General features: G+C 68.1%; 87 protein-coding genes, 7 tRNA genes and 1 pseudogene. 69 read left to right on the top strand and 26 right to left on the bottom strand.

Features of this window, described 5'->3' with window-relative positions; translation table 11 throughout:
• Positions 1–67: 67 nt before the first annotated feature.
• From BKH33_RS04380 to BKH33_RS04330, 11 genes are all read left to right on the top strand, one after another.
• Complete coding sequence (locus tag BKH33_RS04380; RefSeq protein WP_003783133.1) at positions 68–955, top strand: carbohydrate ABC transporter permease; 888 nt, start codon at positions 68–70, stop codon at positions 953–955.
• 3 nt (positions 956–958) lie between these two features.
• Positions 959–1,795, top strand: coding sequence for a carbohydrate ABC transporter permease (locus BKH33_RS04375; RefSeq protein ID WP_043539345.1), 837 nt, complete (start codon positions 959–961; stop codon positions 1,793–1,795).
• A gap of 173 nt (positions 1,796–1,968) precedes the next feature.
• A complete protein-coding gene (locus BKH33_RS04370; protein WP_003783117.1) occupies positions 1,969–2,889 on the top strand; it encodes a dihydrodipicolinate synthase family protein in 921 nt (306 codons plus the stop codon).
• Positions 2,890–3,074: 185 nt separating this feature from the next.
• A complete protein-coding gene (locus BKH33_RS04365; RefSeq protein WP_003783091.1) occupies positions 3,075–4,109 on the top strand; it encodes an ROK family protein in 1,035 nt (344 codons plus the stop codon).
• 35 nt (positions 4,110–4,144) lie between these two features.
• A complete protein-coding gene (locus tag BKH33_RS04360; protein ID WP_003783128.1) occupies positions 4,145–4,894 on the top strand; it encodes an N-acetylmannosamine-6-phosphate 2-epimerase in 750 nt (249 codons plus the stop codon).
• 190 nt (positions 4,895–5,084) lie between these two features.
• Positions 5,085–5,366 (top strand): HU family DNA-binding protein, encoded by a 282-nt coding sequence (locus BKH33_RS04355; protein ID WP_003783064.1) that lies wholly within the window; start codon positions 5,085–5,087, stop codon positions 5,364–5,366.
• Between the two features lie 240 nt (positions 5,367–5,606).
• Complete coding sequence (locus tag BKH33_RS04350; protein ID WP_003783214.1) at positions 5,607–6,452, top strand: ABC transporter ATP-binding protein; 846 nt, start codon at positions 5,607–5,609, stop codon at positions 6,450–6,452.
• Complete coding sequence (locus tag BKH33_RS04345; protein WP_003783068.1) at positions 6,428–8,158, top strand: hypothetical protein; 1,731 nt, start codon at positions 6,428–6,430, stop codon at positions 8,156–8,158. The genes BKH33_RS04350 and BKH33_RS04345 overlap by 25 nt, the downstream gene beginning before the upstream one ends.
• A 140-nt stretch (positions 8,159–8,298) precedes the next feature.
• The gene (gene nagB, locus BKH33_RS04340) at positions 8,299–9,039 is read left to right on the top strand and encodes a glucosamine-6-phosphate deaminase (protein ID WP_003783052.1); all 741 of its coding nucleotides are present in this window, start codon (positions 8,299–8,301) and stop codon (positions 9,037–9,039) included.
• Between the two features lie 94 nt (positions 9,040–9,133).
• Entirely contained in the window at positions 9,134–9,496 is a 363-nt protein-coding gene (locus tag BKH33_RS04335) for a DUF3039 domain-containing protein (RefSeq protein ID WP_003783188.1), read from the top strand.
• Positions 9,493–11,316: a DEAD/DEAH box helicase gene (locus BKH33_RS04330; RefSeq protein ID WP_003783220.1), complete on the top strand. Its 1,824-nt coding sequence runs from the start codon at positions 9,493–9,495 to the stop codon at positions 11,314–11,316. Before BKH33_RS04335 ends, BKH33_RS04330 begins: the two co-directional genes overlap by 4 nt.
• Before the next feature lie 61 nt (positions 11,317–11,377).
• On the opposite strand, the gene BKH33_RS04325 is transcribed toward BKH33_RS04330, so the two are convergent.
• On the bottom strand, positions 11,378–12,796 hold the full coding sequence (locus BKH33_RS04325) for a nicotinate phosphoribosyltransferase (protein ID WP_003783197.1): 1,419 nt from the start codon (positions 12,794–12,796) through the stop codon (positions 11,378–11,380).
• Between the two features lie 38 nt (positions 12,797–12,834).
• On the opposite strand from BKH33_RS04325, the gene clpS reads away from it, so the two are divergent.
• The 6 genes from clpS (at position 12,835) to BKH33_RS04295 (ending at position 17,600) form a co-directional block, all read left to right on the top strand.
• Entirely contained in the window at positions 12,835–13,170 is a 336-nt protein-coding gene (gene clpS / locus BKH33_RS04320; RefSeq protein WP_003783111.1) for an ATP-dependent Clp protease adapter ClpS, read from the top strand.
• The gene (locus BKH33_RS04315; RefSeq protein WP_043539342.1) at positions 13,170–13,856 is read left to right on the top strand and encodes a DUF2017 family protein; all 687 of its coding nucleotides are present in this window, start codon (positions 13,170–13,172) and stop codon (positions 13,854–13,856) included. Before clpS ends, BKH33_RS04315 begins: the two co-directional genes overlap by 1 nt.
• Positions 13,857–13,886: 30 nt before the next feature.
• Positions 13,887–14,738: a glutamate racemase gene (murI, locus tag BKH33_RS04310; RefSeq protein ID WP_003783219.1), complete on the top strand. Its 852-nt coding sequence runs from the start codon at positions 13,887–13,889 to the stop codon at positions 14,736–14,738.
• An 8-nt stretch (positions 14,739–14,746) separates the two neighbouring features.
• Positions 14,747–15,544, top strand: coding sequence for an MBL fold metallo-hydrolase (locus BKH33_RS04305; protein ID WP_003783171.1), 798 nt, complete (start codon positions 14,747–14,749; stop codon positions 15,542–15,544).
• Positions 15,541–16,074 carry a DUF3054 family protein gene (locus BKH33_RS04300; RefSeq protein ID WP_003783124.1) on the top strand — a complete coding sequence of 178 codons (534 nt, stop codon included), beginning with the start codon at positions 15,541–15,543 and terminating at the stop codon, positions 16,072–16,074. The genes BKH33_RS04305 and BKH33_RS04300 overlap by 4 nt, the downstream gene beginning before the upstream one ends.
• Positions 16,075–16,160: 86 nt before the next feature.
• On the top strand, positions 16,161–17,600 hold the full coding sequence (locus BKH33_RS04295) for a L,D-transpeptidase family protein (RefSeq protein ID WP_003783121.1): 1,440 nt from the start codon (positions 16,161–16,163) through the stop codon (positions 17,598–17,600).
• 15 nt (positions 17,601–17,615) lie between these two features.
• Here the strand turns inward: BKH33_RS04295 and rdgB are convergent, their stop codons facing one another.
• Entirely contained in the window at positions 17,616–18,323 is a 708-nt protein-coding gene (gene rdgB / locus BKH33_RS04290) for an RdgB/HAM1 family non-canonical purine NTP pyrophosphatase (RefSeq protein ID WP_003783164.1), read from the bottom strand.
• Positions 18,324–18,326: 3 nt separating this feature from the next.
• Complete coding sequence (gene rph, locus BKH33_RS04285) at positions 18,327–19,133, bottom strand: ribonuclease PH (RefSeq protein ID WP_003783174.1); 807 nt, start codon at positions 19,131–19,133, stop codon at positions 18,327–18,329.
• Between the two features lie 151 nt (positions 19,134–19,284).
• Here rph and BKH33_RS04280 point away from each other — a divergent pair, with 151 nt between their 5' ends.
• Positions 19,285–19,578 carry an antibiotic biosynthesis monooxygenase family protein gene (locus BKH33_RS04280; RefSeq protein ID WP_043539363.1) on the top strand — a complete coding sequence of 98 codons (294 nt, stop codon included), beginning with the start codon at positions 19,285–19,287 and terminating at the stop codon, positions 19,576–19,578.
• Positions 19,579–19,798: 220 nt separating this feature from the next.
• A complete protein-coding gene (locus BKH33_RS04275) occupies positions 19,799–20,419 on the top strand; it encodes an STM3941 family protein (RefSeq protein ID WP_003783058.1) in 621 nt (206 codons plus the stop codon).
• Between the two features lie 87 nt (positions 20,420–20,506).
• On the opposite strand, the gene BKH33_RS04270 is transcribed toward BKH33_RS04275, so the two are convergent.
• From BKH33_RS04270 to BKH33_RS04240, 7 genes are all read right to left on the bottom strand, one after another.
• A complete protein-coding gene (locus BKH33_RS04270; protein ID WP_003783137.1) occupies positions 20,507–21,859 on the bottom strand; it encodes an SMI1/KNR4 family protein in 1,353 nt (450 codons plus the stop codon).
• A 108-nt stretch (positions 21,860–21,967) separates the two neighbouring features.
• Positions 21,968–22,049 (bottom strand) — tRNA-Leu (locus BKH33_RS04265).
• A gap of 121 nt (positions 22,050–22,170) precedes the next feature.
• A complete protein-coding gene (gene bcp, locus BKH33_RS04260) occupies positions 22,171–22,647 on the bottom strand; it encodes a thioredoxin-dependent thiol peroxidase (RefSeq protein WP_003783119.1) in 477 nt (158 codons plus the stop codon).
• A 145-nt stretch (positions 22,648–22,792) separates the two neighbouring features.
• Positions 22,793–23,008 (bottom strand): hypothetical protein, encoded by a 216-nt coding sequence (locus tag BKH33_RS04255; protein ID WP_003783190.1) that lies wholly within the window; start codon positions 23,006–23,008, stop codon positions 22,793–22,795.
• 290 nt (positions 23,009–23,298) lie between these two features.
• A tRNA-Lys gene (locus BKH33_RS04250) sits at positions 23,299–23,374 on the bottom strand.
• A 47-nt stretch (positions 23,375–23,421) separates the two neighbouring features.
• Positions 23,422–23,494, bottom strand: a tRNA-Lys gene (locus BKH33_RS04245).
• Between the two features lie 145 nt (positions 23,495–23,639).
• Positions 23,640–23,984, bottom strand: coding sequence for a hypothetical protein (locus BKH33_RS04240; protein WP_043539361.1), 345 nt, complete (start codon positions 23,982–23,984; stop codon positions 23,640–23,642).
• 151 nt (positions 23,985–24,135) lie between these two features.
• On the opposite strand from BKH33_RS04240, the gene BKH33_RS04235 reads away from it, so the two are divergent.
• Together BKH33_RS04235 and BKH33_RS04230 are read left to right on the top strand one after the other, a co-directional pair.
• Positions 24,136–25,056: an ATP-grasp domain-containing protein gene (locus tag BKH33_RS04235; protein ID WP_043539339.1), complete on the top strand. Its 921-nt coding sequence runs from the start codon at positions 24,136–24,138 to the stop codon at positions 25,054–25,056.
• 52 nt (positions 25,057–25,108) lie between these two features.
• Positions 25,109–25,483, top strand: a complete 375-nt coding sequence (locus tag BKH33_RS04230; protein ID WP_003783186.1) for a YccF domain-containing protein — start codon at positions 25,109–25,111, stop codon at positions 25,481–25,483.
• A 32-nt stretch (positions 25,484–25,515) separates the two neighbouring features.
• On the opposite strand, the gene BKH33_RS04225 is transcribed toward BKH33_RS04230, so the two are convergent.
• A complete protein-coding gene (locus BKH33_RS04225; RefSeq protein WP_003783226.1) occupies positions 25,516–26,856 on the bottom strand; it encodes an amino acid permease in 1,341 nt (446 codons plus the stop codon).
• 172 nt (positions 26,857–27,028) lie between these two features.
• Here BKH33_RS04225 and mmuM point away from each other — a divergent pair, with 172 nt between their 5' ends.
• The 3 genes from mmuM to BKH33_RS04210 all read left to right on the top strand — a co-directional run bounded on the left by mmuM (position 27,029) and on the right by BKH33_RS04210 (position 29,235).
• Positions 27,029–28,006, top strand: a complete 978-nt coding sequence (gene mmuM / locus BKH33_RS04220; RefSeq protein ID WP_076142574.1) for a homocysteine S-methyltransferase — start codon at positions 27,029–27,031, stop codon at positions 28,004–28,006.
• An 84-nt stretch (positions 28,007–28,090) separates the two neighbouring features.
• On the top strand, positions 28,091–28,600 hold the full coding sequence (locus tag BKH33_RS04215) for a PadR family transcriptional regulator (RefSeq protein WP_003783178.1): 510 nt from the start codon (positions 28,091–28,093) through the stop codon (positions 28,598–28,600).
• Positions 28,600–29,235, top strand: a complete 636-nt coding sequence (locus BKH33_RS04210) for a GyrI-like domain-containing protein (RefSeq protein ID WP_003783216.1) — start codon at positions 28,600–28,602, stop codon at positions 29,233–29,235. The genes BKH33_RS04215 and BKH33_RS04210 overlap by 1 nt, the downstream gene beginning before the upstream one ends.
• Here BKH33_RS04210 and BKH33_RS04205 read toward each other — a convergent pair.
• Complete coding sequence (locus BKH33_RS04205) at positions 29,232–31,898, bottom strand: DEAD/DEAH box helicase (protein ID WP_076142579.1); 2,667 nt, start codon at positions 31,896–31,898, stop codon at positions 29,232–29,234. The genes BKH33_RS04210 and BKH33_RS04205 overlap by 4 nt on opposite strands.
• Positions 31,899–32,140: 242 nt before the next feature.
• Between BKH33_RS04205 and BKH33_RS04200 the strand changes: the two genes are divergently transcribed.
• The 5 genes from BKH33_RS04200 (at position 32,141) to BKH33_RS04180 (ending at position 39,302) form a co-directional block, all read left to right on the top strand.
• Positions 32,141–33,688 carry an alanine/glycine:cation symporter family protein gene (locus BKH33_RS04200; protein WP_003783223.1) on the top strand — a complete coding sequence of 516 codons (1,548 nt, stop codon included), beginning with the start codon at positions 32,141–32,143 and terminating at the stop codon, positions 33,686–33,688.
• Positions 33,685–35,139, top strand: a complete 1,455-nt coding sequence (locus BKH33_RS04195) for an alanine/glycine:cation symporter family protein (RefSeq protein ID WP_003783054.1) — start codon at positions 33,685–33,687, stop codon at positions 35,137–35,139. Before BKH33_RS04200 ends, BKH33_RS04195 begins: the two co-directional genes overlap by 4 nt.
• Before the next feature lie 14 nt (positions 35,140–35,153).
• The gene (locus tag BKH33_RS04190; protein WP_003783206.1) at positions 35,154–36,620 is read left to right on the top strand and encodes an alanine/glycine:cation symporter family protein; all 1,467 of its coding nucleotides are present in this window, start codon (positions 35,154–35,156) and stop codon (positions 36,618–36,620) included.
• A 236-nt stretch (positions 36,621–36,856) separates the two neighbouring features.
• Entirely contained in the window at positions 36,857–38,452 is a 1,596-nt protein-coding gene (locus BKH33_RS04185; RefSeq protein ID WP_003783099.1) for an alanine/glycine:cation symporter family protein, read from the top strand.
• Between the two features lie 25 nt (positions 38,453–38,477).
• On the top strand, positions 38,478–39,302 hold the full coding sequence (locus tag BKH33_RS04180) for a fumarylacetoacetate hydrolase family protein (RefSeq protein ID WP_003783157.1): 825 nt from the start codon (positions 38,478–38,480) through the stop codon (positions 39,300–39,302).
• 34 nt (positions 39,303–39,336) lie between these two features.
• Here the strand turns inward: BKH33_RS04180 and BKH33_RS04175 are convergent, their stop codons facing one another.
• Together BKH33_RS04175 and BKH33_RS04170 are read right to left on the bottom strand one after the other, a co-directional pair.
• Entirely contained in the window at positions 39,337–40,560 is a 1,224-nt protein-coding gene (locus BKH33_RS04175; RefSeq protein WP_003783079.1) for a MalY/PatB family protein, read from the bottom strand.
• A gap of 53 nt (positions 40,561–40,613) precedes the next feature.
• Entirely contained in the window at positions 40,614–41,489 is an 876-nt protein-coding gene (locus BKH33_RS04170) for a hypothetical protein (RefSeq protein WP_003783144.1), read from the bottom strand.
• 182 nt (positions 41,490–41,671) lie between these two features.
• Between BKH33_RS04170 and gltX the strand changes: the two genes are divergently transcribed.
• Positions 41,672–43,288 carry a glutamate--tRNA ligase gene (gltX, locus tag BKH33_RS04160; protein ID WP_043539330.1) on the top strand — a complete coding sequence of 539 codons (1,617 nt, stop codon included), beginning with the start codon at positions 41,672–41,674 and terminating at the stop codon, positions 43,286–43,288.
• A gap of 128 nt (positions 43,289–43,416) precedes the next feature.
• Here the strand turns inward: gltX and BKH33_RS04155 are convergent, their stop codons facing one another.
• Positions 43,417–44,184, bottom strand: a complete 768-nt coding sequence (locus tag BKH33_RS04155) for a hypothetical protein (protein WP_003783074.1) — start codon at positions 44,182–44,184, stop codon at positions 43,417–43,419.
• A gap of 128 nt (positions 44,185–44,312) precedes the next feature.
• Positions 44,313–44,819: a hypothetical protein gene (locus tag BKH33_RS04150; protein ID WP_232621454.1), complete on the bottom strand. Its 507-nt coding sequence runs from the start codon at positions 44,817–44,819 to the stop codon at positions 44,313–44,315.
• A 539-nt stretch (positions 44,820–45,358) separates the two neighbouring features.
• Here BKH33_RS04150 and BKH33_RS04145 point away from each other — a divergent pair.
• The 7 genes from BKH33_RS04145 to BKH33_RS04115 all read left to right on the top strand — a co-directional run bounded on the left by BKH33_RS04145 (position 45,359) and on the right by BKH33_RS04115 (position 51,575).
• Positions 45,359–45,430 (top strand) — tRNA-Gln (locus tag BKH33_RS04145).
• Between the two features lie 28 nt (positions 45,431–45,458).
• Positions 45,459–45,531: transfer RNA gene (locus tag BKH33_RS04140), tRNA-Glu, on the top strand.
• A 40-nt stretch (positions 45,532–45,571) separates the two neighbouring features.
• A tRNA-Glu gene (locus BKH33_RS04135) sits at positions 45,572–45,644 on the top strand.
• 47 nt (positions 45,645–45,691) lie between these two features.
• A tRNA-Glu gene (locus BKH33_RS04130) sits at positions 45,692–45,764 on the top strand.
• A 192-nt stretch (positions 45,765–45,956) separates the two neighbouring features.
• A complete protein-coding gene (locus tag BKH33_RS04125) occupies positions 45,957–47,591 on the top strand; it encodes a ribonuclease J (RefSeq protein ID WP_043539359.1) in 1,635 nt (544 codons plus the stop codon).
• Between the two features lie 15 nt (positions 47,592–47,606).
• Positions 47,607–48,542, top strand: coding sequence for a PfkB family carbohydrate kinase (locus BKH33_RS04120; protein ID WP_003783123.1), 936 nt, complete (start codon positions 47,607–47,609; stop codon positions 48,540–48,542).
• Positions 48,543–48,686: 144 nt separating this feature from the next.
• The gene (locus BKH33_RS04115) at positions 48,687–51,575 is read left to right on the top strand and encodes an FtsK/SpoIIIE family DNA translocase (RefSeq protein WP_003783161.1); all 2,889 of its coding nucleotides are present in this window, start codon (positions 48,687–48,689) and stop codon (positions 51,573–51,575) included.
• On the opposite strand, the gene BKH33_RS04110 is transcribed toward BKH33_RS04115, so the two are convergent.
• Positions 51,564–52,952: a CapA family protein gene (locus tag BKH33_RS04110; RefSeq protein ID WP_003783056.1), complete on the bottom strand. Its 1,389-nt coding sequence runs from the start codon at positions 52,950–52,952 to the stop codon at positions 51,564–51,566. The two genes, BKH33_RS04115 and BKH33_RS04110, sit on opposite strands and share 12 nt — an antisense overlap.
• A 241-nt stretch (positions 52,953–53,193) precedes the next feature.
• Here BKH33_RS04110 and pgsA point away from each other — a divergent pair, with 241 nt between their 5' ends.
• The 7 genes and pseudogenes from pgsA (at position 53,194) to BKH33_RS04075 (ending at position 59,069) form a co-directional block, all read left to right on the top strand.
• On the top strand, positions 53,194–53,817 hold the full coding sequence (gene pgsA, locus BKH33_RS04105) for a CDP-diacylglycerol--glycerol-3-phosphate 3-phosphatidyltransferase (protein WP_043539326.1): 624 nt from the start codon (positions 53,194–53,196) through the stop codon (positions 53,815–53,817).
• Positions 53,804–54,361, top strand: coding sequence for a CinA family protein (locus BKH33_RS04100; RefSeq protein ID WP_003783087.1), 558 nt, complete (start codon positions 53,804–53,806; stop codon positions 54,359–54,361). Before pgsA ends, BKH33_RS04100 begins: the two co-directional genes overlap by 14 nt.
• Before the next feature lie 161 nt (positions 54,362–54,522).
• Positions 54,523–54,933 (top strand): helix-turn-helix domain-containing protein, encoded by a 411-nt coding sequence (locus BKH33_RS04095; RefSeq protein WP_003783200.1) that lies wholly within the window; start codon positions 54,523–54,525, stop codon positions 54,931–54,933.
• A 133-nt stretch (positions 54,934–55,066) separates the two neighbouring features.
• Positions 55,067–55,285 (top strand): DUF3046 domain-containing protein, encoded by a 219-nt coding sequence (locus BKH33_RS04090; RefSeq protein WP_043539354.1) that lies wholly within the window; start codon positions 55,067–55,069, stop codon positions 55,283–55,285.
• A 246-nt stretch (positions 55,286–55,531) separates the two neighbouring features.
• The gene (gene recA, locus BKH33_RS04085; RefSeq protein WP_003783108.1) at positions 55,532–56,773 is read left to right on the top strand and encodes a recombinase RecA; all 1,242 of its coding nucleotides are present in this window, start codon (positions 55,532–55,534) and stop codon (positions 56,771–56,773) included.
• Positions 56,773–57,270 carry a regulatory protein RecX gene (locus BKH33_RS04080; protein ID WP_003783085.1) on the top strand — a complete coding sequence of 166 codons (498 nt, stop codon included), beginning with the start codon at positions 56,773–56,775 and terminating at the stop codon, positions 57,268–57,270. The genes recA and BKH33_RS04080 overlap by 1 nt, the downstream gene beginning before the upstream one ends.
• 66 nt (positions 57,271–57,336) lie before the next feature.
• Positions 57,337–59,069 (top strand): annotated as a pseudogene (locus BKH33_RS04075) (formate--tetrahydrofolate ligase).
• Positions 59,070–59,135: 66 nt separating this feature from the next.
• On the opposite strand, the gene BKH33_RS04070 reads toward BKH33_RS04075, so the two are convergent.
• The 4 genes from BKH33_RS04070 to BKH33_RS04055 form a co-directional block, all read right to left on the bottom strand.
• Entirely contained in the window at positions 59,136–60,530 is a 1,395-nt protein-coding gene (locus BKH33_RS04070) for an ABC transporter substrate-binding protein (RefSeq protein WP_003783159.1), read from the bottom strand.
• 8 nt (positions 60,531–60,538) lie between these two features.
• Positions 60,539–61,492 carry a carbohydrate ABC transporter permease gene (locus tag BKH33_RS04065; protein ID WP_003783175.1) on the bottom strand — a complete coding sequence of 318 codons (954 nt, stop codon included), beginning with the start codon at positions 61,490–61,492 and terminating at the stop codon, positions 60,539–60,541.
• Positions 61,493–61,504: 12 nt separating this feature from the next.
• Entirely contained in the window at positions 61,505–62,416 is a 912-nt protein-coding gene (locus BKH33_RS04060; RefSeq protein WP_003783093.1) for a carbohydrate ABC transporter permease, read from the bottom strand.
• Between the two features lie 113 nt (positions 62,417–62,529).
• Positions 62,530–64,710: an alpha-galactosidase gene (locus BKH33_RS04055; RefSeq protein WP_003783089.1), complete on the bottom strand. Its 2,181-nt coding sequence runs from the start codon at positions 64,708–64,710 to the stop codon at positions 62,530–62,532.
• A gap of 190 nt (positions 64,711–64,900) precedes the next feature.
• Between BKH33_RS04055 and BKH33_RS04050 the strand changes: the two genes are divergently transcribed.
• From BKH33_RS04050 to BKH33_RS04000, 11 genes are all read left to right on the top strand, one after another.
• Entirely contained in the window at positions 64,901–66,046 is a 1,146-nt protein-coding gene (locus BKH33_RS04050; RefSeq protein WP_076142572.1) for an ROK family transcriptional regulator, read from the top strand.
• Between the two features lie 102 nt (positions 66,047–66,148).
• Positions 66,149–67,675, top strand: coding sequence for an NAD(P)/FAD-dependent oxidoreductase (locus BKH33_RS04045; protein ID WP_076142570.1), 1,527 nt, complete (start codon positions 66,149–66,151; stop codon positions 67,673–67,675).
• 113 nt (positions 67,676–67,788) lie between these two features.
• A complete protein-coding gene (gene miaB, locus BKH33_RS04040; RefSeq protein WP_076071162.1) occupies positions 67,789–69,450 on the top strand; it encodes a tRNA (N6-isopentenyl adenosine(37)-C2)-methylthiotransferase MiaB in 1,662 nt (553 codons plus the stop codon).
• A 141-nt stretch (positions 69,451–69,591) separates the two neighbouring features.
• Entirely contained in the window at positions 69,592–70,212 is a 621-nt protein-coding gene (locus BKH33_RS04035) for a TetR/AcrR family transcriptional regulator (RefSeq protein WP_043539831.1), read from the top strand.
• A 58-nt stretch (positions 70,213–70,270) separates the two neighbouring features.
• Positions 70,271–71,275, top strand: a complete 1,005-nt coding sequence (gene gap, locus BKH33_RS04030; RefSeq protein WP_003785068.1) for a type I glyceraldehyde-3-phosphate dehydrogenase — start codon at positions 70,271–70,273, stop codon at positions 71,273–71,275.
• 199 nt (positions 71,276–71,474) lie between these two features.
• Positions 71,475–71,945, top strand: a complete 471-nt coding sequence (locus BKH33_RS04025) for a YbjN domain-containing protein (RefSeq protein ID WP_075407574.1) — start codon at positions 71,475–71,477, stop codon at positions 71,943–71,945.
• Positions 71,945–72,832, top strand: a complete 888-nt coding sequence (locus BKH33_RS04020) for a type III secretion system chaperone family protein (RefSeq protein WP_076071167.1) — start codon at positions 71,945–71,947, stop codon at positions 72,830–72,832. Before BKH33_RS04025 ends, BKH33_RS04020 begins: the two co-directional genes overlap by 1 nt.
• 5 nt (positions 72,833–72,837) lie before the next feature.
• Complete coding sequence (gene miaA / locus BKH33_RS04015; protein WP_076071169.1) at positions 72,838–73,833, top strand: tRNA (adenosine(37)-N6)-dimethylallyltransferase MiaA; 996 nt, start codon at positions 72,838–72,840, stop codon at positions 73,831–73,833.
• 10 nt (positions 73,834–73,843) lie between these two features.
• A complete protein-coding gene (locus BKH33_RS04010; RefSeq protein ID WP_076071172.1) occupies positions 73,844–74,794 on the top strand; it encodes a diaminopimelate epimerase in 951 nt (316 codons plus the stop codon).
• An 82-nt stretch (positions 74,795–74,876) separates the two neighbouring features.
• Entirely contained in the window at positions 74,877–76,280 is a 1,404-nt protein-coding gene (gene brnQ, locus BKH33_RS04005) for a branched-chain amino acid transport system II carrier protein (protein WP_003780595.1), read from the top strand.
• A 58-nt stretch (positions 76,281–76,338) separates the two neighbouring features.
• Positions 76,339–77,790, top strand: coding sequence for an MFS transporter (locus BKH33_RS04000; protein ID WP_076071176.1), 1,452 nt, complete (start codon positions 76,339–76,341; stop codon positions 77,788–77,790).
• A 24-nt stretch (positions 77,791–77,814) separates the two neighbouring features.
• Here BKH33_RS04000 and BKH33_RS03995 read toward each other — a convergent pair whose 3' ends face one another.
• Positions 77,815–78,447, bottom strand: coding sequence for a class I SAM-dependent methyltransferase (locus tag BKH33_RS03995; protein WP_003784463.1), 633 nt, complete (start codon positions 78,445–78,447; stop codon positions 77,815–77,817).
• 32 nt (positions 78,448–78,479) lie between these two features.
• On the opposite strand from BKH33_RS03995, the gene BKH33_RS03990 reads away from it, so the two are divergent.
• The 4 genes from BKH33_RS03990 to BKH33_RS03975 all read left to right on the top strand — a co-directional run bounded on the left by BKH33_RS03990 (position 78,480) and on the right by BKH33_RS03975 (position 84,783).
• Positions 78,480–79,853, top strand: a complete 1,374-nt coding sequence (locus BKH33_RS03990) for an MFS transporter (RefSeq protein ID WP_003784466.1) — start codon at positions 78,480–78,482, stop codon at positions 79,851–79,853.
• Between the two features lie 146 nt (positions 79,854–79,999).
• On the top strand, positions 80,000–81,598 hold the full coding sequence (hflX, locus tag BKH33_RS03985) for a GTPase HflX (RefSeq protein WP_003784469.1): 1,599 nt from the start codon (positions 80,000–80,002) through the stop codon (positions 81,596–81,598).
• A 65-nt stretch (positions 81,599–81,663) separates the two neighbouring features.
• Positions 81,664–83,664: an ATP-dependent DNA helicase gene (locus BKH33_RS03980; RefSeq protein WP_076142567.1), complete on the top strand. Its 2,001-nt coding sequence runs from the start codon at positions 81,664–81,666 to the stop codon at positions 83,662–83,664.
• A 117-nt stretch (positions 83,665–83,781) separates the two neighbouring features.
• Positions 83,782–84,783 carry an L-lactate dehydrogenase gene (locus tag BKH33_RS03975; RefSeq protein ID WP_003783428.1) on the top strand — a complete coding sequence of 334 codons (1,002 nt, stop codon included), beginning with the start codon at positions 83,782–83,784 and terminating at the stop codon, positions 84,781–84,783.
• Between the two features lie 94 nt (positions 84,784–84,877).
• On the opposite strand, the gene lexA is transcribed toward BKH33_RS03975, so the two are convergent.
• On the bottom strand, positions 84,878–85,648 hold the full coding sequence (lexA, locus tag BKH33_RS03970) for a transcriptional repressor LexA (RefSeq protein ID WP_003783456.1): 771 nt from the start codon (positions 85,646–85,648) through the stop codon (positions 84,878–84,880).
• A gap of 213 nt (positions 85,649–85,861) precedes the next feature.
• Here lexA and BKH33_RS03965 point away from each other — a divergent pair, with 213 nt between their 5' ends.
• From BKH33_RS03965 to BKH33_RS03955, 3 genes are all read left to right on the top strand, one after another.
• Positions 85,862–86,563: a LysM peptidoglycan-binding domain-containing protein gene (locus tag BKH33_RS03965; protein ID WP_003783436.1), complete on the top strand. Its 702-nt coding sequence runs from the start codon at positions 85,862–85,864 to the stop codon at positions 86,561–86,563.
• A 108-nt stretch (positions 86,564–86,671) separates the two neighbouring features.
• A complete protein-coding gene (gene nrdR / locus BKH33_RS03960) occupies positions 86,672–87,130 on the top strand; it encodes a transcriptional regulator NrdR (protein WP_043539413.1) in 459 nt (152 codons plus the stop codon).
• A 63-nt stretch (positions 87,131–87,193) separates the two neighbouring features.
• On the top strand, positions 87,194–88,339 hold the full coding sequence (locus BKH33_RS03955) for a glycosyltransferase family 4 protein (RefSeq protein WP_076142565.1): 1,146 nt from the start codon (positions 87,194–87,196) through the stop codon (positions 88,337–88,339).
• A 39-nt stretch (positions 88,340–88,378) separates the two neighbouring features.
• Here BKH33_RS03955 and BKH33_RS03950 read toward each other — a convergent pair whose 3' ends face one another.
• Positions 88,379–89,119, bottom strand: a complete 741-nt coding sequence (locus tag BKH33_RS03950; protein ID WP_043539406.1) for an IclR family transcriptional regulator — start codon at positions 89,117–89,119, stop codon at positions 88,379–88,381.
• 199 nt (positions 89,120–89,318) lie between these two features.
• Here BKH33_RS03950 and leuC point away from each other — a divergent pair, with 199 nt between their 5' ends.
• From leuC to BKH33_RS03925, 5 genes are all read left to right on the top strand, one after another.
• The gene (gene leuC, locus BKH33_RS03945; RefSeq protein ID WP_076071185.1) at positions 89,319–90,842 is read left to right on the top strand and encodes a 3-isopropylmalate dehydratase large subunit; all 1,524 of its coding nucleotides are present in this window, start codon (positions 89,319–89,321) and stop codon (positions 90,840–90,842) included.
• Between the two features lie 56 nt (positions 90,843–90,898).
• The gene (gene leuD / locus BKH33_RS03940) at positions 90,899–91,552 is read left to right on the top strand and encodes a 3-isopropylmalate dehydratase small subunit (RefSeq protein WP_003783424.1); all 654 of its coding nucleotides are present in this window, start codon (positions 90,899–90,901) and stop codon (positions 91,550–91,552) included.
• Between the two features lie 256 nt (positions 91,553–91,808).
• Positions 91,809–93,131: a UDP-N-acetylglucosamine 1-carboxyvinyltransferase gene (murA, locus tag BKH33_RS03935; protein ID WP_043539411.1), complete on the top strand. Its 1,323-nt coding sequence runs from the start codon at positions 91,809–91,811 to the stop codon at positions 93,129–93,131.
• A 127-nt stretch (positions 93,132–93,258) separates the two neighbouring features.
• Positions 93,259–94,026 carry a lysophospholipid acyltransferase family protein gene (locus tag BKH33_RS03930; protein WP_043539404.1) on the top strand — a complete coding sequence of 256 codons (768 nt, stop codon included), beginning with the start codon at positions 93,259–93,261 and terminating at the stop codon, positions 94,024–94,026.
• On the top strand, positions 94,023–95,075 hold the full coding sequence (locus tag BKH33_RS03925) for an NAD(P)H-dependent glycerol-3-phosphate dehydrogenase (RefSeq protein WP_076071187.1): 1,053 nt from the start codon (positions 94,023–94,025) through the stop codon (positions 95,073–95,075). Before BKH33_RS03930 ends, BKH33_RS03925 begins: the two co-directional genes overlap by 4 nt.
• Before the next feature lie 33 nt (positions 95,076–95,108).
• Here the strand turns inward: BKH33_RS03925 and BKH33_RS03920 are convergent, their stop codons facing one another.
• Positions 95,109–95,759: an AMIN-like domain-containing (lipo)protein gene (locus BKH33_RS03920; protein WP_003783450.1), complete on the bottom strand. Its 651-nt coding sequence runs from the start codon at positions 95,757–95,759 to the stop codon at positions 95,109–95,111.
• A 120-nt stretch (positions 95,760–95,879) separates the two neighbouring features.
• Between BKH33_RS03920 and BKH33_RS03915 the strand changes: the two genes are divergently transcribed.
• Both BKH33_RS03915 and BKH33_RS03910 read left to right on the top strand, forming a co-directional pair.
• Positions 95,880–97,046 (top strand): D-alanine--D-alanine ligase family protein, encoded by a 1,167-nt coding sequence (locus BKH33_RS03915; protein WP_003783426.1) that lies wholly within the window; start codon positions 95,880–95,882, stop codon positions 97,044–97,046.
• Positions 97,033–98,118, top strand: coding sequence for a thiamine-phosphate kinase (locus BKH33_RS03910; protein ID WP_076081061.1), 1,086 nt, complete (start codon positions 97,033–97,035; stop codon positions 98,116–98,118). The genes BKH33_RS03915 and BKH33_RS03910 overlap by 14 nt, the downstream gene beginning before the upstream one ends.
• A gap of 130 nt (positions 98,119–98,248) precedes the next feature.
• Here the strand turns inward: BKH33_RS03910 and rpmB are convergent, their stop codons facing one another.
• Positions 98,249–98,440, bottom strand: coding sequence for a 50S ribosomal protein L28 (rpmB, locus tag BKH33_RS03905; protein WP_003785965.1), 192 nt, complete (start codon positions 98,438–98,440; stop codon positions 98,249–98,251).
• Between the last annotated feature and the right edge of the window lie 255 nt (positions 98,441–98,695).

Genomic DNA, 98,695 nt, shown 5'->3' with positions numbered 1-98,695 from the left:
TCAAGTGACTCGGCGTGGCGGTAGGGGCGTCACAGCGCCCCTGCCGCCCAGTCCGAAAGGTGAACTCATGACACGCATCAAACGAATGAACTGGACCGGTGTCTGCTTCGTGGCACCATCAATGATCGTTGTTCTTGCTCTCCTGATATACCCGGTTTTCTCAAGCATCTGGTACTCATTCACAGACAAGAATCTCCTACGCACCAACTACCATGTGGTGGGGATCTCCAACTACACCGACCTCCTCGGGTCCTCCAGCTTCTGGAACGCCTTCGGGGTGTCGATCAAGTGGACCGCAGCGTCGATCATCGGCCAGCTCGCGGTGGGGATGGTTCTGGCGCTTGCGTTGGACCGGGTTCCTCGGGGGTCGGGGCTGTTCCGCACGCTCCTCATCGTCCCCTGGGCGTTCCCGGCGATCATCACCGCGTTCTCCTGGAAATGGATCCTCAATGACGTCTACGGGTTCCTCCCCAACCTGCTGACGTCTCTCGGCCTGACTGACAAGAACATGGCATTGCTGGGCAATCCCGAGACAACCCTCTGGGTCGCGCTCCTCATCAACATCTGGTTCGGCGCGCCGATGTTCATGGTGAACATCCTCTCGGCCCTCAAGACCATCCCGCAGGAGCAGTACGAGGCGGCCATGGTGGATGGCGCCTCCGGGTGGCAGAGGTTCAGGTTCATCACGCTCACCCATATTCGCGAGGTCATTGGGCTGCTGGTCATCCTGCGCACCATCTGGGTCTTCAACAACTTCGACATGCTCTTCCTTCTGACGGGCGGAGGCCCGGGGGAGAGGACGACGACGCTGCCGATCTTCGCCTATCAGGAGGGCTGGAACCTGCGTCAGCTCGGTGTCGCCTCCACGGTGACGATCCTGCTGCTCATCTTCCTGCTGGCTCTGGCCTTCGGTGCCTTCAGGATGCTCAACCGCTGGGAAAAGGAAAGGGGCTGAATCATGCGACGTGCTGGTCGTAGTCCTTGGGGGACAGCCTGTGTGTATCTCATTCTCGTCGTTGCCGCCTTCGTTGCGGTGTTCCCGCTCGTGTGGGTCATCTCCTCATCATTCAAGACCTCTCACGAGCTCGCGCAGAACCCGCTGCAGCTGTTCTCGACCTCACCGACGCTCGAGCACTACCGCAAGGTGATCGAGGAGATCGGGTTCCTGACGAATCTGAAGAACTCGCTACTGATAGCGGGATGCTCGACAGTCATCACGGTCTTGGTGTCAATGCTCGGTGCCTACGGGATCGTGCGATTCTTCCCGCGGGTCGGGAAGCAGCTGACCAAGATCCTCATCGGCACCTACATGTTCCCGCCGATCCTGCTGGCCATCCCGTATACCATCACCATGGTCAAGCTTGGGCTCATGAACAGTTACATCGGGCTGATCATTGCCTATCTCTCGTTCTCGATCCCGTATGCGATCTGGATGCTCATCGGTTTCTTCCAGACGGTTCCCATCGGGGTGGAGGAAGCGGCCGCCGTTGATGGGGCGAACCGTTTCAGGGTGTTCTGGCAGATCTCTGTGCCCATTGTCCTTCCGGGGATCGTGGCCACCGCTGTCTATACCTTCATCAATACGTTCAACGAGTTCCTTTATGCGCTCCTGTTCATCACCGAGTCGGACAGGATGCCCGTCGCAGTCGGCCTCTACTCTCTCCAGGGGTCGGAGGTTCTCGACTGGGGAGCCATGATGGCTGCTTCCGTGATCGTGATCGTCCCGTCGGTCGTTTTCTTCATGGTCATCCAGAAGCACATCTCGGGAGGACTCTCGGAGGGCTCGGTCAAGTAGCCCTCCGTAGCAGGCCTGTCCCCAGTCCCGCCTCCCGCCGCCCCGGCGCCTGCGACGCGAGTGATCGAGCGATCGCCGGCACCGGGGTGGCGCTGAGAACGAAGATCTGCAACAATACTACTGAACGTCAGATGTCAGACGTCCGATAACCTTTCAATGAAGAGAGACACCACATGGACAACCGTTTCACCGGCGTCATCCCGCCGGTCGTCACTCCTTTCACCGCCGAGGGCGAGGTAGACCTCGACAGCCTGGACAAGGTTGTTGAGCACCTCATCGTCGGGGGCGTCGATGGCCTGTTCGCTCTGGGGTCCTCCGGAGAGGTCGCCTACCTCACCGACTCCCAGCGCGACGCCGTCATTGAACGCGTCGTCAAGAAGGCTGCGGGCCGGGTGCCGGTGCTCGCCGGAGCCATTGACACCACGGCCCACCGTGTCATCGAGCAGGCTCGTCGCGCCGTCTCGCTCGGTGCGCAGGCGATCGTGGCGACATGCCCCTTCTACGCGCTCAACGACGCCGACGAGATCAAGGAGCACTTCCGCGCTATCGCGAAGGCCGTGGACGTGCCCGTCTTCGCCTACGACGTCCCCGTGCGTCTTGGTGGCGCCAAGCTCGGCTGCGACCTCCTCGTCGAGCTGGGCAAGGAGGGCGTTATCGCCGGCGTCAAGGACTCCTCAGGCAATGACGTCGCCTTCCGCCGGCTGGTTGCGGCCAACGAGGCCGCCGGCCACCCGCTGGCTCTCCTGACCGGCCATGAGTGCGTCGTCGACGGCATGCTCCTGCTCGGCGCTGATGGTCTCGTCCCGGGCTACGGCAACGTGGACCCGGTCCGTTACACCGAGATGTGGAAGGCCTCCCGCGAGGGTAAGTGGGACGAGGTCCGTCGCCTTCAGGATGAGGTCTGCGCCGGCTTCGAGATCGTCTTCGTTCCCCAGGGGCGCTCGGCCGACGCCACCGGCATTGGTGCCTTCAAGACCGCGATGGAGGCGATTGGGATCATCGCCACGAACGAGATGGCCTTCCCGGTCCAGGCGCTCAAGGGCGAGACCAAGGACGCGGTCCTGGAGATCGTCAAGGCGCAGGGCCTCATCTGACCCCCTGGCGGCTGCGTGTCCGACTGCCTCGATGACGAGGGGGCGGGGGCGCGGCCGTCATTGGCGTCGGCGGACTGTGCTGCCCACACTCCTTGTTCCGGCTGGTCCTGAGCCGCCGCCGTCTCAACTCAACCCATTCCGTCTCTGACCGGCGCCCGTGCCGGACAAGCCTCTTGGAGAGCGTCATGACCCAGGATGTCCCCCCATCCGCCACCAATATCCCGTCACCGTCCGGACAGGCCCCGCTCGTCGTCGGCCTCGATCTTGGCGGCACCAAGATGGCTGCCGCTCTGGTGGACGTCAATGGCGCCCTGCAAGGTCCGGTGTCCTCCTGTCCAACCCCTGCCCACGACGGCCCTGACGCCATGCTCGATGCCATCAGCGCTCTGGTGCAGAAAGTCGCCACGACAGGGACTCACCAGGATCCTGGTCGGGCCGTGCCGATCATTGCGGTTGGCGTCGGGACCGCCGGTGTCGTTGACGTGGAGAGCGGGACGATCCTGTCCGCCACCGATGCCATCACCGGCTGGGCCGGCACGCAGGTCGCCGCCGGTGTGCGGGAGCGACTTGCCGCTGCAGGGTTGGGCGTGCTGCCGGTCCATGTCGAGAACGACGTCGATGCCTATGCCTCCGGTGAGGCCTGGCTCGGCGCCGGCACCGGGGCCGAGGTCGTCCTCATGGTGGCCGTGGGCACCGGGGTCGGCGGCGCCCTCGTCATCGAGGGACGAACCCGCAGGGGCGCCCACCACGTGGCCGGCGAGATCGCTCACGTGCCCGTGCCCGGTGCGCAGGGCGAGCCCTGCACCTGCGGTAGGCAGGGGCACCTGGAGGCCATTGCCGCTGGTCCGCAGATCCACCGCCGCTACCTGGCCAAGGGGGGAGATCCTGAAGTGCCCGACGCCCGCGAGGTGGAGAGGCGCGCCGATGCGGGGGACGTCATCGCTCAGGAGGTCTACCGCGACTCAGCGGTGTGCCTGGCACGGGCGCTGGCAGGCCTGGTGACCGTCATCGACCCCGACGTCGTCGTCGTCTCCGGCGGTCTGGCCCGAGCGGGCGACCTGTGGTGGGAGCCTCTGCGGCGGACCTTCGCCGCAGAGATCATCGACCCCCTGGCCCCCATCAAGATCATTCCTGCCACCTTGGGAACCACCGCGCCGATCATCGGTGCGGCTCGCGGCGCCCTCGCCCTGGCCGGCAACAACGACAACCACCGCCCGTAGCCATCGGCTTCGGCACCATCAGACAGGACATACCTATGACCGAGCAGTCATCATCACAGTCGTCAACGGATGCGCAGGCCGCCTCCGCCGGCCTCCATCCCGTCCTGGAGCGCTTGAGGGGCGGGCTCATCGCCTCCGCCCAGGCCTATCCGGGTGAGCCGATGCGGGATCCCCGCACCATGGACGAGGTGGCCCAGGCCTGTGTCGCCGGCGGTGCCGTCGGCATCCGTGCTCAGGGCCTGGCGGATCTGGCCCTCATCTGCCAGCACGTCGACGTACCCGTCATCGGTCTGTGGAAGGACGGCCACGACGGCGTCTTCATCACTCCCACCCTCACCCATGCCATTGCCGTGGCCGCCACCGGCAGCCAGATCGTGGCCCTGGACGGCACTCGCCGTCCCCGTCCTGACGGGCTGAGCCTCGCCCAGACCGTCGAGGGCCTCCGGCAGGCTCGCCCTGAGGTCCTCATCATGGCCGACTGCGGGTCCCTGGATGACGCCAAAGCCGCCCAGGACGCCGGGGTCGACATCCTCGGGACCACCTTGGCCGGCTACACCGGGGAGCGTCCCAAGACCGACGGCCCCGATCTTGAGCTCGTCGACCAGGTCGTCGGTATCGCGGAGATCCCGCTCGTCGTCGAGGGCAGGGTTCATACCCCTGCGCAGGCTGCAGCCGCCATGGAGCACGGAGCCTTCGCCGTCGTCGTCGGCACCGCGATCACCCATCCGACCACTATCACGTCGTGGTTCGCGAACGCGCTTCCGGGCGCCGTCTGGAAGGGCTGAGCAGAAACGGCGTCGTTCCGCGACTTGCTCTGTGTGTGACAGGTGTGACTGCTGGGGTGCAAATGTGCGAATTGTTACTCGCTATCCAGCGCGACACTCCGGTCTGACCTGACAAACCCAAGGTTTTATGCGTAGCGTTGCCAGAAGTGGCACCACACAAGGGTGTCCGTCCACGATCGAGAGGGAAGACATGTCCGTCAACCGCACCGAGCTCATCGCCGCCATCGCCGAGAAGGCCGGCCTGACCAAGACCGACGCCGACGCCTTCCTGGGAGCCTTCCAGGATGTCCTCGTTGAGAACGTCGCTAAGGGTGAGGCCGTGAAGATCACCGGCCTCATGGGTATCGAGCGCGTCGAGCGTGCCGCACGCACCGGCCGTAACCCCCGTACCGGTGAGGAGATCCAGATCCCCGCCGGCTACGGTGTCAAGGTCACCGTCGGCTCCTCGCTGAAGAAGGCTGTCGCCGAGTGATACGTGGGGCCACGCCCCTGACATCCTGATTCCGGTCCGTTGCCACTCCGCTGAGGTGTAGCAGCGGACCGGAATCATGTACGCGTCCCCGGTTCACGTATCAGCCTCGACCTGCAAGGCGCTGCGTCTCGCAGGCTGTTACTGATAATGCTCAAGGAGGGGTGGAAGGAGTAGGCCGGGGCCCTCGATCTCCTCCTGCCGGTGGAGGGCTGAATAAGTAAGCGCTTTTACAGTAGAAGCATGTCTGCTTTCACATCTGCGGCGAATCAGCCCGACGGCCCCGGCGTGGCCGCCGCCCTGGCCGGGCCAGCGCCCGGCTCCGGCTCCGTGCCGGCACTCCAGATGGTGGGGCTGGTTAAGACCTTCGACCGCAAGGTCGCGGTGGATCGCCTCAGTCTCGACATCCCCGTCTCCAGCTTCTACGGCATCGTCGGCCCCAACGGTGCCGGCAAGACGACCAGCCTGTCGATGGCCACTGGGTTGCTGCGTCCCGATGCTGGACAGGCGCTGGTCCACGGTGTCGACGTGTGGGCCGAGCCTCGGCGGGCCAAGGCCCTCCTAGGAGTTCTGCCCGATGGGCTGCGAACCTTCGACCGCTTGAACGGTCTTGAGCTCGTCACCTATTCCGGACTCCTGCGTGGGCTCAAGCGCGACGTGGTCGTGCCCCGGGCGACCGAGCTGGTCAAGGTGCTGGGGCTGTGGGAGGCCGGGACTACTCTGGTGGCCGACTACTCGGCGGGTATGCGTAAGAAGATCCACCTGGCCTGCGCCATGGTGCACTCGCCGTCCATCCTGGTCCTGGACGAGCCCTTCGAGGCCGTCGACCCGATCTCGGCCCAGACGATCCAGGCGATCCTGCGGGACTATGCCGCCGCCGGCGGCACCGTGGTCATCTCCAGTCACGTCATGGCCACTGTGCAGCGCTTGTGCGACCACGTTGCCATCATCAATGCCGGCCGGGTTGTCGCTGCAGGGACGACTGAGCAGGTCGCCGCGGGTGGGGATCTCGAGCAGCGCTTCACCGAGCTGGTGGGAGCCCAGGTGCGAACGGAGGGGCTGTCATGGTTGCGACCCTCGTCAAGCTGAAGTGGCGCCTGACCCTCAACGCCCTGACCAAGAACACCTGGGCCATCGTCGGCACCGTAATCGGGGCCCTTTACGGGCTGGGGGCGCTCGGCATGGTGCTGGCCGGCGCCGTCGGGCTTGGGCTCGAGGCGGATCCACAGGTCATCGCTCTGCTCACGGGAGCCCTTGGGGCGCTGTTGGTGGCAGGTTGGGCCGTGGTCTCGCTGCTCGTCACCGGGATCGACTCCACTCTTGATCCCCGAGCGATGGCTGCCTGGACCGCTCCGTCGCGAGGGCTGGCCGTCGGGCTGCTGGCCGCTGGCGCCCTTGGCATCCCCGGCTGCCTGACAGCCGTTGTCTGTCTGGTTCCGGCCCTCACCTGGTTGGTGGCGGGGCAGGTCCTCGCGGCAATCCTGGCCTTGCTGTGCGCTCCGGCGGCCCTGGCCACCTGTGTCATCCTCTCCCGGATCGTGGTGACAGCTGCGGGAATCTCCTCCTCCCGCAGAGGACGCGAGACGACGGCGATCATCGCCTTCATCGCCTTCCTGGCGGCCACCCAGCTGCCGAACCTGGTTCCCAGGCTCATCGGGGACGACATCGCAGGCTTCCTTCAGCACCTTCGAACCGTCGCGCAGGTACTGGGGCTGTCTCCCTTCGGCTGGGCCTTCGCCGCCCCTGGGCTCCTGGCCACCGGTTCGGTGCTTGCAGCGCTGGCGCTGGCGATCGGCGCCTGGATCCTCCCCGTGGCCCTGCTGCCCCTGTGGCAGCGCATCGTGGGCAAGGTGATGACCTCTCCGGGGACGTCGCAGACACGGACGCGTGCCTACGCCTCACGCGGTGGCAGTGAGCGCCTCGGTGCGCGGGGTGCAAGCCATCTCGACGTCCTCCCGTGGAGCCGCCGGCTCGACTCTCTGCTGCCGCAGCCCGCGGCGGCGGTGGCCGCTCGCTGTCTGCGCTACTGGCGCACGGACCCCAGGTACCTGGTCCAGCTCCTGTCCGTCCTGCTCATTCCGATCGTTCTCATCATGGTCCCCGCCATGAGCTCCAGCCGATTCGTCTTCGTTGTCAACGGTCAACGGTTTGGGGGTGGCCTCGCCCTCGGACACGCACCGGTGGTCCTGCTGTGCATGGCACCGGCATTGGCGATGTTCATGGGCTGGGTGATCCATGACGACCTCGGCCTGGACTCCACCGCCCTGTGGAGCCACATCGGCTCCGGCATCAGTGGAGCACACGACCGTCTGGGGCGGGTTGTCGGAGCGGCTCTGTGGCAGGTTCCCGCTCTGCTCGCCGTCGAGGTGCTCATGAGCCTGTGGACCGGCTACTGGGGTGCGCTGCCCGCCGTGACCGGCGCCTGCCTGGCTCTCCTCGGCTGCGCACTGGCCTGGTCCTGCCTCACCAGTGTCCTGCTGCCCTACGAGACGCTCGCGCCCGGAGACAGTCCCATGCGCTCGCGGACCTCGGGAACGGCTATTGTGGCCTCCATCATCCAGATGGTGGCGACGCTGCTTCTCCTCATCGTCTGCTCGCCGGTACTCGCAGCTGCGGCCTACGGTGTTGTCCGGGGCTCGCTGCTGTGGGGGTGGGCGGCTCTCGTGCTGGGGGTCGCCTGGTGCGCTCTGACGCTATGGGGCGGAGTCGTCTTCGGCGGCAGGCTGCTCGATCGTCGAGGGGCTCAGGTTCTGGCTACGATCCGCACCTGGCCGGGACATGCACAGCCGGTGTGATCACGCTGGTCACACCGCTACAGACTGATTGATTCTGATGACTCGGGGTAGGATTGATCTAAAGTCGCTCAAGCATGTAGCGGCTCGCAGACATTAGTAAACTCAGTACATCCAGTCGTTATGTCAGAGAGGACATCATCGTGCAGCTTGTCATTCTGGATTCCGCGCAGGCGATCGCACAGCGGGCGGCCGACGAGATCGAGGCGCTGCTCAAGGACAAACCGGCAGCCGTGCTGGGAACCGCCACCGGGTCCTCGCCCCTGCCCCTGTACGACGAGCTCGCCGCTCGTTGCGCCGCCGGACGCATCAGCTTCGCGGAGGTCACCGGCTTCATGCTTGACGAGTACGTCGGCTTGCCCGCAGGACACCCGGAGCGCTACGCCACCTTCATGGAGACCAATCTGCGCTCCCGCGTGGACATGCGTCCCGGTGCGCTTCACGGTCCGGATGCGCTGAGCGAGGATCTTGAGGCCGCCTGCCGGGACTATGAGGCTCAGATGGCGGCGGCCGGGTACTGCGATCTGCAGATCCTCGGTATCGGCTCCGACGGGCACATCGGATTCAACGAGCCCGGGGGCGCCCTCGACTCGCGCACGCACGTCGGTGAGCTTCACGAGCAGACCCGCCGTGACAACGCCCGGTTCTTCGGCGGCGACGTCGACGCAGTACCCACCCAGTGCATCACCCAGGGGCTGGCCACCATCATGGAGGCCCGCAAGCTCGTCCTCATCGCTACCGGCGAGGGCAAGGCCGAGGCCGTCGCCCAGCTCGTGGAGGGCGAGGTGAGTGCTGAGTGGCCGGCAACCGTCATGCAGCGCCACAACGACGCCCTGGTGCTGGTCGACCCCGCAGCCGCCGGCCGGCTCACCTCGAAGCCCTGACGGGGGCGCCGCACGTCCCGGGGAGAGCCTCCCCACAGGACCAGGGTGGGGTGGGCGACTGCCGGTACGCACCGTCCGACCTACACTGGGCGGCATGACAGACGTCCTCGCCAGTGCTGATCCAGGAGCGCCCGGAGCCCCCATCGACCCGGCGGCCGAGCCCACGCAGGGTGTCGGTACGGCCGTCCTGGAGCACGAGGAGCTCCAGTCGACCGACGACGGCGACGCGGACCGCTTCGCACACTACGTCCGCAAGGACAAGATCGCCGCGGCCGCTGTCACCGGGCGTCCTGTTGTCGCACTGTGCGGCAAGGTGTGGACGCCCGGTCGCGACCCGTCGAAGTACCCGGTGTGCCCCACCTGCAAGTCCATCTACGAGGAGATGCGCAGTGGGGACGACTCAGGCGGCAAAGGCCCCCGATTCCCCCGGTTCCCGTTCGGGCGAGGCGGTCGGTGAACGCCGCTCGTGGCGGCCAGGCGACCCACCCCACCCCGACACGGGCCTCGACGTCAGCGGCCCAGAACCTCTCTCCGGCCTACCCGCGCCGCGCCGCGTGGGGAACGGCCGGGTCGCTGCGCGCCTGGCAGGCCGCGGCCCTGGGGCAGTACCTGGAGACGATGCCACAGGACTTCCTGGCCGTGGCCACTCCCGGGGCCGGCAAGACGACCTTCGCGCTGCGGGTGGCCACCGAGCTGCTCAGCTCCGGTGACGTCCACAAGGTGACGATCGTCTGCCCCACCGAGCACCTCAAGTACCAGTGGGCCGAGGCGGCCGCCCGTGTCGGCATCCATATCGACCCCTCCTACTCCAACTCCCAAGGAGCACTCGGCTCTCGCTTCGACGGCGTCGCCCTGACCTATGCGCAGGTGGCTGCCAACGCCAACCTGCACCGCGCCCGTACCGACCAGGCCCGTACCCTCGTCATCCTCGACGAGATCCATCACGGCGGGGACGCCCTGAGCTGGGGGGACGCGATCCGTGAGGCCTTCACCCCTGCGCGTCGACGGCTGGCCCTGACCGGAACGCCCTTCCGCTCCGACACCTCCCCGATCCCGTTCGTGCGATACAAGGAGGACTCCTCCGGGGCGAAGCGTTCCCAGGCGGACTACTCCTACGGCTACTCCGACGCACTGCGCGACGGTGTCGTGCGTCCGGTGATGTTCATGTCCTACTCGGGACAGATGCGGTGGCGCACCAAGGCGGGCGATGAGGTCGCGGCCCGGCTGGGCGAGCCCCTCACCAAGGACCTGGAGTCCCAGGCCTGGCGCACCGCGCTCGACCCGGCGGGGGAGTGGATCCCCGCGGTCCTGGCCGCCGCCGACCAGCGTCTGACCGAGGTACGCCGGCAGGTGCCCGACGCCGGAGCCCTTGTCATCGCCTCAGACCAGGCCAAGGCCCGCGCGTACGCCAAGCAGCTGCGCGCCATCACTGGAGAGGCCCCCACCGTGGTCCTCTCCGACGACAATGGCGCCTCCAGCCGCATCGAGGCCTTCTCCGCCTCATCCGACCGCTGGCTGGTGGCCGTGCGCATGGTCTCTGAGGGGGTGGACGTTCCCCGGCTCGCCGTGGGCGTCTACGCCACCTCGACCTCCACCCCGCTGTTCTTCGCCCAGGCCGTGGGGCGCTTCGTGCGTTCGCGGGCCCGTGGCGAGACCGCCTCGGTCTTCCTCCCCTCTGTCACGCCACTACTGGCTCTGGCTGGCGAGATGGAGGTGGCCCGCGACCACGTCCTGAGCCGCCCGGACTCGGCGGCGCAGGAGGATGCTCTCTTCAGCCCCGAGGACCGTCTGCTCGCCGAGGCCAACAAGACCGAGAACGCCTCGGCAGATCTGTTGCCCGGCTTCGAGGCCATGGACAGCCAGGCCGAGTTCGACCGTGTCCTCTTCGACGGCGGCGAGTTCGGGACCGGCGCCATGGTCGGCAGTATCGAGGAGCAGGAGTACCTGGGGCTGCCGGGACTGCTGGAGCCCGAGCAGGTGACCGCTCTGCTGCGTCAGCGCCAGAGCAAGCAGATCGCCTCCCAGAAGAAGCAGGCCGCTGCCGAGGCGCAGAGGCGGAAGAACTCAGGCGTTGACGATGCTCGGCGTCGGGCAGCGGCCCGCAAGGAGCTCTCTCAGCTGGTGGCGGCCTGGGCCCGTCGTTCGAGCCAGCCGCACGGTGTCGTCCACAACGAGCTCCGACGCGTGTGCGGGGGCCCGGAGGTGGCAGCGGCCTCCACCGAGGAGATCGAGAAACGCATCCAGACTCTGCGACGCTGGTTCGTCGGCAAGCGATGACCGATCTGGACGACGGCCGGGTGGCGGACGTGGATCCGCTCCGGCGTCCTCTCAGGGCGGCTCAGCGCCGGGTGGCGCTTCTCCCGTCGAGGTCGACGTGGCGGGTCGGCAGCGCCGACTCGCCGTCGCTCAGGCGCCAGGCGTCGTAGGGCAGCTCGGCACGTGCGGCCCGGTGCCGCTCCGCCGCCGCGCTCAAGGCCCCCTTGCCACGGTGCTCCTCGATGATCTGGCCCTCGTCGACCAGGAGCACCTGGAGCGGTCGGGCTCCGGCCTCGGACAGCGCCGCCAGACCCTGTTCCTGTGAGCTGGACGAGACCACCAGCTCCTCGGCCGCCGTCCCCTCGGAGGTGAGTGTGCGACCGGCCCACTTGCGGCCTCCCACGGTGGACTTGCCGCCTGAGGAGAACTTGGCGACCTCCTCCATGGTGCCGTCGGCGCCCTCGCGCTCCACCAGCTTGTAGACGAGCGCCGCGGTGGGGCGCCCTGAACCCGTGACGAGCTTGGTGCCTACGCCGTAGGAGTCCACAGGGGCCGCCCCCAGCGCCGCGATGGCGTGCTCATCAAGGTCGTTGGTCACCGTGATCTTCGTTGACGTCGCGCCCAGGGCATCGAGCTGGGCGCGTACCTTGAAGGCCTCAGCCACCAGGTCACCGGAGTCCAGTCGCACCGCCCCGAGCTCCCCGCCTGCTGCCCGGGCCGCCTTGACGGCCCGCTCCACACCGGTGGCGATGTCGTAGGTATCCACCAGGATGGTGGTGCTCGGACCGAGACTGGCCACCTGAGCGGCGAAGGCATCCTCCTCGGAGTCGTGCAAAAGGGTGAAGGAGTGCGCCGAGGTCCCCACCGTGGGAATCCCGTAGAGCAGTCCCGCCTCCAGGTTGCTTGTCCCCACGAAGCCGCCGACCACCGAGGCCCGGGCAGCGGCCACGGCCGCCTGCTCATGAGCGCGGCGCGCGCCGAAGTCCACGCAAGGACGTCCGTGGGCCGCAATCGTCATTCGGGAGGCGGCCGAGGCGACGGCGCAGTCATAGTTGTAGATCGACAGGGCCAGCGTCTCCAGGATGCAGGCCTCGGCGAAGGTGCCCTCAACCGTCAGCAGCGGGGAGCCGGCGAAATAGCACTCGCCCTCGGCGTAGCCGCGGACCGTGCCGGTGAAGCGGTAGTCGCGAAGGAAGTCCAGGGTCTCGTCGTTGACGACCCCGGTGCGGTGCAGGAAGTCGATCTGGGAAGGGGTGAAGGTGAAGGCCTCAATGGCGTCCAGCAGCCGTCCGGTGCCCGCAACGACGCCGAAGCGGCGCGATGCCGGAAGCCCGCGTCCGAAGAGCTCGAAGACGCTTCGCCTCGTGGCGGTGCCCGAAGCCAACGCTCCCTGAAGCATGGTGAGCTCGTACATATCGGTCAGCAGCGAGGTCGAGGGCGCATCAACAGAGGCAACGGCGGTTCCGGCAGTGAATGCGGTCGTGGGCGCGTAGTCGTTCACGGGGACAACCTATCGCGCCTCACCGCTACCCTGGAGGTATGAGCGCCTCGCTGCCCGTCGTCGATCCGGAGACTCTGGAGGACTCGTATGCCCGCGCCCAGCGCCTGTGGTGCACCGTGGTCCACGACGACCCAGTCAACACGATGAACTATGTGACCTGGGTCTTCCACTCCTACTTCGGTTTCTCACTGCCCGTGGCCGAGGCGCGCATGATGCAGGTGCACACCACCGGTCGCGCCGTGGTCTCCCGAGGAGCCCGTGAGCGCATGGAGGTCGACGTCACCGCGATGCACGGCTACGGCCTTCGCGCCACGATCGAGCCTCTGGGCGACGACGGCGAGGGCTCCGCGAGCGATGCCGCAGGAGGGCGGTGATGCGAGCCTTCCGCCGAGTCTCCCAGGGGCTGGCCTGCGGCCTCGATGACTGGGAACGCGAGCTCCTGGCCCGGTTGGCCCTTGAGGTCAGGGCCATCCTTCAGTCGGACGAGCCCACTGACGAGGATGCAGGCGGGTCCACCGTCCTGCCGTCAACTCGCAGCGATCCGGGGCGCCCGGGAGAGAGCGAGCGGGACCGGGAGGTCCTGGCGGCTCTGGACTTCGATCTCGACCAGTCCTCCAACCACGTTCACACCGGCCGGCCGGCGAGCGATCCCGTCGTCGGTGTCCTGCTGCCTGAGGCCTCAGAGGATCCGGTCACCGCGATGGAGGTGAGCAGCCTGACCCGGGCGCGCCTCCGCAGTGGCAAGGTCGACCGTCTGGCGCGGATGGCCGCCGAGCTGCGGGCGCCGTCGGGCCCCGAGGCAACGGTACTGGTTCCGATCGGTCAGGAAGCCGAGTGGCTCGGTGCGATCAACGACATCCGCCTCGTGCTGGCCCAACGCCTGGGCATCGAGTCGGCGCAGGACGCCGGGCGCGTCCACGACGTCGCCTCCCAGGAGGCCTCCGAGAGCGAGACTGCTCACGAGCAGTGGTACCGGGGCACGGCACTGGTCTACGACATGGTCACCTGGTGGCAGGAATCACTGGTATCCGCGCTGTTCGGGGGCACAGGGCCCGCATAGTCTCGCGGTGTGAATGATGCTCCGATCGGGATGTTCGACTCTGGTGTCGGTGGTCTCACCGTCGCTCGTTCCGTCCTCGACCAGCTGCCTCACGAGCAGGTGCTGTACATCGGGGACACCGCCAACGGCCCCTATGGCCCCCGAGACATCGCCGAGGTCCGCTCCCTGGCCCTGAGCATCATGGACGAGCTCGTGGACCGCGGGGTCAAGCTGCTCGTCATCGCCTGCAACACCGCTTCCGCGGCCGTCCTGCACGATGCGCGTGAGCGCTACACCCTGGGGCGGGGTGTTCCGGTGATCGAGGTGATTCACCCGGCCGCGCGCACGGCTGCCGGGGTGACCCGTAACGGTCGGGTGGGCCTGATCGCCACCCGGGGGACGGTCGACTCGCGCGCCTATGACGACGCGCTCCAGGCCGTTCCCGGCGTCGAGCTCTTCTCACAGGCCTGCCCGCGCTTCGTCGAGCTCGCTGAACGAGGCGTGACCACCGGACCCGAGGTGCTCGACGTCGCCGAGGACTACCTGGCTCCCATCAAGGCCGCCGGCGTCGACACCCTCATCCTGGGCTGTACCCACTACCCCCTGCTGGTAGGACCGATCTCTTATGTCATGGGGGAGGAGGTCGCCCTGGTGACCTCCTCCGATGAGACCGCCAAGGACGTCTACCGGGCTCTGGCCAGCAAGGGTCTTCTGCGTGGCCCCGAGGCCAACGAACCGCGTCACGAGTTCCGCTCCACCGGGGACCCGAGGGCCTTCTCAGTGCTGGCCCGACGCTTTCTCGGCCCCGAGGTCGGCGACGTTGAGCGCGTGGACTCCGCCTCCGATGCTGCGGGTGCTCGCGCCGAGACGCCCGGTTTTTCCTTGCTCCCCACCGCCCATTAAGGATCTGCATGAGACTCACGATTATCGGCTGCTCGGGATCCATGTCGGGTCCTCAGTCCTCGGCCTCCTCCTACCTGGTACAGGCCGACGGAGTCGATGCCGACGGCGCGCTGCGTACCTACTCGATCGTGCTGGACCTCGGGCCGGGCTCGATGGGGCAGCTGCTGCGTCACCTCGATCCTGCCCAGCTCGACGCCATCGCGATCTCCCATTGCCATGCCGACCATATGGTCGATCTGGTGGGGATGCACGTCTACCGGCGCTGGCTGCCCACCGGGGCGCTCGGGCCAGTCGCCTGTCTGGGGCCCTCGGAGCTGCTGGAACGCCTGCAGGGGGTTGACGGTGTGCCGCCGAGTGAGCGCTATGCCACCGAGTTCGGCTTCGTCACCGCGGTGCCCGGCAGGTCGTACAGCGTGGGCCCCATGGTGATCTCGCCCTTCGAGGCGCTCCACCCGGTGGAGGCCTACGGGTACCGGATCGAGGGGCCGAGTGAGGAGGACCCGACGCGGCGGGTCAGCCTCGCCTTCACCGGGGACACCGACGTCTGTCAGGGCATGAGCGACATGGCCCGGGGAGTGGACCTTCTTCTGGCTGAGGCGGCCTTCGTCGAGGGCCGCGACACGGTGGGCGGGATGCACATGACCGGCCTGCGCGCCGGGGAGCTGGCCGCCCAGAGCGGTGCCGGTCACCTGGTCCTCACTCACATCCAGCCCTGGACGGATCCGGCCGTACCGCTCAAGGAGGCCGCATCGGTCTACTCAGGTCCGTTGGAGGCGGCGACGGCGGACGCTGTCTGGGAGCTTTGAGCCCTGACGGGCAGGAGCGTCCCGCTGGACAGCGGACGATCTCCTTCACCCCGGCTCTTCCCGACGGGGTCGACTGCCCCTGGATCCGTGAGCGCAGGACTCGCTGGTGGCTGGTGGTGCCTGCGGACCTGGCCGCCGTGGTGCTCGTGGCCCTGTTCGGTGCCGCCTCCACGCATACGTTGAGCCAGGTTGTCACCCCGGTGTGGCAGGCGGTTGTGGCAGTGGTTGTCGCCTGGGCGGTCACCTGGTGCCTTCGACGCCGTCGCCCCGACCACCTGGAGATGGCGCTGCCCGAGGGGCTCATCGTCGCAGGTCTGACCTGGGTGACCTGGACCGTGCTGCGCGAGCTGACGCAGGGCGCGCTCAACGATGTCTCGGCCAGCGCCTCCTGGGGGCTGATGACCGGCACCTTCCTCCTGGTGTTCCTGGGGGGATGGCGATGGCTTTACGGCTACGTGCGTGCCCACGACTCCCTGGTTCCTAAGCCCGTGGCGCGTCGTCTTGCCGAGCAGGAGCGGGACGGGGACTAGCCTCGTCAGGGGCTGCCCTCGACTCCTCCCGGCGTCAGGGCACTGTCTTTACGGAATGGCAACCTGCCCGTTCGTACCTTGGCGCCATGCACCACTCCGCCAAGCAGCGTCGATCGCCTCGGTGGATCGGTGCCCTGATCGCCGTCTTTCTCATCGTGGCAGGGGCAGTGGGCGGGTCCGTCGTCTACGCGCACAGGCACGAGGGGCGAGCTCCACGCGGAACCACACTCATGGGGCAGGACGTGTCCGGAATGGACCGGCAGACCTTGACCGCGCTCGTGTCGCAGAGGGCCGCATCGGTCTCAGTGACGCTGGTCGTTGAAGGAACCTCCACCACCGTTCCGCTCTCCCAGGTCGCCCGGATCGACACCCGGGCGACCGTGGAGGCCGCCGTGTCCGGATCGGGGTCGCCGCTGCCCCTCCTGCGCGGCATCCTCAGGAAACGGGAGGTGATGGTGCGCTACACGACCGACAAGAACGCTCGTGCCGCGCTGGTGTCACGGCTGAGCAACACACTGCGCGATCACGTCGTCGAGCCGACAGTGACCTGGAATGACGGCAGCGGCGGCTTCACCGCCTCTTCCGGAAGATCAGGTGACGCCATCGACCCCGGTGATGTTGACTCGGCTGTCGACGCCGCTGCACGCAAGCTATCGGACCATGTCGCGCCGGTGTCGATCCGCAGGACCGAGCCCACGGTGAGTCTCCAGGAGGCGAATACGGTCGCACGATCGGCAAACGCGCTGCTGGACGCCGAGCTCTCAGTGACGGTCGACGGCACGGCGCACACGGCCACCAAGGCTCAGAAGGCCTCGTGGATCGACTTCCCCGTCAAGGACAGCCGCATCGTGCCGACGGTCTCACCGGAGAAGGTCAAGGCCTGGGTGTCCTCGCTGACCAAGGAGGCGGAGCGGGATCCGGTCAACGCCATCAATGACGTCGACTCAGCCGGCACGGTGCTCCAGCTCGCCCGTCCGGGCAAGTCCGGTAGGAGGGCCGGCAACATCGAGCCGGTGACGGCAGCGCTCGTCCAGGGGCTCGGTCAGGACACGAGCGTTAGCCAGGAGATCAGCTGGAACGAGGTGCCTCACTCCACCGAGAACCGGGTGGTGCCCAGCGGGCCGGAGCGCTTCGTCTATCAGGCCAGGGCGGGGGAGAAGTGGGTCGATGTCAACCTCACCGACTCAACGCTGACCGCCTATGAGGGCCAGGAGGTGGTCTACGGGCCGATCCTCATCAACCACGGTGGCGTCGGGCACGAGACCGTGACCGGCACCTACAAGATCTATCTGCGCTACCAGGCGCAGGACATGGGGTGCACTCCCGAGTGGCCCTATTGCGAACGAGGCGTTCCGTGGGTCAGCTACTGGCACAAGAGCTACGCCCTCCACGGCGCCCCGTGGGTCAAGGAGTTCGGTATCGGCACGGACGAGTCCTCGCACGGCTGCATCAATATCCCGGTGGCGGACGCTCAAAGGATCTGGCAGTGGTCCGAGATCGGTACCACTGTGGTGACGCACTACTGACAGCGCGTTCAGGGCTCACCTGCTTAGGACGTCGGCCAGGACTGGTGCAAGGGCGCGGAAGGCCTGTCCCCGGTGGGAGATGGCATGCTTCTCCTCAGGCGTCATCTGGGCGGTGGTGCGGTCACGTCCACCGGGCTCATCCTCCTGGAGGGGGACGAAGATCGGATCGTATCCGAAGCCTCCCTCTCCCCGAGGGGAGCGGGCCAGGCGCCCCTCCATGGAGCGCTCGATGGAGGTGACCTGCTCCGGCGCCCTGCCGGCGGCCGGATGAACCAGGACCGCGGCGCAGGTGAAGCGCGCCGTGCGATGCGGATCGGCGACGTCGGCCAGCTGGTCCAGGAGCAGCTGGAGGTTCGCCTCATCGTCCCCGTGCCGGCCGCTCCAGCGCGCCGAGAAGATCCCCGGTGCTCCTCCCAGCACGTCAACGCACAGACCCGAGTCGTCGGCCACCGCCGGCAGACCCGTGGTCCGGGCCAGGGCGCGGGCCTTGATCAGAGCGTTGTCGGCGAAGGACAGCCCGTCCTCCACCGGCTCGGTCACCTCGAGCGAGGCGGCCGAGATGATGGAGCCGGGATCCAGCCCGGGCACGAGCGGCTCCAGGATCTGCCGCAGCTCGGCCAGCTTGCCGGTGTTGTGGGTGGCCAGGACAAGACGGGCGCCGTCGGGCACCTGGACCCGGTCCATGAGCGGGGGAGCGCCGTCGGCGTCTGAAGAGGCACTCACGGATCAGACCTCCGCGCACTCGGATGAGGACTGGGATGAGGACACGGTGAAGGGCTCGCCGTTGGGTCCGGCCAGGGCTCGGTGCTGGAGCGCTGCCAGTCGGCTGTTGCCGGCAGCGGCCAGGTCGAGCAGTGCTCCCAGCTCGGAGCGGTCGAAGGGGGCGTGCTCGGCGGTGCCCTGGACCTCGATGAACCGGCCGTCCCCGGTCTGGACGACGTTCATGTCGGTCTGGGCACGCACGTCCTCCTCGTAGGGCAGGTCGAGGCAGGGCACGCCGTCGATGATTCCGACCGAGATCGCGGACAGGGAGTCGGACAGCACCGGCTTGCCGGAGCGGGCCTTGATGAGTCCCCGCTCGGTGCCCCAGGCGACGGCGTCGGCCAGGGCCACGTAGGCGCCGGTGATCGCCGCGGTGCGGGTACCGCCGTCGGCCTGCAGGACGTCGCAGTCAAGCGCGATCGTGTTCTCACCCAGAGCGGACACATCGATGATGCCGCGCAGGCTGCGGCCGATGAGGCGGGAGATCTCGTGGGTGCGGCCCCCGACCTTGCCGCGCACGGACTCACGGCCGGAGCGCTCGGAGCCCGCCCGCGGCAGCATCGCGTACTCGGCGGTCACCCAGCCCTCGCCGCTGCCCTTGCGCCAGCGCGGAACCCCCTCGGTGAAGGAGGCGGCGCACAGGACACGGGTGCGTCCGAATGTCACGAGGACCGATCCCTCGGCGTGGTCGAGCCAGTGGCGGGTCATGGTCACGGGGCGCAGCTCGTCGACGGCGCGGCCGTCCTTGCGGGTGAAGGGGGCAGTTGTCATGGGCTCAGGCTACCCGGCAGTCACCCGGCCTCGGAGCCGGCTCGGTACCTCGGGATGCCGACGGCTGTAGTCCGAGGCCGGGCTCAGGCTGTAGCGTTCGGTGGGACGTCTGTTCCGGTCCGGAGCCCACGGAGTCACCGAGGAGAACACCATGACCTATGTCAACATCACCGCACTGACCTTCCCCGAGGGAGCGCAGGCCGAGATTGAGAAGCGGTTCGCCGCACGTAAGCGGGGGGTTGACGCCTCGCAGGGCTTCCAGAGCTTCGAGCTGCTGCGTCCGGTGATCGGTGAGGACCGCTACTTCGTGGTGACCCGGTGGGAAACGCGTGAGGACTACGAGCGCTGGCAGTCCGCGCGGCCCGCCGGCGGCCACGAGGAGGACAAGCGCCGAGGCATGAGCGTGGAGGTCCTCGGTTTCGAGGTCGTCCAGCACGAGGAATAGCTCTATCGGGAGACCGACATGGGTGTGTGGATGAGCTCTGTACTGGTCGTTTAAAGAAGTTCGTGTTTAGAGGATAGATCGGTCTGTATATGGGAGGGCTTCTTCCGGCACCGAGGTGTAAGCGGGATTGGGGAGTTGTTCCCCTGTACCCGTCCGCGTGCTCCATCGTAGGGTGAATTTGAACTTCGATGATCTCGCGTAACGAAGGAGTGGACGAATCATGGGGATCGATGCTGATCGCGTAAGCCAACAGAGCGAGAAGCTGCGTACCACTGGGATGTTGGTCATCCCGGAGTCTCCCCTCCGTCTATGGGGAAGTCTTCTGGGCTGCGGCGCCTTCACTGTAGTGGGGGTCGTGATCATTCTGATCGCGAACCAATCGAGTTCACCGCTTCTCTACATGCTCGCCGGTATCGCTTCCATCGGATTCTTCGGAGTCATCGGCATCCCAGCCATTGTCAGGAAATTCCTTCGTCGAAGTCGGCTGATAGTCACGTCTGAAGGCGTACGTCTGGAACGGCGCTCCGGTCAGTCCTACAGCGTTAGCGAGTCGGCGCGCTGGACAGATATCGCTGAGTTCTTCGGCGAAGAGATCAGCCCCGGCGGCGGTGCACGAGCGCAACTGGTGGTTGGATACGTCCTGACGCCGCTGGGGCAGCAGATGCGCAGCCACGACTCCGCCACCCCTCAGCTGAGCCAGCAGGTCAACGAGGTCGCGGATCGTGGGACCCTCAGAGAAGGGCGCGTGTACCTTCCGGGCACGTTGCAAGGAGGGAAAGAGGACTTGCTGGCCCTGCTCCAGCAGGCCCACCAGCACTACAGTGCACCGGGGCGTGCCTAGTCCGCTCGGCGGCCGCAGCGGGAGTGTTCCCCGCTTGTGTCGAGCCATCCCTGCCTGTGCGTCCCGGTTGGGTGGGTTTGAGGTAACTCAGGGCGCCGGGGACGGGGCGGTGACGAAGACCGACTCCGGCACGCCGCACCGGGCGTAGACGAGCTGGCAGGAGTGGCAGGGGCCGAAGGCCTTGGTCGGGGTTTGGATCTTCACCCGGGTGACAGTCTCGGGGAGTCGCTCGACGCCGTACTCGGCGGCACTCTGCTCAAGCATCTTGTAGGCGGCATCGACCTGGTAGGACCACTGCGCGAACGGCCCGCCGCCGCGGATGGCGTGATCGAGCCAGGCCTCGTACCAGGAGATGAAGCTCGGGGCCACGCGGGCGAAACTGTCGTCGCAGGCCCGCGAGTCCAACCAGACGCTGCCGTCGTAGGGGCTCATACGCCACTCGGCGCCGCAACCGGCATCGGCGAGGTGGATGCCCCCGTCGTCGGCCGGGAAGATGTCCAACCCGTAGCCGGGGCCCGCGCCAGAGCCGGCGATGGTGCTGAGGAACCAGCGCAGATCCTCTGGAAGCGAGAGCCCTGAAGGAAGGTGCGGCGGCCCCAGTTTCATGCCGTGGTGGCGGCTGCCGAGCCAGCCGGCTTCGCTGCCGGGATCGTACGAGGTGGCCGCGATGAGGTCGAGGGTGTGCTGGAGCCCGTCCCTGGTGAGGGGTGGAGCGGGTTCCAAGGGCATGAGCACCGACCACTCCCGGAGCATTCGGTGGCCGCCGGGCTCGGGCGGAATCGCGTCCAGGATGCAGAGCCCCGCCGGCCAGTCGGCGCCGGCGAGCTTGAGCTCGGTGGTCGAGAATGGGCCGATCGCCGCGTAGCAGCCCAGTGCCACTGCTTCATTGGAACGAGTGGCGGGAATCAGAGGGCTGGCGAGTACCCGGTCGGTCAGGGCGCGAGGCCCGCCCAGCCGCCGGCGATAAGCCGTCACCTCCTCGATCGGCATATTCATGCCGCGGTCGAGATGACCGGTGGTCACCCGGTAGCGTCTGCCTCCCACCGTGGTCTCGAACTGCTCGACGTCGGGATTATCGGAATCGATGAGGTCCGGGCGGCCGATTCCGGTCAGAAGGGCGGGGCCGAAGGCGCAGGCCCAGTTGCACCCGGCTGCGACAACCGACTCCAGCTGACTGGAGCCGTAGCCGCTGGCCGTCACCAGGACCCGTCTGTCCCCGAAGGCGCCTCCGCTGATCTGAAGGAAGACGAACGCGCCATATGGCTTGTGGTCCTGTATCTCATCGATGAAGCACTCGATGACGGGAAGGCCGTCACCCAACCGGACCGTCTGGCCGCCGTCGATGGCCTCGGCCGCGGCGCCTCGGAAGTGTCTGGCGATCGTCTGCGCCAGCACGGCATTGAAAGCGGGAGTGTCCTGATTGAATGAGTTCTCTTTCATCGATGCCTCGGATCAGGTCGGGGAAGCGGCAGGCGTCAGAACAGACCAAGGAGATAAATCTGCCTGCAAGAGCCCGCAGCCCCTGTCGGCGTCGGGAGCTGAGATCTGTGCGCGAGAAGGGATTCGAACCCTCACGCCCGAAGGCACCAGGACCTAAACCTGGGGCGTCTACCAATTCCGCCACTCGCGCTGCGTCGCGCCTACTTTACCGATTTCTGTGCCGATGGCAGAACCCGAAGGCCTCCCGGGCGCGCTCTGGTCGACAGGGCCTGGGCGCAGGAGAACTCGAGGGAGCGTCCCCGGGGATGCGCTCAGTCCACACCAAGCGCGGTAAGCAGCCGCTTGACGTGCCCGGTGGCACGGACGTTGTACTGGGCCAGCGCCACAGTCCCGTCGGGTGCCACCACCACGGTTGAGCGGATGACGCCGGTGTAGACCTTTCCGTAGTTCTTCTTCTCGCCCCACACACCCCAGGCCTCCATGACGGTGTGGTCGGCGTCCGACAACAGGGGGAAGGGCAGGTCGTGGCGGCTGGCGAACTTGGCCTGAGCAGTCACGGGATCGGGGGAGATCCCGACGACGGTGTAGCCGGCCGCCTTCAACCCCTCCAAGGAGTCTCTGAAGTCGCACGCCTCCTTGGTGCAGCCCGGAGTGCAGGCCTTGGGGTAGAAGTAGACGATGACGCCCTTGTCCGTGCTGGAACGAAGATCTTCGAGGGACACGGTACGGCCGTCCTGATCGGGCAGGACGAACTCAGGGGCGCGATCACCGGCTGCGAGCTGGGGCATAGGTCCTCCTCGGGTTCCTGGCGGATATGCTCATCCTCGCATCGCCGACGGCACCTGCGGCAGTGGATTCAGCGACTTACTTTCGTGATCTGGCAGACGTTGACCACATCGGCTCGGCGGTCCTGATCTGATGCTGCGACCCTGTTCAGGCGGCCTGGGAGAGGGACTGCTGTGATGCCCTCTGCGCAGCCTCCAGACGCTCGAGAGCCCGCTCAAGCCGGGAGGGCGAGGCCGCTGCTCCTAAAGAGGCGAGCTCGGCACGTGCGGCGAAGAGCTCACGGTTGGCCGCCTCTTCGGCCGAGGTGCCAGTGGTCGCCGGCTCGGTGACCAGGGTGTTCATGGTGTGGATGTCGTGTGTCATGCGTATTCCCTCAACTTCCTTCGACGTCGTCGGCCCGGTGGGGCCGAGCAGCAGCGTGCGTGAGAGCAGGTAAGTACCTGCGTAGCCGGCATGCTGCGGATAAAGACTTCCGGTGCCGCGGATGGTTGGCCCGCTGCAGACCGTGGTGTGGTCACGAGGGCGGGAAAGCCGATGAGACGGTGGCATTCAGAGGACTTCTCAGTCATGCGGGAGGCGGTTGTCATCTGACCGCCGATGTCCATGTGCTGCTGTGCCAGCGGAGTCATTCCGGCCGGAGCGCACGCCCCTCGTGGTACACCGCCAGGGACTTGAACCCTGAACCCGCTGATTAAGAGTCAGCTGCTCTGCCAATTGAGCTAGCGGTGCTCGGCCTTGGTGGCCGCGTCCTCCAGCCTGATGGGCCGGAAGACTCGTACACCGCCAGGGACTTGAACCCTGAACCCGCTGATTAAGAGTCAGCTGCTCTGCCAATTGAGCTAGCGGTGCTTCACCACAACGATGTCATTTGACGTGGTTCGCTGGGCGACGGAGGAATACTTTACGGATGGAGGAGGGGGTCGTCCAGCCGGAATCCGCGAAACGGGCCGTTTGTGTGGCAAGTCTCAAGGATGGTGGGGGCGTTGGGCGGTACTCAGGACTGCGACTGATCCTCATGATCCTGGAGGCGCCCCGTGCGTGACCACTGGCGGTACTGCTTGAGGGTGGCCGCCTGCTCCTCGGTGAGACGGCGCCACAGTGGAAGGCCGAGTTTCTTGCGGTCGCGCACGCGAGCGGCAGTGCTCCATCCCGTCAGCATCACCAGGGCGATCACCGCGCCCGCCCATAGGCTGCTGCGACCTGCGGGTGCGCCGGTGAGCAGCGAGACCGCTCCTCCTGCCAGCCCCGCGGTGAGGAAGGTCGTGACGGTGATGACGACCATCGACGCCCAGTAGCGCCGGTTGGCGGTACTGAGAGGCTTGCGAGGTTCTGGGGTCACCTCATGCATTGTGCCACCTGTCCGTGTGCGGCCCATCAATCCTCCCCGTCTCCCTGCCAGGAGGTGTACTTCGTTGTACTGGTGCGGGGGCGGTTCAGTATCACACGCCTGCGACTCTCACCGCCGTGCCGTGCGCGGTAGCGTGGGCCGCATGAGCGACCCGATCGTGACGCTGGCGACCTGCGCAGACTTCCCGGACCTTGACGACGATGACCGCGGCCTGCCTGACGCTCTGCGTGCGCGTGGCATCGAGCCTCGGGTCGCCGTGTGGAACGATCCCGGTGTCGACTGGGGCCAGGCGGGGACCGTCGTACTACGCAGCGTCCGTGACTACGCCACGAAGGGCAACTACTCCGGCTTCCTTCAGTGGGCCCGGTCGGTGCCCAGGCTGGCCAACCATGCCGACGTCGTCACCTGGAACTCGGACAAGCACTACCTCTCTCGACTGAGCGAGTGGGGGGTCCCCATGATTCCGACGACCTGGCTGGAGCCGGAGGCCGGCTACTCCAAGCACCAGGTTCATACGCGTTTCCCGGCGCACGGAGACTTCGTCGTCAAGCCGGCTATCTCCTCGGGTGGGCGTGGCACGGGGCGTTACACCGCGACCGATGCCTCCTCCCGGTCGGCGGCGATCAATGACGCGATGCACCACCTGCGCCGTGGACGTACCGTCATGGTGCAGCGCTACCTTGAGGAGGTCGACCGCAAGGGCGAGGTCTCGCTGGTCTACTTCAACGGAGTGCTGTCCCACGCCGTGGAGAAGGCACCGATGCTCCACCCGTCCTTCAAGTCGACCGACCAGATCCACGAGGAGATCGTGACAGCGCGGGAGCCCAGCGAGCAGGAGTGGCTCTGGGGTGAGCGCGTGCGCAAGGCCATCCACACGCTCATCAAGGAGGTCTCCGGTCGCGACATGCAGCTCCTGTTCAACCGTGTCGACGTCGTCGGGGACGGTCAGGGCGGCTTCTACCTCATGGAGGTCTCACTGATCGACGCGGGCCTCTACCTGGGAGCGGCTCCGGAGGCGCTGGACAACTTCGCCGACGCCATCGCCCAGCGCATCTTCTGGTGACCGCCTCTGAGCGCGGACGCTTCGAGACACCCGTGTGTGGTAGATAAGTGCCATGCGCACGTTGCTCAACATCATCTGGGTCGTCTTCGGTGGGTTCTGGCTCTTCCTCGGATATGTCTTCTTCGGCCTGATCGCCTGTCTCCTCGTTATCACGATCCCCGCTGGTGTCGCCTCCTTCCGTATCGCCGCCTACGTCCTGTGGCCATTCGGGCGTGAGGTGGTTCCGGCGCCCGGAGCCGGTGCGATGAGCGGGATCAGTAACGTCATTTGGTTCCTGGTCGCAGGACTCTGGCTGGCCATCGGTCACGTCACCACCGCCGCCGCGCAGGCCATCACCATCATCGGGATCCCGCTGGCGGTGGCGAATATCAAGCTGATCCCCGTCACCTGCTTTCCCTTCGGCAAGCAGATCGTCGAGACCCGCTAATGCCTCATCGGCGCCGTGCTCGCTGGCAGGTCTCAGAGGCTGATGCGGCGGTTGGCTACCCAGTAGCCCACGTAGCAGACCACGAGGAAGACGGCGGTGATCGCCAGGCCGCCGCGCTGCTCAGGGTCGAAGACGATGAGCAGGCACGAGGCTGTCGACAGTCCCAGTGCGGCGATTGAGACCCACGGATACCCGGGAGCCCGGTAGGCCAGGTCCTCAAGGCTGCGGTCCTCGGCGAGCCAGCGCCGTCGGAAGGACAGGTGGCATGCGGCGATGACCGCCCACACCAGGACGACGGCGAGACCGGAGACGGACACAAGGACCAGATAGACCGTGGAGGCCGCATAGGCCGAGGTCAGCAGTGAGGCCAGTCCGCCGACCATGGACAGGCTCATTGCCAGTGCGGGTACCCCGTAGCGGTTGGTGCGGGCCAGGACCGTGGGCAGGGTGCCCTCATTGGCCAAGGACCACAGCATGCGGGTCGAGGCATAGAGCCCTGAGTTCGCCGCTGACAGGATGGCGGCCAGGATGACGATATTCATGAGGTCCCCGGCGTAGGGCACGCCGATTCTGGACAGGACCGTCACGAAGGGGCTCTCCTCGACCCCGGCCTTCTCCCACGGGATCAGTGCTGCGATGACGATGATCGAGCCGATGAAGAAGATGGCCAGGCGGGCCAGGGTCGCCCGGATCGCGCGAGGAATGGTGGTGCCCGGGTCCTCGACCTCTCCGGCGGTAATGCCGATGAGTTCGGTGCCGGAGAAAGCGAAGTTGACGGCCAGGATCGTGGTGAATACCGCGCCGAAGCCGTTGGGGAAGAGGCCGTCCCGGTACAGGTTCGTCAGCCCCAGGAACGAGCGGTGCCCCTCGTAGGGCAGCAGCCCGATGATCGCGGCCGTGCCCAGAGCGATGAATATGATGATCGCCGCCACCTTGATCCCGGACAGCACGGTCTCCGCCTCGGCGAAGACCTTGACGGAGGCCATGTTGAGCACGAGGACCAGGATGATGAAGGTAGCCGCCCATACCCATACGGGAACGCCCGGGAACCAGCCGTACATGATCATCGCCGCGCCGGTGAGCTCGCTTCCCAGGGCTACCGTCCACGTGAGCCAGTACAGGATGGCGGCGACGAAACCCGTGGCGGGTCCCAGGTACTGGCGGGCGTAGACGTGGAAGGCGCCGGTGAAGGGCATCGCAACGCTCAGCTCTCCCAGGCACAGCATGACCAGGTAGACGATGACGGCGCCGATGGAGTAGGCCAGCACGGTCCCCAGGGGGCCGGCTTGGTGGATCGTGTTGCCAGTCGAGAGGAACAGGCCCGTGCCGATGACCCCGCCGAAGCTGATCATCATGAGGTGGCGTCGGTTCATGCGGCGTTCCAGCGCGGTGACACGTCCCTGGCCGTCGGGGCCGCCGTGCTGGGACCGAGGGGGAGAGGCGGGTGAGGTCGCCGAAGGGGCGGCAGGCTCACGGGAATGTGCAACCGGGTCCATACCTGAGACGCTACCGGTGCCGCCTCGAGCCATCCGATACCGTGTCGCAATGCGAACGTCCTCGGTATCCGCCACGTCCTTCGGGCGTGAACCGGCTCGGTTGTCTGATCTGCTGGCGCGAGGTCCGGTCGTTCTGGACGGGGCGATGGGCACCGAGCTCGACGCCCGTGGGGTCGACACCCGCAACGCGCTGTGGTCGGCGCTTGCGCTCACCGCGGCGCCCGACGTCGTGCGCGAGGTCCACGCCGACTATCTGGGGGCCGGAGCTCGTGTCATCACGACCAACACCTACCAGGCGACGCTCCCGGCACTGATCCGGTCCGGGGAGGATGTCGCTGGCGCGAGGGAGGTCATCGCGGCCGGTGTTCGCCTGGCCAAGGAAGCGGCCCATCGCTTCGAGACGGAGCATCCCGAGGAGCCGGTGCTCGTAGCCGGAGGGCTCGGACCTTATGGTGCCTATCTGGCTGATGGCAGTGAGTACACCGGCGCCTACGACATCGACATCCCCGAGGACCCCGGTTTCCGGGAGGTCCATCTGCCCCGCATCGAGGTGCTGGTGGGGGAGGGGGTCGACCTGTTCGCCCTGGAGACGCTTCCGCGTCTGGACGAGGCTCAGGCGCTCCTCGCCATGGTGAAGGTCCTCGCTCCGCAGGCCGAGTGCTGGATCTCCTTCCAGGTGCGCTCCGACGGCACCCGTCTCGCGGACGGCACGCCGCTGGCCGAGGCAGCGGCCTGGGCGGCGCAGGAGGGGATGGTTGTCGCTGTCGGCATCAACTGCGTGGCCCCCGACGTCGTCGGCCGAGCGCTGCCGGTGCTGCGTACGGCTACGGACAAACCGCTGGTGGCCTACCCCAATGCCGGTGAGCTCTACGACCCGGTGACCAAGAGCTGGCGGTCAGCGGGCGAGGAGGGCGGGCTCGTGGAGCTGGCATCATCCTGGATCGCCGCCGGAGCCCGACTCGTCGGCGGCTGCTGCCGTACCCGTCCGGCTCAGATCCGCGAGCTCGCCCACGCGGTCCGTATGTAGCCGCGAGCCCTCCGGCGTCGCCGGTCCGGTGAATCAGCCCGGCGACTGTCTTGCATGCCGTTACTCTAGTGCTAGAGTAACGGCATGCTCTCCGACGCCGACATCGTTGTTCTCTCGCTCCTTGCCGAGCAGCCACTCCATGGCTACGACCTCGACCGGGTCATCGAGCAGCGCGGTTACCGTCAGTGGACCTCCTTGGCCTTCTCATCCGTCTACTACGTCCTCAAACGCCTGGCGGAACGGGGACTCGTCGAGCCCGACGAAGGGGCCACGGGGCGTCGCACCGTCTTCCGTGTGACCGGCACCGGGCACAGTGAGCTGAGCAAGGCCGCCGATGAGCGTGTTCTCGCCCCGGCTCCACCCACCGCCGGTGTGCTCCCGGCGCTCAATGCCTATGCCCGGCTCGATGAACCCGAGCTCGTGGCCGCCCTTGCGCAGCGTGCCGAGGCACTCCTCGAGAGGCTCGATGAGCTGCGCAGGCTGCGCGCTCAGGTCGATGAGGAGCACGCCCTGGCCATCTTCGACTACGAGATCCTGCGTCAGGAAGCGGATCTCGCCTGGACCCGATCCCTTCTCAAGGAGAGCAGACACTGATGAGGACTGATATCAAGAAGGACCGCAAGGATCTCTACCTGCCGGGAAGGGCCGACTTCACGGAGGTGGACGTGCCGGCCATGACCTACCTGGCCATTGACGGTCACGGCGACCCCAACACCTCGCCGGCCTACGCCATCGCGATCCAGGCCCTGTACGCGGGCGCCTATGCGATCCGCTCCGCCCTCAAGAAGCGCACCGGTGACGACTTCGTCGTCGGTCCTCTCGAGGGACTGTGGACGAGTGCCGACGACTCCGCCTTCGTCGCCCGCGACAAGGGGGAGTGGGACTGGACCATGATGATCCCTCTGCCCGACGCGGTCTCATCGCAGGACATCGTCGACGGTCTTGGACAGGCCGCATGCAAGAAGCCCGACCTTCCCATCGCCGCTCTCAAGGAGCTCCCTCTGACCGAGGGCAGGTCGCTGCAGATCCTTCACGTGGGCACCTACGACGACGAGGCCCCCACTCTGGCGCGTTTGCACGACGAGGTCATGCCGCGCCTTGGACTCACCTGGAACGGGCCCCACCACGAGATCTACCTCAGCGACCCCAGGCGCGTGGCGCCGGAGAAGATGAAGACCGTCCTGCGTCAGCCGGTGAAGCCCGACTCAGACACCGACGAGGCGGACTAACCCTGCTGTGGACCCACGGACAGCAGGTGGATGACCGCGCGCTCGTCCCGGTCGCACTCGGCCAGGTCCACCAGCGCGGTCAGCCGCCAGTCATGGTCGCCGTCGGGGTCCTCCAGGACCTGCGTGGCCAGCCACACCTGCCTGCCGGAGGTCGCCAGGGCCTCGCGTAGGCGCTCGCTGACCCCGGCGGCGGCCAGAGCCGTCTCGTCGGGGGCCTCGTCGAGCGGTGCCAGCGAGATCGCCCGGGCCGAGGTGTCCGTGCCGATCCAGTCGTACTCGTCCCAGTAGCGCCCCAGCGCCTCGTCCCAGCGGTCCTCGCCCCAGCCGGAGGAGGCGTCCAGACGGCCCAGGGCCTCGACGTCGTCGCGCGCCATGAGCTCCACGCGCCGGAACATCTCCCGTCGTACCGCGACCCGGAAGGCGTGACGGTTGCGAGTGAAGGCGACTGTCCCGTCCTCGCCCGCGCCGAAGGCCCGCTCCACCCCGGTCGAGTCGTCCGCACCGGGACGGTCTCCCTCCAGCAGGCCGGCGACATCTCCCGCCCTGCCCGCCTGGGCCTGGCCGAGCGCCTCCCACTCGTCGAGCAGAGAGGAGTCGACGGCGCGCACGAGCGCCCCCAACCAGTCGATGAGCTCGGTGACCTCGGGTGTGCGGTGCTCCTCGGGCACGACCTGGCGCAGCGCCCGGTAGGCGTCGGTGAGGTAGCGCAGCACCACGCCCTCGCTGCGTCCCAGGTCATAGCGGGAGATGAGGTCGGAGAAGGTCATCGCGTTCTCCACCATCTCGCGCACCACCGACTTCGGTGCCAGCTCGTGCTCGGCGATCCACGGGTTTGCCTGCTTGTACATCTCCAGGGCAGGAGTGAGTAGCTCGGACAACGGCTGGGGCCAGGTGATCTCCTCCAGAGCGGCCATGCGCTCCTCGTAGTCCATCCCCTCGGCCTTCATCGCGGCGATCGCCTCGCCGCGGGCGGCTCGCTGCTGGGCGTAGAGCAGCGGTCGTGGGTCGTCCAAGGTGGCCTCGACGACGCTGACGACGTCGACCGTGTGCTCCGGGGCCTCCACGTTCAGCAGGTCCATGGCCGCCAGGGCGAAGGGCGCCAGGGGCTGGTTGAGGGCGAAGTCGGCCGGCAGGTCCACGGCCAGGCGCAGCCGAGGGCGCCCGTCGGCGGCGGCCTGGGCGCTGGAGACGTGCGTGAGGACTCCCGCCGTGCGCAGGGACAGGTAGATCTCCAAGGCGCGGCGCACGTGTCGGCGTCGCTGTGCCGCGGGCTCGTGGGCGCGCTCCAGGAGATCCGCCATCGCCGCCACCGGGTCGCCGTCGCGCTCCATGAGGTTCAGCACCATGGTGGTGGTGACCTGGAACTGGCTGGTCAACGTCTCCGGGGCCGCGTCGCGCAGCCGCTCGAAGGTCTTGTCCGTCCAGTTGACGCGCCCCTCAGGGGCCTTCTTGCGCACGATCTTGCGGCGCTTGCGCTCGTCGTCGCCGGCCTTGGCCAGCGCCTTGGCGTTCTCGATGACGTGCTCGGGTGCCTGGACGACGACGTAGCCGCGGGTGTCGAAGCCGGCGCGCCCCGCCCGTCCGGCGATCTGGTGGAACTCGCGAGCGGTGAGGTGACGCTCCTTGGATCCGTCGAACTTCACCAGCGAGGTCATGACCACCGAGCGGATCGGTACGTTGATCCCCACCCCGAGCGTGTCCGTTCCGCAGATGACGGACAGCAGCCCTTCGCGGGCCAGTCGCTCCACCAGCCTCCGGTAACGTGGCAGCATGCCCGCGTGATGCACGCCGATCCCGGCGCGCAGCAGCCGAGAGAGCGTGGCCCCGAAACCACCGCCGAAGCGGAAGTCGCCGAGTGCCTCCACCACCTCGGCCTTGCGGGACCTGGGCACCAGGTCCACGCTCAGCAGGGAGGTGGCCCGCTCCACCGCCTCCTTCTGGGAGAAGTGGACGACGTAGACCGGTGCCTTGTCCTGCCCCACCAGGCGCTGAAGCAGCTCACCGATCGGCTCGACGACGTACTCCATCTCCAGGGGGACCGGCCTCACGGCGTCGTCGACGACGGCGACCTCGCGGCCCGTGCGCTCGCGCAGGTCCCGAACGAAGAAGGAGACGTCGCCCAGCGTCGCCGACAGCAGCACCATCTGCGCCTGGGGCAGCTCCAGGAGGGGCACCTGCCAGGCCCATCCGCGCTGAGGGTCGGCGTAGTAGTGGAACTCGTCCATGATGACGCAGTCCACGTCCATGTCCTGGCCCTCGCGCAGGGACTGGTTGGCCAGGATCTCCGCGGTGCAGCAGATGATCGGGGCGGCGGCGTTGATGGAGGTGTCCCCGGTGACCATGCCGACGTTGTCCGCCCCGAACAGGCGCACCAGCTCGAAGAACTTCTCACTGACCAGGGCCTTGAGAGGGGCCGTGTAGTAGGAGCGTCCCCCACGGGCCAGGGAGACGGTGTGGGCGGCCAGCGCGATCATCGACTTGCCCGAACCCGTCGGGGTTGCGGCGATGACGTGGCGGCCCTCCAGGATCTCCGAGAGCGCCTCGTCCTGGTGCGGGTAGAGGGGGCGGCCGGTCGTCTCCGCCCAGTCCGAGAACGCCAGGTAGACCTCCTCGGGCTTGGGGACGCGCTCAGGATCGTCAGCCGGGATGAGGGCGTCGAGCATCGCGTTGAGGGCCGGAGCGGTCTGGGAGGTCACGGCGTCATCGTCTCATGAGGGTGCGAAGGGCACGCAGCCTGCCTGTGGCATGCTGGGCACTTATCTTCCGTCCAGTCGCTGCCCCAGGAGAATGGTGAATCCCCGCGCCCGCGTCCTGAGGAACGACCGCACTATGTTCCGGGTGCCGATTCATGAGAGCATGCGGGCCGTCCCCACCTGTCGTGACACCGTGAAAGGCCGAATCTCCCATGGAAGCCCTCGCCGCTCAGCTCGAGGCGGTCTCGGACTGGATCACGCTCCACATCACCATGTGGGTGCTCGTCGGTACCGGGATCCTGCTGACTGTCCGCACTCGAGGTGTCCAGCTGCGTCGTCTGCCGGACATGTTCCGCCAGGTGGTCGGATCGCGTTCCGGAGCCCAAGGAGGCATCTCCTCCTTCCAGGCCTTCACAATCTCCTTGGCCGCCCGCGTGGGCATCGGTAACGTCTTCGGAGTGGCCGCGGCGCTCATCCTGGGCGGCCCCGGTGCGATCTTCTGGATGTGGGTCGTCGCCCTGGTCGGCATGGCCACCGCCTTCTTCGAGGCGACCCTGGCCCAGATGTTCAAGGTCCGCCACACCGACGGCTCCTTCCGCGGCGGTCCCGCCTACTACATGGCGCGAGGACTGCGCAGCCGGGCCCTGGGCGTCGTCTTCGCGGGGCTGACGATCTTCACCTGCGGCTTCTCCATCATCATGGTCCAGTCCAACGCCGTCGCCGGCGTCATCGGCCCGGGCTCCCCTCTGAACCTGCCCCCGAGCGTCGCCGCTGCGGTCCTGGTGGGGCTCTCCGCCCTCGTCATCCTGGGCGGGGTGCGCCGGGTCGCCCGCGTCACTGAGTGGATGGCACCGATCATGGCCCTGGTCTACGTGGTCATGGCCGTTGTCATCGTCGCTCTTCACATCACTCAGCTTCCGGGGCTTCTGGCCGGCATCGTCTCCTCGGCCTTCGGCCCCGCTCCCTTCGCCGGAGGGGTGACCGGAGGCATCGTCGCCGCCCTGACCAACGGAACCCGCCGCGGCCTGTTCTCCAACGAGGCCGGACAGGGCACCGCCCCCTTCGCCGCTGCCACCGCCACCGTCGCCCACCCCGTCCAGCAGGGGCTCATCCAGTCCCTCGGCGTCTTCGTCGACACCATCATCGTGTGCACCGCGACCGCCTTCATCATCCTGGTCTCCGGTGTCTACAGCCCTACCCTCGTCGAGGCCGGCAAGCTGACCCCCAATGCCGCGGGGAGCTTGACCTCCGACGCCGTCGCCGCCACCCTCGGCAGCTGGACCGCCGTGCCCATGACCATCGTCATCTTCGTCCTGGCCTTCTCCTCCATCATCGCCGCGGCCACCTACTCCGAGGTCTCCATGACCTTCATCTCCGAGCGACCCGTGTGGCGCTGGCTGCCCCGGCTCGTCTCGGTGGTCTCCACCGGGCTGGGGGCCCTCGCCACCCTGACAGTCGTGTGGAACACCGTCGACATCACCATGGCCGTCATGACCCTGACCAACCTGATCGCCCTCGTCTGGCTCGCCCGCTGGGGCGTAGGTGCGCTGCGGGACTGGGACGCCCAGCGCGCGGCGGGAAGAAACGCCCCCCTGTTCATCGGCGTGGGCAACCCCTACCTACCGGGTGATCTTCCCGGTGACGTCTGGACCGGTGAGAGAGCCAGCCTGGCCGAGGTGGACGGAACCGCCGCCGACGTTGTTCCCGCAGCCACTCCGGCCAGCAGCCAGCCAGCCGCCTCGACAGGAGCCGACGCATGAACCTCACCAGTATCGAGAACCTGCTCAACTCCGTCGACGACTTCTTCTACACCTACCTTCTTGCCGCCCTGCTCATCCTGGCCGGTCTCTACCTGACCGCACGCACCCACCTGGTCCAGCTGCGCCACTTCGGCACCATGATCAACTCGTTGTCCGGGTCGCGCTCAGGTGCCCAAGGAGGCATTTCCTCCTTCCAGGCCTTCGCGGTGGGGCTGGCCGCCCGAGTCGGCATCGGTAATATCGCCGGCGTCGCCCTGGCCGTTGTGGCCGGTGGCCCCGGTTCCCTGTTCTGGATGTGGGTCGTAGCGCTCATCGGCATGGCGACCAGCTTCGTGGAGTCCACTCTCGCCCAGATCTTCAAGGAGCGCGGTCGGGACTTCACCTTCCGCGGGGGCCCCGCCTACTACATCAAGAACGGTTTGGAATCTGCTCTGTGGAGCAGGATCTTCGCCGTCATGTGCATCGTCTCGGTCGGCGTCACCGTGGTCATGGTGCAGACGAACTCACTGGCCCAGGTCATCACGGCCACCGTCCCCAGCGTCTCGGGCTGGGTGGTCGGGGTCTTCCTCGTTCTGCTGACCGCGCCGGTGGTCCTGGGCGGAGTCCGGCTCGTGGCCCGCGTCGCGGAGTGGCTCGCCCCCGTCATGGCGCTGGCCTACGTGCTCATGGCCGTGGTGGTTATCGTCCTTAACGCGGACAAGCTTCTCGAGGTCCTTGTGAGCATCTTTGAGGGGGCCTTCGGCCTCAACCAGGCCTTCTTCGGCGCTGCCGGAGGAGTCCTCGCAGCGCTGCTCAACGGTGTGCGCCGCGGTCTGTTCTCCAACGAGGCCGGTCTCGGTACGGTCCCGAACGCCGCAGGCACCGCGACCGTCGCCCACCCCGTGCGTCAGGGACTCATCCAGTCCTTCGGCGTCTTCGTCGACACGATCCTCGTGTGCACGGCCACCGGCCTGCTCATCCTGCTGGCCACCGACACCTACCATCCTGGTGACGACTCCCTGGTCGGCGCGATTCTCACCCAGCAGGCCGTTGCCGAGCACCTGGGCGCCTGGACCACCTGGCCCATGGTGGTGCTCATCTTCGTCCTGGTCTTCTCCACGGTGTTGGGCTGCTACTCCTACGCCCAGGTCAACGTCAACTTCCTGGGCGGAGAGCGTCGGTCCGAGCAGGTCTTCGGAATCCTCCTGACCGCGGCGGCCTTCGGCGGCACCGTCCTGACCCTGCCCATCGTCTGGGCCCTGACCGACATCGCCCTGGGACTGCTGGGCGTGCTCAACCTCGTCGTCATCATCCGCCTGGCCCCCTGGGTCATCGGAGCCCTGCGGGACTTCGAGGCCCAGCGAGCCCGGGGTATCACCGAACCGACCTTCGTCGGTCACGGTAACTCCCTCCTGCCCGGAGACGTTGTTCCCGGCGTCTGGGAGCCCGACGACCCAGCAAGACGGGGCTGATCGCGATGACTGCGATGGCGCACGCCTCGTGGACGGATCAGATCGACGCCGTCCTGTCCACCACCTCCGACCTGCTCTTCTCCTGGGTCCTCATGTGGCTGCTGGTAGGAGCCGGCATCTTCTTCACCGTCCGAACCCGGGCCGTCCAGCTGCGGCACGCCAATGCCATCGCCGCCTCGGTGGCGGGATCCCGCGACGGGCGCCACGGTGGAATCACCTCCTTCCAGGCCTTCGCCGTCGGACTGGCCTGCCGGGTGGGAACCGGCAACATCGTCGGGGTGGCGCTGGCACTGATCATGGGGGGCCCCGGTGCCGTGCTGTGGATGTGGCTCGTGGCGATCCTGGGGACCGCCACCGCCTTCAGCGAGGCGACTCTTGCCCAGCTGTTCAAGGTGCGCCGTGCGGACGGAACCTACCGCGGCGGCCCCGCTTACTACATCTCCCGCGGACTGCGGCTGCCGATCCTGGGCTCCGTGTTCGCCATCGTCTTTCTCATCGCCAACGGGCTGGTCATGCCCATGGTGCAGGCCAACGCCATCACCGCCTCCCTCCAAGGGGCCGGAGGGATCTCGCCGAGCCTGGGTGCTGTCCTCGTCGTGGTGCTGACCGCACCGGTTCTCCTCGGGGGCCTGCGCGCCATGGCACGGGTGGCCGAGTACCTGGCCCCGCTCATGGCGCTGGCCTACCTGGTTCTGGTCCTGGCGATCCTTCTCACCCACCCAGTCCAGGCCTGGGAGGCGCTGCGTTCCATCATCGAGGGTGCCTTCGGGCTGCGCCAGGGACTGGGCGGACTGGCCGGGGGAGTGACCGCTGCCCTGCTCAACGGGGTGCGTCGTGGCCTGTTCTCCAATGAGGCGGGACTGGGAGGGGCTGCCTGCGCCGCGGGCTCCGCCACCGTCGAGCACCCGGTCCAGCAGGGATTCATCCAGGCCTTCGGGGTCGTGGTGGACACCCTGTTCGTGTGCACCGCGACGGCGTTGGCGATCCTGGTCGCCGGAGCAGACGTCTTCGAGCCCGGAGCAACCGCCAAGGAGACCGCGGGAACCCTGACCCAGGACGCCATCGCCCAGCTCGTGGGGGAGTGGAGCCGCTGGCCCATGGCCCTGCTTGTCGTGGTGCTGGCGTACACCACCATCATCGGGGCCTTCTCCTACGCCCAGGTCTGTCTGGACTACCTCACCGACCGCCTCTGGGTCTCGCGAGCGCTCCAGGTCGGAGCCGTCATCTGCGCCGGCATCGGAAGCGTTCAGCAGCTGACCACTGTGTGGACCCTGGCTGACGTGCTCCTCGGTGTCGGCGCCATCATCAACCTCGCCGCGCTGGTGCTGCTCAGTCGGTGGGTCGTCGGCGCTCTGAGGGACTGGGAGTCGCGTCGAGGAGCTCCGACGTCGGACGGGAACCGGCCGGCCTTCAGCGGGGACTCCGAGCACCTGCCGTCCGCTCTGCCCGAAGGGGCGTGGGAGCGCCCTGTCATCCGGTAGATCCACGGTGTCGAGGCGGACTGCGCGCCTTGTGTACTTGTGGCACCATCGGCACAGCGGCGTCACCGAATCGAAACACAGTGTCCGTACCCTTCGCGAATACGGTGCCCCACCTCTCCCCGACGAGAGGTGGAACTGGGAGTAACGCGTGACTCGCTACTGACCATGCTGCCCCGATCACGCGCTCATCGCCCACCCCGCCTGTACCGTTATCCCACCCCGACGGAGGTTCTTACGTGCAATCGGTTCTGGCTTCCCTGAACAGTGCGGCATCCAGTGCAGACAACAGCTGGACCGCATCCTTGGAGTCCTTCTTCACCGAAGGCGCGGACATCCTGGACAAGGCCTCCGGTCACCTGTTCCTCTACCTGCTCGCCTGGCTCCTCGTGCTGGGTGGTCTGTACTTCACAGTACGAACCGGGTTCGTACAGCTGCGACTCTTTCCCTACATGGTGCGAGCCATCACCTCCTCCCGTGACAGCAACGAGGGTGGGATCTCCTCCTTCCAGGCCTTCGCCGTCGGGCTGGCGTCCCGAGTGGGCACCGGCAATATCGTGGGCGTGGCCATCGCCATCACCATGGGTGGCCCCGGAGCCGTGTTCTGGATGTGGATCGTGGCGCTGGTAGGCATGGCCACCGGATTCATTGAGGCCACCCTCGCCCAGCTCTACAAGGTCACCCACCCGGACGGCTCCTTCCGTGGTGGCCCTGCCTACTACATCCAGCGCGGCCTGGGATCCAAGCCCGCCGCCCGGGTCTTCGCCGTCGTCATCACCTTCGTCTTCGGCTTCGCCTACGAGGCCACACAGGCCAATACCATTGCCGCCACGATGAAGAGCACCTTCCACATCGAGCCGTGGATGACCGCCGTCGGCCTGGTCGTCATCACCACGCCGATCATCTTCAAGGGCATCAAGTCGGTCGCTGCGGTCTCGGAATGGCTCGTGCCGATCATGACGGTGGTCTACGCCCTCATCGCCGTGGCCATTCTGGTGCTGCACGTCAGCGCGATCCCGGGTGCGATCATCTCCATCTTCGAGGGCGCCTTCGGGCTCAACCAGGCCTTCGCCGGAACTGCCGGGGGCCTCTTCGCCGCCGCGCTCAACGGCGTCAAGCGCGGCCTGTTCTCCAACGAGGCAGGCGAGGGATCGGTTCCCAACATCGCTGCCACGGCGACCGTCTCCCACCCCGTGCAGCAGGGCTTCGTGCAGTCCCTGGGCGTCTTCGTTGACACGATCGTGGTGTGCACCGTCACCGCCCTCATCGTCCTGCTCTCCGGGGTCTATGACCCGGCGGCCGCTCAAGCCGACCCGGATACCGCGAATGCAGCCGCCAACACCCTGACCTCGGCATCGGTCACCAACGTGCTCGGCGGCTGGGCGCAGTACCTCATGGCCATCATCATCTTCGTCTTCGCCTACTCCTCGCTTCTGGGCAACTACACCTACGCCCAGGTCAACATGGACTACCTCCAGGGCAGGCAGCACAAGCACTACGCCCTGCGGGCCATGATCATCGTGGCCACCGCCATCGGCTCCCTGTCCACCCTCACCTTCGTGTGGAACCTCTCCGACCTGGTCATGGGCGCGATGACCGTTATCAACATGGTCTCGATCCTCGCCCTGGGAGGCTGGGCATTCGGGGCCCTGCGCGACTGGGAGGCTCAGCGCCGCGCCGTCGAGGCCGGTGAGAAGGACGAGATCCGCTTCATCGCCACCGACAACCCCTACCTGCCCGGCAAGCTCCCCGGGGAGATCTGGGCCGTCGACGGCCCCGCACACGCCGCCATCACGGAGCGCCGTGCCGCCCTGGAGGAGGCCTCGGGCAGCTGAGCCCAACAGCGCTAGGCTGACACCCATGAAGATCGCACGATTCTCCACCGGTGACGATCCCCGCTACGGCATCGTTCAGGGCCCTCCTGAGGGTGAGACCGCCTCGGGCGAGTCTGAGGGACACCTCCTGGTCCTCAAGGGGGACCCCCTCTACTCCCTGCCCGAGGCCACCGGGGAGGTCGTCGAGCTGCGTGAGGCCAGGCTCCTGTCACCGGTCATTCCCCGCTCCAAGGTCGTGGGGGTCGGGAAGAACTACGCGAGCCACATCACCGAGATGGGGGAGAGCGAGCCGCCGCGTGACCCGCTCGTCTTCCTCAAGCCCAACACCTCCGTGATCGGCCCCGAAGCTCCAATCGTCCTTCCCCACTGGAGCGATGAGGTCCACTACGAGGCCGAGCTCGCCGTCGTCATCAAGACCCTTGCCAAGGACGTCCCCATCGACCACGCCGACGACGTCATCCTGGGCTACACGGTCGCCAACGACGTGTCCGCCCGCGACCGCCAGCGCGCCGAGCCGCAGTGGGTGCGGGCCAAGGCCTTCGACACCTCCTGCCCCTTGGGGCCGTGGATCGAGGTTCCCGAGCCCGGCCGTGAACCCATCTTCTCGCCCGACGACGCAGTCGTGCGCGCCCGGGTCGACGGACGCCTCGTCCAGGATGGCCGCACCGCAGACATGATCCGCTCAGTGCGTGAGCTGGTCTCCTACATCTCGACGATCTTCACCCTTCTTCCCGGCGACGTCATCCTCACCGGTACGCCGGCGGGGGTCGGTGAGATCCGTGCCGGTCAGCGCGTCGAGGTCGAGGTCGAGGGCATCGGCTCCTTCTCCAACCCGGTGGTACGTCGCTGAGGCTGGCACGGTCGGTCTCATATCGCTTCCGAGATCAGGAGGCTCCCTGACGACGGCGCACGGCTTCAGTGATGCGGTGCACCGTCTCCTCCTCGATACTCCGGCCCGTGGCCAGGTTGAGACGGCAGAAGCCCGACCACGCCTTCCCGTAGGTCGTGCCCTCGTTCATCGCGACTCCGGCCTCCTTGCGGAAGTAACGCGCCGGCTGCTCCAGGTCGAGGCCTCGGCAGTCCAACCAGGCCAGATAGGTCGCCTCCGGGAGCGTCGGCTCTATCCCCTCGGCTCCGGCCAGGGCCTCGCCCAACGCGTCCCGGTTGGCGCGGATGTAGGTGCGGACCTCACTGAGCCAGTCCTGACCGTCGCGCAGGGCCGCAATGGTGGCCAGGGCTCCGACGACGGAGGCCTCGGCCCGGAGATGGGCACTGGGAGCGTCGGCCTCCCAACGCGCTCGAGCCCTCCCCGAGGCGATGAGCTGGGCGCACTTCAGGCCCGGGATGTTCCACCCCTTGGAGGCGGCCGTTGCCGTGAAGGTCAGGTCCGGGTCCGATCCCGGACGGGAGGCGTACGGGATATGAGTGCGTTCCGCGTCGAGTACCAGAGGAGCATGGATCTCATCCGCGAAGACAGGCACCCCGTAGGTCGAGGACAGCGTGGCCACGGCGTCGAGCTCGGCCGCGGTGAGCGCTCGTCCCACCGGGTTCCACGGGTTGCACAGCACGAGCAGACCGGCCCCGGCGTCCATGGCGGACTCGATGCCGTCAAGGTCCAGCTCCCATCGGGGCGAGCCGTCGGAGGCCCGTCGCGTTGCAGAGGGGACCTCGATGCAGCTTCGGCCGTTACGACCGGGAATCTCAAGGAAGGGTGTGTAGGCGGGGGTGGGGACGATGACGGCGGAGGCGGCTCGGGTGTGCGAGGTGATGATCATGCTCAGTGACGAGAGCACATCGGGGAGCAGGCTCACGTGCTCGGCCTCCACCTGCCAGCTGAAGGCCTCCCGCTGGTAGCGAGCCGTCTCCTCCCGGGTCGCCTGAGAGACCGAGGGAGGCATGTAGCCCAGAAGGCCGTCGTGCACCGCCTGATGAATCGCCGCCTCGACCGCCGGAGCGGTCCCCAGGTCCATCTCAGCGACCCAGGCGCCGATGACGTCACCGGGATACTGGGACCACTTCAGTGACCCGCGCTCACGCATCTGCTGCGGGGTCAAGGAGTCGAAGACCTGGGCCAGGGAGCTGGAGCCGTTGGGATCGTTGACAACCATGAGTGCGATCCTAAGGCCGCTGCCAAGAACCCGCCCATGTCAGTACATGCTCGTCAGGTGTCCTTGGACGACCTGCCCGAGCCCTTCTCGTCGCTCTTGCCGCTGGGAGCAGTGGCCTTGCCATCGTCGGATCCGCTCCTCTTACCGTCGCTCTTCCCTTCCTTGCCGGAGCCGGAACCGGACTCGCCCTCATCCATGTCGGCCGGGCCAGGATGACTGATCGGAGTGGCCTCGAGCAGCTCTTTCATCTCGCTTGAGGAGTACGCGTCGACGGGGCAGGCGTACATGCCCTGGAGCAGGACCGGCGTAGTCGTCGTCGTGAAGACACGTATGAAGCCGGTTAGCCGGTAGTCCTTCTGATCCTCTCCGGTATAGGTCATGTCCACTCGCCTGGTCTCTATGGCGTTTCCGTCCGTGTCCTTGACCAGGGCGGAGTCATCCCGCGCAGGTTCGGTGGAGACATTCGACAAGTGCGAGTTCTTCTTATACGAATCGAGGATGGAGTCCGCGCGGTACTCGGACTGCGTACGATCGCCTTTCGTGCTGGCATCGAACAGGTTCTGCGTGGCCGAGAACACGCAGCCATTTGACTTGTCCATCTTGTTCTTGCCGTCGGTGTCGTAGTCGGTCACCTGCCATCCGGGCTGGGACTGGGGGAACTCCCATGAAGGAGCCCAGTCGACGTTGCTGTTCCCACCGGCGTCGGAGGGCTTGTCCGACGGCTTCGAGCTCTTGCCGGACGAGCGGCTGGATGGTGAGGCACTGCTGGAGGCGCTGGACCCTGACGAGGAGGAAGGACCGGTCTCGTCCTGGCACGCGGCGAGCGCGGGAACCGCCAGAGCAAGGCTGAGCCCTGCCACGAGGGGGAGCTTGAGCGCTGAGCCACGGTGACGGCCGGGACGTGACGAGGAAGGTCGGGTCGGGGACATGGATGAACCTCCAAAGGGTGGGCGGGGAGTCGGTCGGTCCGGTCGAGTCGGGAGCCGTCGTCGTCACGTGTGCGGAAAGTCAGCCGTCACGGTGGGATAACGGCCTGACGGGAATGACGGTAACCGCCACCACGTCGCACAGCCATGGGGAGAATGGCCCGTCGGGATACGCTGTCCCCATCATGGCTGAACTCAGTGACCACTCATCCCCCCTCCGCTCTGCGCCCGCCGCTGCGGCCGACGTCCCGGCGCAGGGAACCTCCTCCGTACGCGTACGTTTCTGTCCCTCACCCACGGGAACCCCGCACGTGGGTATGGTGCGCACCTGCCTGTTCAACTGGGCCTACGCCCGTCACACCGGGGGCACCTTCGTCTTCCGGATCGAGGACACCGATGCCGCCCGTGACTCCGAGGAGTCCTTCGACGCCATCCTGGACTCCCTGACCTGGCTGGGTCTGGACTGGGACGAGGGCGTGGGCAAGGGAGGGCCTCACGAGCCCTACCGTCAGTCCCAGCGCATGGACCTGTACAAGCAGGTGGCCGTCGAGCTGCTCGAGGCGGGCTACCTGTACGAGTCCTTCTCCACCCCCGAGGAGATCGAGGCCCGTCACCGCGAACGCGGCGAGGACCCCAAGCTCGGTTACGACGGCTTCGACCGCGACCTGACCCAGGAGCAGAAGGACGCCTTCCGCGCCGAGGGACGCCTGCCTGTGCTGCGGATGCGGATGCCGGACGAGGACATCACCTTCACCGACCTGGTCCGCGGCCCCATCACCTTCAAGGCGGGCAGCGTGCCGGACTACGTCGTCGTGCGCGCGGGCGGGGATCCTCTTTACACCCTGGTCAATCCCGTTGATGACGCCGCCATGGGTATCACTCACGTCCTGCGCGGTGAGGACCTGCTGTCCTCCACCCCGCGGCAGGTGGCGCTCTACCGGGCACTCATGGAGATCGGCCGGGCCCAGGTCATGCCCGAGTTCGGTCACCTGCCCTATGTCATGGGGGAGGGCAACCGGAAGCTGTCCAAGCGCGATCCTCAGTCGAACCTTCTCATCCACCGTTACCGCGGCATGATCCCCGAGGGACTGCTCAACTACCTGGCCCTGCTGGGCTGGTCGCTGAGCGCCGACCGTGACGTCTTCTCCGCCGCAGAGATGATCGAGGCCTTCGACATCCATGACGTCAACCCCAACCCTGCCCGCTTCGACCCCAAGAAGTGCGAGGCCATCAATGCCGAGCAGGTGCGAGCGCTGGGGGAGGAGGACTTCCGAGACCGCCTGGTGCCCTATCTCGCCGACGCCTACCCCGACCCGACCGGCGAGGCCCTGCAGGCGCCGTTGGTCTCGGCGGAGTCCTTCGATGAGCTCTCAGCGCGGGAGCAGGAGATCCTGAACGCGGCGGCGCCTCTCATTCAGACTCGGATCCAGATGCTGCGCGAATGCCGCGACATGCTCGGCTTCCTCTTCGTGTCCGACGCCGAGCTCACCATCGACGACAAGGCTGTGGCCAAGCTCAAGGCCTCGGCCGGCGATGTCCTGGACGCCGGCATCCACGCCCTGGAGGGTCTCGGCACTGAGCAGTGGGGCAGGGGCCAGCTGGAGGAGGCCCTCAGCGCCGCCATCGTCGAGGGACAGGGCATGCCCAACGGTGAAGGGATCAAACCGCGTCTGGCCTACGGCCCGTTGCGCGTGGCTGTGACCGGTCGGCAGGTCTCCCCGCCCCTGTTTGAGTCCATGGAGATTCTGGGAGCCGGATCCACTCTCGCCAGGCTGAAGGCACTGAGGGCTCGGCTCGGGTGAATGCTGCCGGTTGATCTGTGAATGGTGGTGGGGTCAGGAACACCGTGTTCCTGACCCCACCAGCTATCGTGCGGAGCTGCCTCGAGAACGTCCTGGAGGATGCTCTCGAGGCGATTCCCTAGAGCCAGTTACATGGCGCCGGCGTCGATTCCCTGAACTCGAATACCGGCTAGGATGGTGTGCCACTGCTCTAAAGACGCCGGTGATTCTGGTGGGCATACAAGACCAACATATAGGGCATACCCCTCTTTTCCGACGATCCTGCTGAAGCGATACCCCACGACAGGAGTATTCGGGGCGTTGGAGAAGTTGACGTTACCGCTGAATGGTACTTCGTAACCGGCCATTGTTCCGCTGTCATCACGCACTGCTTCGACGGTGGAAGGTGTACTGGTGGTCTGAAAGGTGGTGAAGTCGTTGCTCTTAGTCGTGGCGGCAGTCATCGAGTCCAGGTTATCGGTGGGGCGGGGCTTGAAATAGTCTTCAGAGACGTATTGGCTGATGTATCCCTGGCAGCCTTGGCCGTTGTTGAATTCGAATCCCTCGGTGTGAACGTCGTCGGAGTTCTTGCTGGTGTTGGCCAGCTCGTCGTTGCGGGACCAGATGGACGTGTCCTCGTTAGCGAAGGTGACTGATGGCCGTGACCAGGTGGCTGGTGCGGACGGGGATCTCGTGGCGGAAGGACTGGTGGACGAGGTGGGCATTTTGGAGGCGGCTGCGGAGCTGCTGGCCTCGGCGGAGGCGCTGACGGGTTCGACGGTGAGCTGACCCTTGTGGGCGGGGCCGCAGGCGCTCAGTGCCAGGCTTGCGGTCAGGCACAGCCCGAGGGCGAGGTAACGGGGCCTCTGAGAGGCGCGAACGAAACGCGGTGGGCTATGCGGTGCAGAGAAAAACAAGGTAGCTCTCCTGTGCGGCAAGGAGGGGCTCTGCCGAGCTCAAGCCTCGATCTTGCGATGCTGTGGTTGTGTCGAAAAGGTGATGGTGCGGGAGTCTGCGGAGCGGGCCGTACGCTACCGAGTTGTCACTACCCCATGGCTCCGGCGTCAAAGCCGCTGACTCGGGTTCCGCTCAGCATGTCATGCCATGTCTGAAGGTCGGGAAGGCCGCTTTGGCACATCAACAGGATCTCCAGGGTGGCTCCCTGTGCTCCGATCTGTCTGGCGAAGCGGTAGCCGCTGACCTCTGTGTCGCCGGAGTTGGTGTAGGTGACCGTGCCGGTATAGGCGACCTCGTAGCCTGCGAACGTGCCGCTGTCATCGGCCACCGCGTCCACGACGGTTGGCCCCGAGGTCACCGTATAGGCGGGAAAGTTCTTAGGTTGCCCCTGGACGGTCGAGGATGACGCGCTGCTGTCACTCTTGTTCTTGCTGCTGTCGTATATGTCCCGGGAGGACTGGTAGCGAAGGACGCCCTGACAGCTCTGAGCGTTCATGATGTATCCCCGGTTGACGAGGAAGGACGTCTCCATCGGGAGAGTAAGAATGCTGTCGTCCTGCTGCCAGATGTCGGTTCTCTCGTTAGTGATTGTCACGCTTGGCATTGGCCATGCCGAGGCTGACGGGGTGGCGGATGGTGCGGCCGACTTGGAGGGCAACGGCTTGGTGGAGGGAGCCTCTGAGCTCTCCCTCTCCGAGGAGGCGCTGACGGGTTCGACGATGAGCTGACCCTTGTGGGCGGGGCCGCAGGCGCTCAGTGCCAGACCTGTGGCGAGGCACAGCCCGAGGGTGAGGCGGCGAGTCCTGTGAGAGCTACGACCAATGTGGCTGCGACTCTGTGGATGGCTGGACATATGGCCTCCCAAGGGGGATGAGGCGAGCAGGAACTCGTGCGAGTCTAAGGGATGGCTCTCTTGGTGCGCTCGGTTGTGAGGGTGCCGGAAGCCTCTCCGGCTGGTGTGTCACGTGCTGCCCGTGGCCTTCGAAGGCGTCATACAAGTAGCGCGGCGGAGCGGAATGCTCCTCGTGTTCGATGTGTGTCTGTAGTCACGCCTTGATGATTTGGTAGGGCTGTGGTCGACGTGTAGATTACTGCCCGCTGCCTCGGCCGCGAGTGGTTCGAGGTGAAGCCCCTTGGGGTATGGTGTAATTGGCAACACGACTGATTCTGGTTCAGTTATTCTAGGTTCGAGTCCTGGTACCCCAGCGGATCTGTTATTATCTGCTGATCTATTGCCCCCATCGTTTAGTGGCCTAGGACACCGCCCTCTCACGGCGGCGGCGCCGGTTCGAATCCGGCTGGGGGTACGAGGGTCTGGTTGTCGCCCGCGATAACCGGACTGTCATTGCCCCCATCGTTTAGTGGCCTAGGACACCGCCCTCTCACGGCGGCGGCGCCGGTTCGAATCCGGCTGGGGGTACGGATCGGTCAGATCAACAGGTCTGTCCGGTTCATCACCACATAGTGGCCCCCATCGTTTAGCGGCCTAGGACACCGCCCTCTCACGGCGGCGGCGCCGGTTCGAATCCGGCTGGGGGTACGAGAGGCGAAGGCTCGCACCGCTCTGCGGCGGTACGAGCCTTCGGCGTCTTAGCCCGCGATGGCCGATGACCCATGATGGATCTGAACCGGATGAGGTCGGGTCAATCGATTATTGAGGCACCCTCTGTAGGATGCCCGCGTGACGAACTTTCCCGTGCTGAAGACCCCCGGCCCCCTTGCTGACGGTGCCATGCGTATCACTCCGCTGGGAGGTCTGGGCGAGGTCGGCCGCAACATGACCGTCTTCGAGCTTGATGACAAGCTGCTCATCGTCGACTGCGGTGTGCTCTTCCCGGAGGAGGACCAGCCCGGTGTCGACCTCATCCTTCCCGATTTCTCCTCGATCGAGGACCGCATCGACGACGTCGTCGCTCTCGTCCTGACCCACGGCCACGAGGACCATATCGGGGGCGTGCCATACCTGCTGCATCTGCGTGAGGACATCCCCCTGGTGGGCAGTGAGCTCACCCTGGCCTTCGTGGAGGCCAAGCTCAAGGAGCACCGCATTCGCCCGGTCCTGCGCCAGGTCGTCGAGCACGAGGAGGTCTCCTACGGCCCCTTCGACCTGGAGTTCGTGGCCGTCAACCACTCCATCCCCGACGCCATGGCCGTCATGATTCGAACCGACGCCGGCAACGTGCTCGCCACCGGCGACTTCAAGATGGACTCCCTGCCCATCGACGGGCGCATCACGGACCTGCGCTCCTTCGCGCGCTTCGGCGAGGAGGGCGTTGACCTGTTCTGTGTGGACTCCACCAACGCCGAGGTCCCCGGTATGGTCGGCCACGAGGGCGAGATCGGTCAGGTCCTGGACAATGTCTTCGCGGACTCCGACGGCCAGATCATCGTTGCCTCCTTCGCCAGTCACGTCCACCGGGTCCAGCAGGTCCTCGACGCCGCCGCCCTCCACGGCAGGCGGGTCGCCCTGGTGGGGCGCTCCATGGTGCGCAACATGGGTATCGCCGCCGAACGCGGCTACCTCAAGGTCCCCGCCGGCGTCCTCATCGATGCCCGCGACATCACCTCGCTGCCCCCGCATGAGAGGGTCCTCATGGTCACTGGCTCACAGGGAGAGCCGATGGCGGCCCTGTCCCGGATGGCCCACTCCGAGCACCGCAGCGTCACCATCGAGCCCGGGGACACCGTCATCTTCGCCTCCTCCCTCATTCCGGGCAACGAGAACTCCGTCTTCCGGGTCATCAACCAGCTCATGCGGCTGGGGGCGCGCGTGGTCCACCAGGGCAACGCGAAGGTCCACGTCTCCGGGCACGCCTCCTCCGAGGAGCTGCTCCACGTCTACAACATCGTCCAGCCCCGCAATGTCATGCCCATCCATGGCGAGATCCGCCACCTGGTGGCCAATGGAGGGCTCGCCGTCAAGACGGGAGTCGCTCCAGAACGGGTCATGCTGTGCGAGGACGGCGTGGCGGTCGACCTTCATGGGGGAGTGGCCCGCATCGCCGGCCAGGTCCCTTGCGGCTACATCTATGTCGACGGATCCTCCGTGGGCGAGATCGACGAGGCCGAGCTCAAGGACCGTCGCATCCTGGCGGAGGAGGGCTTCGTATCGGTCTACGCCGTCGTGGAGACCACGACCGGCACGATCCTGGCCGGCCCGCACATCCAGGCCCGGGGTGTGGCCGAGGACGACTCGGTCTTCGAGGAGATCCTCCCCGACGTCACTGAGGCGCTGTCCGCCGCGCTGGAGACGGGGAAGGCGGATGCCTACTCCCTCCAGCAGGTCATGCGCCGCACCTTGGGGCGTTGGATCGGGCGTCGACTCAAGCGTCGTCCCATGATCGTTCCGGTCGTTATAGAGGCCTAGGAGGGTGCTTACTGCATGACTCTGTTCCGGCCCGCGTGCTTCATATCCACCGGTTCCATTCTCATTGACATTCCCCTTCACGTCAGCCGAGTGCCGACGCCGGGAGGGGCGATCACCGGGGCGTCGTCGGGCCCGGTGGTGGGAGGCGGGTACACGGTGGTCTCGGCCGCCGCCCGCCAGGGTGTCCCCACCGCACTGGCGGCCACCCTGGGAACCGGCCCCAACTCGGCGCGGGTCCGTGAGTCGATGCGTCTGGACCAGGTCGAGCTGCTCGTCGAGGAGCTCGTCGGAGACATCGGTACCTGTACCACGCTGATCGAGCCCTCTGGTCGACGTACCTTCATCACCACCGCGGGTGTCGAGGGCGAGCCCCAGCGAGAAGACCTCGAGAGCCTCGACCTGAGGGTGGGGGACTGGGTCTACGCCACCGGATACGACCTGGCCCATTACACGAGCCGAGGCGTTCTTGCCGACTGGCTCCTGTCGATCCCCGATGACGTCGGACTGGTCATCGACCTGGGGCCGGTTCAGCCCGACATCCCCGACCAGGTGCTCCTGCCGCTGCTCCTCCGGGCGACGATGCTGACCGGGAACGACCTGGAGATGACTCGCCTGGAGGAGCGCCTGGGGGGGCCGGACGCCATCCGGGAGGCCTGCCCACGGGCGCTGATCGTCCGACGTACCGGAGCCCACGGGTGCCTCCTGCGCCCGGTCGGAGGCGAACCGATCGAGGTTCCCGGTTTCGTCCGTGAAGTCGTTGACACCACAGGAGCGGGAGACACCCACACCGGCGTCCTGGTCGCCGGCCTCATTGACGGACTCGATGTCGTCGAGGCGGCAAGACGCGCCAATGCCGCAGCCGCCCACGCCGTGGCCTGCATCGGGCCGGCGCAGGCCCCGCGCCGCGAGGAGATCGACCGGTTCCTCCAGGAGAGCGACGAGAGGTCCTAGGACGTGCGCGGACCTCGACATCCCCTTCTCACCGGTGGGTGGTTGCTCGTGAGGCTCAGCGAGAAGATGGTGACGCGTCTCCGGCTGTCCACGGCGGCGTGGCAAGGCCGCTGAAGCCAAGAATCCGATAGTTTCTAGGACATCATGGCCAATCGTCGCACCACGAGAACTGCTACGTCTCCGTCCGGAACCGGCAGGGGGCGTCCTCGAGGAGCGTCCGCTCAAGGACCCGCTCCCTTCGCCGCTCCCGGTTCCCAGCCCCCCGGTGGGCGCTACCGCCGTACCGGATGGGCCTTTCTCATTCTGGCCCTGGCGGCTGTCCTGGCACTGCGCGAGTGGTTCGGGATCTCCGGGGCCGCAGGGAACCTGCTGCACCACATCGCCGCGGGCCCCGTCGGCGTCCTCGGTATCTTCGTGCCCCTGCTCCTGGCCGCGCTGGGGGTCGCCATGCTGCGAGCCCACAGCATGGGGGCGGTTCACGCGCGGGTCTCAGTCGGGTGCCTGGGCCTGCTGACCGCTCTGACCGGAATGATCCAGGTCGGCAGTGGAAACCCGATCCTCAGGGACAACGTCGCCGGTCTGGAGAACGCCGGCGGACTCCTGGGGTGGCTGGTGGGTTACCCGCTGGCGGCGCTGTTCTCCTCGGTAGGAGCCATCATCCTGTTCATTCTCCTGGCCGCGTTCTCCGCCCTGGTTCTGTCCGGCAAGACCATCGCCGAGATCCGCGACCTGCTGGCCCAGCGCCGGTCCCTGGCCGCTGGCGGAGGCGGAGCGCCCGCCGACGCCGGTGACTCCCTGGCCCGGCGTCTGCTCGGGCGGGTCCGTTCCGGCCTCGGGCCAACCGGCACCGCGGGCGATGATTCGGATCAGACGACGCTCCTGGACTCCTACGACGGTGACGAGCCCTTCCGCTCCGCGCTGGAGGTGGAGGAGTCGACGTCGCGCAAGCGAGGCAGTGGTCGACGAAAGCGCTCCGCCGACCGGGAGGCCCAGCAGACCTCGATCACCGAGCTCCTCGAACCAGGCAGTGAGCATCCTGGCAGCGAACAACCCGACGACTCCGCCTTCATCGTCCCGGAGGTGGGCGACGAGGACGACGCCGTCTCCTCATCGGCGCCGTCGGTCGCATCCCCCGCCAAGAACCGGCCCGCTGGTGCCGCAGCGACCAGACCGTCCTCAGCGGCGCAGCGCAGGCCCTCCGCAGCGAAGCGTTCCGCGCCGTCCGACTTCGACGCCGTCACCGAGGAGACCCCGGAGGTCCCGCTCGAGGAGCCCGACCTCGCCGACCAGCTCGCCATGAGCGACATGAGCAACATGGCCCTGCCCGACGGCTCCACCTACGCCCTGCCCGAGGACTCGCTGCTCGGCCCCGGCCCTGGTCACGCCACCCGGACCCCCGCCAACGACGCCATCGTCGAGGCGCTGCAGAACGTCTTCGCCGAGTTCAACGTGGACGCCACTGTCACCGGCTACACTCGCGGCCCCCAGGTCACCCGCTATGAGGTCCATCGGGGCCGGGGCGTCAACGTCTCGCGCATCACCGGACTGGAGAAGAACATCGCCTACGCGGTGGCCTCCGACGAGATCCGCCTGCTCACCCCGATCCCCGGCAAGAGCGCCATCGGCATCGAGATCCCCAACACCGACCGCGAGATGGTCAAGCTCGGCGACGTCCTGCGCTCCCAGGCGGCCCGCAAGCAGGCGCACCCGCTGGTCGTGGGGCTGGGCAAGAACGTGGAGGGCGACTACATCGTCACCAACCTCGCCAAGACCCCGCACCTGCTGGTGGCCGGTCAGACCGGTTCGGGCAAGTCCTCCTTCGTCAACTCCATGATCACCTCGATCATGATGCGCGCCACGCCGGAAGAGGTGCGCATGGTGCTGGTCGACCCCAAGCGGGTGGAGCTGACCATCTACGAGGGCATCCCGCACCTCATCACCCCGATCATCACCTCCCCGAAGAAGGCGGCCGAGGCCCTGGAGTGGGTGGTCCGCGAGATGGACGCCCGCTATGACGACCTGGCCTCCTTCGGCTTCAAGCACATCGATGACTTCAACAAGGCGGTGCGAGCCGGGGAGGTACAGCCCCTGCCGGGCTCCCAGCGCGAGCTGAGTCCCTACCCCTACCTCCTGGTCGTCGTCGACGAGCTCGCCGACCTCATGATGACGGCGCCCAAGGACGTCGAGGCCTCCATCCAACGCATCACCCAGCTGGCCCGCGCCGCCGGGATCCACCTGGTCCTGGCCACCCAGCGGCCAGTCGCCCAGGTGGTCACCGGTCTCATCAAGTCCAATGTGCCCTCGCGCCTGGCCTTCGCCACCGCCTCCCAGCTGGACTCCCGCGTCATCCTCGACCAGAACGGGGCCGAGACCCTCACCGGCCAGGGCGACGCCCTCTACCTGGGCCCCGGTGCCTCCACGCCGGTGCGCATCCAGGGATCCTGGGTCACCGAGTCCGAGATCCGCTCCGTCGTTGAGCACGTCAAGGCCCAGCTGACTCCCGAGTACCGCGAGGACGTCGTCGTCCCGGAGGTCAAGAAGCAGATCGACGAGGAGATCGGCGACGACATGGACCTGCTGCTGCAGGCCGCCGAGCTCATTATCTCCAGCCAGTTCGGCTCCACCTCCATGCTCCAGCGCAAGCTGCGCGTCGGCTTCGCCAAGGCCGGGCGCCTCATGGACCTGCTCGAGTCCCGAGAGGTCGTCGGCCCCTCCGAGGGTTCCAAGGCCCGGGACGTCCTCGTCCAGCCCGAGCAGCTCGAGGAGACCCTGGCCTGGATCAAGGGGGAGGGGAGCGCCCCCGGAAGCGCTGAGACCCCAGCAGACACTGAGGGATCCCAGGAGGCGCCCGACTCCGATGGTCCAGCCGCTGCGGGTGAGCCCCGTACGGTGGCCCTGCCGTCGAACCGTTACAGCACGGACCCTCTGGAGGTCGCCTCGAGTCTGCCGGAGTCGGAGTCCTGGGACGATGCCTCCGCCGAGGAGGACTCGGAGGACGCCTGGTCACTCACCGGCCGCGGCTCATCGTGGTGATGAGGAGGCCGATGCCGTGCCCGGCGGGTCCAGGTGCGTCCTTGCTCGTTTGATGACCTCTTCCCGACTGGGAATCGTCGGGGCGGGCCCGGTGGATTTCGGCGGCGTGGTGGACATGGTCGAGGCGTCCTTGACGTCTGAGGTGAGCATGCTCCAGCGTCGCTCGATCTCCTCCTCGTCCAGACTTAGGCCGGCAGGACGCTCACCGTTGTGAAGCGCCGCCAGGTCCCTGACCTTGTAGCCGGCCCCCTGATCCACCGTGAACGGGTGCCAGTTCAGTTTGTCCACACTCACCGAGCCGTCGGCGTGGGAGGTGACGTCGGCCCAGACCAGCTGGCCGACGTCGGACAACGGTCCGCAGTACGACTCGTCCTGGCTGGAGATGTAGTTGCCGGCCGAGTACGACACCCACATCCCCTTGCCCTTGACTCCCCCGGGGAGCTTCTCGGCGGGCTGAGGCACATGGGGGTGAGCGCCGAAGAAGATGTCGACCTGCCCGCTGTCGGCGAGATCCTGGGCGTAGGAGACCTGCTCCTTGTCGGGAGTGGTCTCGTACTCCTGGCCGATCTGGGAGTGGACGACGACGAGGTCGGCGCCCGCCGCACGGGCCGCCTTCGCCGCCTTCGTGATGGCGCCGACGTCGTTGAGCGACACTGAGTACCCGGTGGGATCATCGAGGCCGTTGAGCCCCATGGTCGTGGATATCTGGGCCACGGTCACTGTGCGCCCTCCCCGCTCGAGCTCGTAGAGCGCGAAGGGCACGGAGGCGTCCTCCCGGCTCCGGTAGGTGCCCGCGTGCCCCAACCCGTGAGAGTCCAGGGCGTCCAAGGTGGCGACGACTCCCTCCTCTCCCCGGTCCGCGGAGTGATTGGACGCGGTCGCGCAGCCGTCCCACCCGGATCTCGCCAAGGCGCCGACGACCTCGGAAGGAGCGCCGAAGGTGGGGAAGCCCGAGTAGACCCCGTCCGGAGCGACGGGAACCTCCATCCCGCACAGGGCCAGATCCAGGCCCTCGACCCAGGGGGTCTCGGCAGCGACGTTGTCGGTGATATCGCCCGAGGCTTCTGGAGTGGAGCTCAGAACCGGCATGTGCATGAGGACGTCCCCGGCGTAACCCACGGTGAATCGCACGTCCTGCGAGCTGCCCGCCCCGGTGGGCCCGGACTGAGCCGACAGCGACTGACCCGAGCTTGGCGAGCACCCGGCGACCACGATGGAGGCGGTGAGAACGGCGGCGGTGAGGAGGCCCGGACCTCGTGACCTGCGGGCGACACGTACGGTGCGTGGCGAGCCGCTCGGATACTCGGCGGTGTGGTGCCGAGGAGCGAAGTTGTTGGAGCCTGCCAAAGACGATGAGAGAAAAATAGAGGAATACATAATTATGAACGTAAGAATCGAACCTTAACGGCGTGTGTGCGGTCCGTGCTCTTTTCGGCGGCCTGAGGTGGAAGTGGCGAGATGGCAGGGGAAACCGCGGGTGGGGATTGATCCCCTGCTGCGTGTCGCATGGAGCGGTGCCATGGCGCGGCCGGCGGAGGCGTGCGGGGACGACGTTGTCGAGAAGACGAATCGAGGTGTCTTCGACGGTGTGAGGGCATGCACTACTAGGCTGGTCACGATGAATGCCTCGACCGCCCCGGACGGCGCCGCGCAGCCAGAGCAGGCGCCGCTGCTCAACATCGCCAACGCCCTGACGGTGTTGCGACTGCTGCTCGTCCCCGTCTTCATCTGGCTCTCCCTGCTTCCGGGAGATCAAGACAGGCTCGCTGCGGTCGTCGTCTTCGTGGTGGCTGCCTTCACGGACCGTCTTGACGGTCAGCTCGCGCGATCGTGGGGGCTGGTGACCTCCTTCGGCAAGATCGCCGATCCGATCGCGGACAAGGCGCTGACCCTGTCCGCCTTCGTCCTGCTGAGCATCAACGACAGGCTGTGGTGGTGGGTCACCATCCTCATCGTCGTGCGCGAGCTCGGCATCACGGTCATGCGGTTCTTCATGCTGCGCCGCGCCGTCATGGCGGCATCACGCGGCGGTAAGATCAAGACGACGCTCCAAATGGTGGGGCTGGTGGGGCTGCTCACTCCGTGGTCCTTCCTCCTCCTGCCCGCAGGTCTGGCCGCGTTCCTGCTCAAGGCGTCTTACGTCGTCGTGGCTGCGGCACTCGTCGTCACCGTGGTGACAGGTCTGGACTACGTACGAGAGGCTGTGCGCCTCAGTCGCCGGGACGACCATGTCGGCCACTGAGCTCCCCGGGGCGGAGATCCCGGTGGCCCATAGGGGAAACGAGCGGGAGAGCTGTGCGCGGGCAGCGGCTGACCTTCTGCGAGCCGCCAGGGATCACTCGCTGACGCTGGCGGTCGCCGAGTCCTTGACGGGTGGTCAGGTCTCCTCGAGCCTGGTGGAGATTCCAGGGGCGTCGCGTGTGCTTGTCGGCGCCGTGGTCGCTTACGCCACCCGGATCAAGGTGCAGGTCCTCGGTGTGGATGCCGCTCACCTGGAGCGGACCGGACCGGTGGATCGTGACGTCGCCCTCCAGATGGCGCGCGGCGTGCGCCGCCTCCTGGGGACCGATCTGGGGTTGGCGACCACCGGGGTCGCAGGGCCCGGGCCGGCTGACGCCCACCCGGCGGGAACGGTGCATGTCGCCGTCGTTGCCCCGTGGGGAGAGGCTCACCGCGAGCTGCATCTGGGTGGGGGCCGCTCGCACGTCCGGTACGACGCCGTGCTCAGCGTGCTCGGCCTGGCCGTCGAGTTTCTGCACGAGGCGGGGCGAGGTGAAACGGACTGAGAGTTGTCTGCCGAGTGCCGAGCAGGTACAGACCGTAGACTAAGACGCGTTTCAGGTTTCTTCCAGGAATGGCGGTAGAGTGGGGGACAACGCCACCGGAGCCGGAGAACTGGCATTGCGTGGCGGGAATGAATCCACGACGTGAATGGTTGTGCTAGACGATGAACAACACGACTCACCCCCGCACCACTCGCCCGATCAACAACCGGATGCCGATGCGCCAGGGACCCGGGGCAGGGTACGGTGTGTCCGTGGACACCCCGAAGCAAGAGAATGTCGTCCTGCGCCGCGAGATCGGAGAAGTTCTGCGCGGCGTCCGCCAGCACCAGGGGCGTACGTTGCGTGAGGTCTCCTCACAGGCCCGCGTATCCCTGGGATACCTCTCCGAGGTGGAGCGCGGTCAGAAGGAGGCGTCCTCTGAGCTGCTGGCCTCCATCTGCCAGGCCCTCGACGCGCCCCTGTCCATGGTGCTGCGTGAGGTCTCCGACCGCATCGCCCTGACCGAGGGCGTCATGATTCCGGACACAGTTCCCGATGAGCTTGTGCGTCAGCAGGGGATCGCCCTGAGGTGATCGTCCGCTGCAGGCCTCGGTGAGGCGTCCCTGTGGCGTCTGCGACCTGCGGCCGATGAGCTGACCTTCCCCGGCGGTGGGGCCACGCTGTGTGGGTCCGCCGCCGGGGTGTCTGTTGAGAAGAGGGGGAGTGGTGAAGCACTCGGAGTTCTGGGGCGCTGTCGAGGCTGTCTTCGGCTCGGCCTACGGCCGGTCGCTGGCGCAGGACCTGGTCCTTCCTGAGTTGGAGGCGACCTGTGTGCAGGCGCTCGACGATGGCGTAGCGCCGGAGCGTGTGTGGGCCCTGCTGTGCGAGGAGACTGAGCGCTCGGACGCCGAGCGGTGGATCTTCCGTTCCGACCCTCGCCGCTGAGATGGGGTGAGGGGTGGTGCAGTCGACACGCGCGTGACGATGATGTCGTGATCGAACAGGTGTTCGGGTACTGTTCTCCACGAACGACGGCGACGCACCTGAAGTCCACAGGGCTGATGAGGGGCGGAGATAGATGTCAGTGGTCAGGCATACCGTCGTTGGTGAGCCCCGGAGAGGGGACCTCGCCGAAGTGACCAGTCATGTCCGCCGCGGCTGTGAGCCGCCCCGAGAACCGAGGTAGAACAAATGCCTGCTGCCAGCCAGACCCAGGACCGTTCCAAGGCCCTGGCCACTGCCCTCGCCCAGATCGACAAGAACTTCGGTAAGGGCTCCGTCATGCGTCTGGGGGACGATACCCGTCCGCCGGTGTCCGTCATCCCCACGGGCTCTGTTGCTCTTGATGTGGCCCTGGGGGTCGGAGGGCTTCCGCGAGGTCGCATCATCGAGGTCTACGGGCCGGAGTCCTCCGGAAAGACCACTGTTGCCCTGCACGCTGTGGCCAGTGCGCAGCGGGCCGGCGGCAATGCCGCCTTCATCGATGCCGAGCACGCCCTTGACCCGGTTTATGCCAAGGCTCTGGGCGTCGACATCGACAACCTTCTGGTCTCCCAGCCGGATACCGGTGAACAGGCCCTGGAGATCACTGACATGCTTGTGCGTTCGGGCGGCCTGGACATCATCGTCATCGACTCCGTGGCGGCCCTGGTTCCCAAGGCTGAGATCGAGGGGGAGATGGGGGATTCCCACGTCGGCCTTCAGGCTCGTCTCATGAGTCAGGCGCTGCGCAAGATCACCGGGGCCCTGTCCTCCACCGGCACCACTGCCATCTTCATCAACCAGCTGCGCGAGAAGATCGGTGTGTTCTTCGGCAACCCGGAGACCACCACCGGCGGGAAGGCCCTGAAGTTCTACGCCTCTGTGCGCCTGGATGTGCGCCGCATCGGCGGGCTCAAGGACGGCGACCAGCCCGTGGGCAACCGCACCCGCGTCAAGGTTGTCAAGAACAAGATGGCGCCGCCCTTCAAGCAGGCCGAGTTCGACATCCTCTACGGACAGGGCATCTCCCGGGAGGGCAGCTTGCTGGACCTGGGCGTGGACAACGGCGTGGTGCGCAAGTCCGGGGCTTGGTTCACCTATGGGGAGGATCAGCTCGGTCAGGGCAAGGAGAACGCTCGCAACTTCCTCAAGGACAATCCGCAGCTGGCCGCTGAGATCGAGGAGAAGATCCTCGCTGCCCTGGGAATCGGCGAGCCCGGCCGCAAGGCCCGGGAGGCCGAGGAACTCGCCGCAGCCGAGGCGGCCGTGGCCGCAGCCGCCGTCCCGGTGGAGAGCGCTGATGCCGCTGCCACGAGTGCTGTCAAGACCGCCCGTGGACGCGGGAAGAAGGCCGCAGGCTCCACCAAGGCGTCCAAGAGCGCTAAGACCGCCAAGGAGACTGCGGCGGAGGATGCGGACACCATCTTCGGTGAGGATGCCGGCGGGTTCTGATGCCCTGGATCACCCCTGATGCCCACGCGCAGGCCGTCGAGGCGGCGCGGGAGATCGTTCTACGCCGCCTTGACCGCAGCGCCGCCCCGCGGGCGGCCTTGGCGGACCTGCTCGGGCGCAAGGAGGTGGACCCCCGCGTGGCCGCCGAGGTCCTGGACCGCCTGGAGGCGGCTGGAGTGATTGATGATGCCGCCTATGCAGCCCGTCTGGCTCGCACCCGCTTCGCGGAGAAGGGGGCGGCCAGGCGGGCCATCGCCGAGGAGCTGCGGCGCAAAGGGCTGGGGGATCGGGACATCGCCGCAGCCCTCGACCAGATCGACTCCAATGATGAGGACACGGCGGCCCTGGCGCTGGCTCGCAAGAAGCTTTCCGCCACGCGCCACCTGCCCTGGGAGATTCGCCGGCGTCGCACCGCGGCCATGCTGGGCCGCAAGGGCTACAGCCGGGAAGCCGCTGTGCGTGCCCTTGAGGCGGCCTTCGCCGAGGAGCCGGACTGAGAAGCGGTCCCGTCACCAGGTCCTCAAGGGACTGAGGCTTTCTCGCCGGCCCACTAGGCTTGCCCCATGACTCAGGCGATTGCGGCCACTGACGGCTCTCAGACCCCGGTTGACCTTGGCGCGTTGGCGGCCTCGGCGGGAATCGCTGCCGAGCACGTTGTTCCCTATGGTCACGACGTGGCCAAGATCGATCTGCGCGCCCTGATTCCTTGTGGTGAGGGGGCCGGGCACAGGATGGTCCCGGCAAAGCCCGCTACATCGTCGTCACTGCGATCACACCGACGCCTTTCGGGGAGGGCAAGACCACCACGGCCATCGGACTGGCTCAGGGGCTCACTCGTCTGGGAGAGCAGGCCGTCCTCACCCTGCGCCAGTCGGCCATGGGACCCACCTTCGGCATCAAGGGCGGGGCCGGCGGCTCCGGGGGCGCCCGCATCCTGCCGGCCGAGCGGATGAACCTGCACCTGACCGGCGACTTCCACGCCATCACCGCCGCCCACAACCTCCTGTCGGCGATGATCGACAACCACCTGCACCACGGCAATGAGCTCGACATCGACGAGCGCACCATCACCTGGCCCCGGGTCCTGGACGTCAACGACCGGGCCCTGCGCCATATCGTCACCGGCCTGGGCTCCAAGGTCGATGGCGTCACCCGGCAGGCATCCTTCGACATCACCCCGGCCAGCGAGCTCATGGTCATCATGTCGCTGGCCACGGACCTGGCCGACCTGCGCAAGCGCCTGGGGCGCATCGTCATCGGCCGAAGCCGCGGCGGAGAGTGGATCAGCGCCGAGGACCTCAAGGCAGCCGGTGCCATGTGCGCCGTCCTGCGCGACGCGCTCGAGCCCAACCTCCTGCGCACCGGTGAGGGCACCCCCGTCCTGGTTCACACCGGCCCCTTCGGCAATATCGCCACCGGATGCTCCTCGGTCATCGCCGACCGCGTCGCTGCAGCAGGAGCCAGGGATGGCGGCTACATCCTCACCGAGGCCGGCTTCGGATCCGACATGGGTCTGGAGCGCTTCGTGGACCTCAAGTGCGCCGTCTCCGGGATGCACCCGAGTGCCGCCGTCGTCGTGGTCACCATCAGGGCGCTCAAGGCCCACTCCGGCCGCTACCGCCTCGTCAGCGGCAAGGACCTGCCCGAGGAGATGCTCCAGGAGAAGGTCGAGGACGTACGCACCGGCGCGGCCAACCTGCTCAAGCACCTTCAGATCGTGCGGGGCTTCGGCATCACTCCGGTCGTGGCCATCAATGTCTTCCCCACCGACCATGACAGCGAGGTCGAGGAAGTGAGGAGCATCGCCCGCGAGGCCGGTGCCCGGGTGGCCGTCTGCCACCCCGTGACTCGAGGAGGTGAGGGCTGCCTCGACCTGGCGAGCGCCGTCGTCGAGGCCTGCCGGGAGACCGGCGATGCGGTCTCCATCCGCCCCGTCTACGAGCCTGAGGATGACCTGCGCACCAAGATCTCCAAAGTGGCGGCTCTCTACGGAGCCGACGGTGTGGACTACACCTCTGCCGCGAGCAGGTTGCTGGACGACTATGAGCGCGGCGGTTTCGGGGGCCTGCCAGTCATTGTCGCCAAGACCCCGCTTTCCCTGTCCGCTGAGCCCGGCCTCAAGGGTGTCCCCACCGGGTGGCGTCTGCCGGTGCGCGAGGTGCGCCTGGCCGCCGGGGCGGGTTACGTCTGCGTGATCTGCGGCAGCCTGTCGACCATGCCGGGCCTGTCGAGCCGTCCCGCGGCCGAGCGCGTCGACGTCGACGCCGACACCGGGGAGATCGTGGGGCTGCGATGACGGTCGCGGGCCGGGCCCGGCGATATGCCGGACCCGGCCTCCGGTTGGTCAGAAGCAACCGTGCTGTTAACCCTTCTCGTGCTTGGAGGTCTCGAACAGGAGGTTGACCTGCTCGTTGTACTTCGTCAGTGTCGAGGCGGGCACCCGGTTCGCCCACAGGTCGTCCGTCGCGGGCTTCATGATGGCGGCCACGTCCGCGCCGAAGTAGGTCAGTGGGAAGAAGAAGGTGGACTTGTCCTCCAGGTGCTGGGTGAAGGGCTTGGTGGGCAGGCCAGTTTCCTCGAAGACCTTCACTGCCTTGTCAGTGGAGGAGGCGATCGCCGGGAAGACGATTCCGTGAGAGGCCACGATGTCCTGCGCCTCGGCGGTTCCCAGGAAGGCCACCCACTTGGAGGCATTGTCGATGTTGGCCGACTGCTTGGAGATCGAGTCGCCCAGCCCGTTGTACAGGGAGGCCGACTTGCCGCTGGGGCCCACAGGATTGGCCGCGATCCCGACCTTGACGTCGAGCTTGGCGTAGGTGCTGAACATCCACGAGCCGTTGAAGCACATGGCGACCTTGCCGCTGCCGAGTTGGACATCGGTGCTGGTCGTGGAGGAGAAGGCGCCACGAGGAGGCATATAACCCTTGTCCACCAGGCCGAAGTACCAGTCCATGGCGTCCTGGAAGACCTTCTCGTCGTAGCGGTAGTGGTTCCCCCACGTCTCCTTGTTCGTGTAGAACCAGTCGCCGGCCGAGCCGGTGAAGGGACTCCACTGGGTCTGGCCGTCCCCGGTGCCAGCATCCTGGATGCCCAGGCCGTAGACGGCCACCCGGTTCTTGTCGAAGCCGGGCTCGTCACCGCGCACGCCGTTCTTGTCCACGGTCAGGCGGGCGAGGATCTTCTCAAAGGTTCCGCCGTCGGTGGGGTTCCAGGACCAGCCGGCCAGATCGGCATCGGTCAGGCCCGCCTGGGTGAGCATGTCCCGGTTGTAGAAGACCGCCACGGTGTCCCAGTCCTTGGGGCAGCCGTACTGGTGGCCGTCCTCCCCCTTCCACAGGTCGATGAGGCCCTCCTGGAAGGCGGACTCGTCGACACCGGCCCAAGCGGCCTGCTTCTCCAGCGGGACCAGGACCTCCAGATCCACGAACTGGGCGAACTTGGAGATGTGGTCGGTGAAGGCGTCCGGTCCGGTCCCGGCGATGAAACCGGCTGTCAGCTTGGTCCAGTAGTCGCCCCAGGCGATCTGGGTGATATTGACCTTGATGCCGGTCTTGGCCTCGAAGGCCTTGGCGCAGGCCTCGTAGGCGGGCAGCTGGCTGGCGTCCCACATCCAGTACTCCACGGCGCCGGGTCCCGACTTCCTGGAGCCGCCGGAGCAGGCGGCCAGGGTCAGGGCGGCCGCGCCCGAGGCCAGGCCGCACAGGAGACTGCGGCGCGACAGTGAGGAGCGAAGAGGGCTGATCGGTTGAGTCGTCATCTGATGCCTCACTTGATTCCGGTAAAGCCGATGGAGTTGACGATGCGCCGGGCGAAGGCCATGAACAGCAGGAGCATCGGGAGGGCGGCCACGAGCGTGGCGGCCATGAGCCCGGCCCAGTCGGGGCCGGTCTGCGGGGCCTGGGAGCGGAAGACCGCCAGGGCCACCGTGAGCACCCGCGAGGAGTCCGTGTAGGAGACCAGCAGGGGCCAGAAGTAGTCGTTCCAGGCCGTGATGTAGGTCAGGATCGCCAGCGTCGAGATCGGGGCCTTGGCCATGGGCAGGATGAGGGTGAAGAACACCCGGATCTTCGAGGCGCCGTCGAGCAGTGCGGCCTCCTCCAGCTCGCGCGGGATGTTCATGAAGAACTGCTTGAGGAAGAACACCGCGAAGGGCGTCATGAACATGGTCGGCAGCGCCACCCCGAGGAAGGTGTCGATGAGATGGAGCTGCTTGACCAGCACGAAGTTGGGCAGGAGCGTGAAGATCGAGGGGACCATGAGAGCGCCCAGGAACACGGCGAAGACCGTGTCGCGTCCCTTCCAGCGCAGGCGGGAGAAGGAGTAGGCGGCCATCGCCGAGAAGAAGACCTGCCCGACGGTGACCAGTGTGGAGATGATGACCGAGTTGCGCAGGTAGAGCCAGAAGTTGATGGCTGCGCCGCTGCCGCCGTCGGCCAGGGCATCCTCGGTGGACTGCATGCCGAAGACGCGGGCGAAGCCGCGCAGGTTGATGTCCACCGGCAGCAGGCTGGTGGGGTGGGCCGTGATGCCCGCGTTGGAGGACAGCGCTGTACGCAGGACCCAGTAGAAGGGCAGGAGCGTGAACAGCATGATGAGGATCATCGCCGCCCAGGCCAGGGCCTTGCCGACGGTGAGCCGGCGGCCGGGGGCCTCGGCGGACGCCGCAGCGGCTGCCTTGGGGGATTTTGCGGAGGACACGGATGCGGTTGTCGTTGTCATGGGTGGTCCTCCTCAGTCCAGGTCCGTCTCGCCCGCACGGGTCATGTGGTACTGCAGGATCGTGATCGCCGCCAGGACGAGCAGCAGCCCCACCGCCATGGCGGAGGCGTATCCGAACTGGAATCGCCCGAAGGCCATGTCGTAGATGTAGTACTGCAGCACGCGGGTGGCGTTGACGGGGCCGCCCTGGGTGGCCACCGAGACGGTGTCGAAGACCTGGAAGGAGCCGATCATCGTCATGATGAGTACCAGCGCCAGGATGGGACGCAGCAGCGGGACGGTGATCCTCCAGAACATCCGCCACTCGCTGGCGCCGTCCATCTTGCCGGCCTCGTAGACCGTGTTCGGGATCGACTGCAGGCCCGCGAAGATGAGCAGGGCCGTGTAGCCCACGTGCCGCCACACGTTGATGATGGCGATGGTGGGGATGGCCATCGACGAGGAGAAGAAGTCGACGGCAGAGCCCGTCAGGGACTCCAGGAGCTGGTTGGTGATGCCCAGCGTGTTGTCCAGGATCCACAGCCACAGCATGGCGGCGACCACGTTGGAGACGAGGTAGGGCGTCAGCACGATGGATCGCACGAAGGTGGACTGGGTCAGGCGCTGCATGAGGACGGCAATGAGGAGCGCCAGGATCGTCTGCAGACCGATGTTGATGACCACGTACTCCACGGTGACGACGACGGCGTTCCAGAAGGTGTCGTCCTGGACCATGCGCTTGTAGTTGTCCAGGCCGGTGAACTCCTCGGGGGTCAGGAGGTTGTACTCGGTGAAGGACAGCCAGATGCCTCGGATGAGGGGCCAGATGTAGAAGGCGACGAGGCCGATCGTCGCCGGGAGGATGAAGGCGAGGCCGAGCTTGAGGTCGGAGCGTGGCTTGCGCTGCCGACGAGATGGTTGCTCGACTAGGGTCAAAGTTGACATCGGGTCTCCAAATCGACGGTGATGTGGGAAAACGGGTCGAAAACGGATGGGTGGGGGCAGGAACGGGCAGAAGAAGGGAGGGCGGATCAGCGACTCGGAGGATCGCCGAGCCGTCAGTCGACGGCGCTCACGCGCAGCAGGACGAGGTGGTCGGGGTGCAGCACCGGCAGTGCCAGACCCGTGGTGGTCAGGTAGGAGCCCGGCAGGGTCACGCCCTCGGCCATCCAGCTCGCCGCGAGGCTCAGCTCGGGGTAAGCCGGTGCCGCCAGACCCACGTGGTAGCGGCGCGAGGGGTCCAGACCGGGCAGCGGGCGCGGCGCCGTGGGCCAGGCCAGGAGCTGACCCAGCGAGGCGATCTCGAACAGGGCGTCGGAGCCGTCAGGGGCGACGACGCCCTCGATGCGCAGCACATCGTCGTCGGGCAGGTCCGCGTGGACCGTCACCCCCGAGTGCAGCAGACCGCGCAGCTCCTTGTGCAGCGCGATGATGGAGGCCAGGCGCTCGCGGGTTGCGTCGTCGGCCTCGGTGAGATCCCACTCCACGCCCATGTGGCCCCACAGGGAGGTCCCGGCCCGGAAGTCGAGGTCGAGGTCGCGCAGAGTGGTGTGGGCCCGCCCCGAGCCGACGTGGGTCCCCACCAGCTCGGGAGGAAGCAGCAGCGTGGTGCCGCGCTGAATGTTCTGGCGGTCGTGGGCATCGATGCAGTCCGATGCCCACACCCGCTGGGTGCGCTCCATGATCCCCAGGTCGATGCGGCCGCCGCCGCCGGCGCAGGACTCGATCTCCAGGTCGGGGAAGCGCTCGTGGAGCGCGTCCAGGAGTCGGTAGACGGCCAGGGTCTGGTCGTGGACGGCGGCCGCCCCCTGGCGTCCCGCGGTGGGGTTGGCGACCTCATGCCCTGCGGCCAGCAGGGGGGAGTTGTGGTCCCACTTGAGGTAGGCGATGTCGAGGCGCTCCACGAGGGTGGAGATGGCCTCGAACAGGTAGTCCCAGGCACCGGGGGCGGTCAGGTCCAGGACCCGCTGGTGGCGGTGCTCGGGAGCTCCGCCGGTGCCGTCGGACAGGATCCAGTCCGGGTGGGCGCGGGCCAGCTCGGAGTCGACGTTGATCATCTCCGGCTCGAACCACAGGCCGAACTCCATGCCCAGGGCGTGGACGTGCTCCACGAGCGGCTCCAGACCGTCCGGCCAGGCCTCGGGGGAGACCTGCCAGTCGCCCAGTCCCGAGGTGTCGTCGCGGCGGGAGCCGAACCAGCCGTCGTCCAGGACGTAGCGCTCGATGCCGACCTGGGCCGCGGCGTCGGCCAGGGCCTTGAGCTTGTCCAGGTCGTGGTCGAAGTAGACGGCCTCCCAGGTGTTGAGCAGCACTGGGCGGGGGCGGTCGGGGTGAGCCGGGTGCGAGCGCAGCCAGGCGTGGCTGCGGTGGGCCAGGGCGTCCAGTCCCTCGCCCCAGGAGAAGACCGTCCACGGAGAGGTGTAGGTCTGACCGGGGGCCAGTAAGACCTCGCCCGGCAGGAGCAGCTCTCCGGCTCCCAGGAGCTTGCGCCCCGAGGCTGGGTTCATCGCCAGGTGGCGGACATTGCCGGACCAGGCCGCGTGAACGCCGTGGACGCGCCCGCTGCGCCATCCGAAGCCGGTGGGGCCGGCGGCCAGCCAGGTGACGGCGTCGTGCCCCGGGCGCCCCTCCCAGGACTCGCGCAGGCGGGTGCCCGGGGTGAAGGGGGTACGCACGAGCCGGCGCTCCTGGACGTGGTGGCCGGTGGTGTCGAGCAGCTCGTCGGCGCTGTCGGGCAGCGGCAGCACCGGGGTGAGCTCGCCGACGACGAGGTCGGCTCCCTGCTCGCCGTCGGACTCGGGGCGGTCGTCGCGGACCCAGGAGCGCACGCGAACCAGGCCACAGGGTTCCAGGCGCAGCTCGGTACCCAGGGTCAGCTCGTGGGCGGCGTCGGTTCCGCTGGAGCGCACGACGAGGGCGGTGCCGGCGGGGGTGTCCTCGGAACTCTCCTCGTGGCTGAAGGCGGTGGGGTGGGGGGAGAAGGCCGTGCCGTCGGTGCGCGAGAGCGCCACGGCGGGACGCGCGCTCCAACCCAGGTGGGCCAGGGGCAGGATCGGCAGGTCATTGGTGATCCAGGCGGTGTTGGTGCCCAGGGACGTCGCTGCAGCCAGGGCCGCGTCGGTCAGGTCGTCACCGCTGACGTCACCCAGGTCGGGACCCCAGTGGCGCACCACCGGGAAACGGTCGTCGGGCAGGTCAAGGACCACGGAGGTGTCGGCTCGGCGCAGATGGAGGGTCATCATCGTCCTTCCAGGGGAGGGGAAGGAATCAGAGGCGATTCCTTGTAAGATGAAAATAATTGATGGTGCCGGATTTCGCAAGCGTTTGTCCTACAGTGTCGGTACAAAGTGGGCGGCGGTGGGCGTCGTCCCAGGTCACGGGCCGTGTGGCTCATCCGGTAGATGGCGATGGCAGGAACAGGAGCCGGCGATGGATGGTGGTGGACGCAGCCTCGGCGCCAGGGCGCTGCTCGCCCTGATCTCCGTCGGCCCCATGAGTCGCGGCGACCTCGGGGGGCGCCTGGGGCTGTCTGCGGCGACGACGACGCGCACGGTGCGCCCCCTCATCGAGGCCGGTCTCGTCGAGGAGCGGCCGCCGGCGGAGGCGGGCGGGCCGGGGCGGCCCACCCGCCTCCTGGCCGTCGCCCCGAACAGCGCCACCGTTGCAGGGATCAAGCTCACTGCCGACCGCCTCTACGCCGTCCTGACCGACCCGCTGGGTGAGGTCCTCATCGGTGACTCCCTGCCGCTGACCGAGACCGACGCCGGCTCCGTAGCTGCCCTCATCGCCTCGGTGGTGGCGCAGCTGGCTGAGCGCAGCGGTCGGCGCCCCGACGCGATCGGGATCTCCCTGGGGGCGGCGGTCGTCGGGAGACGGACCGTTGTGGTGGCCAGCTTCCTGGGATGGCGTGATGTGCCCCTGGCCGCCATGGTCTCCGAGGCCACCGGGCTGCCCTGCGTCGCGGCCAACGACGTGCGCGCCTTCGCCTACGCCGAGGCCTGGTTCGGAGCCGGCCGCGGAAAGGACCCCTTCGCCCTGGTCACCCTCGGTGCCGGGATCGGCTGTGGGGTCGTGGTGGCCGGTGAGGTCGTCTCCGGTGCGCAGGGGGCGGCCGGCAGCGTCGGACACCTGCCGGTGGATCCCTCCGGGCCCAGCTGCGAGATCGGGCACCCCGGGTGCGCCCGGGCTCTCGCCTCGACCTCGGGGATGCTTCGGGCGGCTGCTGAGCACCTGGGGCGCGAGGCTCAGGACCTGAGCCTCGAGGTGCTCCTGAGTCCTGGAATGCGTCGTCACAGCGGTGTCGACGACATCCTGCGGCGTGCCGCACTGGCGGTCGGAAGGGTCGTGGGGTCGCTCATCGCCTACGTCGACCCCGAGCTCGTCGTCGTCTCCGGGGAGGGGGTCGCCGTGGTGGAGGCTTACCGCGAGACCTTTGAGAGGGAGGTGGGCGGCCTGCGGCACTGGGCCGCGGCGCCGGTGCCGGTCCTGCTGCGTCCCTTCGAGTTCGACGAGTGGGCGCGAGGGGCGGCCGCGCTGGCTCTGGATCAGTGGACGGTGGCGGCGGGCGATCGGTGAGCGGGGGCTTCGCCGTGCGAGCGCTCGCGCTGTGACAGGAAACATGCCTGGGAAGAAGGTCCCAATATGAATTTGGACTAAGGGTGCCCTTAGATTGTGCGCATGAGCCGCAGCACCACCATTGCGCTGTCCACCGCCGGCGTCCTTGCCGCCGGCGCTGCACTCGCCCTGGCCGTCCGCCCGACCCGTCCCAACGTCCCCACCGCCTCGGCCCCCGACGGCAGGTCCCGCCCCCCGCGCGTCGTCATTGCCGGCGGTGGCTACGTCGGGTTCTGCACCGCCAGAGCACTGCGGGCCCGGCTGGGAACCGACCAGGTCGAGATCGCCATCATTGACCCTCGTCCCTACATGACCTACCAGCCCTTCCTGCCCGAGGTTGCCGCCGGGTCCATCCAGCCGCGTCACGTCATCGCCTCCCACCGGCGGTCCCTGGCCGGGTGCACGATCATCACCGGCTCCGTCACCGGCATCGACCACGCCTCACGCACCGTGACCATCGCACCGCCGGTACCGGGCTCCACCCAGGAGGAGGGCAAGCCCTACCAGATCGGCTACGACCACCTGGTTCTCGCCCTGGGCGCCGAGGCCCGCACCCTGCCGATCCCGGGCCTGGCCGAGCAGGCCCTCGGCTTCAAGCAGGTCGAGGAGGCCCTCGCCCTGCGCAACCGGGTTCTGTCCCGCATCGAGGACGCCGCCTCCACCTGGGACGCCGAGCGCCGACGTCGGCTGCTCACCTTCGTCTTCGTCGGCGGCGGCTTCGCCGGGGTCGAGGCCATCGCCGAGCTCGAGGACATGGCTCGGGCCCTGGTCGCCACCGTCGACTCCGTGGAGCAGGCGGACGTGCGCTTCATCCTCGTGGAGGGCTCGCGCCGCATCCTGCCCGAGCTGACCGAGGAGCTCTCCGGCTACGGCCTGGAGCAGCTGCGCGAGCGCGGCATCGACGTGCGGCTCAACACCTTCCTCAGCTCCTGCGTCGACGGGCACGTCGTCCTGTCCGACGGCACCGAGCTTGACGCCGACACCATCGTGTGGACCGCCGGGGTCAAGGCCGCCCCCGTCCTGAGCGAGTCCGACCTGCCCGTCGAGGCCCGCGGCCGGGTCACCACCCTGCCCACCCTCCAGGTGGCCCGCGACGGCGTCGTCGTGCCCGGGGCCTGGGCCGCCGGCGACTGCGCCGCCGTCCCCGACCTCACCAGTGAGGACCCACAGGCCACCTGTGCCCCCACCGCCCAGCACGCCGTGCGCCAGGCCGCCATCCTCGCCGACAACCTCGTGGCCGTCCTGACCGGGCCGGCCGAGGGTGATGGGACCAGTGGACAGGGTGAGCAGCGGCTGGCCGTCTACGCCCACGAGAACCTGGGCACCGTGGCCTCCCTGGGCATCGGCAAGGGCGTGGCCCGCATCCTGGGTCAGAACCTGCGCGGCTTCACGGCCTGGACCGCTCACCGCGGTTACCACGTCTACGCGATGCCCACCCTCAACCGGAAGGTGCGCATCATGATGGACTGGTTCGCCGCCGTCGTCTTCCGCCGCGACCTGGCCTCCTTCGGCTCCGTGGCGGCTCCTGGTGCGGCCTTCGCCCAGGCAACCCGCAACGACGCCAAGATCGCCTCGCGCACGAAGTCCTGAGGCGGGCCTCCTCGGTGCTCATCAGGGCTCGTCGCCCCACCCCGGCGTGCATCTGGTCACGACGGTCCGTCAGGACTGGGGTGGGGCCCCGCCGCGCCCTACACTGCTCGGCGATGACCACGCTCGCCACCACCGCCCCCGCTCTCGACGCCCGCGGCGCCATGCCTCGTACCTACCACGTGCGCACGCTCGGCTGCCAGATGAACGTCCACGACTCCGAGCACATGGCGGGTCTGCTGGAGGGGGCCGGCTACCTGCGCGTCGAGGACGTGCCCGAGGCCGCCGCCCGTGCCACCGAGGCCGGTGACGGCGGGGCCGACGTCGTCATCATCAACACCTGCTCCGTGCGCGAGAACGCCGCCACCCGGCTCTTCGGCAACCTGGGCCAGCTCGCCGCGGTCAAGCGTGAGCGCCCCGGCATGCAGATCGCCGTGGCCGGGTGCCTGGCCCAGCAGATGGGGGAGGGGATCGTCGAGCGGGCCCCCTGGGTCGACGTCGTCTTCGGCACCCACAACCTCGACGTCCTGCCCGCCCTGCTCGAGCGCGCCCGACACAACTCGGCGGCCGCCGTCGAGCTCGAGGAGTCCCTCAAGGTCTTCCCCTCCACCCTGCCCACCCGCCGCGAGTCCGCCTACGCCGCCTGGGTCTCCATCGCGGTGGGCTGTAACAACACCTGCACCTTCTGCATCGTGCCCTCCCTGCGCGGCAAGCAGCGCGACCGCCGGCCCGGTGAGGTCCTGGCGGAGGTCGAGGCCGTCGCCGCTCAGGGCGCCATCGAGGTGACCCTTCTGGGGCAGAACGTCAACTCCTACGGCGTGGGCTTCGGCGACCGTGGCGCCTTCGCCAAGCTGCTGCGGGCGACCGGCTCAGTCGAGGGCATCGAGCGCGTGCGCTTCACCAGCCCCCACCCGGCCGCCTTCACCGACGACGTCATCGAGGCCATGGCGGCCACCGAGGCCGTCATGCCCAGCCTCCACATGCCCCTGCAGTCCGGCTCGGACCGGGTGCTGCGCGCCATGCGCCGCTCCTACCGCACCCAGCGCTTCCTGGGCATTCTGGACAAGGTCCGGGCCGTCATGCCCGAGGCCGCCATCACCACCGACATCATCGTCGGCTTCCCCGGAGAGACCGAGGAGGACTTCCAGGCCACGCTCGAGGTCGTCGAGAGGGCCCGCTTCGCCTCGGCCTACACCTTCGAGTACTCCCCGCGCCCAGGCACCCCCGCCGCCGACCGCGACGACCAGGTTCCGCTCGAGGTCGTCAAGGACCGTTATCGCAGGCTTGACGCGCTCGTGCGCCGGATCGCCCACGAGGAGAACGAACGGCAGGAGGGACGCGTCGTCGAGGTCCTCGTCGCCGAGGGCGAGGGACGCCGCGACTCGGTCACTGCCCGCATCTCCGGGCGCGCCGCTGACAACCGGCTCGTCCACGTCGCCCTGCCCGAGGGCCTGGCCGAGGGCGACTACGCCGGAGGGGCCCCGCGCCCCGGCGACATGGTCAGCGTGCGCGTCACCCACGGGGCGCCCCACAACCTCATCGCCGACTCCGCCCGCTGCGGGAGGGAGCTGGACCCGGTTGCCGCGGCCGCCAATGAGGCGCTCAAGCCCGGTGACCGCCTCTGGCTCGACGACGGCCCCGCCCTGTTCCAGGTGCGGCGCACCCGTGCCGGCGATGCCTGGGAGCGCCGTCAGGCCGAGGCCTGTGCCACTCCTGAGCCCGACACCGCCCCGGTGAGCCTGGGTCTGCCCACCCTGCGCGTGGGCGCACCCGTCTGACTGAAACTCGCGTGAGCAATTCTCAGTGGACCACTGCCCTTGTGTTCTGTACCTAGAGGTATGTACAGTTTTGGTATGGGAATCAGAAGGGAGCAGATCCGGGCGGCCGCCGTGCCTCCCAGGGGTACGTCATAGCGAGGTATGTACAGTTCTGGCGTGGACTCGAGAGAGAAGCTGGTTGAGGCGATGGCTGAGCTGATGTGGGAGCGTGGCTACAGCGCCACGAGCCCGCGGGCGGTTCGCGAGCTTTCCGGTGTTGGTCAGGGGAGCATGTACCACTACTTCCCGACCAAGCGGGATCTCGGGCTGGCCGCCCTGAATCACAACTGCCAGGTCCAGCTGGATTCCTGGAAGGCCGCGCTCAAGGACCTCGAGGATCCGCTCGAGATCCTCAGTGCCTACCTCACCCTTCCCCGTGATCCGCTCAAAGGCTGTCGAGTCGGTCGGATGGCGCAGGACAAGGCGGTGGTGGCCGACGACGGTCTTCGTGAGCCGGTCGCCGAGGCCTTCGCCCGGTTTCACGAGATGCTGGTCGTTGTCATCGGTACGGCCAGGTCGCAGGGGCGCCTGCCAGCAGACCTTGAGCCGGATCATCTGGCTCGCACGATGGTCGCTGTTGTTCAGGGCGGTTACGTCCTGGCTGTGGCTGAGCAGGACAGAGCCCCGTATGACGCAGCCTGTCAAGGCGCCCTTGAGCTGCTCCGTGTCGCAGCCGGGGCCGCTGGTGCGGCTCCTGGTCGCGATGGGTCCGCTTCCTCCTGATCCTGACAAGTCGGCGTCGGTGTCCTCTGACGCCTCCATTCACCGAAGGAGAAGGATCATGACCATTCGTATCGGCATCAACGGCTTCGGACGTATCGGGCGCACCTATCTGAGGGCCGCGCTGGCCGGCGGGGCGGACGTCGAAATCGTTGCCGTCAACGACTTGACCGACGCGGACACGCTGGCGACCCTCCTGGAGTGGGACTCTGTGGCCGGCCACCTCGACGGAGTCGCCGTCAACGGCAAGGACCTCGAGGTGGCCGGTCGGACCATCAGGGTCTTCTCCGAGCCGGACCCGGCCAAGATCCCCTGGGGTGAGGTCGGGGTCGACGTCGTCATCGAGTCCACCGGTTTCTTCGTTGACCGGGACAAGGCCGCCCAGCACCTTAAGGGTGGCGCCAAGAAGGTCATCGTCTCCGCGCCGGCCAAGGGTGACGTCCCCACCTTTGTCCTGGGGGTCAACGACAGTCAGTTGGATGTCTCCGCCGCCGACGTGTTCTCCAACGGGTCGTGCACCACGAACTCCCTGGCCCCGCTCGCCAGAGTCCTCCACGACGCCTTCGGGATTGAGAGCGGTCTCATGACGACGATCCACGCCTACACCGGGGACCAGCGGCTTCACGACGCACCTCACAAGGACCTGCGTCGAGCGCGTGCGGCTGCCGCCTCCATCGTTCCCACGTCCTCAGGCGCCGCCCGGGCCATTGGTCTGGTCATCCCCGAGCTCGATGGGCGCCTGACCGGCGCTGCCATGAGGGTTCCGGTCCCGGTCGGCTCGATCACCGACCTCACTGTGGTCACCTCCCGATCGGCAACGGTCGAGGACGTCAACGCGGCCTTCCGTGAGGCTGCCGATCACGGGCCGCTGGCCGGCTACCTGCAGTACTCCCAGGCGCCGATCGTCTCCCACGACATTGTTGGCAATCCTCACTCCTCGATCTTCGACGCGCCTCTCACCGAGGTGATCGACGGTCAGGTCAAGGTCTTCGGGTGGTACGACAACGAGTGGGGCTTCTCCAACCGCCTCGTGGAGTTCTCCCAGAGGATCGGTGAACAGCTCTGACACATGCGGCGTGGCTTGGAGGCGGTGCGGTGCGGGCTCAGTGCCGACTCCGGCCGCACCCCGCACCCTCCGCATCCGATGGTGAGTGATGGAAAAGGGATGGGGGAGCCGTCTGAGAATCCCATCTGTTTTGCGCTGACGGTGGAGCGGGCCGGGATGCGGTGGGGAGCAGACCGCTTGCCCCGCTAAGGTGGGAAGCATGCCCAGTTTCGACGCCAGCTCTGCTGCCGCCGCCACGGTCCCCAGGCCCGTGGACGTCGACCGTATCCACGAGTGCGTCAAGCGACTGGGGCTGCGTTACTTCATCGACGACGAGGGCGACATCGGCATTCCATGGCGCTATGTCACTGTCCACGCCATCTTCCAGGACACCCGAGCGGTTCAGATGCGCGGGATCTGGCACCGCATCGCCGACACCGATCACCTGGCCCAGCTGCGCGCCCTGGTCGAGGACTGGAACACGACCCGCATCGGTCCCAAGGCCTACCTCACTGTCGCCGACGGCGGAGTGGTGCGCCTTCACGGCGAGTACACCTACCCTCTCGAGGCGGGGATGACCGACCGGCAGCTCGAGGACTTCGTCTTCGGCGGCTGCCGGCTCATTGTCGCCCTCATGCACGAGGCCGAGGAGCAGTTCCCCGACGAGCTGCGCGGAAGCCTGGAGCCCTGATGCCGCGACTGCAACGCCTCACCGACTTCATCGCACGCCTCCTGGGCAAGGAGTGGGACGTGCGGGCACTGGACCATCAGCGAGACCACCGTCCGGGCGGTCATCAGGACAACCAGCCGAGTCCGCCGGTCAGCCGGCAGCGCCATCAGGACAGGTACCCGGCTGCCCCAGCGGACTCAGTGGATTCAGCGGAGACTGCGGACGCGGCAGACGCAGCGGGACCGGATGACTCGCCGTTCCCCCCGGCGTCGGAGAAGACCGTGGAGTCGGTCGGCTCCGCCGACCCACCTGATGCTGCTGGGCGATCGGACCGTTCGTCGGAGCGGGCCAAGGCGACTGCGTCGGCGCAGACCTCCGACGCCTCGCGCACCTGGTCGAGCAGATCGGGGCGGCCAAACGATCACCTCGCCAGCAGCGGCGTCGTCGCCGATGGTTCTCGCGGTGAGGAGTGGAGCGAGGAGTCGACCGAGCCACTCACGCTGGCGAGGATCGAGTCCATGCTCACCGGTCCCATGGAGTACCACGTCCAGCTGGCCGATGACCGTGAGCACCCCTGCCTCCTGGGTACCTGGGACTCCTTCCCCTTCGTCATTGAGATCCCCGAGGGGCACGACGGCTGGCTCCTGGTCTCCGGGGACTGGGAGGAGGCCGCCCCCGTCTCGCAGCGTGACGAGATCGCCGCCAGTGTCAACGACTGGAACCGGGACAAGTTCTTCCCTACGGTCGGTGTCGTCGACACCGCCATTGGGCCGCTGGTGCGGGCCACCTACCTCACTGACCTGTCTGCCGGGGTCACCGACGCCCAGCTGCGTCTCCACCTGGATACGGCGCTGTCCGCCTGCACGCAGGCCCTCAGCCTCGTGGGTCCGCTCCTACCGGAGATCTGAGCGCAGTGAGCTCAGCAGCTGCGGGCGTCCCCCGTCCGGTAAGGGTCGCCGTGGTGGGCCCCACCGCCACCGGTAAGTCCGACCTCGCCCTCGCTCTCGCCGAGCAGGCGCAGGCCGGTGGACTGTCCGAGGGCGCTGAGATCATCAACGCCGATGCCTCCCTGCTCTACCGGGGGATGGACATCGGCACCGCCAAGCCCTCCCCGGTCGAGCGGGTCCGCGTCCCCCACCACCAGATCGATGTCCTCTCCGTCAGGGACCGGGCCTCCGTGGCCGCTTTCCAGCGGGCCGCCCGCAGTGACATCGAGGGCGTCGAGTCCCGGGGAAACCTGGTGATCATCGCCGGTGGCTCCGGCCTGTACGTGCGCGCCCTGACCGATGGGCTCGACTTCCCCGGCACTGATCCGCAGGTACGCACCGGCCTGGCCGAGCGCGCCGAGCGTGAGGGCACTTCCGTCCTCTACGCCGAGCTCACCGGCCTCGATCCCGTGGCGGCCGAGCGGATCGAGGCCTTCAACACCCGTCGGATCGTGCGCGCTCTGGAGGTCATTGAGATCACCGGGCGTCCCTTCTCCGCATCCCTGCCCCGTTACGAGGACGTGGTTCCCACTGTCCACATCGCTCTGCGCTGCGAGCGCCGGCTCCTGGACCTGCGTATCAATGCTCGCGCCCGCGCCATGTTCGAACGCGGCCTCGTGGAGGAGGTCGAGACCCTCGTCGACCAGGGCATCCGAGAAGGGGAGACCGCTCCACGCGCCATCGGCTACGCCCAGGCGCTCGCGGTCATCGACGGGACCATGAGCGTGCCCGAGGCGGTCGACTCCACGGCCCTGGCCACCCGCCAGCTCGCCTCCCGCCAGATCAAGTGGTTCCGCCGCGATCCGCGAGTGCGCTGGATCGACGTCGAGCTCGCCGAGGACGGTCGTTGCACCGACGCGGAGCGCTCCCGGGTGACCAGGCAGGCACGGGAGCTCGTTCTCGCCGTCGACGGCGTCGCTTAGGCTAGGGGCCATGCCGTACTCGACAGGTCTCCGTGGTCGTGAGCTCATCAAGGGCCACGCGACCCTCAACGACTTCCTCATGCTGGTCGACCCCAGCTGCGAGGTCGCTGTCAGCGGCGCCGATATCGCTGCGGTCTGCGACCGCCACGGCGGCATCGGTGCCGACGGATTCGTGCGCGTCGTACGGACCGCCGCCCTTCCCGGAGCCGGGGCCTTCGCCGCGGCCGTGCCCGAGGCCGAGTGGTTCATGGACTACTACAGCGCTGACGGATCCGTGGCCGAGATGTGTGGCAACGCCGTCCGCCTGTTCGCCCACGTCCTGGACAGTGAGGGCCTGCGTCCCATCGCCGACGGCGAGTCGGTCGTCATCGGTACCCGAGGCGGTGCGCGCACTGTCACCCGCCTGGGCGAGCTGTGGACCGTGGACATGGGGCCGGCCCGTCTCACGCGCCCTCGTCAGGCGCAGGACGAGGGCTGGGACACGACAGTCGTCGTGCCCGGACTGACGGGCGAGCGAGCAGCCCTGAGTGTTGAGATGTCCGCCCCCCACGCCGTCGTCGCCCTGGGGGAGGAGAATGAGCTCGAGGCGGCCGCCTTCACCGGGCTCACCGACTCCGCGGCCCCGGTCGTCTACGACCCCGTTCCCGAGGCCGGCACCAACCTCGAGCTCGTTGTGCCGCTGGGGGAGGAGACCGACCCCGACACCCAGTCACCGGTGGGTATCGCCCGCATGCGCGTCCTGGAGCGCGGCGTGGGGGAGACCCTCTCCTACGCAGCGGGGTGCTGCGCCGTCGCCGTCGCCCTGCATGCCTGGACCGGTCCGGGCGCCCCCGAGGACTACCGGCTGCTCGTTCCCGGCGGAGAGATCGGGGTGCACGTGGGCGCCAGCCCCCTGGGTGAGGACAGCACTGTGCTGCTGACCGGACCGGCCACGATCACCGGACGGGTCACCATCGCCTGAGGCCCTTCGGACCTGCCGCCATCCACACTGCTCCCGGACGTCGCACTGACGCCGCATCCGAGAAGAGAAACCAACCACCACTATGTCCCAGCCATCCAGTCGCTCCGCCGTCGGCACCATCCTGCCGACCGGTCTGATGCTCTTCGCCCTGTTCTTCGGGGCCGGCAACCTCATCTTCCCGCCCTTGCTGGGGGCCGCCTCGGGCAGGTCCTTCATCCCGGTGATGGCGGGCTTCCTCGCCACGGGGGTGCTCATGCCCCTCATCACCGTGGTGGCCGTCTCCACCTCCGGCGAGGGCATCCTCGGCCTGGCCCGCAGGGTGGGGCCCCGATTCGGCCTGGTCATGCCGCTGGCGGTCTACCTGGCGATCGGCCCGCTCTACGCCATCGCCCGCGTGACCACGGTCGCCTACGAGCTGGCGACCCGTCCCGTTCTTGAGCTGTGGGGCTTCCACGACTCCCGCCTGGCTCTGCTGGCGCATGTGACGGTCTTCATGGGCGTCGCCTTCGGCATCGCCCGCAGCCCGAGCCGTCTGGCCGACCGCGTTGGGCGCTGGCTCACGCCCGCGCTGCTGGCCCTGCTGGCACTGCTGTGCGGGGTCACCCTGGTGATGGCCCCCGGGGTGGAGCGGGAGGCCATCGAGCCCTACGCGAGCGCGCCCCTGACCACCGGGCTGACCCAGGGCTACCTCACCATGGACGTCCTGGCGGCCAGTGTCTTCGGCATCGTGGTCATCACCTCCCTGCGCGAACGCGGCCTGACCTCGCCCAGGAGACTGGTACGCGGCACCATCCTGTCCGGAGGCATCGCCGCGGCGCTGCTGGGGCTGGTCTACATCGGCCTGGCCGTGCTGGGCACCCGCACCCGCGGGCAGATCACCACCGACACCAAGGACGGTACCGAGCTGCTGCGCAACGCGGCCTCCTCGACTCTGGGGACCTCCGGCGTCGTCATCTTCGCCGCCATCGTCATCCTGGCCTGCCTGACCACCGCGGTGGGCCTGCTGGCCTCCTGGGCCGGCTACGCCTACACCGCCTGGCCTGCGGTCTCCTTCAACCGGCAGCTCGCCGCCTGCGCCATCGTCTCCTTCACCCTGGCCAACCTGGGACTGAGCGCCATCCTCAAGATCGCGGGGCCGCTGCTGAACCTGCTCTACCCCTTCGCCATCGCCCTGGTCGCCGTCACGCTCGTCGACGCCATGGCCCCCGGGCGGCTCCGGGCCGCCTACCAGTGGTGCGTCATCACGGCCGGGACCTTCGGATCCGTCTCCGCGATCACCGCCGCCGGTTGGGACGGCCCCAGCAGGCTTCTCGCACGCACCGGCCTGTGGAGCGACTCCACCGGCTGGATCCTGCCGGCGCTCATTGCCCTGGGCATCGGGATCGCTCTCGACGTGCGCTTAGGTGCGTGGTCCACGCCTGTGGCTGGGGAACCTCCCAGCCAGGTCCAGCACGACGTCGAGCACGCGGCGGCCTCACAGCTCTGAGAGGCGTTGAGGGGTTCTGGGCGGCTCTGAGCGACACTGTGCGCGGTAGCCTCTGGGTGTGCCCAGCTCACCACCCCCGGCCCGCGATACGAATGCACCCGAGCACCAGCGGCTCCTGCCGACACTGCTCATCCCCGCCTTCGTCACACTGCTGGCCGTCTCCTCGGTCAACGTCATCCTCCCGGCCGTCTCCCAGGACCTGAGCGCGGGCACCGCCGGGCTGCAGCTCGTCGTCTCCGGCTACTCCCTCGTCTTCGGCGTCGTCCTCGTCCCGGCCGGTCGCGCCGGTGACGTCATGGGCAGAGGCCGGATCTTCGTCATCGGCATGATCCTGTTCGGGGTCGGCTCACTGGCCTCCGGGCTCGCCCCTGACATCGTCACCCTCAACCTGGCCCGCGTGGTCATGGGGGTCGGCTCGGGCCTGCTCAATCCGCAGGTGGCCGGCATGATCCAGCAGTACTACAGCGGGGAGTCCCGCGGCCGGGCCTTCGGACTCTTCGGTGCCGTCATCGGGGTCTCGGTGGCGGTGGGGCCGGTGCTCAGCGGCGGGCTCATCGGCTGGCTCGGAGATGACTGGGGCTGGCGCGCCTCCTTCCTCATCAACGTCCCGCTCGTCCTGCTCGGCGTCTGGGCCGCGCACCGCTACCTGCCGGACTCCGCCTGGCACAGGCAGGACGGTGGCAGCGGCGCCGGCCGGGACCGGGTCGACCTCGACCCGGTGGGCATGGTGCTGCTCGCCGCGGGCACGCTGCTGATCATGATCCCCTTCATGGAGGCCTCCGCGGGCGCCTGGGTCTGGGGCCTGGAGGCGGCCGGCATCGGCATCGTCTCAGCCTGGGTGGTGTGGGAGAGACGCTACCGGGCCAGGGGCGGTGCGCCCATGGTGGATCTCAGCCTCCTGGCCATCCCGTCCTTCGCATACGGCAGCCTGGCCATTGCCGTCTACTTCCTGGGCTACACCTCGGTGTGGATCATCGTGGCCCAGTACGTCCAGGCCGGCCTGGGATCGACTGCTCTGGTCAGCGGCGCCGTCGGGGTCCCCGCTGCCCTGGCCGGATCGGTCGCTGCCGCCGTCGCCGGCCGCCGCGTCATCCGGGTGGGCCGGGTGATGGTTCTCGGTGGTATGGCTGCGGGTATGGCCGGCCTGCTGGCCAGCGTCGGCATCATCCACATGCACGCACGGGCCGGTTGGAGCCCCTGGTGGCTCACTCTCACGCTCCTGCTGCTCGGCGTGGGGCAGGGACTCGTGGTCTCCCCGAACCAGACCCTCTCCCTGGTTGACGTCCCTCTGGAGTACGCCGGCGCCGCCGGCGGCATCCTCCAGACCGGTGAGCGCATCGGCACCTCCATCGGCATCGCAGCCATTACGGGACTGACCTTCCGCGTCTCACACTCCTCAGGCTGGGACGTCGCCGCCCAGGTGGGACTGCTGGCCGTTGTGGCCGCCATCGCCGTGTCGGCCGCGATCGCCGCCGTCGACCTGCGCCTGGCGGCCCGACGACGCCGGTAGCCGCTCAGGCTGCGCGCCGATCGTTCAGCCGTCCACCGGCCCATCCGGCCCGCGGCGCACCCGTAGCACGCGGAAGCCCTTCGACGATGCCTGCCGGCTGACGTCCCAGCCCTGACCGGTCAGCCACGTCGCCAGTGAGTCGGCGCCCAGGTTCTTGAGCACCACCAGCCAGGCCTCGCCGTCGGCTGACAGGAGCGCCAGCCAGGACAGCAGGAGCTCGTGCAGAGCGTCCTTGCCGATGCGCACCGGCGGGTTGGACCAGATGAGGTCCACCGGTGTCGAGGTCTGATGCAGCTCGGCCAGCAGCGCCTCGGCCTGGGAGGTGCGCACGTTGTCCAGGCCCGCGGCGGCTGCGTTGCGGGCGGTCAGGGCCAGAGAGCGCTCATTGACATCGGTCGCCAGGACCGTGGCCCCAGGGGCGGCCTCAGCCAGGGCAAGCGTGATCGGGCCCCAACCGCATCCCAGGTCGAGGAAGGTCCCGGCCTCGGGCGGATCGGGGACGTGGTCGAGGAGGACCTGGGTCCCCTTGTCGAGACGATCGGCGCTGAAGACCCCCGAGGCCGTGACCACCGCGTGCTCCACGCCGCGGATCGAGAAGCGGTGGGCGCGCTCCTCGGCCTCGACGGCGGGGGAGGCGGTGAAGTAGTGCTCGCTCACACCCGCCAGGCTACCCGCGTACCCTGACGGGCATGAGCGCCCCACCCAGCTCCGCCAGCAGTCCCTCGCTCCGGGCGCTGTTCAGCTCCCGAGCGGGGCACCTGGCGCTGGCGGTGCTCGTCGTCGAGCTGCTGGCGGGCATGCAGATCTACCTCAACCAGACCGTCCTGCCGCTGCTGGCAACCGAGATGGGGGCCCGCAACGCCTACGGGCTGGTGACGGCGGCGGCCCAGGTCCCCGCCTTCCTCACGATGCCGCTGGGCGGGGCCATGCTCGCTCGGTGGCGGCCGGACCGCCTCATGACCGCGCTCACCGCCCTGCTGGTGGCCGGTGCCGTCGTCGGAGCCCTCGCCCCGAACGTCGAGGTCTACGTCCTCGGGGAGATCCTGCGGGGTCTGGCCGCCGGGGCCCTGGCGACCGCGACCATGGGAGTCATGGTCGCCGGTCTGCCCGATGCCTGGAGGCGACTGTGCCTGGCGGGAGGATCGGGCATGTGGGTCGTGGCGGCCCTGGCCGGCCCCGTCTACGCCTCCGGTGTCAGCGCCTCCTGGGGCTGGCGCTGGGCCCTCGTGGTCTACCTGCCCGTGCTCATCGCGGCCCGCGCCGTCATGGCCGGTCAGATCCACGACCTCAGGCTGGACGAGGAGACGGATCACGATGAGACGGTTCCGTGGCTGCCCGCCCTGGCCATGGCCGCGGGCGTGGCACTCATCGGGGCGCTACGAGCATCCAGCCCCTGGTTCTGGCCCGGCGTCGGCGTCGGCACTGGGCTGGTGCTCTGGTCCTGCTCATGCGTCCTGCCGGATGGGACCCTGCGCCTGGTGCCCGGCCGGCGCGCGGGCATCGCCACCCTGCTGTGGGTGTGCGCCTTCTTCCTGACCCTGGACTACCTGGTGGCCCCCAGCGCCCACGACGTCCTGGGCCTGACCCCGACCCAGACCGGCTGGGCGCTCACCGCAGGCGGCATCGGCTGGTCGGCCGTCGCGATCGCCTGCGGGGCACGTCCGGCGCGTGAGCCGCAGGCCTACCGGCGTCGCACCATGCTGGCCGCGGTCTTCTTCGTGGTCGGAACCATGCTCATGGCGGTCACGGTCCTGGAGAAGGCGGACTGGTGGGGGCTGCCCGTGGGCTACGGCGTGGCCAGCATCGGCATGGGCCTGACCCACCTGGACACCATGAACCGCATCGTCACCGATCCCGCCGAGCCCGACGGCATCACCCACGCCCAGGCCGCCACCGCCGTGACGATCGCCGGCGCGGCCGGCGGCGCCGTCCTGGGGACGGCCACCACGGCCTTCGTCGCCCCGGCAGCGGCCGGCGTCGAGCCGAGCCGGTTATGGCCGACGCTCGTCCTGCTCGCCGTAGGCCTCCTCCTCACCCCGCTGCTGGCCCGACGCGCCGCCTGAGGACGCGAGTGGTCACACCGGCCCGCGGGCAGTAGCATCGCCCCCATGTGGATCCTTCGTATGCGCTGAACCGGCGGCAGAGGCCGCCCCCGGACGAGTTATCGCGCCCCATCGAAGGGGCGCAGGCATACGATGAAGGACTTCTTGTGACCCAGCACCACTCCAGTACTCCCTCCACTCCCGACGACATCCGTGACACTCAAGAAGGTCGCGACGTGCGCGACGTCGTCGCCCGGGTTCTCTCCCGGACCGGAACCGCCCTGGCCTCCACCGCCGCCCAGCACCGGCAGCAGGCCGACCACTACGACAACGCCAACGCCGATGAGGGCGCTCTTGAGCGCGAGGCCCGCGCCGCGCGCCGCCGTGTGGCCGGCTTGTCCACCGAGCTGGAGGACGTCAGCGAGGTCGAGTACCGCCAGGTCCGCCTGGAGAAGGTCGTCCTGGTCGGTCTGGAGCTGCCCCGCCCCCATGGGGCCGCCGCCCCGGGAGGCGGCGCTCTGGAGGCGCGCGACGTCCAGGACGCCGACACCTCCCTGCGTGAGCTGGCCGCCCTGGCCGAGACCGCGGGAAGCCAGGTCCTCGATGCCCTCATCCAGAGGCGCGACCACCCCGATCCCGCCACCTACCTGGGCAGCGGCAAGGCGCGTGAGCTGGCCGACGTGGTGGCTGCGGCCGGAGCCGACACGGTGATCGTCGACGGCGAGCTCGCCCCCTCCCAGCGCCGCGCCCTGGAGGACGTCGTCGGCGTCAAGGTCGTCGACCGCACCGCCCTCATCCTGGACATCTTCGCTCAGCACGCCAAGTCCCGTGAGGGCAAGGCCCAGGTCGAGCTCGCCCAGCTCGAGTACCTCCTGCCGCGCCTGCGCGGGTGGGGCGAGTCCATGTCCCGCCAGGCCGGGGGCCGAGTGGCCGCCGGTCAGGGCATCGGCTCACGCGGCCCCGGCGAGACCAAGATCGAGCTCGACCGGCGCCGCATCCGTCAGCGCATGGCCCGCCTGCGCCGCGAGATCCAGGCCATGGCGCCCTCGCGGGAGACCAAGCGCGGCTCACGTCGACGCGGGGCCATCCCCTCGGTGGCGATCGCCGGTTACACCAACGCCGGCAAGTCCTCCCTCATGAACCGTCTCACCGAGGCCGGCATCATGGTCGAGGATGCCCTGTTCGCCACTCTCGACCCCACTGTGCGGCGCGCCGAGACCTCCGAGGGACGCACCTACACCCTCACCGACACGGTCGGCTTCGTGCGCAACCTGCCCCACGAGCTCATCGAGGCATTCCGCTCCACCCTGGAGGAGGTGGCCGGAGCCGACCTCGTGCTCCACGTCGTCGACGCCGCCCACCCCGACCCCCTCAGCCAGGTTGCGGCGGTGCGTACCGTCCTGTCCGAGATCCCCGGAGCCCTGGACGTGCCCGAGCTCATCGTCCTCAACAAGGTCGACCTCGCCGACGCCGTCACCCTGGCGGCGCTGCGTACCCGCCTGCCCTCAGCGGTGGCGGTCTCGGCCCGCACGGGGGAGGGGATCGAGGAGCTGCGCGCTCGCATCGAGCAGATGCTGCCCCACCCGCAGGTGAGTATCGACGTCGTCGTGCCCTACTCGCGCGGCGACCTCGTCTCCCGGGTCCACGCCGAGGGTGAGATCGACACCGTCGACTACGTTGAGACCGGGACCCGCGTCGTGGCCCGCGTCGGTGCCGCCCTGGCGGCCGAGATCGAGGGCGCCGCCACCAGCGCCTCCGCCGGCTAGAGACCGTGACCCGAACCGAGCCGGACCAGTCGGGCCGGCCTGACCTTGACGGCCCCGGTGACAGGATGGTCCTGGACATCCTGGACGCCGCGGTGCGTGCCATGGGCGGCAGCCCCCGCCAGGGGCAGGTCACCATGGTGCGTGAGGTCGCCCGATCAGTGGCCGACGGCACCCACCTCCTGGTTCAGGCCGGCACCGGAACCGGAAAGTCCTTGGGCTACCTGGTGCCCGCCATGGCTCACGCCGTGCAGACCGGAGGCCGCGTCGTGGTCTCCACCGCCACCCTGGCCCTTCAGAGGCAGGTTCTCACCAAGGACGCGCCCCTGGCGGCCGACGCCGTCGAGCGGGTCACCGGTACCCGTCCCGAAGTGGCTCTGCTCAAGGGCTGGCAGAACTACCTGTGCCGCCACCGTCTGGCCGGCGGCTACCCGCAGGACGAGGACGAGGCCGCGCTCTTCGGCGTCGGCGACGCCATTGCTCAACCGACAGCGGGCCACGGGGCCGACGTGAGTCTGGGGGAGCAGGTGGTGCGCCTGCGCGAGTGGGCGGCCAGGACCGATACCGGCGATCGCGACGACCTCGTTCCCGGCGTCTCCCAGCGCGCCTGGGCCCAGGTCTCCGTCTCCCGGGCCGAGTGCCTGGGGCAGTCCTGCCCCCTGAAGTCCGAGTGCTTCCCCGAGCTGGCCCGCGCCGCCGCGTCCCGGGCCGACCTCGTGGTCACCAACCACGCCATGCTCGGCGTGGTCGTCGCCGGCAACCCCGGCGTCCTTCCCGACCACCAGGTCCTCATCGTCGACGAGGCGCATGAGCTGGCCGACCGTGTCCGCTCCCAGGGCACCATCGCCCTGTCAGCGGCCGCCGTGGCGCGCACGGCTGCCACCGCTCGTAAGCACGCCTCCGTGCTGGTCAGCGAGCTGGAGGCCGCTGGGCAGAGCCTCCAGCTCGTTCTGGCCGAGCTGCCCGACGGCAGGCTGGAGGCGCCGCTGCCGGCCGCCCTGCATGATGCGCTCGTGGTCCTGGCCGGGGCGGCCCGACAGGTCGCCTCAGACGTACGAGACCAGGCCCGCGCACTGGGCCGTGACCGCTCCGGCGAGGCGGCCGGGGCGCTGGCGGTCGCCCGCACCGCCGTCGGTGACCTGGTCGATGCCCTGGACCGCATGACCTCCGACTCGGTGGCCCAGGGCCGGGACGTCGCCTGGATCGAGCGGCCCCGCATGGGGGCCGAGCCCCCGCGGCTCCTCCTGGCCCCCATCGAGGTCGCCGGCTCGGTGGCGAGCCATCTGCTGGGCGGTCGTGCCAGCGTCATGACGTCGGCGACCCTCGCCCTGGGGGACAGCTTCGACCCCATGGCCCGCGCCCTGGGGCTGTCCCTGGCCGAGCAGCCCTGGAAGGGCGTCGACGTGGGATCCCCCTTCGACTACCCCCGCCAGGGCATCCTCTACGTGGCCGCCCACCTGCCCCGCCCCGGCGCCGGCATCTCCGAGGCCGCCCTGGATGAGATGCTCGCTCTGGTCGAGGCCTCCGGCGGAGGCATGCTGGGCCTGTTCTCCTCCCGGCGCGCTGCTCAGGAGGCCGCCGAGGTGCTGCGAGGGGCCACCGACCTGCCCGTGTACGCCCAGGGGGACGATCAGCTGCCCACCCTGGTGCAGGCCTTCACCGACGACGAGGCCGCCTGCCTGGTGGGTACCCTCTCGCTGTGGCAGGGGGTGGACGTGCCCGGGCGAACCTGCCGGCTCGTCGTCATCGACCGCATCCCCTTCCCTCGCCCCGACGACCCGGTCGCCCAGGCCCGCACCGACGCCGTCGTGGCCGCAGGAGGCAACGGGTTCATGAGCGTGTCCGCCACCCACGCCGCTCTGCTCCTGGCCCAGGGGGCGGGCCGTCTCATCCGTCGCAGCCAGGACCGCGGCGTCGTCGCCGTCCTGGACTCTCGCCTGCGCACCGCCCGCTACGGGGGATTCCTCACCCGCTCCATGCCCGCCCTGTGGCCGACGACGAAGCCCGACGTGGTCCGCGCCGCCCTGCGGCGCCTGTCAGTTCGCACCGGCGTCCCGACAGGGGAATGAATCCGTCGGCTGGGCCCTTAGGTATGTGCCCCTCGGGAGGATGTGCACGTAGGCTTGGCGCGAGCGGGTGCTCGCGCCCTGCGGTCCTGCCCAGCAGATCCCATTGAGGAGAAGAACGTGTCAGACCACATCACCACCACCGCTGAAGGCTCCTACCCCACCAACCGTTCCGGTCGTCCCTCCAAGGTCGCCGTCATCGGCGCCGGGGCCGTCGGCTCCACCCTCGCCTACGCCTGTGTGACCAAGGGCGTTGCCCGCGAGGTCGTTCTGCAGGACATCGTCAAGGAGAAGGTCGAGGCCGAGGCCCTCGACATCGCCCAGGGAATCCAGTTCACCTCCGCAGGCTCCGTCTCAGGCTCCGACGACCCCGAGATCTGCCGCGATGCGGACGTCATCGCCATCACCGCCGGTGCCAAGCAGAAGCCCGGACAGTCCCGCCTCGAGCTCGCCGGCGCCACCGTCGGCATCATGGAGAAGATCCTTCCCAAGCTCGTGGAGGTCGCTCCCAACGCCATCTTCGTCCTCGTGGCCAACCCGGTGGATGTGGTCACCTACTGCGCCAAGAAGATCACCGGCCTTCCCGAGAACCAGGTCTTCGGTTCCGGAACGGTGCTGGACACTGCCCGCATGCGGTACCTCATCTCCCTGGAGACCGGCACGGCCGTGCAGAACATCCACGGCTACATCGCCGGTGAGCACGGCGACTCCGAGGTGCCGCTGTGGTCCTCCACCGAGATCGGCGGCGTGCCGATCACCCAGTGGGGAACCACCCTCGATGGCGGCGTGTTCGACGAGGCCAAGCGTGAGCGCATCGCCCACGACGTCGTCCGTTCCGCCTACCGCATCATCGAGGGCAAGGGGGCGACCAACTACGCAGTCGGTCTGGCGGTCCAGCGCATCATCGGCGCCGTCCTCAACGACGAGCAGCGGGTGCTGACCATCTCCCCGCTGCTGGACAACTGGCACGGTATCTCCGACGTGTGCATGGCCGTCCCCACGATCGTGGGCCGTGAGGGCGCCGGGCGCCGCCTCGAGCTCCCTCTGACCGCTGAGGAGGAGGAGCGCCTGAACGCCTCCGCCGACCACCTGCGCGAGGTCGCGCGCGGCCTGGGCTACTGAGCCACTGACCTGAGTCTGAGCAGAATCTGAGCAGAATCACTGAAGGCCCGCCCCGGTCACCGGGGCGGGCCTTCAGGCGTAGGACTGCGAGCGGCTACAGGGAACGCAGGACCGTGACCACCTTGCCCATGATCGTGGCCCGGTCGCCGTCGATCGGGGTGTAGCTGGAGTTGCGGGGGAGCAGCCACTGGTGGCCGTCGCGACGCGAGAGCACCTTGACCGTCGCCGAGGCGCCATCGACGTCCTCGACCATGGCCGCCACGATCTCGCCGTTGGCCGCGTCTGGCTGTGAGCGCACCACCACCCAGTCGCCGTCGCAGATGGCGGCCTCGATCATCGAGTCGCCGTGCACCTCCAGCATGAAGAGCTCTCCGTCGCCAGTCAGGCGACGGGGCAGGGCCATGACGTCGGTGACGTCCTGCTCCGCCAGGATGGGGGTCCCGGCCGCGATGCGACCCACCAGCGGGACGGCGACCGCGTCCCCGTCCTCAACGCCTGGGATCCTGGGAGCCTCGAGCGAGGGGGCTCGGCTGGAACCGGCAGACGCGTCCGCACGGGTGCCGGTGTCACCGGTGACGACCTCCATCGCCCGAGGACGATTGGGGTCTCGGCGCACCAGCCCCAGTCGCTCGAGCTTGTCCAGCTGGTGCTTGACGGAGGATGGGCTGGTCAGGCCCACCTGCTCGCCGATCTCCCGCAGCGAGGGCGGGTAGCCGTGGGCGGCGACGGCCTCACGGACCGCCTCGTAGACCGCGCGAGCACGTTTGTCGAGGCCGCCGATGGCCTCGGCGACCGTTTCGGAGACGTCTGCGCCGGTGCGTGGGGCCGACGCCGGTGACGCGCCCGGGTCTGCTGTGGTGCTCATGGTCCTGGCCCTTCCTGCCGGACAGCCCTTGGGCCCGTAGGCGTTAAGGGTGCGGAATAGATGTCGGTGCTCCGTGATCGTCTTGAATGCAACAAGCCTAACGGCGAGACGACCACGATTCAAACACATGTTCGAAGAAGTGCTGGACGTGTCGCCCGTCGGGCGCTAATGTGTCGAACAAACGTTCGTCGAACATGTGTTCAGGAGGTAACTATGAGTGCCATCGCCGTCCCGCCCTCGCCTCGCTCGACGTCTCGGTCTCAGAGCCGCAGGCGCGCCGCCGGGCAGGCCTCCTGCCGTCCTCGGCTGCGGCTGGTCACGGAGGACTTCGTCCCCGAGGTCCGGTCGCGTCTCGAGGGTGACGAGACCGGGCTGCGCTCGGCGCCGCCTGCCTCCCCGTCGCCGACGCCGCCGATGCGTCGTCCTTCCACGCCTGCGGCTCTGCGTGATCGTCGCTCGGAGCTGGAACGGCTGGCTCCGCAGCACCCGGCAGTGCGGGCCGCCCGGCTGCGCGAGGATGCTCGGCGAGGCGCGGCTGCGCTGAGTGCTCAGCAGGACGCCCCTTCCCCGTCGCAGCGGGATGGGAGGGTGGGCCGAGCGGCTCGTCCTCGGGTGGTCCTGCACCTCCTGCGAGGCGGCTCCCTCGGCGTCGCGGCAGCGATCGTGCTCGCCTGCTGCGGGCTCCTGGTCGGTGTCCTGATGGGAATGGCCTCCCCGAGCTCCGCTGCGCCGGCCGCTCAGGAGTCGGCCGGCACGACCACCACGATGGTTCGTCCAGGGGAGTCGCTGTGGGAGATCGCCGCTGCGAGTGGTACCGCGGACGTCTCGGGGATGGTGACTCGGATCGTCGAGCTCAACGACCTTCGGGACACCACTGTTCATGCTGGGCAGACCCTCGAGATTCCCGCAGCGTAATGAGGGCCGGTGCGGGCCGCACTGTGAGGCAGGCTTGCGGGGCGGCCCGCCGGGCGTTTACTCTCCGATGAACTGACAGGTAGTCCAGTGAGATCGGAGGTCGGAGGCGTGCACTGCCCCTTCTGCCGTCATGACGGCTCCCGGGTCGTCGACTCCCGGACCGCGGAGGATGGAACCTCGATCCGTCGTCGCCGTGAGTGCCAGCAGTGCGGACGCCGCTTCACCACCTTGGAGACCGCCAGCCTGTCGGTCCGTAAGCGCTCCGGTGTCGTCGAGCCCTTCAGCCGGGACAAGGTGGTGGTCGGGGTCAGACGTGCCTGCCAGGGACGCCCCGTCTCCGATGACCAGCTCGCGTTTCTGGCGCACAAGGTTGAGGAGGCGATCCGAGCGGGCGGTCAGGCCCTGGTCGACTCACACGACGTCGGACTGGCGATCCTCGGCCCGCTGCGAGAGCTGGACCAGATCGCCTACCTGCGCTTCGCCTCGGTCTACTCCTCCTTCGACTCCCTGGAGGACTTCGAGCGCGCCATCGCCGAGCTGCGTCGCGCCGAGGTCGTCTCCTCCTAACACTCAGGAGTGCGCCTGCTGCGGCAGGCGCTGGCTGCGGACAGGCATGGCAGACTTGGGGCCATGCGCGTTCTCATCGTCTCCGACTGCTACGCGCCCAGGCTGGGCGGCATCGAGACCCAGGTGCGGGATCTCGCCCGCAACCTGAGGCTGGCCGGTCACGAGCCCGCCGTCGTCACTGCGACACCGGTCGGCGACAATCGCGGTCGCAGCGTCGAACGGGTCGACGGCTTCCCGGTCTTCCGCACCTCCGTGCATCTGCCCAGAGAGCTGCCCGTGCACCCACGAGCCGGGCGTGAGCTCGATGATCTCATGTACCACTTGCGTCCCGACGTCGTTCACGCCCATGTCGGCATCGTCTCCCCCTTCGCCTGGTCCGGCATCGCCGCGGCCCGCCGAGCGGGGCTCCCTCTGGCCATCACCTTTCACTGCGTGCTGGGGCCGTGGGCCCCGGTCGCCGGGGTGCTGGGGCCGGTCAGCCCCGTGCGAGGATGGCAGCGCGGCGGCGCCGACCTGACGGCTGTCTCCTCCATGCTCGCCGCCGAGGTCCGACGCGCCGGTGCCCACGATCCGGTGACCGTGCTGCCCAATGGAATCACCATCGATGACTGGCGTCTGGAGCGCCCCGGCCCTGAAGGACGCCGACCTCATCGGCCGGTGACGGTGGTCGCCTCCCTGCGGTGGATCGAGCGCAAACGCCCTCTGCAGGTCGTGCGCGCCTTCGCGCAGGCAGTCAGGAGCACCCCGGGCTGTGACGCAGTCCTGGCGATGTACGGGGACGGTCCGCTGCGCGACAGGCTCGCCCGGGAGGTCGCCGACTCCGGCCTGGCCGAGCGCATCAGCCTCGTGGGGCGCGTTGAACGCAGCGAGCTCGCCCGGGCCTTCACCCACGCCGACATCTATCTGCAGACCTCTCCCGCTGACTCCTTCGGCATCTCCACCCTCGAGGCCCGTAGCGCGGGACTGGCGGTGGTCGCCCTGCGCTCCAGCGGGGTCAGTGACTTCGTGACCGACGGCGTCGACGGTCTCCTCGCCGACGATGATGCCGGCCTGGCCCGGGAGCTCGCTGCGCTCCTGGGGGATGACGAGCTGCTCGAGCGCATCAAGGCGCACAACTACGAGATCGCCCCGCTTCCCGAGTGGGGGTCCGTGGTGCAGATGAACGTCGAGGCCTACCGTCGTGCCATCGGCCTGAAAGGCGCTCGCTGACTGCGGGCGAGCCCGGGGAGATTCGAAGGCTTGGGGGTGTCAGGCCGCGCCGGTGTCGCTGAGGACCTCGGATAGGCGGCGTGCCGCCGCCATCACCACATGACCGTGTGCACGGCCGGGCTGACGCCCCATCCGCTCGATGGGGCCGGAGATCGACATCGCGGCGACGACCCTGCCTCCTGGCCCGCGTACCGGTGCCGACACCGAGGCGACGCCCGGTTCGCGCTCTCCGACGGACTGAGCCCATCCTCGGCGTCGGACCGCCGAGAGCATGGTGGCGGTGAAACGGGCTCCCACCAGGCCGCGGTGCAGCCGGTCGGGCTCCTCCCAGGCGAGGAGCACCTGGGCCGCGGAGCCGCCCTGCATGGACATGGTGGCGCCCACGGGGATGGAGTCGCGCAGCCCGATGGGGCGCTCGGCATTGGCCACGCAGATGCGTACATCTCCCTGACGGCGGTAGAGCTGTGCCGACTCGTGGGTCTTGTCCCGCAGTGCCGTCAGCACCGGTCCGGCGGCGGACAGGAGGTGGTCCTCGCCCGCGGCGCTGGCCAGCTCGGTGAGTCTGGGGCCCAGGATGAAACGCCCCTGGGAGTCACGGGCTACCAGGCGGTGGAACTCCAGGGCGACCGCGATGCGGTGTGCCGTGGGGCGGGCCAGGTGGGTGGTGGACACGAGCTGGGCAAGGGTTGCCGGGCCTGATTCCAGCGCGCTCATCACCAGGGCCGCCTTGTCGATGACGCCGACGCCGCTGCTGCTGTCGTTCTCTAAGGAGCCGTCCATAATCTGATACTGACATTTCAAGGTATGAGATTTCAAGTTAGGGTCATGTATGGAAGCGGCACAGTGTCAGCATCCTGAGGTCAAGGCTCCGGTCGGTGATCTCAGGCGCGGCGCGGCCGCCTCTCGCGGTTGCTGCGAGGCCCTGGATGCTCCTGGCTCGATGCGATCGCGAACACCTGTTTCTGAGAGGATGAAGTCGATGGGAATGACTCTCGCCGAGAAGGTCTGGCGTGATCATGTGGTGTCCAAGGGTACCGATGGTGCTCCTGACCTGCTGTACATCGACCTTCATCTGGTTCACGAGGTCACCAGTCCCCAGGCCTTCGAGGGGCTGCGTCTGGCCGGACGCACGGTCCGTCGTACCGACCTGACGATCGCCACCGAGGACCACAACACCCCCACCGTGGACATCGACCTGCCGATCGCTGACGTCACCAGTCGCGCTCAGATCGAGACCCTGCGCGCCAACTGCGCCGAGTTCGGGGTGCGTCTGCACTCCCTGGGGGACGCCGATCAGGGGATCGTCCACGCCGTCGGCCCGCAGCTGGGGCTGACTCAGCCCGGCATGACCGTTGTCTGCGGCGACTCCCACACCTCCACCCACGGCGCCTTCGGGGCGCTCGCCTTCGGTATCGGAACCTCCCAGGTCGAGCACGTCCTGGCCACCCAGACCCTGCCCATCGCCCCCTTCAAGACGATGAGCGTCACCATCGACGGTGAGCTGCCCTCGGGCAGCGGGGCCAAGGACATCATCCTGGCGATCATCGCCAAGATCGGTACCAACGGGGCTCAGGGGCACGTCATCGAGTACCGCGGCCGCGCCATCGAGCAGCTCTCGATGGAGGCCCGTATGACGATCTGCAACATGAGTATCGAGGGCGGGGCGCGGGCGGGCATGATCGCCCCCGACCAGACCACCTTCGACTACCTCAAGGACCGGCCTCACGCCCCAGTCGGTGAGGACTGGGACGCGGCCGTGGAGTACTGGTCCAGCCTGCGCACGGACCCCGACGCCGTCTTCGACACCGAGGTCGTCCTCGAGGCCAAGGACATCGAGCCCTTCGTCACCTGGGGCACCAACCCGGGGCAGGGGCTGCCGCTGTCCGCCACGGTTCCCGACCCCGAGGACATCGCCGACGCCACCGAGCGGCTCGCTGCCGAGCGGGCCCTGGAGTACATGGACCTCGTACCGGGAACACCTCTGCGCGACATCAAGATCGACACCGTCTTCATCGGCTCGTGCACCAACGGTCGTATCGAGGACCTGCGGGCCGCCGCCGAGGTGGTGCGCGGACGCAAGAAGGCTGAAGGGCTGCGCATGCTCGTGGTACCGGCCTCTGCGCGAGTGCGTCTGCAGGCCGAGGCTGAGGGGCTGGACCAGGTCTTCAAGCGATTCGGGGCCGAGTGGCGCAACGCCGGCTGCTCCATGTGCCTGGCCATGAACCCGGACAAGCTCTCCTCCGGTGAGCGCGCCGCCTCCACCTCCAACCGCAACTTCGAGGGGCGTCAGGGCAAGGGCGGGCGCACCCATCTCGTCTCGCCCGTCGTCGCCGCGGCCACCGCTGTGCGCGGGGCCCTGTCCGCCCCGGGGGACCTGCCTCCGCGGCCCGCCGGCTGGGAGGAGGCCGACGCCGTCGGCGACTCGGCCCCGAACGCCCCCGGCATCCCGGTGGTCGCGGCGGTTCCGCCGGCCTCCGGTGTGCTCCCGATGACCGTGCTGTAGCGGTCCGGTACCGTGAATGAGACGAAAAGACGTAAGGCAAGGAGCTGACAAGGGCTGTGGACAAGTTCATCCGGCACACGGGAATCGGTGCCCCGCTGCGGCGCAGTGCCGTCGACACCGACCAGATCATTCCAGCGGTCTACCTCAAGCGCATCACGCGTACAGGCTTCGATGACGCCCTGTTCGCCTCCTGGCGTGCCGGTGAGCCCGACTTCATCCTCAACCAGGAGGCCTACAAGCGGGCCTCGGTGCTCGTGGCGGGTCCTGACTTCGGCACGGGTTCCTCGCGTGAGCACGCCGTGTGGGCGCTCAAGGACTACGGGTTCAAGGTCGTCCTGGCTCCACGTTTCGCCGACATCTTCCGTGGCAACGCCGGCAAGCAAGGGCTGGTGGCCGGGATCGTGACCCAGGAGGACTGCGAGCAGCTGTGGAAGATCCTTGAGACCGAGCCGGGCACCGAGGTGACGGTGGATCTGGAGAACCGCACGGTCGAGGCCGGCTCCTTCCGCTGCGCCTTCGCCATCGACGATTACGTGCGGTGGATTCTCATGGAGGGGCTCGACGACATCTCCCTGACCCTCACTCAGGAGGACGCCATCCGCAGCTATGAGGAGGCGCGTCCGACCTTCAAGCCACGCACCCTTCCGGCCAAGCACCTACCCGCCCAGGAAGTCGTCTCGGCCAGGGCCGCGGAGATGCCTCAGCCCTGAGAATCACTGGCGCCTGCCGGAGCCGTTCCGATCTGTCCAGGTCGCGGTGGCTTCGTTGGATTTCATTGGAGTTTCCACGGGTCTTCTATATATTGATCGGGATCCTCTGTGAGTCGAAGGCCACCTGAAGCGGACCTGAAAACGGTCCTGCCGAGCCCGCCGGTGCGCTTATGCTGGGACGGCCTCGCGCGCCCGCGCGAGGGTGGGTACCCGGCTCACGCGCACGGCATGCCCAGATGATGTCATGGAGGTGCGCATGGTCGACGGTCTGCTCCAGGTCGAGGGTGGTCGCCCGCTGACTGGTGAGATCACCGTCCGCGGAGCCAAGAACCTGGTTCCCAAGGCGATGGTGGCGGCCCTGCTGGGGTCATCCCCCTCGGTGCTGCGCAACGTCCCCCTCATCCGGGATGTCGACGTGGTCTCGGGGCTGCTGAGCCTGCACGGAGTGAGCATCGACTACGACCAGCGTGAGGGCGTCCTCCAGCTGGACTCCTCCAAGGTCGAGTCCGCACACATGGCCGATATCGACGCGCACGCCGGCTCCTCGCGCATTCCGATCCTCTTCTGCGGCCCGCTCCTGCACCGCCTAGGGGAGGCCTTCATCCCCGACCTGGGCGGCTGCCGCATCGGCGACCGCCCCATCGACTTCCACCTGGAGATCCTGCGCCAGTTCGGCGCCACTGTCGACAAGCAGGCCCAGGGTATTCGGCTGACGGCGCCGGATGGCCTCAACGGCACGGTCATCGAGCTGCCTTACCCCTCAGTCGGCGCCACCGAGCAGACCCTGCTCACCGCCGTGCGTGCCCGCGGGCTGACCGAGCTGCGCAACGCCGCCGTCGAGCCCGAGATCATGGACCTGGTCGATGTCCTGCAGAAGATGGGTGCCATCATCTCGGTGGACACCGACCGCACCATCCACGTCGAGGGCGTTGACGAGCTGTGCGGCTACACCCACTCGGCCCTGCCGGACCGTATCGAGGCCGCCTCCTGGGCCTCGGCCGCCCTGGCCACCCGTGGGGACGTGTTCGTACGCGGCGCCCACCAGAGCCACATGACCACCTTCCTCAATACCTTCCGCAAGGTGGGCGGGGCCTTCGACGTCACTGACGAGGGCATCCGCTTCTACCACTCCGGAGGAGACCTGAGCTCGATCGTGGTGGAGACCAATGTCCACCCCGGCTTCATGACCGACTGGCAGCAGCCTCTCGTCGTGGCGCTCACCCAGGCCCAGGGCCTGTCCATCGTCCATGAGACCGTCTATGAGAACCGCTTCGGATTCACCGGTGCGCTCCGCAAGATGGGGGCCACCATCCAGGTGTACCGCGAGTGCCTGGGTGGGACCGAGTGCCGCTTCGGACAGCGTAACTTCTACCACTCCGCGGTCATCTCCGGGCCCACGCCCCTGACCGGGGCCGATATCGTCGTGCCCGACCTGCGTGGTGGGTTCTCCCACCTCATTGCGGCCCTGACCGCCGAGGGCACCAGCCGGGTCGAGGGCGTCAACCTCATCGACCGCGGCTACGAGCACTTCATGTCCAAGCTCGAGTCCCTCAACGCCGCCGTCACTCGTCTGGCCTGACCGGGTCCGGCGCGGTCGGCTGCGCGTCGGCGATGTCGGGGCGCGCGAGCGGGGCCCGGATACGGCACCGAGAACCTCGCTCGGCCCTGAGAGCGGATAGAGTTCGTTCGTGCCTGCAACACGCCCCATGACTCCGTTCTACCGCTTCGCCGCGCGCGGGGCGATCATCCCGTTCCTCAAGATGGTCTCCAAGCAGAAGGTGACCGGCCTGGAGAACATCCCCCGTGAGGGCGGCTTCATCGCCGTGGCCAACCACCTGACCGACCTCGACTCGCTCACGGCCATGCGCGCGCTGGTGGATGCCGACGTCCCCGTCTACTCCCTGGCCAAGTCCACCCTGTTCAAGGTACCGGTCCTCGGCTCCATCCTGCGCGCCGGTGGCCAGATCCCGGTCCAGCGGGGCACTCAGAACGCGGCCACGGCTCTCAGCGCCGCCAGTGACGTCCTGGCCGACGGCGGAGCCATCATGATCTTCCCCGAGGGCACGCTCTCCCGTGACCCCCTCAAGTGGCCGATGGTCGCCAAGACCGGGGCGGCCAGGCTGGCCATGACCAGCGGGGCGCCCGTTCTGCCGATGGGGCAGTGGGGGGCCCACGAGATCCTGGACACCTACGGGCGCTCCTTCCACCCCTTCCCGCGCAAGGACGTGCGTGTCACCATCGGTGACCTCATGGATCTGTCCCGATTCGGCTCGGACACCCAGGACCGTGAGGCCGTGCGCGCCTGCACCGCTGAGATCATGCGGGCCATCACCACTCTGGTCGAGGAGCTCCGGGGTGAGAAGGCTCCCCGGCCCTTCGACCTGCACTACGACGGCGACCCCGGCAAGGGCAGGATCGGCGTGCGCCGTCCCGATCCCTTGCCCGAGGCCAACACTCAGGAGGACGGTCAGTGAGCGGAGTCGAGCGCGCAGCGAACACGCCGGTGCGGCGGGCTGCCGTCATCGGTTCGGGTGCCTGGGGCACCACCTTCGCCAGTCTCCTGGCGCAGGCCGGCACCCCGACGACCATCTGGGCGCGGCGTCGAGAAGTGGCCGACGAGATCAACGCCGGGACCAACGAGCGCTATGTCCCCGGCCACCGCCTGCCATCGGGACTGGAGGCCACCACCGACCTGACCGGAGCCGTCAAGGGGGCCGGCGTCGTCGTCGTGGCCGTGCCCTCCCAGGAGGCCAGGGGGGTCCTGGAACCCGTCCGAAGCACGCTGGCTGATGACGCCGTGGTCGTCTCCCTCATGAAGGGCATCGAGCTGGGCACCGGGCTGCGGATGAGCGAGGTCCTGGCCGAGGTCCTGGACATCGACCGCTCCCGCGTCGTCGTCGTCTCCGGGCCCAACCTCGCCGACGAGATCGCTGCGGGGCAGCCCACCGCCACCGTGGTGGCCGCCGATGACGAACAGGTCGCGGCCCGGATCGCCTCCCTGTGTGCCACCGGGACCTTCCGTCCCTACACGAACACCGACGTCCTGGGCGTCGAGCTGTGCGGAGCGGTCAAGAACGTCATCGCTCTGGCCGTCGGTGCCGCTGCCGGCCGGGGCCTGGGAGACAACTCCAAGGCCACGATCATCACCCGGGGTCTGGTGGAGATCACCCGCCTGGGGCTGGAGCTCGGCGCCCGCCCCGAGACCTTCTCCGGGCTGGCCGGCATGGGGGACCTGGTGGCCACCTGCTCCTCGCCCCTGAGCCGCAACCAGACCTTCGGCCGTCACCTCGGCGAGGGCATGAGCGTGGCCGAGGCCGCCGCAGCCTCCCGGGGCGTGGCCGAGGGCGCCAAGTCCGCCCGCGCCGTCCTGGACCTGGCCCGCTCGCACGGGGTGGACATGCCGATCACCACCGGCGTCGTCGCCGTCGTCGAGGGCGCCGCCAGCGTCGCTCAGGTGACGGACACGCTTCTGGCGCGCCCTCGGAAGGCCGAGGGCGTGCACGCAACGCCCTCGGAGGGGTAGAACGGATCGGCCCCGTGCTCCGGACCGGATGACTCAGCTGTGGGCGATGTCGACGACCAGGCGCGTGGGGTTGGTGAGGCTGAAGATGCGGTAGGTCTTTGAGCCGGTGCCCACGACCACCTGGAACTCACCCTCGAAGCCGGGGTCGATGTAGGCCGCGTCGATGCTTCTGTCATCGTTCGCCGAGTCATCGAGCGTGACTTTCCGATGACCGCTCACCCTCTGCCCGTCCGGAGGGACAGCGGCGACGCCAGAGCCCCGGATCACCATCGTGTGAGTCCCCTCGACCTCGATCGGGTCTCCCTTGCCCATGGTCGAGGCCGGCACATCCCACTGCGGCTGGCTCCAACCGGGCGCACCCTGACCATCGAACTCCACCACGAACCGGCTGTAACCCTCATCCGGATGGTTCCCGATCCTGACGTCGGCGACCGTCAGCGTGCTGTCCTCGGCCGCCTGCTGGCCCTGGGAGCCGGATCCCCAGTCCGGTACGTCGGAGCTGTTGTGGCTCGGGTGGACGGGCGGTGTCGTGCCCGTGGCCGCCGGAGCCGCTTCCGGTGGCCCGGTACTGGAGGATGTGGAGGTCTGGGAGGCGGACGGCGACGAGGTGCTCAATGAGCAGGCGCTTAGTGCCAGGGCCGCACTGAGCAGCATGGCGAGTGATGCGATGGAGCGGCAGTGCATCAGGCAGTGCATCATTGCCTCACTTCCACAGGGCGCCACCAGAGCGACGGGGACGCCGGGTTTGTTCCGAGTTGTCCGTGCGTTAACAGCATAAAGGGACCTGCGCGGTAGCGTGGGACTATGACAGACCTCCAGGAAACCGGCCCCTCCGTTCCCAGTCCCGACAAGTCCAAGGTGCGCGTCGCCGTCGTCTTCGGCGGCCGCAGCGGTGAGCACACGATCTCCTGCGCCACCGCCGCCGGGGTCCTGTCAGCCATCGATCGCGATCGCTACGAGGTCCTTCCCGTGGGCATCACACCCGAGGGCCAGTGGGTGCTCGTTGAGGACGACCCGGCCGCCCTCGAGCTGAGTGACAGCCGGCCGCCGGTGACGATCACCGCCGACGGGCTGGGGCAAGGCGTCCTCACCGCTCCGCTGGGAGGCGGTGAGCTCACCGTGCTCGGCCCCACGGGTCCCCGGGTGCTCGGCCAGGTCGACGTCGTCCTGCCGCTCCTGCACGGACCCTACGGTGAGGACGGGACGATCCAGGGCATGCTGGAGATGATGAGCGTGCCCTACGTCGGCTGCGGTGTGCTGGCCAGCGCCGCGGGCATGGACAAGCAGGTCACCAAGGTGCTCCTGGGTGCCGCCGGTATCGCCACGGCCCCGCACGTCGTCGTCGGCCCCCATGCCTGGAAGCGCGATCCCGAGGCGATCCTCACCGCCTGCCAGTCCCTGAGTTATCCCCTGTTCGTCAAGCCCTCCCGTGCCGGATCGTCCCTGGGCATCAGCAAGGTCGAGCGTCCCGAGGACCTGCCCGATGCCATCGAGGCGGCCCGCGCCGTCGACCCCAAGGTCCTCGTGGAGAGCGGCATCGTAGGACGCGAGGTCGAGGTCGCCGTCCTTCAGGGCCGTGGCGACGACGCCCCTCGGGTGGCTGAGCCCGGCGAGATCGCCATGGATACCTCCCAGGGGGCCGGCGAGTTCTACGACTTCGAGACGAAGTACCTCGCTCACGACGCCGTCGCCATGGTCTGCCCGGCGCGCATCGGCCCCGAGGAGCGTGCGCTCATCATGGATACCGCCGCTCGGGCCTTCGAGGCCGTCGGCTGCGAGGGCTTGGCCCGAGTCGACTTCTTCCTCACCGAGACCGGCGAGGCGGTCGTCAACGAGATCAACACCATGCCCGGCTTCACCCCCTTCTCCATGTACCCCTACATGTGGCAGGTCTCCGGCCTGGGGTACACCGACCTGGTCTCCGAGCTCATCGAGCTGGCCCGGGTCCGTTCCACCGATGTCAATCGCTGATCCGGCTCCTCCCGGCGGCCGGGCCATGCGGGTCGGGGACCTCAGCGAGGAGGAGCTCCTCGCCGTCATTACCCCGCTCCTGCCGCGTGGCCCGCAGACCCCGGTCGGCACCGGGGACGACTGCGCCGTCCTGTCCTTCCCCGACGCGCGCACGGCGGTGAGCACCGATGTCCTGGTCGAGGGGCACCACTTCCGCACCGAGTGGTCCACAGGGCGCGACGTCGGCGCGCGGGCCGCCGCCCAGAACCTCGCCGACGCCGCCGCCATGGGAGCCCGCCCGGTTGCGCTCGTCATCGGTCTCGTCATGCCGCCGACGACCCCGGTGGCCTGGGTGCGGGACTTCGCGCAGGGACTGGCGCAGGGCTGCGAGCCCTGCGGCGCCGGCGTCGTGGGCGGCGACCTCAGCGGCGGTGAGTCCCTGGTCGTGGCCGTCACGGTCCTGGGTGATCTCGAGGGCCGGGCACCGGTCCTGCGAAGCGGTGCCCGGCCCGGTGACCTGGTCGTCCACGCCGGAACCCTGGGGCGCAGTGCGGCCGGGCTGGCGCTGCTCAGTGCCGGACCGCGGGTCATGGCCGGTCTCGAGCGGGCTGAGGACGTGCCTCAGGTGCGAGACTGCCTGGCCGCCTTCCGCGCGCCCAGCCCGGCCCTGGCGGCCGGTCCGGCCCTGGCGGCCGCCGGCGCCACCTCCATGATGGATGTCTCCGACGGGCTGCTGCGTGATGCCGGACGGATCGCACGGGCCAGTGGCGTCGTCATCGGCCTGGACGATCCGGACGATCTGCCTGATACGTCCTTCCTTGAGCCTGTCGCGGCGCTGGTGGCCGACGACGCGGGACCGGCAGCGCGCGCCCTGGCCCGCAGCTGGCTGCTCACCGGGGGAGAGGACCACGGGATGCTCGCCACCTTCCCGGCAGACGCAGCAGAGCGTCTACCGGAGGGCGTCCGGGTCATCGGTCGTGTCCTGGACCTCGAGGCCCCGCAGTCTCGCGCTCTGGGACATCGACCGGGTGTCCTCCTGGGAGGAGAACCGGCTCAGGAGAGCGCCGGCTGGGACCACTTCGCCGGGGGATGAGCCGCCTGGGGTCTGTCTCAGGTCGCTGCCCTGGGACAGCGCGTGCGCAGGATCATGACAGGCGCATGACAAAGGCCGCCGGCTGCGAATGCAGCGGCGGCCTCACGCTCGAAGGACTCGAGGTAATGCGTCAGATGTTGCGCGTCACCTTGCCGGCCTTGAGGCAGGACGTGCACACGTTGAGGCGCTTGGGGGCGCCGTTGACGAGAGCACGCACACGCTGGATGTTGGGGTTCCACCGGCGGTTGGTCCGCACGTGGGAGTGCGAGACGCTCTTGCCGAAGATGGGGCCCTTGCCGCAAACGTCGCACACAGCAGCCACGGTCTCACTCCTGATCTTCAATGCTTCAACGCTCAGGTCGGTGCCTGGCGCCAGGTCTTACCGCCCAAGCGCGGAGCGTTGGGCAACCCGAGAACAATAGCGGACCGATTGGCGCCGTCCCAAGCCGCGGGGGCGTGGGTTCGGGCACACGCCGGCCTGACCGGGGGTGTGTGGTCCGTTGTGAACGTGTTCGATCTCACCGTATGGCGAACGTTTGCCCTCGCGGGTGCGGTGGTAGGCGGTTTGACCAGCGTG

This window comes from Actinomyces naeslundii (genome assembly GCF_001956585.1).
In the GTDB taxonomy this organism is placed as follows: Bacteria; Actinomycetota; Actinomycetes; order Actinomycetales; family Actinomycetaceae; genus Actinomyces; species Actinomyces naeslundii.
Note: the sequence above shows the minus strand (reverse complement) of the source record. Positions and strands in the feature narration are given on the sequence as shown.

Excerpts from the sequence above, each read along its gene's own strand:
- BKH33_RS04380 (WP_003783133.1), top strand. The coding sequence starts at position 68 with ATGACACGCATCAAACGAATGAACTGGACCGGTGTCTGCTTCGTGGCA.
- BKH33_RS04375 (WP_043539345.1), top strand. The coding sequence starts at position 959 with ATGCGACGTGCTGGTCGTAGTCCTTGGGGGACAGCCTGTGTGTATCTC.
- BKH33_RS04370 (WP_003783117.1), top strand. The coding sequence starts at position 1,969 with ATGGACAACCGTTTCACCGGCGTCATCCCGCCGGTCGTCACTCCTTTC.
- BKH33_RS04365 (WP_003783091.1), top strand. The coding sequence starts at position 3,075 with ATGACCCAGGATGTCCCCCCATCCGCCACCAATATCCCGTCACCGTCC.
- BKH33_RS04360 (WP_003783128.1), top strand. The coding sequence starts at position 4,145 with ATGACCGAGCAGTCATCATCACAGTCGTCAACGGATGCGCAGGCCGCC.
- BKH33_RS04355 (WP_003783064.1), top strand. The coding sequence starts at position 5,085 with ATGTCCGTCAACCGCACCGAGCTCATCGCCGCCATCGCCGAGAAGGCC.
- BKH33_RS04350 (WP_003783214.1), top strand. The coding sequence starts at position 5,607 with ATGTCTGCTTTCACATCTGCGGCGAATCAGCCCGACGGCCCCGGCGTG.
- BKH33_RS04345 (WP_003783068.1), top strand. The coding sequence starts at position 6,428 with ATGGTTGCGACCCTCGTCAAGCTGAAGTGGCGCCTGACCCTCAACGCC.
- BKH33_RS04335 (WP_003783188.1), top strand. The coding sequence starts at position 9,134 with ATGACAGACGTCCTCGCCAGTGCTGATCCAGGAGCGCCCGGAGCCCCC.
- clpS (WP_003783111.1), top strand. The coding sequence starts at position 12,835 with ATGAGCGCCTCGCTGCCCGTCGTCGATCCGGAGACTCTGGAGGACTCG.
- BKH33_RS04315 (WP_043539342.1), top strand. The coding sequence starts at position 13,170 with ATGCGAGCCTTCCGCCGAGTCTCCCAGGGGCTGGCCTGCGGCCTCGAT.
- murI (WP_003783219.1), top strand. The coding sequence starts at position 13,887 with ATGTTCGACTCTGGTGTCGGTGGTCTCACCGTCGCTCGTTCCGTCCTC.
- BKH33_RS04305 (WP_003783171.1), top strand. The coding sequence starts at position 14,747 with ATGAGACTCACGATTATCGGCTGCTCGGGATCCATGTCGGGTCCTCAG.
- BKH33_RS04295 (WP_003783121.1), top strand. The coding sequence starts at position 16,161 with ATGCACCACTCCGCCAAGCAGCGTCGATCGCCTCGGTGGATCGGTGCC.
- rph (WP_003783174.1), bottom strand. The coding sequence starts at position 19,133 with ATGACAACTGCCCCCTTCACCCGCAAGGACGGCCGCGCCGTCGACGAG.
- BKH33_RS04280 (WP_043539363.1), top strand. The coding sequence starts at position 19,285 with ATGACCTATGTCAACATCACCGCACTGACCTTCCCCGAGGGAGCGCAG.
- BKH33_RS04275 (WP_003783058.1), top strand. The coding sequence starts at position 19,799 with ATGGGGATCGATGCTGATCGCGTAAGCCAACAGAGCGAGAAGCTGCGT.
- BKH33_RS04270 (WP_003783137.1), bottom strand. The coding sequence starts at position 21,859 with ATGAAAGAGAACTCATTCAATCAGGACACTCCCGCTTTCAATGCCGTG.
- bcp (WP_003783119.1), bottom strand. The coding sequence starts at position 22,647 with ATGCCCCAGCTCGCAGCCGGTGATCGCGCCCCTGAGTTCGTCCTGCCC.
- BKH33_RS04255 (WP_003783190.1), bottom strand. The coding sequence starts at position 23,008 with ATGACACACGACATCCACACCATGAACACCCTGGTCACCGAGCCGGCG.
- BKH33_RS04235 (WP_043539339.1), top strand. The coding sequence starts at position 24,136 with ATGAGCGACCCGATCGTGACGCTGGCGACCTGCGCAGACTTCCCGGAC.
- BKH33_RS04230 (WP_003783186.1), top strand. The coding sequence starts at position 25,109 with ATGCGCACGTTGCTCAACATCATCTGGGTCGTCTTCGGTGGGTTCTGG.
- BKH33_RS04225 (WP_003783226.1), bottom strand. The coding sequence starts at position 26,856 with ATGAACCGACGCCACCTCATGATGATCAGCTTCGGCGGGGTCATCGGC.
- mmuM (WP_076142574.1), top strand. The coding sequence starts at position 27,029 with ATGCGAACGTCCTCGGTATCCGCCACGTCCTTCGGGCGTGAACCGGCT.
- BKH33_RS04215 (WP_003783178.1), top strand. The coding sequence starts at position 28,091 with ATGCTCTCCGACGCCGACATCGTTGTTCTCTCGCTCCTTGCCGAGCAG.
- BKH33_RS04210 (WP_003783216.1), top strand. The coding sequence starts at position 28,600 with ATGAGGACTGATATCAAGAAGGACCGCAAGGATCTCTACCTGCCGGGA.
- BKH33_RS04205 (WP_076142579.1), bottom strand. The coding sequence starts at position 31,898 with ATGCTCGACGCCCTCATCCCGGCTGACGATCCTGAGCGCGTCCCCAAG.
- BKH33_RS04200 (WP_003783223.1), top strand. The coding sequence starts at position 32,141 with ATGGAAGCCCTCGCCGCTCAGCTCGAGGCGGTCTCGGACTGGATCACG.
- BKH33_RS04195 (WP_003783054.1), top strand. The coding sequence starts at position 33,685 with ATGAACCTCACCAGTATCGAGAACCTGCTCAACTCCGTCGACGACTTC.
- BKH33_RS04190 (WP_003783206.1), top strand. The coding sequence starts at position 35,154 with ATGGCGCACGCCTCGTGGACGGATCAGATCGACGCCGTCCTGTCCACC.
- BKH33_RS04180 (WP_003783157.1), top strand. The coding sequence starts at position 38,478 with ATGAAGATCGCACGATTCTCCACCGGTGACGATCCCCGCTACGGCATC.
- BKH33_RS04175 (WP_003783079.1), bottom strand. The coding sequence starts at position 40,560 with ATGGTTGTCAACGATCCCAACGGCTCCAGCTCCCTGGCCCAGGTCTTC.
- BKH33_RS04170 (WP_003783144.1), bottom strand. The coding sequence starts at position 41,489 with ATGTCCCCGACCCGACCTTCCTCGTCACGTCCCGGCCGTCACCGTGGC.
- gltX (WP_043539330.1), top strand. The coding sequence starts at position 41,672 with ATGGCTGAACTCAGTGACCACTCATCCCCCCTCCGCTCTGCGCCCGCC.
- BKH33_RS04125 (WP_043539359.1), top strand. The coding sequence starts at position 45,957 with ATGCGTATCACTCCGCTGGGAGGTCTGGGCGAGGTCGGCCGCAACATG.
- BKH33_RS04120 (WP_003783123.1), top strand. The coding sequence starts at position 47,607 with ATGACTCTGTTCCGGCCCGCGTGCTTCATATCCACCGGTTCCATTCTC.
- BKH33_RS04115 (WP_003783161.1), top strand. The coding sequence starts at position 48,687 with ATGGCCAATCGTCGCACCACGAGAACTGCTACGTCTCCGTCCGGAACC.
- BKH33_RS04110 (WP_003783056.1), bottom strand. The coding sequence starts at position 52,952 with ATGTATTCCTCTATTTTTCTCTCATCGTCTTTGGCAGGCTCCAACAAC.
- pgsA (WP_043539326.1), top strand. The coding sequence starts at position 53,194 with ATGAATGCCTCGACCGCCCCGGACGGCGCCGCGCAGCCAGAGCAGGCG.
- BKH33_RS04100 (WP_003783087.1), top strand. The coding sequence starts at position 53,804 with ATGTCGGCCACTGAGCTCCCCGGGGCGGAGATCCCGGTGGCCCATAGG.
- BKH33_RS04095 (WP_003783200.1), top strand. The coding sequence starts at position 54,523 with ATGAACAACACGACTCACCCCCGCACCACTCGCCCGATCAACAACCGG.
- recA (WP_003783108.1), top strand. The coding sequence starts at position 55,532 with ATGCCTGCTGCCAGCCAGACCCAGGACCGTTCCAAGGCCCTGGCCACT.
- BKH33_RS04080 (WP_003783085.1), top strand. The coding sequence starts at position 56,773 with ATGCCCTGGATCACCCCTGATGCCCACGCGCAGGCCGTCGAGGCGGCG.
- BKH33_RS04070 (WP_003783159.1), bottom strand. The coding sequence starts at position 60,530 with ATGACGACTCAACCGATCAGCCCTCTTCGCTCCTCACTGTCGCGCCGC.
- BKH33_RS04065 (WP_003783175.1), bottom strand. The coding sequence starts at position 61,492 with ATGACAACGACAACCGCATCCGTGTCCTCCGCAAAATCCCCCAAGGCA.
- BKH33_RS04060 (WP_003783093.1), bottom strand. The coding sequence starts at position 62,416 with ATGTCAACTTTGACCCTAGTCGAGCAACCATCTCGTCGGCAGCGCAAG.
- BKH33_RS04055 (WP_003783089.1), bottom strand. The coding sequence starts at position 64,710 with ATGACCCTCCATCTGCGCCGAGCCGACACCTCCGTGGTCCTTGACCTG.
- BKH33_RS04050 (WP_076142572.1), top strand. The coding sequence starts at position 64,901 with ATGGATGGTGGTGGACGCAGCCTCGGCGCCAGGGCGCTGCTCGCCCTG.
- BKH33_RS04045 (WP_076142570.1), top strand. The coding sequence starts at position 66,149 with ATGAGCCGCAGCACCACCATTGCGCTGTCCACCGCCGGCGTCCTTGCC.
- miaB (WP_076071162.1), top strand. The coding sequence starts at position 67,789 with ATGACCACGCTCGCCACCACCGCCCCCGCTCTCGACGCCCGCGGCGCC.
- BKH33_RS04035 (WP_043539831.1), top strand. The coding sequence starts at position 69,592 with ATGTACAGTTCTGGCGTGGACTCGAGAGAGAAGCTGGTTGAGGCGATG.
- gap (WP_003785068.1), top strand. The coding sequence starts at position 70,271 with ATGACCATTCGTATCGGCATCAACGGCTTCGGACGTATCGGGCGCACC.
- BKH33_RS04025 (WP_075407574.1), top strand. The coding sequence starts at position 71,475 with ATGCCCAGTTTCGACGCCAGCTCTGCTGCCGCCGCCACGGTCCCCAGG.
- BKH33_RS04020 (WP_076071167.1), top strand. The coding sequence starts at position 71,945 with ATGCCGCGACTGCAACGCCTCACCGACTTCATCGCACGCCTCCTGGGC.
- BKH33_RS04010 (WP_076071172.1), top strand. The coding sequence starts at position 73,844 with ATGCCGTACTCGACAGGTCTCCGTGGTCGTGAGCTCATCAAGGGCCAC.
- brnQ (WP_003780595.1), top strand. The coding sequence starts at position 74,877 with ATGTCCCAGCCATCCAGTCGCTCCGCCGTCGGCACCATCCTGCCGACC.
- BKH33_RS03990 (WP_003784466.1), top strand. The coding sequence starts at position 78,480 with ATGAGCGCCCCACCCAGCTCCGCCAGCAGTCCCTCGCTCCGGGCGCTG.
- BKH33_RS03980 (WP_076142567.1), top strand. The coding sequence starts at position 81,664 with ATGGTCCTGGACATCCTGGACGCCGCGGTGCGTGCCATGGGCGGCAGC.
- lexA (WP_003783456.1), bottom strand. The coding sequence starts at position 85,648 with ATGAGCACCACAGCAGACCCGGGCGCGTCACCGGCGTCGGCCCCACGC.
- BKH33_RS03965 (WP_003783436.1), top strand. The coding sequence starts at position 85,862 with ATGAGTGCCATCGCCGTCCCGCCCTCGCCTCGCTCGACGTCTCGGTCT.
- BKH33_RS03955 (WP_076142565.1), top strand. The coding sequence starts at position 87,194 with ATGCGCGTTCTCATCGTCTCCGACTGCTACGCGCCCAGGCTGGGCGGC.
- BKH33_RS03950 (WP_043539406.1), bottom strand. The coding sequence starts at position 89,119 with ATGGACGGCTCCTTAGAGAACGACAGCAGCAGCGGCGTCGGCGTCATC.
- leuC (WP_076071185.1), top strand. The coding sequence starts at position 89,319 with ATGGGAATGACTCTCGCCGAGAAGGTCTGGCGTGATCATGTGGTGTCC.
- murA (WP_043539411.1), top strand. The coding sequence starts at position 91,809 with ATGGTCGACGGTCTGCTCCAGGTCGAGGGTGGTCGCCCGCTGACTGGT.
- BKH33_RS03930 (WP_043539404.1), top strand. The coding sequence starts at position 93,259 with ATGACTCCGTTCTACCGCTTCGCCGCGCGCGGGGCGATCATCCCGTTC.
- BKH33_RS03920 (WP_003783450.1), bottom strand. The coding sequence starts at position 95,759 with ATGCACTGCCGCTCCATCGCATCACTCGCCATGCTGCTCAGTGCGGCC.
- BKH33_RS03915 (WP_003783426.1), top strand. The coding sequence starts at position 95,880 with ATGACAGACCTCCAGGAAACCGGCCCCTCCGTTCCCAGTCCCGACAAG.
- BKH33_RS03910 (WP_076081061.1), top strand. The coding sequence starts at position 97,033 with ATGTCAATCGCTGATCCGGCTCCTCCCGGCGGCCGGGCCATGCGGGTC.